We start from the raw sequence: 115,343 nt of genomic DNA, 5'->3' as shown, positions 1-115,343 counted from the left end.
AGAATCGGACTGGTCACTACCCTTACGTGGCAAATGATATGGCTCTATAAATATCGTACGCTCTACAACGGTAGCACTGGCGAGAATGTATGGCCCCTATATTGGTGTGGAACAGACGGAATCATACATCCGTTCACCGAGGCACAGAAAGAGGATCCAGCCTTTGCGCCTTTACTCTCCACCACCGCACCGGAACGATTCCTACCAAACTCTTATAAACCATATGGTATGCTGAATATTCGGGTAAACAAAGCTTTCGGAGAGCACATCACGCTGGCATTCTTTGCCAACAACCTCGCCGATTTACGCCCCACTCGCTATTCAGCCAGCACGAGATCTTACCTTCAACAAAATACCCAGCCTTTTTTCGGTCTGGAATTACAAATAAAACTATGACATCATGAAAACAAGCATACTTTACATATTCCTACTGTCAATCCTTTACGCCTGCGACTCCCACTCTCTTCTTCCACCCAAGCAGCAATTGGATCAGCAAATAGCGCAACTGAATGATTATTCTTTGTTGAGCGGTCGCTTGAACGACCAGCTATGCGAAGAGATAGAAACCCATGCCCAAGAAATAGGGAATGACTCGCTTTTGCTGGCAACCCGCCAAATCATATACACTCGCTATTGCAGATTACAGGACACGGCTCATGCGAGAATGCTACTCGACCGCATGAAACCTTACGCCATCCGCATAAAAGACAAGCACCTTCTCATGAATCACCTGCGTATGGCATTTCTTCACGCACAGACACGCCAACCCGCAGAATGCGAGCGATGGATAAACGAGGCACGAAAATATGCATATATAAATCCTCAAAACTGGTATATCACGGCGGCTAACGCTTGTCTTGAATGTGGATTATATCCCCAAGCACTCATCTATGCGGATTCAGCATTGGTGAACTTGAAATATAAAGTGATAAGCTCTCCTCACTTAGTAAAAGCTATAGCATTAAGCCGTACGGGAAAGACCGCCGAAGCGGAGGAATGGACCAAACGATGCATTACCGATATCCGCCACTTTCAGGCGAAACACCAAATACACACGATCAGCTATCTGCAATATCAACTCTTCATGGAATACGCCGTCTCTCTCCGGAAACATGGAAAAAACAAAGAGGCACTATCCGTATTGGAGGAATTAGACAGAGTCTCATTCAATAATGTCGCCACGCCTCTCTTGAGGAACAAAGACAATATCGAGGAATATAAGGTGCGTGTGGCACGTATGTTGTCCGAATGCTATTATACGACCGGAAATCAATCGGAAGCCATCCAACAGGCAAACCGGGCTGACTCCCTACAATCCCATTATGCCCAAGAGCAAATGAACATACGCAGAAAGATGATCAGCGAAAGCCTACAAAACGAACTATTATCCACCCGCTTAAAAAGTCAGAAGATGGAGGCGGAACAGGCACGGCTCATCCAGTATATCCTAACCGGAATCATTATTTTACTCATGGCTATCCTAACCGGAGGATATCTTTGGTGGAGAAATCATCGCCGTCGCCTACGCCAGTTATTCGATTTATTGATAAGCCATCATGCAGCTTGGTTGCTAATACACGATCCACTTCCGCTAATCTCCCGGCCACAAATAAAGTTACCAGATCATTCAGAGGCAAACACCGAGGTCGCAACAAAAGCTGATAATCTCCTATATCAACGAATCCTATCAGTTATGAAAGAGCAAAAGCCTTTCTTAAATCCTAATCTCGACCTTGTGACCCTCTCCCGTCTAGTGGGTACTAACCGAACACAACTATCCACCACCCTCAATAGGCAGACGGGAATGAACTTTAGCCGTTGGCTGGCTGAATACAGGGTACACCACCTCCTCTCGCTCGTCGCCCTACACCCTGACAGTGACATCACCGCACTGGCCTCCGAATCAGGCTTCACCTCTCGTACCTCCTTCTTCCGGCAATTCCGGCAAGTTACCGGGCTTACGCCTAACCAATACAAAAACGTACGGAAAGAGACCGGCAAATAACCTGTTAAAGTACCGGCCTTACCTTTGGTGCAAGGTCTTTACGGCCCTTGGTGTACCAGATCGTTCGGATCAAGTTTCAATACGTTCGCATCTTTTCCCTTCCTTTGGTATACCAAATGGGACTGTCTATATTTGACCTCGCAAGTCCCCTTTATGCGGGTTACTTAAGACAGTACCAATATGGAAGAAAAGCAAAAGCCATCCCTAATCGAACGCAGGCTATATGCCCGCATCTTACAAATCATGGAGGATAAGAAGCCTTATCTCGATCCACAGTTCAATTTGTGCCAGTTGGCCAACCTCGCTTGCACGAACCGTACCCGGCTATCCTCTACCTTGAACAATCAGACGGGTATGAACTTCAGTCGCTGGCTGGCTATCTATCGGGTAGAGTACCTCATACGGGAATTTTCCAAGTGCCTCACACAAGAGCCGCAGGAGTTATACAAGACGGCTGGGTTTACCTCCCGTACCTCTTTCTACCGCCAATTCAAGGAGGTGACGGGCAACACTCCCATCGAGTACTTCGCCAACCTATATTATAACAACGTAAATGATTCAACTAAATAAATAGCGATATGAGACATTTTACACTCCTACTCTTATCCGTTTTTACTGTCTATCAAGCCAAGGCGGATATATTGATCCCCTTAGACAAATATCCTACGGGGGAAAAACGTTTCAACTTACAGATCAACGGAAGTCACGATACCAGTACCCCTTGGCTCTCCACCACGTCATTTGGCGTGGATGAAGATGGGCAGATGGGAAACCCGGAGAATTGGACATCCGAACAAATCGACGAGGACAATCACTCGGTAAGTCACCGACTCATCATGAACAGTATTTCCCTGCGCCTCTCCTATCGTGTATGGGACAATCTCAGCCTGTGGGCAGGCATCGGTACCACCAACTTCACCCACGAGGAGACTTTCCGAGATGATGACGACCTAAGCAGTACCATCTTCAGCAAGAACATGGTACCCATCTACAGCGGAGGGCTAGGTTACGGCCATGCCTTCACCGACCGCTTTTTCATGTCTACCCAACCCGGCGTGCGCTATGCCAACAGCGATAACATGACCACCGAGGTGTATTACCAAGGCAAGACCATCCCCTTGCGAGACCTCAGCCTCAACCGCCGTTACCTAGAGTGGACCGTGCCCGTGGTGGCCGGATACGCACTGGGGAATTTCGTGCCCTATGCCGGCATCCTCTACAAGGACTACACGATGAAAGACCGGTACGAGTTCACCAAGACATATGCCGGCAAGGACTATACCGTTCGTATCGACGAGACTTTCCACGCCCGTCACAAGCTGTACGCTTTGGCCGGGGTGAACTATTTCCTCGCTGACAACATCTCGCTCGGAGTAAACGGGAGCTTCGGCAAGAGGCAGTCCGTACAGTTACAATTCAATATCAGTTTCTAAACCTCTTAAACAGATATATACATGAGAACGACACTCAAAGCACAAGCGATACGGCTGATCGCCGTATTTTTGCTTATCACCGCCTCTACCACCACCGTCAAGGCACAGATCAGCCAACATCCCGAACTGTATAAGGTGAAAGAATTCCACAATTACGAATCAGACGGAGGTGCCTATTACTGCTTCACCGACGCACAATACTACCAAGGGAAGCTCTACGGGGTCTACATAAATAATAACGGACCTTCAGCCGTATGCCTCACGGCTTTCGAGGTGAACGGCGAGACCCAGACAATGAAGCAATCTACCATTGGTGAAACCAATAAAAAAGAGATCCGTCTCAATGAGTTCGGCGTATACCAAGATGCCGAACTCATCGTATACCGTAATCGCTTCTATGTGCTCTGGAAGAATAATACCAATGGCCAGATATGGATCGGCGAGGTGGATATGAAAAAGGGAGAATACAAGAAAACTCGTATGCTCGATGACGGGAAAACTTACGCCAACTTCGCCGCCACCATCTACCGTGACAAGATCTGCGTCATCCTACACCGCCGCACCAACAAGAAACTGCAAGTCTACCAATACGGCGACCCCGAACTGAACAGCGGCTGGGACTGGTGCGGCACCGTGCGCAACGCCGGACACGATAATATCGAGCTAAAAGGCTCAACAGGCATATCAATGGAATACGATCCCGACGACCACTGGGACGCCACCTCGTGGTACGGCTACGACGACACCGAGAAAAAGAACGTGGAGAAACTCATCGTAGGCCGACTCAAGAGCGGTACCTTCGAGGCATTCAGCTACAGCGGCGAATATGGCAAGGATAACACATGGCCCTCCAACTGGGAAGAATACGCACATCACGACATAGGCCGCTCGAAGACCTTCTCACTCAAGCTCATCCAAGCCGACATCGAAGGCTATGCGGCCGACAATACTGATGGCTACAAAGCTTCCTCAAATCCCCTAATCTTCAGCTACTGTTCCTATGATGGCAAAGGGACGGGTGAACACTTCCTAAAGAAATTCTACCCCGGCAGCAACAGCTTCGCCGCCGACGCACCCATCTACACCGACCTGCCCTACGGCTACACGGCCGTAGCCACCGCAGCAGATCCTACCACTGAGACAGCTCCCGGCGGAGGACTCTACTACAAGCAATATATCTATCTACTACGGGGTAACCAGCAACCATACCACTGGTTCAAGCACTCCTACGTCGCCTCCATCCGATCTAACGAGATCGTGGAGAGACGCAGTTCTTTCAACGACGAGAAGGCCTTATTCGGCAACAGCGAGTTACGCAATCTCGTGCGCCTCGTCGGCATCATCGAAGGACCACCTCCAACGGTAGTGGATAATAACGAGTGGTTCGGCGACCTCGGCGTAGCCTCAAGCCTTGCCTTCACCATGGGATCGGGCACCAGCAACTCCGTGAGCCGACTCTATAAAAGCGACCTCAAATGCTCCTTCGGACCGCATACGGATAAACTCACGGCAGCATTCGGCGGCGGATACTCCTTCCAGAAACAACACGAGGAAGTAACAAGCCAGTCCGAGTCCATCACCGTTACCTTCGAAGCAAACGACACAGCAGACTACCGGGCCATCGCCCTCTACTCTGTACCCATTCTGACCCGTTGCGACCTAGAATACCTCTCCCCCACCCGGAGACAGAGTGTACGAATGCCCATATTCAGCTATACTTACATGACACGGCAGAGTATCAAACAAGTAGAAGTGCCTCTCGACCTAGAGCCTTTCCGCATAGACAATCCAAGCAAACTTGGAGACTGGGAGGCCCGTGAGATCCTCACCATGACCGCCAGCGAGCCAAATGTCAGCAAGTCCGTCAACTTCAGCCTCAACTCCGAACGGATCGACATGACGCTGGAAACCAGCGGCACAATCTCCGACAGTCAGACCAAAGGTGCCATCAGCCTTATGGATTTGAAATTCCCCTTCTTCCAACTGGAGAACCAAAGTTCTTGGGAATGGACAGACCAGACCACAGCGACAACCTCGCAGGGTATCAGCGCATCCTATTCGAAGATACGACGCACGGACAAGCACGTCAGGCCGGAAGAGACAGCCGAGTCCTTCTCATCCACCCTCTATCTGCTCACTGCCGAGAAGTCGAACACGCTCCGTGACCAGTACTACCCCAAGCTACTCGAACGGAAGATTAGCTTCGGCACCGATACCTTTCCCTTCATGGTAAACAGCGACAAACCCTTCGTATTGGCGTGGGACATCAACAACATCACCTATGTACGAGGTGACGTGAGCGCCACTGGCAATGAGGAGGTAACGACCGACGAGCCCCTGTCTATCCGCTTCCTCGACGGCATGCTTACGGTAGATTGCCTGCCGGGAGCCACCGTCAACGTCTACAGCATGAACGGCACGTTGGCTGGTCACCAGCAAGCGGTATCCGGAAAAGCAATCTTCAGCCTGCCCGGACACCTGTACACCGTGGAGGTCGTGACCGAACGTTACCGGAAAGTACAGAAAGTAGTGAGATAATACAGTTAGAAGCCATGAAGACAAACCTCCTCCAGAGAAAACGCCTCCTAACGGAAGAATCGAATCGCTGTTATCTGTGCGATGCCCCTGTCTGCACAAAGGCATGCAAGCCCGGACTAGATCCGGGCCGCTTGCTGCGGGCCTGTAAAATGGACAACCTAGCGGGAGCTATCCTCCGGGCCTACCAGATGGAAGCCTGCAGGGATTGCGACGGGTATCCTTGCGAGAAGGCCTGCCTCCGCGGACGAACCGACCGGGCGATATCCATCACTCAAATCGTACGGCAATTGCAAGATATGCCAAACCCGACGGATAGTTCTCCCCTCACTTCGTCTCCGGACTTGGCGATCGACTTTTGCGGCATCCGCTGCGCCAACCCCTTTATACTGGCCTCCTCGCCCGTAGCCCATAATTACGAGATGTGCGTCCGGGCCCTCGAAGCCGGTTGGGCCGGTATCTGCTTCAAGACGATATCATTCTATCCGAGCCATGAGGTATCCCCCCGCTTCGACCAAATGGAGGTGGATGGCGTGCCTTTCATCGGATTCAAGAACATGGAACAATTGTCGGAAGCCTCTGTCGAAGAGAATTTCGATACTCTCTATCGCCTCAAGCAACGCTATCCTGACAAATTAATCATCTCCTCCATTATGGGACGGACAGACGATGAGTGGACACGGCTTGCCCAATATTCCACGCAGGCTGGGGCCGATATCATTGAGTGCAACTTCTCTTGCCCACAAATGACGCAAGAAGGGATGGGCAGCGACGTAGGACAAAGCCCGGAACTGGTACGCCGGTTCACCGCCGCCACACGCCGGGGTACCCATCTGCCGATACTAGCGAAGATGACACCGAATATCGGGCAGATGACACCCGTGGCGCTCGCCGCCCACGAAGGAGGAGCCACCGGGATAGCCGCCATCAACACCATCAAATGTATCACCCGTATCGATGAGAAAGCACTTACGGCCCGGCCCGTTGTCTGCGGACTGAGCAGCGTGTCCGGCTATTCGGGGAAAGCCGTGCGCCCTATCGCTCTCCGGTTCATACATGAGCTGGCGAGCGATCCTTCTGCCGGCAAGATGCCTATCAGCGGGATAGGCGGTATAGAGACTTGGCGGGATGCCCTCGATTTCCTGCTACTAGGCTGCACGAACCTACAGATATGTACCGCCGTGATGCAATACGGCTTCCGGATCATCGACGATCTATGCGAAGGGTTACGACTGTTCATGCAAGAGAACGGATATAAAACCCTATCCGACCTCATAGGTATCGCTTTACCGAACATCGTACCCCCCGAGAAACTGGAACGTACGCAGATACACCGCCCGACAGTAGATAACAGCCTATGCCTCGGCTGCGGACGCTGTTTCGTTTCCTGTAACGACGGTGGACATCAAGCTATCCGTTTCACCTCTATGCGCAAACCGGTGATAGACGAGCAAAAATGTGTCGGCTGCCATCTTTGCGCATTAGTATGCCCAACCTTCGCCATACATTGACAGGATGAGGATCGAGACGGGACACCTTATTCTACTATCCATACTTCTTCTGTGCCCGCTAGTCCATTCAGACCTGCGGGCACAAGAGAAGACACCCGTCACACGAGCCGACTCCATCATGCGGCAGGTAATCCATCAAGCCCCCATCTACGAGCACGTCCTCGAGAGCTATGAAGCGGAGACCTACGTGAAAGGCCGTACGCACGTTCCCCGGAAGAACAAGCTGCTACAATACGCCTATCTGGTCTTCCCGATAGAGCGTCATCCCCGCGATGCCTTCTTCGAGATGAGTGGCCTCACCCGCTACGACGCTCCCAACCATTATCGCAACGAGATTGTAGCCATCAACAGCAGCCATCTCGCCGCCGGAAGGCATTACAAGGAGATAGCCTCGTTCGTCAACTTGAACGTCTACTCCCCCACGATCTACAATAAGGGAATGATCATGCCACTCTCGCCCGATGCTTTCAAATATTACACGTTTCGGCAGGAAGGCACGGACACGATCTCCGGCATCCCTGTGTATAACATCCGTTTCACCCCTCGCCAATGGAGCCAGAAACTACTATCCGGAAACCTGTACGTAACCGACGAACTCTGGACCATCGACCGTATCGAGATACAAGGGCACTCCTCTTTCTCCGAGTTCAACCTAAGCATACGTTTCAACCGTGACGAGAAGCATTTCATCCTCCCGGAAGAGGCTGACCTGCAAGTCTGCTACCATGCCCTAGGCAACCGGATAGAGAGCGACATCCACGCCGCTTTCCGCTATAAATCGATCTCTTGGGTAGAGGAAGACCATGAGAGCAGGAAATTATACTCGCTTGATCAAACCCAATACTATACGATCACCTCCGACACACTCTCCTTTACCCAAGACAGCGCTTATTGGAACAGCCGGAGGGACAAGCCGCTCACTACCGACGAGAAAGCCTTGTACACCACCGGAACGAACGCGGTGAGGACGGAAGCGGACAGCAGCGTTCTCACCCGCTACCTCCAACTCGGCGAGCGGCTCACCAGCACGGTCAACAAGGATTACAAGAGTACTCGCGTGAAGTATTCCGGCCTTCTCAACCCGTTCCAGCTATCTTTCGGAAGCAACGGGATCACCTATAAGCAAGAAGCACGTATCAGTAAGACATTCGAGCATGACCGTCAGCTACGCTTCCACCCCGAGATCGGTTTCCTATTCAAGGAGAAAGAGCTACGCCTACGGCTAACAACCGACTGGGAGTATCGCCCCGAGCGTCAAGGCATCCTCAACCTCACGATAGCCAATGACAACCAAAGCTATTCCTCCGAAGTGATCCACCAGATCAACGAGATCCTAAAAGATACCCCAATCCGTTTCGACGATCTCAACTTGAAGTATTTCCAGCACTACTATGCCAAGCTGATGAACCAGATAGAACTGATGAACGGCTTCCGGCTCTCGGCCGGACTCGCATACCACCATCGTACGCCCGTGAAAAAGAACAAGGATACCGGATTGGATATTAAGGATCATAATGAGTTCACCCCGGTTATCGGCCTTACCTACACGCCCCGGCAATATTACTGGATGGACGGCTACCGGAAAGAGTACCTGCATTCCCATTACCCGACCTTCCGGATTGAGCTGGCACGAAGCATACCGGACCTGCTCGGCTGTACGGGAAATTACTGGCGGATGGAGGCCGGCATGAACCAGACCGTACGGCTGGGCTTATCCGAACGACTGAGTTACAACCTGAGCGGTGGACTCTTTTTTAACCAGCATAACATGTACTTCGCCGATTTCAGCTATTTCGCCAAACGTTATTTCCCCGAGCCTTGGGGCGACCGGTTTGGCGGGATCTTTCATAATCTGGGTGGGGATTGGTACAATGCCTCCGACAAATATATTCAAGGGCACCTCATGTACGAGAGCCCATTCATTCTATTGCGATTCCTCAAGCCCAATCCCAAGGCGCATAAATACCTCGTGTCCGAACGTTTCTACCTCAGCCAGCTATGGACTCCCGTATTGCCGAATTACAGCGAGCTCGGGTATGGTATCGGTAGCGACCTTTTTCATATAGCGTTTCTCCTAGGCTTCGAGGAGTTCAAGTATCAAAGCGTCGGGTTGAAGTTCGCGCTTGAGTTATTCAGATAATTATAAACAAGTATAGATATGAACAAGAGAAACACTATTAAACAACTTCTTCACCGCGGATGCCTACTTATGGGTATCAGCGCAATAACAAGTTCGGCCTTCGCATGGGATTTCGCCGAGCACCGTAAGATCGGCGACCGTGCCATGAGCCTTCTCCCACGTTATCTGGTGGAAAATGGGATCTTCCCCAACGAGGCCGTCGCTGATAGCGCCTTGCTGCAGATCCTCAACATGTCGCATATGCCCGGCTCGAACGCCTACGCCATGAATGAGCTGACGCAGTTGCCGAATATCGTGACCTACGGTACGCTTTGCGGATTGGCCGGCGACCATGTGGAAAATCCCATGCTCTTGGAGACAGGCCTGCAGACCCATTTCTCCAAGACGAACCGTACGCTGGCTTTGGAGACACAAGCCATGAACGAGTTCCTCACCGGAGCCAACAGCAAGGAGTTGCTCGACATCAATCTGGCTTACGGTATCCTAGCGATCAAGGACCTCTCCCACTTCTACGCCTATGGCAAGGGATTGAACGAGCATCTGAAGATGATCGGCCCCGAGCTGATCCGCCGCCTTCAACGCCCCTCGGAAGTAAACAAGGTCTTCGATAAATTAAATCAGTTGCCCTCCATGAGCAAGTATTTCTGCATCCACATCTTCGCCATCTATCTAGCACAAGAGGCAGGCAAAGAGATGTGTAAAGGAGATACGCAAACGGCGAGCAACCTTATGTTCTACGCCACGATGTACGAGGCTTTCGCCGAGCATTTCCTACAAGACTCCTTCGCCTCCGGACACCAAATGGTACGTAGGGGCTTCTCCGCCTCCTCCGTATCCAACAATAAGAGCCTGCACGATTTCTACAATACCATCCCCGTACAGACCGCTAACCTAAAAGGCGAGACATGGAGTGCTTACGGCGATAAACGTCTGAACCAAAACATGATGGAGTACAACGAGGCCGATGATTACCGGCATATCCGGGTAACGGAGAAACATCCTTATTCCTTGGAGAAAGGCGATAGCTACGAGCGGGAGACGAAGGTATTCTACCAAGTCGTGACCGCCACCTGCGAGTCTATCGTAGAAGTCTGGAAAGCCTACCAGAATGCCTTGGAAGGATCAGACGAGAATATCTTGAACGAGATCCCTTCCGAACGAGACGACCTACCTCAGTTCGTCTACGATCGTTTCCCGGTAATCAAGGATTTCCCGATCCCCTTCGGGACGAATTTGGATGACGTCCCCTTGGAAGCTTCCGTCGCCGACCGCAAGGATGAGCTACAGCTGATCGTACAAGAGCCTTTTACCCGCAACTTTATCCGGTCGAGGGTAGCCAACTCCTTCATGTTCCTGATCGGCACGCCGATCCATAGCAACCGGGATGGTGTCATGACGTATGGCGGTCGCTTGAACGTCAGCATGATCAATTGGCATAAGTTCGGGAAAGGGAAAGGCATGATCATGGAGCCGGGCGACATCGCTCATTGGGTATCCCCTACGATCTCCGGTTATTATATGCACGCCCCTTCCTCCTCCTACACGATCAAGAACTGGAACGTGAAGGCGGGCGCCAATTATAACATGGATATATTCGTTTCCCCGAAACGTTTCCTCGGCCTGTATAGTTATTTCGAGATGGGTATAGACCGCCGTAATGACGAGACCCGTTTCTTGGTAGCTCCCTCGGTCGGTATCCAGCTAGGTTCCCTGATCGGTGTCCATAATTTCAATATGCCGGGATGGTTACGCATCCCGTTGGGAATTATCCTCCCCTTGAAATTCGCCGTCACTTGCAATAAGGTGGCCGGCCGTCCGGTAGAATGGATCAGCAATATGGAGGTGGATATATTGTTCTAGGAAACACCTTGATTCATGCCTATATAGGTAAGAGGCCACACGGATATCGGCGTAACCCCTTACCTATATAGGCACAGGGCCACGCCGATACTCGCGTAGTGTCATACGTATATACGTGTGATCTCATCGATTTCGCCGAACCCGATCAAGGCGTTAAACAGACGGATCCGGGTATACTTAGGCAGATCCTCTACCGGGATATCCTCGGCCTGTACCAAGCCTTTATCCAATAAGTAAGCACGCATCGTACCACATAACAAAGGGCGTGCGGGAGTGATCCAAGAGGTGCCATTCCAAAGGGCGACATTGCAAATGGAAGTATCGGTCAGCAAACCGTCACGGATGATCAGGATATCGTCATGCCCCCCTCGTTGGGCGAATAAATCATTTAAGCATTGGCGATCCGTACTCTTATAGGAATAATCGATCTCATCGCATGTAACCAATCGCAAGGAATGAACCGGACGCATACGGTAAGGAACGTATTCTACCTGTAAGACCTCGCGGGTATATTCCACCCGGCATTTGGTACGTTCTTGATGAGGCCCCGGATGAATATAACCCGCGAGATCAATTTCTTCTCTCGCTCCGAATAGCTCCCTGCGGGTACGGTTCATACGGGCATTATGGTACGGAAGGTTATGTATCCGTCCCCTCTCGATACGGATCGTCTCCACAAACGGACTCCCTGATAAGGTCTCAATAGATGGGCACATATACTTTTTGTTTCATCTCGTTATACTCCGATCTCACATCACTTTTAGAGGTGATTCCCCCACCGCTCTTGAAAACAAACGAACGGGGAGAGACTTGTTCCATAAAACGGATCATCACGGCGCTGTCTAAATATTGGCCGTCAAAATACCCCATCACCCCCGTATAGAAGCCCCGCTCATAGGTTTCCGCCTCGGCGATGATCTCCAAGGTCTTTTTCTTGGGAGCGCCCGTGATGGAGCCGGCAGGCAAGAGGCTGAACAAAATCTCCCCGACATGGCCGTTCCATCCCTCCGGCAACCGGCCTCTTATCTCAGAGCTGACCTGCAACAAACTTCCGTTATGCGTACGCAATTCATCGATATAACGATACCGGGGAACACAAACCTCGGAGGCTAGGATACTCAAGTCATTCCGGATCAAATCCACGATCGTGGCATGCTCCGCCGCTTCCTTGGGATCATCGAGGATACGTCTCCGGGCATCGGGCAGCGTAGCGTCAATCGTACCTTTCATGGGATACGAATAGATGAGACCATCCCGCGTCCGCACGAATATCTCGGGCGAGAATACCACGAAACGATCCCGCATCCAAAGCTTATACATCGCCTTGGAATGGTAAAAGATATCTTTCAAGGAGAGGTTCGTATATACCGGAGTAGCGCATGTCAAGTTTACCAAATAAGAATTACCCGCATGGATATGCCGGGAAACGGTCTCGAATGAATGGACATACTCCTCGAAAGAAACATACGAGGGTTGCCATTCAACAGGTTCTCCGGATATAAGATGAGAGGAATCCCGCAAGTTACATTCGTGATTTATATTCGTAAAGCCGTTCAAATCGTACAATAACTCGGAGGGAGCGATCTCTTCCGGACTCTCCACGTAGATCCGCTCTCGTTTATAATCAATGATAAAAAGGAAAGGCCGTCCCGCTTTCCCCATTTCGTTCATGCGGAAGATGGCCTCTTCTTGCGTGTATTCGGTCATTATACTAAAAATCGTTCTGTCAAACCACCAAACGCATCGATACGGCGATCCCGGAAGAAAGGCCACCAACGACGCACGTTCTCACCGCGAGTCTTGTCGATCTCTATCACACGTACCTCCTCCTCGTCATTCGGGAATACGGTTAATAGCTCACCTTGGGGACCGGCCGCGAAACTGTTTCCCCAAAACCGGATACCGCCCGTTTGTCCCGAAGGGTCCGGCTCATGCCCGGTACGATTTACGGAAATGACCGGGAGTCCGTTCGCCACGGCATGTCCCCGCTGTATGGTCACCCACGCACCCAGCTGACGGTCCTTCTCTTCCTGCGTATCGCTACTTTCCCAGCCGATAGCGGTCGGATAGATCAACATCTCGGCGCCACGCATAGCCATCAAACGGGCTGCTTCCGGATACCATTGATCCCAGCAAACCAACACACCAAGACGCCCCACAGAGGTATCGATAGGCTCAAAGCCTAAATCACCGGGGGTAAAATAGAACTTCTCGTAATAAGCGGGGTCATCCGGGATATGCATCTTGCGGTATTTTCCGGCGATCGTACCGTCTTTCTCCAAGACGACGGCCGTGTTATGGTACAGGCCCGGGGCACGCTTCTCGAAAAGGGAAAGTACCAAGACGATACCCAATTCTTTCGCCAAGGCACCGAAGGTTTCCGTCGATGGGCCGGGGATCGTCTCTGCCAAGTCAAACATACTCGTATCTTCCGTCTGGCAGAAATACAGGCCGTTATGCAGTTCTTGCAAGACGACCAATTCCGCTCCCTCCCGGGCAGCCTTACGGATATTTACCTTTAGCTTCTCTATATTCGCCGCTCTGTCAGCGGTATTCTTTTGTTGTATTAATCCTACTTTCATATTTAATTGGTTGTAGTTGTTATTCGATAAAACCTTCCGGATACTGCATCGTTACGCAATGCAGGGAACCGTGTTGCTTGATAAGCGGAAGGCAATTGATACCCACGATCTCACGGTCCGGGAACGCTTCCCGCAAAGCAGCTTTAGCGATCTCATCTTTCGGTGAGTCATAGAACGGAACCAATACGGCCCCATTCATGATCAGGAAATTAGCGTAGGTAGCGGGCAAGCGCTCCCCTTCCCATTCCACCTTATCGGCCATCGGAAGTGGAATCAGACGATAAGGCTCACCATTCGCCCTAGTAAACTCCTTGATCTCCTCCTCCATCGCCTTCAATTCCTCATAATGCTCATCTTCCTCATCCTCGCAACGGACATAAGCGATCGTATCCTCGCTACAGAAACGGGCGAGCGTATCCACGTGGCTATCCGTATCGTCTCCGGCTAAATAACCGCTGGTAATCCAAAGGATACGATCCAAGCCAAATACGTCTTTCAAATAACGTTCCAATTCCTCCTGTTGCAAATACTCATTACGGTTTACGGATGCCAGACACTCAACGGTAGTCATCAACGTACCTTTCCCATCCGATTCGATACTACCGCCTTCCAGCACGAAAGGTTGCATATTAGCGGGCACCACCTCACCGGAGAAGGTCTTCATATGACAAAGATTACGGGTAATCAAATTATCATGATTGGCGGCGAACTTCATTCCCCAGCCATTGAACACGAAATCATAAAGCATGGGCGTTCCCTCATCGAAGACGGAGATCCCCCCGTGATCCCGTGCCCACGTATCGTTTGTATCCATCTCACGGAAAATGATACGGTCGTAATCAACCTCACCCAATTGTTCACGTACGGCGGTCTCGTCCGGACAGACAATCAATAACTTCTCTCGCTTGATCACTTCCTTGGCGATAGCCACGAAGCAAGGAATCACCTCGTCCAATATCGGGGCCCAATCCGTATTCTCATGCGGCCACGTAAGCTGCACGGCACTTTGCGGATACCATTCCGCAGGTAATATCACGTTATGTTCCATATTTGAATTGTTTAAATTGTTTCACAAGCACGATCGCCGTCACGATCGCCGCCACCGTATCGGCGATAGGCATACTGATCCAGACACCGAGAGTTCCGAATAACGGGGGGAGGATGATTAAACAGGGTATCAAGAAAAGCATCTGCCGGGTCAAGGAGAGAAAGATCGCTTTCTTAGACATGCCGATGGAAAGGAAGAAATTAGTCGCCACCATCTGGAAGCCCACGATCGGGAATACGGCGAAGACGATGTGCAGGCCATAAGAGGCGGCACTGATCAACTCCCCGTCACTCGTAAACATACGGACGATCCACGACGGCACCAACTGGCAAAGCAAGAACCCCAGCGTAGCCACTCCTACCGCCCAGCGCATCGTCAGGCGGGTCACGTCCGTCACCCGGGAATAGAGCCGGGCACCATAATTATAACCGGCTATCGGTTGCATACCCTGATTAAATCCCATGATAATCATCACGAAAAGAAAAGCGATACGGTTCACGATACCATAAGCGCCAATCGCCATATCTCCCCCATGCTCTTTCAATCCCCGGTTGATAAGGATCACGATCAAGCAGGAACAAAGGTTCATCAAGAACGGAGATAAACCGATCGACAAGATACCTTTCACGATCTCCGAGCGCAGCCTATAAATACCTTTCTTGAAATGAAGGAGTTGTTTCGGTCCCGAGAAATGAATCAACTGCCCGGTAAGCGAGATCACCTGCGAGATCACCGTCGCCCAAGCCGACCCTTTTATACCCCATCCAAACCCAAAGATAAACAACGGATTCAAGGCGCAATTTATAACAACCGACGCCAACGTAGCATACATCGCCATCCTCGGAAAACCCGAGGAACGCAAGACCGCATTTAATCCCAGATACATATGCGTAACCACATTGCCATACAGAATAATCCGCATATAATCACGGGCATATGAGATCGTGTTCTCACTAGCGCCGAAAAAGTACAGCACGGGATCAAGCAAGAACAGGAAAGCGATCGTGAAAGCGACACCCAGAACCACATTTAAGATCAACACATTCCCCAACACCTTATTCGCCCCCTCATAATCTTTCTGCCCCAGCTTCACGGCAACCAACGTAGAGGCGCCGACTCCCACCAACGAACCGAAGGCGGCCGCCAAGTTCATCAACGGAAAGGTCAAGGCTAGGCCGGAAATCGCTAACGCCCCCACTCCATGGCCAATAAAAATGCTATCGGCCATATTATATAAAGAAGAAGCTGTCATTGCGATAATCGCAGGAATCGCATATTGCGTAAGTAATTTACCGATAGGCTCGGTCCCTAATACCAATGGAGAATTTTGTTTTGTCATGCCGCAAAGATACGGATATTTCGATTTATTCTTTATATTCGCGACCTTATAATAGTTTAAATATGGCAGAGGAACTACGGATTAAAAACGGTGATAAACAGGAAATGTATGAGACGTTGCTCCCGCAAATCGCCTCATTGGTAGGTAACGAGACCGACCTAATCGCTAACATGGCGAACATCGCCGCGGCACTCAAGCAGACTTTCGGTTTCTTTTGGGTAGGTTTCTACCGGGTCATAGACAATCAGTTGGTATTAGCGCCTTTTCAAGGCCCTATCGCCTGTACACGAATCAAATACGGAAAAGGGGTCTGCGGCACGGCCTGGAAGGAGACCCGTACGATCATCGTACCGGACGTAGACGCTTTCCCGGGACATATCGCTTGTAGCTCGGCGTCACGCTCTGAGATCGTAGTTCCCGTGATATGGGAGGATAAGGTAATCGCTGTCCTTGATATAGACAGTGATCAACCGGATAGTTTCGATGAGACTGATCAGATCTTTTTGGAAAAGATAGTGGAATTGCTTCCTCATCAGTAAGCCTCGCCTCAGTACTTCGCAAGAAGTACTGTAGTACTGCCTAAGAGGTACCGCAGTACTTTGTAAGGAGTACTCCAGTACTATCCGGAGAAATACCACAGTACTTTACAAGGAGTACTCCGGTACTCTCCCAGAAGTACCGGGACAAATGCTACTTACCGCAAATACCCTTGAACGGACAATAAGAGCAAGCCTTCCCCGTAGGGGTTTGCGTAAAGGGAATTTCCGGATTGAAGATCTCGTCCAAGCAGCCCCGCAACCCCTCCTCGAACGCTTGGGCATAACCGGAGAAATCCTCTACCTTCTCCGACTTCCCCCGTTCGATACGATGGTAGACAGATGGGTCGAACGGATCGGCGAAGAGGGAACGGACGTAATAAATGCCCGGTTGTATCGTCTTTCCCTTGTTCTCGGTGAGATGGGCGTACATCCAGCAATACATGAATACCTGCATCACGGCTTTCGCACGATCTTTCTCCTCCTTGTTGAATAGGCTCTCGATACTACTGAAAGTCGTAGTTCCGCTACCGCTCTTGTAATCGATGATACGGATGGCGTCGCGAACCTCGTCCACACGATCGATAAAGCCTTTCAACCGGATCTCGGAATGGTCGGAAAGGCTGATCAAGCCGTTTATCTTACGCTCGGACTCGATGTAAACGAAAGGGGTCAGCTTGCCGTCACGCTCCAAGATCTTCTCCACGTATTTGCGGATCATCTCGCCGATCAGGTAGTTTTGTCCGGTAAGGGAGCGAACCACCTCTGTCTTGAAAAACTCGCTGGCGAAAGCCCGGGCGATAGCTCCGGTAAGCAAGGCCGTATCCTTACGGATCGCTTTCAGCAAATCCACGGTCACCATCTTCCCTTGGAACGGCTTGTAAAGCTCCTCCATCACTTTATGTAAGATGCTTCCGAATACATCGCTCTCGATCGTCTCGCTCACCTCCTCTTCCTCTCGAATGCCTTCCACGACGGAAAAATAGAATTTCAACGGGCAATCCAGATACGTATTGATAGCGCTCGCCGAGATCGCCTTGCTCCCCCCTTTCCGGTAAGCGTCTAAACGGCGCATGATATCCTCCCTTTTCGGCACGGCCAATGGCGGGGTCTTGGAGGAAGATACGTTATAGACCACCAATTTATCTCGCATCGGCACCTCATAATGATAATGCAACTGGTGGACAAAGCGACTTACCTCTCCCGTCTGCAATCCGTTGCTGCGGGTATCGTATAAAAGGCTCACGTGGCTGGCACGCTCTATCAAACGATAGAAATGGTAGGCCCATACGCTATCTTGATGCTCGTAGGTAGGCAACCCGAAACCTCTGCGTAGGTTATAAGGGATAAAGGAGTTCGCCGCTTTCCGCTGCGGGAAAATACCCTCGTTCATGGATAAGATAATCAGACGGTCGAAATCCAGGGCACGGGTCTCGAGCACACCCATAATCTGGAGGCCGGAAAGCGGCTCGCCGTGGAAAGGGATCGTGATCGTATCGGTTACCCGCTTCAATAGGCGGAAGAAGGTATCTATTTTCATCTCTATACGAGCGTCTTTCATTACCTCTTTCATGCGGTTTACCGTGGTGAAATAATGGAAGATGAACTCTTGCTCCAAATCGTTCGTCCGTAGGGTAGCGTCCTCCTCTTCTTCATCGGAAAGGGCGGACATAACCTTGTTCAGCTCTTCCAACACCTTGATCAGATAGTCCGAGAAGGCCTCCACCCCGGTCACCGGCGTGAACAGGATTTCTAGCAAAGGCGTTTTCTCTAACTCCGTATGCGAGATATAGATCTTGTTGTTCTCCGTGATCTCTTTCACCAAGGAGGAAATAATCTCCGGTGAGGTGGAGAGGATATAGCGATGGTTCAATACCGGCAGCACGTCACGGAAATAGAACAGCGGATTCCGGTCTATGTAGCGTACGTTCTTCTGCAACGCCAAGATATACTCGATCAACGAGGCGACCGGGGTTCCCGCCAAGGGATAACCCATCGTGACGTTGATGCGCCGGATTTGCTCCGGTATGGCGTTCAGCACCGGGATCAGCAGATGTTCATCGGGCAAGATCACCGCCGTACGCAGGGCTTCTTCCGAGCTCATCTCCGCTTCCTTGCACCAATCGCTCAACAGGGTGTAGACGTGCTTGGCCTGCCCGATACCGGAAGGGATGCCGATCACCTCGATCTCGGTCTTTACCTTCTCCTCGGGGGGTAATTTCATCGAGGAAGGGAAGCTCTTCAGGTTACGGGAGACGAAGTAAGAAGCCTTATTATCCGGATCGGTTACCTTATCGGATACATAATCCCAATAGAAATCCGCTATCTCCCGCTTCTGCAACTGGGCTAAGAAACGTTCTTCCGATACGGACAAGGCGTTCAAACCGACGAAGACAATTCGCTCGTAAGGTAAATCCGGAGACTCGCCCCGTTCCATGCTTTCCACGACCTCCCGGAAGATCATGCCCTCGTAGCCTTTTCCCTCGGCGGCCAAGGTCGCACGGAATTCCTCATAGAGATCGTATAGCACTTGCCAGACCGCCAAGAACTGTTGCTGGTTCGGCGTATCGCCCCGGGGATAAAAACTGGACCAGAAACTACGGATAGCGGCGATCTGCTCATCACTTAAGAAATCGAAATCATTCTCTATCTCCCGTAGGTCCGTCACGTTACTGAATAGCATGCGGGCATTTGCCATGTACTTATCGATATCGTCGAAGTCGTTGAGCAACATCTCGCCCCAATACAGGAATTCATCGAAAGTCTCGGTGGAACCGCTTTGGCGGATGTAGATGTCGTACAGGGTAAAAAGCATACTGATCCGGTCGGCGGATTGTTTTCCGCTCAACTGGATAAAGAGATCGTTGATCGTAAGGATTGTCGGAGAGAAAAGGGGAATATCGGCTACCTCCGAGAGATATTTCTGGAAGAAAAGTCCCGTACGCCGGTTTGGGAAAACAAAGGCCAGACGACTGACCTCCGCTCCCCATTTCTCGTAAAAAAGAGACGCTACTTGATATAAGAACGGTTTCATTTATTCTAAAATTTGTACAGGCTGCGGAGACGGGGCACGCCCCGTCTCTACAATCGGATACGATTCACGTTATATTAAGATGTTCTCTATCTCCTGCAATTCTTCCCCGGAGAAAGAGATATTATCTAACGCCTTCAGGTTATCCATTAATTGGGCGACAGAGCTAGCGCCAATTAATACGCTAGTTACCCGTTCGTCCTTTAATAACCAAGCGAGCGCCATCTCCGCCAAGGTCTGTCCACGGCGGGCGGCTACCTCGTTTAGCTTACGGGCCTTTTCCACGGCCTCCGGGGTAACTTGAGAGGTCTGCAAATGGCCGGTCGATTTCGCCGCACGAGAATTCTCCGGGATTCCACGCAAATACTTATCCGTAAGCAAGCCTTGCGCCAACGGCGAGAACGCTATCATACCCACACCCTCTTCCTTCAATACAGGCAATAAATCCGGTTCCGTCCAACGATCGAACATCGAATAGCGGGCTTGGTGAATCAGGCAAGGCACCTTATGTTCTTTCAGTACGGCCAAGGCCTTACGGGTCTGGTCCGCGTCATAGTTGGAGATACCTACATACAAAGCCTTTCCTTGCCGGACGATATCAGCTAAGGCCCCCATCGTCTCCTCGATCGGAGTCTCCGGGTCCGGACGATGGGAGTAAAAGATATCCACGTATTCCAGTCCCATCCGTTTCAAGCTCTGATCCAAGCTAGCCATTAAATATTTACGGCTTCCCCAGTTCCCATACGGTCCCGGCCACATATCGTAGCCCGCCTTCGTAGAGATAATCATCTCATCCCGATAAGCGCCCAAGCCCTTCTTCAATATCCGGCCGAAATTCTCCTCCGCCGATCCGTAGGCCGGACCATAGTTATTCGCCAAGTCGAAATGAGTCACGCCATGATCGAATGCGGCGTGAGCGATCTGGATAAAATTACTGAACACATCCACACTACCAAAGTTGTGCCACAATCCCAAGGAAACGGCCGGCAATAAGATACCGCTCCGTCCGCACCGCCGATATATCATATCCGCATAGCGATTCTCTTCCGCTTTGTAAAACTCCATATGCTCTTTCTTTTTTTAATTAATATATCTCATCCGGCCAAGGAACCGGTTTGCCTGTCGCCTTAAACGACGGACGTTGCCCGTCCACTTTCCGTAAATACGTACCCAATTCCCCGGACAGACGCTTTACGATATCGGGATGCTGCCTTGCCACGTCATTATGTTCCCCTATATCCTCCGTGATATTAAACAATTCCTTCTTCCCCGTCTCGTAATAATAGATCAGTTTCCAGTCTCCATTACGAACCGAGCAAGTCGGACCGATTCCCGGCCCGTCATTACCCCATATATTCGGGCAGTTCCAGAATAAGCTACGTCCCACGGAAGGATCTCCCGTACCTTTTAATAAAGGCATGAAACTGACGCCATCTATCGGCTGTACGGTCTTATACCCCTTTATGCCTGCCATCTCCAAGATAGTAGGATAGAAATCCTCGATAATCAAGTATTTATCACATTTGCTTCCCGGCTTCACCACCCCCGGCCAACGCACGATCATCGGCTCACGGACTCCTCCCTCATAGGCGGAGCCTTTACCACTGTTCAAGGGATAGTTTTGCGTATGGATCTCGCCGTCACGCCATCCGGGCTCGCTGGAAAGACCACCGTTATCGCTCATGAAGATCACGATCGTGTTATCCGCCTCGCCATTCTTCTCCAACCAGTCCATCAAATCGCCCAGACTCTTATCCATACCCTCTATCAAGGCAGCGTAAGCCGCCTCTTTAGCCGTTAACCCCTTATCGATATATTTCTGGTAGAAACGCTTGTCCTTATCAATCGGGATATGGATCGCATAATGTGACATATATAGGTAGAACGGCTGGTTATATTTCTTAGCCTTGTCCAACGCCTTGATCGCCTCCTGCGTCAAGGCCTCCGTAGCGAAGGTGTCGCTTCCCCAATACTTTTCCAATCCGGGGATAGCGTTCGGAGCGTAAGGTTTACCATCCTTGGTATGCCCGTAATTATTCTCGCCGAGGTAACTGGCGAGACCTCCGGCGGCATGCCCGGCTATATTGACCTCGAATCCCCAATGATGCGGGTCCTCCCCCGGGGTATCGATCGCCCCGAAATGCGCCTTGCCGCAATGGATCGTGTGATATCCGTTATTCTTCAATATCTGCACGAATGAAGTACCCACAAACGTATTATTCGTCCCGCCCACTTGGGCCACGCCGTTATAATTCCAATCCGGCAGGGTAAGCACATCACTCTCCCGGTCGGTCGTCTTATCCTTAAAAAGTGTCCAGTTCGTAACCCGGTGACGGGCGGCGTTCGTCCCCGTGATCAAGCTGCAACGGGTAGGCGAGCTAATACTGCTAGCGTAGGCTTGGGTAAACATCATGCCCTCTTTCGCCAATCGTTCCATGTTCGGGGTCTCATATACCTCATTATAATGCGTCTTTTGAGTCCAGAAAGGCAAGGACGTATCCTCCCATCCCATATCATCCACCAAGAACAGGATAATATTCGGGGGACAACTGGTATTCTGGGCGTTCGCTACCGCCGATACCGACAATAAAGCGATGGGGATAAGCTGAGTCTTCTTCATGATTGGTAACGGATATTTGTATTCTACGAAAGTAGATATATTTCACCGAAAAACAATATTGTTTCATATACAAAATAATATTGTCTTATGTATTATACTTTTCCGGACATAAAATAAGGGGCCCTTGACAAAAAGAGTCCCTTACCTAATATCTTATACCCAATGATTTATCTGGAAAGCCTTAACGCAAACGATCCAAAGAACGTACCAGCGCCTCATCGGCCCCGATATTACGGATCGCCAGATAATCCAAGATCAGATTGACCAACGGGAAGGAAAGAGCGATCTTAACACTTACGCTGGCACCTTCCATATCCCCCTTCAAGGAATAGATCAAGAAGGCGAAGAAACCATAAAAGCCCAATATCAGCAATGCGTTGAACACGCAAAGACGGATTTGCAGGATTCTTTTCTTATATAAGAAGATCGTCACCAAGGCAATGATAGCGATGATAGCAGTCAAGGCAAATAAGCCCCACGCCGGGTATAGTAATTCCGGCTCACCGATCATCGTGCTCAACCCGCTAGCATCGAACGAGAAGAGGGCGTCTCCTTGTTGCAACACGGCCAACGGCAAGAATAAGGTAGCGACCGTAAGCGCCACGATAATTAGCAGGTAAACAGTTTGTATTCTTTGTAACATGGTAATTAGTTCGTTTTAAATGGAAAGGCCGACTCATTTGAGGGTCAGCCTTTCCGATGTTCAAAAATATTTCTTCTTAGAAGTTATTCTTCTCTTTAGCAGGATTCTTGTAATAAACCTTGCCATCCTCGTACTCTTGAGCGGCGATCAACGTTGATTTCGGAAGTTTCTCATAGTAGCGTGAAATCTCGATCTGCTCACGGTTTTCAAAGACTTCCTCCAAGTTGTCATTGTAAGAAGCGAACTCTTGAAGTTTCTTTTCCAGATCTTGTTTCATCTCAACACTAATCTGATTCGCCCGTTTTGAAATGATAGCGACTGTCTCATATACGTTACCCGTTTCTTCACTTAACTTCATCATGTCACGGGTTACCGTATTGGTAGGAGCGTTTGATTTTCTGTAATCCATTTTCGTTTTATTGATTAAATTCGCTTAATATGCATCTGTAATTCGCTTGCTGGCATAGTCGTAGAACTTCGTTACCTGCTTTACGTAGTTACCTTCCGGATACTCGTTCATGTAGTTGTAATATTCGTCAACCACATCCCGGTAACGGCCCTGCAACTTCTCCTCTACGGATACTAGCGCCAACTCGTACTTCGCACGGATGATAAGGAACATGAATTCCTCACGATACTTGGAATACGGGTAATTCTTCAAGGCGTTCTGCGCCGTGATCACGCAAGACTGGAAGTTATTCCCCATATAGGTACCTAGATTGAAATACAAGCGAGTGGCCATCAATTCCTTGTAAGCCAACTTCTCCTGAAGCTCGAACATGATGTTCTGCGCTTCCTCGGCCCGTTCACTTTGCGGATAATACTCCAAATAAAGTTGCAACTGCTCGATCGCCTTATACGTCTGCGACTGGTCTAACCGGGGATCCGGAGAGTCCAGATACAAACCATAACCGGAATAGAAACGGGATAATTCCGTAAACTCCCCTTTCGGATAGGTCGTATAATAGGTCTCGAAGTATTGCGAAGCCGTCTGATAATCTTTCTGACCGTAATAGCTTTGCGCCAACAAGTACAAGGACTCCTCGGCATAAGCTGTTCCTTTAAAGATTGTAACCAGTTCATCCAGCAGAGTAGCGGATTTCGAGTATTGCTTCGCGTTGAAGTATTTCTTCGCGTACGAATATTTCAATTCGTAATCCGTGCTCTTCAGTATCTTATTATACTCTCCACAAGAGGATAATAGTACTGTCATCATCATCAGTAAAAATACAACCTTTTTCATTCACATACTTTTAGCGTGCAAAATTAGTGCTTTTAGGCGAATAAATGAAACCCAAAACGTTAATATTTACAACTTATATAAATCGCTGGCAGCGATCAATTCCAATTTATTCGCTTTCAAAACCTCCGCGCACTTATTGACATCGTCCGGACGGATGATCACGTTAGCAGCGTCGCCTTGAGAAAAAGCGTACATATATTCAATGAAGATCCCGGCCGAGGTAATGATATCCATCGCCTTTGCCAAGGCTCCCGGCTGGTTGGGACAATGCAAGCATACCACGTCGGCCACGCTTACAGCGTATAACTTTTCACGGAGCACGGATATCGCTTTCTCCGTATCGGATACGATTAGGCGAAGGATACCGAAATCGGAATTCTCGGCTACCGTAAAAGCGGACATATTGACCCCTGCCTCCCCTAATATCTTGGCGACTTCCGTAAAACGGCCTTTCTTGTTTTCCAGAAAGATTGATAATTGTTTTATTAACATAGTACTTAATCTTTTAGAGGTTATACTAACTTACGTTTATCGATCACGTGTTTTGCCTTACCCATACTACGTTCGATACTACGCGGCTCCACGATCTTGATGTCCGGTTGCAAACCGATCACGCTCTGCATGCGGGCGGCGATCTTCTTTTTCAAGGCGATCATCTTGTTCATCTCGTCCGAGTAGTATTCTTGGCGAACCTCCACCTGTATCTGGAAGGTATCGGTATTGTTCATACGATCCACCACGATCAGGTAATGCGCCTCAAACTCCGGCAGCTCCAAAATTACGGATTCTACCTGAGACGGGAAAACATTTACGCCACGAATAATCAACATATCGTCACTTCTACCTAAAATACGTCCCATACGAACCGCCGTACGTCCACAGGCGCACTTCTCGTAAGTCAGCGAGGTCAAATCACGTGTACGGTAACGAAGCATCGGCATACCCTCCTTCGTAAGCGTGGTGAAGACCAACTCTCCTACTTGTCCCGGTTCCACCGGTTGTAAGGTATTCGGGTCCACGATCTCCGGGAAGAAATGGTCTTCCCACAGGTGGGTACCGTTCTGGCACTCACACTCGCCTCCAACGCCCGGACCGCAGATTTCCGTCAAGCCATAAATATCGTAAGCCTTGATATTTAGTTTCGTCTCTAATTCCTTACGCATATTCTCCGTCCAAGGCTCGGCACCGAACGCTCCGACACGTAGCTGGAATTCCTCCAAGGGAATACCGGACTGGTGGATGGTCTCCGCCAGATACAAGGCGTAAGAAGGCGTACAAGCCAAACCCTTCGCCCCGAAGTCGTGCATCAACTGGATTTGTTTCTGGGTATTACCGCTACTCATCGGGATCACCGTACCACCGATATTCTCCACTCCGGCATGGGCACCCAAGCCTCCGGTAAACATTCCGTAGCCGTAGGATACTTGCACGGAGTCGTTCTTTGTCAAACCGTAGGCGGTCAGGCAGCGAGCCACGACCTCGGCCCAGATACCCAAGTCCTTACGGGTATATCCCACGACGATAGGCTTACCTGTCGTACCGGAAGAGGCATGCAGACGGACAATCTCGGACATCGGCACGGCCATCAAGCCGAAAGGATAATTATCACGCAAGTCTTGTTTTACCGTGAACGGTAATTTCGTTATATCATCTATTGTCTGTACATCGTCGGGAGTAATGCCCATCTCCTGCATTTTCTTACGATAAAACGGGGAGTTATGGTAAGCGTGTTCAACAACTCTTTTCAACCGTAGGCTCTGTAGTTTCCGCATTTCCTCACGGTCCATACATTCAATAGTTTCGTTCCAAATCATGGTATTTGTCTGTTATCTTTTAAAGTTAGTAGTCTAAATTCGCCGCAAAGTAACAACTTTTTTTAAATCGGTACTCTTTTGTTACGAAAAATTAGTCACGAGGCGATCATTTCAACTCCTTCACCTTGATATTGCGGAACGCTACCTCATCCCCATGATCCTGCAAAAGGATGTGTCCTTTCGGAGCCTCGCCGAAAGCACCACCCGCATTATAAGAAGGATCAGCGTATTTACTGCCCTTCACCAAATCACGGAACTCCTTGCTGCCACGCTCGTACTCCAATACCTTCACACCATTCAGCCAGTGCTCTACGTGGTTGTTCGGGAATACCTTCACCACGGCCGTATTCCACTCTCCTACGCCGTTGAAATGGATGTTCTCGCTTTTCTTCAGATCATACAAGCTTCCAAGGGTACGACTACCGGGGAAAGTCGTGTAAAGCTTGGCATCCGGGTGCTTAGCGTCATCCAATAGCTGGAACTCCAAGCCGTAAGCGGAGCCTTTTTGCTTCTCTTGCTCGGTCACGAAATATTTAATACCGCTGTTGGCCCCTTCGGTGATCTTAAAATCCACACTGAACTCAAAGGCGGAATATTCATCCTCCGTAACGATATCGCCTCCGTTCGTAGACTCGCTACCGTCGGATTTCTGCACGATCAATTCGCCGTCTTTCACCATCCATCCGTGATCCGGGAAAGCGTCTTTGTGCGCTCCACGCCAACCTTTCGTTGTCTTACCGTCAAAAAGGAGCGCCCAACCCTCGGCTTTCTCTTGGTCGGTCAATTGATTGATCGCCGGTGTAATTACGGCCATCGGTACTACCTTAGCTGTCTCTTCCGTACTTTGCGTGTTTTTTCCACCGCAGGCGCAAAGGATCATAGCGCTCATGGCGGTACAAATTACTAGTGTCTTCATGTCTTATTTATTTTTAATGTATATAATCAAGCAATGTGTGCGTCCACAAAGATAATCGATTTCATAAAAAATAGACGTATCTTCGCGATATAAATATTAAACGATTATTTATATGAAACAACTAAAGACCGCCTTGTTCGATTTTGACGGCGTAGTAGTAGATACGGAACCTATTTACGATTTATTCTGGAACGATGCCGCTAAACGTTATGGCTTAGGTATCGATAATTTCGCTGATATTATAAAGGGTACGACCCTACCGTATATTCTGGAGAAGTATTTTTCCGGATATACGGAGGAGTTCCGCCAAATGGTGACCAAAGAATCTACAGAGTATGAGAAGACGATGCCCTTGCCTCCCATGCCCGGCTCCATCGAGTTCATCCGTATGCTGAAGGAGCACGGCGTACAGATAGGCTTGGTTACCAGCTCGGATAACGCGAAGGTGAAACGGGCTTTCGGGCTTCTACATCTGGACAATCTATTCGATACCCTAGTGACCGCCGACCGCATCACGCAAGGTAAGCCCGATCCGATGTGTTATCTATTGGCGGCGAAAGACTTGAACGTATCTCCCGAGGATTGTATCGTATTCGAGGATTCTTTCAACGGCATACAGTCCGGGAAGGACGCAGGGATGCGTGTCATCGGGTTAAGTACGACGAATCCGGCGGAATCTTTAAGAGATAAAGTATATGAGGTAATCCCCAATTTCGAGAAAGTCACGTTCGAGGATTATTTGAGATGGTAAGCAATCGAGAAAAAGGAAATGATTATTTCCTTCATTCCTTCACCTACCCCTTTACACACACCCACACACATGTATGCGTACATTAATAATACGCGTATGCGTATACGTGCGTGTGTGTGTAGGAGCCGGTGAAGGAATGAAGGAATAAAGGAAACGCCTGTACCGTCAATGGGCTACACCAGTATCGGCGAGAGCCGGAAGCAGTACTGGTGTAACCCCACGGCAGTACTGCCGTGGGGCTGTGACTATATTGGGATCAGAAACTATATCCTACGCGAACACCCAGCATGGCCTGATCGAAATCCTTGATGATATTATACTTCACCTCCAATCCTATCGAAAGATTGTCGGTAGCATAAACCTCACCGCCTAAACCGATATTGGCTCCCAGACGAGTCTCGTTATGAGAAAGGCCATGGCCCGCATCCCAATTCCAAAAGGACAGACTAAGCCCCGCTAATGGATAAAAACCGAACATCTCACTTAACTTCACTACATAATGAGCATTCAAGTCGATCGCCCAAGTGCTGTGATTATCATTCTTTACGAAATAAGTAAGAGAGGGGCTCAAACGTACCGCATCCGTGATACAATAGCGGTAATCAACTCCTAACGTGGCATTCTTCGAATCGAATCCATAACCGATGTTAAATCCCACGGCAGATTGTCCTTGCTGCGTCTGCGCATAAGCTCCCAGACTAAAGACTGCTAACATCAGCATCATTACAAACTTTTTCATACGCTTTCTTTCGTTTAGTTCAACATTAGATTATTATTGGTATTTATTTTACTTTCAGTCGATCGCCGGCACTCTTCACGATGCTACGGTAATAGTCCTCGTCATATCCGGGAAAATCGGGAGACGCAGGCTGGCCGTACGGATTACGCTTGAACTGTCCGTTCACCTCTTTCTTCACGTTTCCATCGATGTATTTTACCAGCAAATACTCACCCAATTGCTTCCAGCGGGCGGTAGCGGAGTCTGAATTAGTCGTGCTATACCACGTTAAGAACTTGACAGCCTCCGCCGGGTCCTTGGCATACAACTCCTGAGCCGCCTTATCGATAGCCGGTACGGTCTCTTGATAACCATTCTCCAACTCCTGCTGTACCTTACGGATATCCTGAATCATGAAGCTATATTTGTGGTAAGCCATATTAGCCACCCAGTTATGAATCCAGAAAGCGGAAGTCCAAGAGAAGTTCAGCAAATCGCCGTTTCCCACCCGATAGCACTCCGGAACATCCGTTACCGACGCATATACAGGAGTGAAGACCGCCATATCAGCGTCGTCCACGGCAAACCACAAGATACCACCGATAGCGTCCGGCAACCAGTTACGCATTTGTGGAACAATCACGAAGCCCGTTTGTTGCGTCGCTATGGCACGTTCATTCGTATATTCCTGCCCGTCTACCTCGAACGTCATCGGCCGCCAGCGGTAAGGAACCTTATACGAGCCGGCACCGGCATCTTTCGTCATATCCAGATCCGTTCCCTCGTAATGGTCGCGCATGCCATTCTGTACGTCTTGAACGGAAAGCTTACGATTCGGCTTCACATACAGAGGCATCGGCTCCTTGGAAGGATCACCCTTGATAAAATCCATATACTGATCCATCGTGGTATCATATTTACGGAAGAAAGACCATACACGAGCCTCGCATCCACGCAAGGCGCTGAAATCATACGGGCAATAAGCCTTGGCGAAACTGAAATCAGCGTCCTTTCCCTTGAAATATCCTTTCTCACGGGCGAAAGAAACCACATCCGGCGAGTACATGCAATTCTCCTTATCGTCAAACGGTATCTGCTGGATACGGGACTGGTTGGCATGCGCCGAGATACAATCGTCCGGGATGCGGATCGCTACCCAAACGGCACCTTTGTTACCCGGTCCCTTGCCGATCATCTCCATCACCCAAGCCTCGTTCTTATCGGCGATAGAGAACGTCTCGCCACTGCTGTAATAGCCATATTCCTTTACTAAGTCCGTCATGACCTTGATCGCTTCACGAGCCGACTTGGAACGTTGCAAAGCGATGTAGATCAAGCTACCGTAATCCATGATACCCGTCGTATCCACCAATTCATGGCGTCCTCCGAACGTACTCTCCGTGATAGCCACCTGATGCTCGTTCATGTTACCCACTACGGAATAGGTCTTCTCCACTTGGGCGATCTTGCCCAGCGGTTTCCCCGTATCCCATTCCTTCACTTCCAACATGGCGCCCTTCGGCCATGTAGCGGCGGGCCAACGATACATCTCCCCATACAGGGAATGCGAGTCCGCCGCATAACTAATCATTACCGAACCGTCTGTCGAAGCCTTCTTGCCCACCAGCAAACCGGTACAGGCGATAGCCTCCACCCCGGATAACAGGGCGGCGCAAGCGGTTAATAAAATCCAACTCTTCTTCATATAAATAAAGTTTTAAGCAAATAAAAGCATATATACACCGGCGCCGCAACAATAGCCGATCAACGCCAAGATAGAGAACCGTTTCGTATAATACATAAAATCGATCTTCTCCAATCCCATTACCGTAACGCCCGTAGCCGATCCGATGATCAAGATGCTACCACCCGTCACGGCGCAATAAGCCAAGAAGGTCCAGAAACCACCGTCCGATACGAAGAACTGGGCATAAGGCGATAAGTCGGCCACCTGCTCCACGATCGGGTACATACCCATCGTAGCAGCTACCAAGGCTACGTTATCCACGCAGGAGGACAAGGCACCGATCACGAAGCTGATCAGATACGGCTCATGCACATGCTTATCCAAGAAAGCGGACATGATCCCTAGCTGCCCGGAAGTCTCCAATGCTCCCACGGCCATCAAGATCCCCAAGAAAAAGAAGATCGTAGCCAAATCGATATTCGGCAACAATTGGGAAATACGGAGTTTCTGGGACTCATGCATATGCAGCTTGCTATACATCAAATCCGTATAGAACCAAAGGATCACCAATCCCAGCAAGACGCCCAAGAACGGCGGCAAGTTCGTCACCATCTGGAAGACAGGCACCAACGCCAAGGAAAGCACGCCGATCACAAAGATCATCCGACGTGAGCGGTTCGGTATCTCTGGTATGTACTCGTCGCCTTGCTCCTCCTCGCTCAACACACGCAAGGTAGATCCTTTCTTGAACAACCAGAAATGGGCGATCGTCAACGGCACCAACATATTAACCAAAGCGGGGATAAATACGTGAGAGATCTGGTGCATCGCCGAGATATTCTTTCCGACCCAAAGCAAGATGGTCGTCACATCACCAATCGGCGACCATGAGCCACCGGCGTTCGCCGCTATAATCACCATACAGGCATATTTCAAACGATCCGTACGATCCGGTACCAGCTTACGCAACACCGCCATGATCACGATAGCGGCTGCCAAGTTATCCAACAAGGCGGAGAAGAAAAAAGTAGCGAAACTTATATACCACAACAGCTTACGTTTATTCGGCGTACGGATATACCCGGTCACGGCCCTAAAACCACCATGCTTATCCACGATATCCACGATCAACATGGAACACATCACGAAGAAAAGCGTCTCGGAGACGTTTCCTAAATGATAAACAATCGCACGGTTCGATATAAAATTAATAAATTGCTCATGCGGGGGCAAGCTGGCCATCTCCGGGTTCTGGGTCAAGAACTCTTGAAAGATCGTACTAGAGCGTTCGACGAAAATATTGTAGGCATCGAACATCAATATCATCCACATAGAGATAGCCATGAACAACGCTATGGCCGCTTTATTTATTTTGATCTTATCCTCCAAGGCAATAGCGAGGATTCCTAAGACAAAAATGACAGGCATTAAAATGAACATATAATCAAGATTTTAATTGTTTATATAGAAGCTGTATCTCCTCCGGCCAAAGCGCCTCGTCCGGGGTCTCTAGGATTAAGGGCATATTGTCGAAACGGGGGTCCGCCATGATCATGCGGAAGGTATCAAGGCCCATCAAGCCTTTACCGATACTCTCGTGCCGGTCCACACGTGATCCCTGCTCCTTTTTAGAATCGTTCAAGTGCATCCCCCTTAAATAAGAAAAGCCGACCACCTCGTCGAAATGACGGAATGTCTCGGAAAATCCCTCCGGTGTCTTTATATCGTAACCGGCGGCAAGCGTGTGCGCCGTATCGAGGCATACTCCCACCCGGCTCTTATCCTCTACCTCGTTTATAATATAGGCGATCTGCTCGAAGGTATATCCCAAGTTCGAGCCTTGCCCCGCCGTATTCTCTATCACGGCACATACGCCACTCGTCTGAGCCAACGTGATATTGATCGACTCGGCGATGCGAGACAGGCAGGTATCCACCTCCATCTTCCCCAAATGGCTTCCGGGATGGAAATTCAGCATTTTCAGTCCCAGTTGCTCGCAGCGTGTCATCTCGTCCAGAAAAGCGTCACGGGATTTCTGCAATCCCTCGGCGTCCGGGTTCCCCAGATTGATCAAATAGCTATCGTGCGGCAAGATACATCCCGGATCGTAACCGTACGCTTCACACCGCTCCTTAAATAAATGGATACTGTCCGCCTTCAACGGCTGCGACTTCCATTGCCTCTGATTCCGGGTGAAAAGGGCAAAAGCCTTCGCACCGATCTCATGGGCATTAACGGGGGCATTCTCAACCCCACCGACCGCACTCACGTGAGCCCCAACATACTTCATAATAACCTAACTTTTCTTTTTATTTATACTAATGTTCATCCTCAGTCTTACACCCACAAAAACCAAACTCCTCCATCGCACGTTCTTGCGGGGTGATGAAATAAACCATCTCGGCACGGGTACACAACTCATTCGCCGAGTTATAGATCTCGGTCTCTATGAAGATGGCGTTCCGTTTCCGGTCTGTCATCCGTCCCCGTATCGTCAGCTGGGGCTCGTCCGTAGAGATACTCTTCATAAACTTGGCGTCGAGGCGTGAAGTCACCCCGGAGGTCTGCAACTTCCGCAAGACCACCCAGCCGGCCAACTCATCCATCAGCGTAGTCTGTATACCTCCGTGCAACGTACGCAGCCATCCTTGGTAAGTACCTTGAGGCTTCCAGAACGCCACGATATCGTCACCATCCTCAAAAAACTCCATATGCAGCCCCAGCGGATTGTTCGGAGCGCAACCGAAACACATATAACCGTCCAGCCCTTCCCACGGATTAATTATCTTTTTCATATCACGAAAACAATATTTATATGTTTTTTGTTGCTCAAAGTTAACAAAAAAGCCGGCTCTTGAAAGGAACCGGCTCTATAAATATCACAAAAAATACTCAACACGACTTATTCCTCGATCTCCGGTTGAAGGAAATCCACGAAGCAAAGGGCGGCCAACGCCGTTCCATAGCGTTTCTCGATCGTGATTCCCTCGGTGATAAAGTTAAGCTCTCCAAGATAATACTTCCCATACGTCTTCTGATGAAGATCGTTGATAACACGGATCAGACGAGACTCAAGCTCCTCGATACGGTAACGTCCGCTGACCTCACACACAAGGCCACCAACCTTCTCATCAAAGTTCTCATCCTTATACATCCATGCGTAAACCACACCAGCAGACACGAACTCATCCTGATATCCATGGGATACAGCCATGATCGTTTTCATTTCCGAACCAAATGGAGGAAGGTCTAGTTCATCCATGGTTGCCAGATGTGCCGTAGCGGGTATCACTGACGAATACGTCATGATATTGAAATCAGAGATACCGGCGTCATAAAGAGCCATGTGGTAAGAACCAGCGTGTTTCTCCAAGTCTGATTCGCCACTTCCTTTTGTAATAAAAAAGGTGTTTGGAATTAAATTCCCAACTTTCTTTACCATCTACAAATATGTTTTACTAATTAATAAAAGCTTAAGAGCGCACAAAAATAGAAACTTTCGCGATATATAACGCATAGTTTTCCCTATAAAACTTTAGCCGCAAACATATTTTCACTAAAAAATCATCACCGAACCCAGAACTTTCATCCCCTCAGCTCTGTTTATATAGTAAATCAACATAAAAAACTAGAAGACAATGCTTACATTATGTTTAAGTTTATTATTAATGATCACAAATAGTCAAATAACAGATAAAAAAGAAGAAGTTATGAAATTCGAGTTAATCCAGTTACCGTACGCAAACGACGGTTTAGAACCAGTTATCAGCAAACAAACAATTGATTTCCATTACGGAAAACATTTATTGAACTATGTAAATACCCTTAATAAGCTGATTGAGGGCACGAAATTCGAGAACGCTCCGCTGGAGCAGATCGTTCGTGAGTCTGACGGAGCCATTTTCAACAATGCCGGCCAAGTATTGAATCACAATCTATATTTTACCCAATTCTCCCCGAACGGAGGTGGCGAGCCTACGGGTAAGCTAGCCGAGGCTATCAAGTCTACGTGGGGATCGTTCGAGAACTTCCAGAAAGAGTTCGTGGCTGCCGGTACAGGCTTGTTCGGCTCAGGATGGGTATGGTTGGCTAAAGATAAAGACGGCAAACTTTCAATTACCAAAGAACCCAACGGTAGTAACCCGGTCGTTAAGGGATTGACTCCGATCATGGGATTCGATGTATGGGAGCATTCTTACTATCTGGATTACCAGAACCGCCGTGCGGATCATTTGAACGCATTGTGGGGGATTATCGACTGGGAAACCGTTGGTAAGAGATATTGATTTAATTTGATGTAAGTTACGTGTAGAGAAGAGCCGCCCGAGAGTTTTCCCGGACGGTTTTTTTCGTTCCCTTTTGAAAAAAATGCCTCCAGCTATTGCATCGTAAGATATTATTACTACCTTTGCACCCGCAAACAAATAACAGATGCCTCTTTAGCTCAGTTGGCCAGAGCACGTGATTTGTAATCTCGGGGTCGTTGGTTCGAATCCGACAAGAGGCTCAAGAAAACATATTGGAATGGGCAGTTACCAGAGTGGCCAAATGGGGCTGACTGTAACTCAGCTGGCTTTCGCCTTCGGTGGTTCGAATCCATCACTGCCCACGAATAAAAAGGACTCTTCTTAGAGTCCTTTTTTGTTTCTATCCATAAAAAAAAGTCCTTCCCTATCACTAGGAAAGAACTTTCAAAAAGCAAGGGAGATTCACTCCCTGCCAAATCCCCATCTATTTAAACGATCAAACCGACCTATTTCAAATTTAAGGCGCTTCTCTCGGCAGCTATAGATGCTTTTGCCGGAGTAGACTTGCGGGAACAATAATTGAATTCCACAGACTTATCGCCATCGAATGACTTCCATTTTAATTTCAACTTAACCGTCTTACCATTCGTATCCGGGAGGCTATCCAATTTAAAAGCGACCAGTCCATCCGCATATGCGCCATATACATCGCCATAAGCGTTATGGCGGAACTCTACCTCATAAGGATTCTCCGGGTCCTTGCCTGTCAGTAGGTTTACAAAATGAGCCTTATTGCGGTCTCCCCAGATCGTCCTGAAACGGAGTGTCAGATATCCGTCCTCGGCGATGGTAACCCAATCGTTCACGATCTCCACAGGGTCAGAGCCATAGATCGAATCGTTGCTAGTCACCCCCAAATCCGGAGCGATTGGTTTTGTAAGGATACTGTCGATCCAATTAATATTTACGGCCTTGCTGTAAATTCCGCTAGACTCGTTCGTCTCGTCAAAATTCACCAACGCTCTCACCTCCTTCTGCCCGAAGGGAGAAGAGGTCATATTGACAGGCAACAAGGTCGTGCTATCATCCAATTGAAGAAAATATGAACCATCATCGACCGGCTTAACCGTCACCAACGCATTCGGCAACACTTTACTGTAAGGATAATCATCATCATCGTCCAAGCAAGATTGAAATCCCATAAAACAAGTAGCCGCCATTACACCTACAACTAATTTCCTAAAATTAAAGAATCCGTTCATAATACTTCCTTTCTAAGTTTATCAATTAAACTAATCAACCTTTTAATTCTATAAAATTAGAAATGCGTTTTAGGGCGGAAATGCTGCATATGCGTATGTTAATTAAACCAAACAAGGCATGGTTCCTTATTTCACGGCGAAATTATACTCGAAAGTATACTTATAAGAGCTTGCGGTTCCTCCGTCATTCTCATCGATAGTCATACCCGTTATATAATCTCCCACGGTGGTATAGGTGTATTTGTACTCAGCTTTCACCTCGCTCTGGTTAGGGATCGTATAGGTGTAGGCACGGATCGGAAGATTCCGGTTCTGGATACCATATAACAAGTTCAGAGGAGTTACAGACTCAAAGCCAACCGGCGAGAAAGAACCGATCACTCGCAGAGGGAAGTTCTTAGGAGCCTCCGCCACGCTATACTCGTACCTCATCTCCCGGCTATCCAATGACTGGGCATATAGAACCACGTTGCCGTTCTCCCATGTATATTTCTCGTACTCCGGATAACTTCTCTCCTCGTATCCCGTCCCAAACTCTTTCGGCCAACGGGCATTCCAAGAAGTCAACACCCAATTCGAGCCTGAATAACGATAGGAATATTCATCGCTTACATAGATCTCGTTGCTGGCGTATGGATTCTCTTGAGAGATCTTCTTACTTGTAATTACATTTCCGCTTAACGTATATTCCTCTATAACCTCACCGGAATGAATGCCTGTGACAGAGAATTTACCATCCGAATAAATGAACAATAACTTATCCACTCCCAAATTTATATTTGAGATCTTGCCATCGCTCGTATAATTGATATCAGCGGTAAAAAGCGGACTTGAAGATCCGTCTTTATAACAAGAAACTTTCGTTAGCTTATTCAATTCCGGAACAACGGGATCGTCATCGTCTCCGCAGGCCGTCAGGCTAGCGGCCCCTATTAGTAACAAAAATAGATACTTCTTCATCATTCTTTCGTGTTTTAATCTGTTACGGCAAAAGTAGGGCTTTTAAATGAATAACCACGAAAGTAACCTATTTTAAGTATTCCTGTTTGAAAAAATGCTTCTAAAATCGTAGTTTTGCATCATCAATATCAAAGATAACGATTTATCTTAAAATAGTTTACAATAAGTAATAATGTAAGATAAACAATATCTAAAATTTAATAACATGAAAATGAAACAACTGACAGTAGCGATGATCACCCTCCTACTCACCGCCTCTTGTAGTGAAAAACAACAAGATTACCCTTTCCGGAATCCGGAACTTCCCTTGGAGGAACGTATCGACGACTTACTATCCCGGCTGACACCGGAGGAGAAAATCGGCCAAATGATGAACGTAACCCCCGCCATCGAGCGTTTGGGAATCCCGACTTACGACTGGTGGAACGAGGCTCTTCACGGCGTGGCTCGTGCCGGACGTGCGACCGTATTCCCGCAAGCGATCGCCATGGCGGCTACCTTCGACGATAACGCCGTTCACGAGACCTTCACGATGGTCAGCGACGAGGCCCGTGCCAAATACCACCAATACCAGAAAGACAAGGAGTACGACCGTTACAAAGGTCTTACTTTCTGGACCCCGAATATCAATATCTTCCGTGACCCTCGCTGGGGACGGGGTATGGAAACCTATGGCGAGGACCCTTACTTGACCGAGAAGATGGGCGTAGCCGTAACCCGCGGATTGCAAGGCGATGATCCGAATTATTACAAGACACACGCTTGCGCCAAGCATTACGCCGTACACAGCGGCCCGGAATGGAACCGCCACGAATTCAACGCAGAAGCTACCCCTCGCGACTTGTACGAGACCTACCTTCCAGCTTTCGAGGCATTGGTTAAGGAAGGCGATGTACAAGAGGTAATGTGCGCCTACAACCGTTTCGAGGGTAAACCTTGCTGTAGTAGCGACAAATTATTGATCGATATCTTGCGTAACAGTTGGGGGTACGACAATATCATCCTGTCCGATTGCGGTGCTATCGATGATTTCTGGAGGAAAGACAAGAATACGCCTCGCCATGAGACGCACCCGGACGCTGAGAGCGCATCCGCCGACGCCGTATTGAACGGTACCGACCTAGAATGTGGCGGTAGCTACCGTGCGCTAAACAAAGCCTTGGCCGACGGTAAGATCTCGGAGAAAGATCTGGACGTATCCTTACGCCGCCTGCTGAAAGGTCGCTTCGAGCTAGGTATGTTCGATCCGGACGAGCGGGTTCCTTATTCTAAGATACCTTACAGCGTAGTCGAGAGCCCGGAGCATATCGCCAAGGCACTGGATATGGCACGTAAAAGTATCGTTTTGTTGAAGAACAAGAATAATATGCTTCCTCTAGACAAGAATATCAAGAAGATCGCCGTAGTCGGACCGAACGCGGCGGACTCTACCATGCTATGGGCCAACTACAACGGCTTCCCTAGCAAGACCGTTACGATCGTGGAAGGTATCCGCAATAAAGTCCCGAACGCAGAGGTTATCTACGAGTTGGGTTGCAACCATACCGCCGATTTTGTCGTGACAGACCTAGGTAGCCACGTATCTTCCACGGCGGGACAGGGTTTCGCCTCCGAATTCTTCAACAATACCGAGTTCGAGGGTACCCCCGCCTACAAGGGATTAGCGAAAGAGCTTCATTATACCACCGGAGGTAACACCCAATTCGCCCCGAACGTGAACTTGACGAATTTCACGGCTCGCTTTACGGGTGAATTCGAGTCTCCGATAGATGGTCCTGTCGAGTTCAAACTATCCGGAAACGACGCATTCCGCCTGTATATCGATACGGCTAAAGTCGCCGAGGTATGGGAAAACGAATATGGAGCGGAAAAACTCTATACGCTAAACGCTAAGAAAGGTGAGAAATATCCCATAAAGATCGAATATATGCAACGCACGGGTAGCGCTGACCTGAACTTTACGGTAGGCGTACGCACACCCGTAGATTTCCAAGCTACGGCCAGCAAGGTTAAAGACGCTGATGTCATCGTATTCGTAGGTGGTATATCTCCACGTCTGGAAGGTGAGGAAATGCCGGTAGACGCTGAAGGTTTCCGGAAAGGCGACCGCACGAATATCGAGATCCCGGCCGTACAGAAGGAGATGGTCAAAGCCTTGGTAGCCACCGGAAAGCCTGTAGTATACGTAGTATGTACGGGTAGCGCATTGGCATTGAACTGGGAGAACGATCATGTAAACGCTATCTTGAACGCTTGGTATGGCGGACAAGAAGGTGGAACAGCCGTGGCCGACGTTTTATTCGGAGACTATAACCCGGCCGGACGCTTGCCAATCACGTTCTATAAATCCGTAGACCAGCTTCCGGACTTCCAAGATTACAGCATGAAAGGCCGTACCTATCGTTACATGACGCAGACTCCGCTTTATCCGTTCGGTTATGGCTTGAGCTATACAACATTCGATTATAAGAACGCTAAGTTGTCAAAGGATAAGATCGCTTCCAACGAATCGGTTACCCTCTCCTTCGATATCGCCAATACAGGCAAGATGGATGGTGACGAGGTCGCTCAGATCTACATCAAGAACCCGAACGATCCCGCCGGACCGCTAAAAGCGATGAAAGCATTCAAACGTGTGAACGTGAAGGCTGGCAGCGAACAACCGGTTAGCATCCAATTGGAACCGAAAGCTTTCCAATCCTTCAATGACAATACACAGACCATGGAGGTTCGCCCGGGTAAATACCAAATCCTATATGGAGGTTCCTCGGACGATAAGACACTGAAAAAGATTGATTTAGTAATTGAATAAAAACACTATTGTATTCACGGCTGAACACAATAGTATTCATAGAAAAACACAGTAGTATTCACAATCGAATACTACTGTGTTTTTCTATGAAGGTAATGATCAGAATTTTTTAATCAAGAAAGACGGATTGATACGCATGTAAACCCCTGCCGTAAAACTCGTGGCGCTTCCCATCGGTTGTTTTACTCCATCCGCATCATTCATATCTCCGGAGAGATGATGAAAAACGTCCACATCTACCCCTATCGAGAAACCCTTCGCTAGTTGCCGGGAATATTCCACCCCCAGATAGATCATTTGAGGACGGTCGAACGTAACCCCCTCATCAATCATCGAGGCCGCCCCAAAAAACGGGCTACCAAACATAGAGATGAAATCCTCGCAGGTCCAATACGACGTTTTCACCCGGAAATCATAGATATCGGCGGAAGCACGGGCATACAAGCCATATCCGCTGTCAAAAGGCCATATCTCTCCCGCTTGCTGATAATAACCGGTAGCATCCAGTTCCACGTTCAAGTTCTTGAAAATACGATGTCCGGTATTCCATACACCTCCGACACCGATCGCACCATTCATCAAGGTTTGCACGGAATTGTTGAAGATCGTGTCGATCTCGCCTCCCCTATGCTGCACCAATCCTTGCACCGGCGTATAGAAATGGAAACGGGAAGCCGGGTCGTTGTACTTTACCCGTGAAGAGATCCCGACGGTAAACGCCTCTTGATGCACATCCTCCCGGAAAATAAAGCTCTGCCAGTTCACCCACACATCCAAGTCGAAAGCCTTCGAGTCATACAACAACTGCAAGCCCGCCTCGGGATCGCAGGTCAAATTCAACTCCGGATTATAAAGAGGCTCTATCAAATTATGGTTGGAAGCGCCGTAAATATTTCCCAGCACGATGTTCACATGATCCGAGAGAGCCATCTGCGCCCGGAAATAGGGCAACACATGTACCCCTTTTTGGTATTGGTCTCCCTTCCAATAAGCGATATCCTGATAAGCCATGCTCGGATATTTATTCGCCCCATGATAGATCAACATATGGACACCCGCCTCCAACTTGATATTCCGCAAGGGATAATAAACCGCTTTGCCTTGTACCCAAAGCCCCGGCAACGAATACCCTTTGGTAAATTTACCCGTATACTCGTTATCCTTGAAGAAGCTAATATTATCCAACTCCACGGACAACTCCCGGGCCTTCTCCGGGTCGATATGATAATCTGTCTTATAGACACGATCCGCGATCTGCGCCTTCAGCGAGGGAGACCAACTCCCCAATCCCATCAAGCAAAGACCCACAATGAGACTCCTAACACCTATATTCTTCATCACTCTTAAAATTTCTCGCGAACATAAACAAAATACACTGAAAAAAGAAAGCGGGGAAACGGAAGTTTTCACCTCGTTTCCCCGCTTTTTCGTCTTATTTTAAAAATTTCTTTCTTCTAAAATTTAACGTCTAGGGATAGCTTCTTTAACAACCATCTGACGACCTTCGTACTCAGCTTGGTTCAACTCCTCGATAGCTTTTTGAGCCTCTGCAGCGTTAGGCATCTCAGCGAAAGCGAAGCCCTTAGAACGTTTTGTGTCACGGTCAACAATGATTTTAACTGAGTCTACAACACCATACTCTTCCAGAATCTGTTGTAAGTCTGATTCTCTTACCCGATAATTCAGGTTTCCAATGTAAATATTCATACGAAAATGATATAAAAAAAATAAAAATTAATAATAAAACAAGGATGGTTGGTGAAGTCAATCTCTAAAAGAAAGTATTATCATCGCTGATGAATAAATGCTAAAAGATAAAAGAGCTATACAAACTATCTTTTGTTCATGGCACAAAGGAAAGCATTCTATTTGAATTAGCAACTATAAAACGATAATTATTTTCAAAAAAACATTCAAGCTCTTTATAACGTCTTTGTTGTTCTAGTCAAATAGTCCTAATTTATAGAAATTTTGACCAATTATATCAACGATATAGCCTAAAACTATCTCAGAAATCTCGTAACTTTGCAAAATTATTATTTGAACTAATAAAAGTTATGGATTACGCGATCATTGCCGCCGGCGAAGGCTCCCGCTTGGCGCAAGAAGGTGTTAAGTGGCCAAAGCCTCTGGTTAGACTCAACGGTGTCCCTCTGATAGACCGGTTGATAGACGTTTTTTTGAAAAATAACGCTACCTCTATCAGTATCATCGTAAACGAGGAGATGACCGAGGTACAGGATTACCTGAAGGCCCTGCGACTACCTATACCCTTTTACCTATTGGTAAAATCCACCCCCAGTTCTATGCACAGCTTCTACGAGCTGAGTCATTATCTGGACGGTGATAAGATTTGTTTAACTACTGTAGACACGATCTTCAAGGAAGAAGAGTTCAGCGGCTATATCCAACAGTTCATCCAAGAGGATAAACTGGACGGATTGATGGCCGTCACTGATTTTATTGATGACGAGAAACCCTTATATGTAGAAACAGACAACGAACTTTACATCCGGAATTTCCTAGATCAGGCAGACGGTGATTGCCGTTACATATCGGGAGGTATCTATTGCTTGAGGCGTCCGGCTCTGGGTGTATTGAACAACGCCATCTCGCAGGGAATGTCGAGAATGCGCAATTATCAACGGCAGCTCATCGCCGAGGGGTTGAGGCTAAAGGCCTATCCTTTCAGCAAGATCATCGACGTGGATCACGCCGATGACATTTTGAAAGCCGAATCATTTTTAAAGTCATAAAGAATACTGTCTAACAATGAGTAAATTAACTTTAGCAGGTATCCGCAGAGGAAATCAATTCTCCCCCAATCATATCGGCAACGACGCGGCGATCTTCGCCTTGACAGCCCAGCATTTACGAAAATTGGGATGCGATGTAAACGAATATATCGAATCGGATCTGCTGCTACAAGACCCGAATGAAAAGGGTATCTTTAATATGGTAAGAGACTGGAAGTCCATCCATAAGCTGCAAGAACTAGAGGATAAAAATTATTTCGTGGTGAACTCGGGTTACGGGATCGAGAATTGTACTCGTGAGAAAATGACCCGCCTCCTATTATCCAACCATATCTCCCATCCGGCAAGCTTAATCTTACGGACAGATGAGGATCCGACAGAAGCCCTTGAGAAAGCCGGTTTCTTTAATTGCTGGATCAAACGGGGAGATTTCCACGCCATTCATAGGGAAGACGTCACCTACGTAAGAAATCCGGAAGAGGCGAGAAGCATACTGAAGGAATACGCCATCCGTGGTATCCCGTCGGCGGTAATCAATGAGCATCTGGTAGGCGACTTGGTGAAATTTTATGGGGTAGCGGGGACTGATTTCTTTTATTGGTTCTATCCATCGAACATGCATCATAGTAAATTTGGCTTAGAAGTTATCAATGGTACAGCGAAGGGGATCCCCTTCGACGAAGCGCAGCTTCGTCTGCTTTGCCACAAGGCTGCGGAGGTATTGAACATACATATTTACGGGGGAGATTGCATCGTCTCCGAGGATGGTGTCATGCGGATTATCGATTTCAATGATTGGCCTAGTTTCGCCCCTTGCCGGGAAGAAGCGGCTCCAAACATCGCACGTCGTATCTGGGATCTTATGCGAGAACACATCTAAATCGTTTTAACAAAATCAATCATGAGTGAGACTAAGTCTACTCCCAGTCTGGAGTCAACCTTAAAATCTTTGGACACCGAGGAGTTTATCGATATTCATTTCTATCGTCCTATTGGCTACCAATGGGCTTTGTTCTTTAATAAATTGGGGGTATCGCCCAATAGTATCACGATCGCCAGCATCTTTATCGGCATAACGGCAGGTATCTGTTTCTATTTCCAGAGCCTCGCTATCAACGTGATCGGCATGTTACTGTTAATCTGGGCAAACTCATATGATAGCGCAGACGGACAATTGGCCCGTATGACCGGACAGAAAAGTGCCTTGGGACGTATTTTGGACGGTGCCGCCGGCGATTTCTGGTTTATCGCTATCTACGCGGCAATCTGCTTACGCCTCACGCCGGAATGGGGAATATGGATCTGGCTATTGGCGGCTACGACGGGATTCTTCCATAGCAAGCAAGCGGCCATGGCGGATTATTATCGCAATATTCACTTGTTGTTCTTGAAAGGTAAATCGGGTAGCGAGCTCTCCCACTCTCCCCTATTGAAGGAGAATTATAAGAAGATGAGTTGGAAACATGACTTTATCTATAAATTGTTCGAGACCTTCTACATTAATTATACGGTAGGTCAAGAAGCATGGACACCTAAATTCCAACACATGATGAACATCATCCGTGAGAAATACAACGGACAAGCGCCGGAATGGTTCCGTAAGGCTTTTCGAACAAAGAGTCTGCCGTTGATGAAATATACAAATATGCTATCATTCAATACCCGGGTGATCGCTTTGTTTGTCAGCCTTTTCATCGACATGCCTTGGCTGTATTTCGTATTCGAGCTGACCGTATTAAACTCGATGTTGCTCTATATGATCAAAAAGCATGAGCATATTTGTGAAGATTTCAGCAAACAATTATAACGTTTTTATCCCATTCGATTATGTTCAAATTAGACAAAGTAAAAGGAATCCTCTTTGATTACGGCGGAACGATAGACAGTAACGGCATGCACTGGGCTGAGGTGATCTGGATGGCGTATGAGGCCTTGAAGGTTCCCGTATCCAAAGCGGTCTTCCGTGATGCTTATGTACATGGAGAAAGAACGCTTGGAAAGAATCCGATCGTGAAGCCTCATCATACGTTTCTGGATATGCTGCGCTTGAAAAGCGATTTACAAATCCAATGGCTGAAAGAGAACGGGTATTTATCCGCCGAGGCGATTACCCCGGAGTTACCGGAACAATTAGCGGATTGGTGTTACGAATACGCCCGGAAGGCAATCGATAGCGCCCGCCCCATTCTGGAGCAATTAGCGGAACGTTACCCATTGGTATTGGTATCGAACTTCTATGGGAACATAGAATCCGTGTTGAAAGATTTCGGTTTGGATCATTTATTCGGCGCTATCGTGGAATCGGCGGTCGTAGGTATCCGTAAGCCGGACCCGGCGATCTTCCGATTAGGAGTGGATAAACTGGGATTTCCCGCCGACGAGATTGTTGTCGTAGGTGATTCCTATGATAAGGATATCGTCCCCGCCACCCGGATCGGATGCCAGACAATCTGGCTAAAAAGTATTGGTTGGAGCGCTTATAAAGGAAATGAGACTGCCGATATCGTATTATCTGACTTCACGGAAATAAAGCAAGTATTCGCTTTATAGAATATACATTTTAGACCAGTATAAGCTCAGAAATGACCTTTTTTGGTACTGATAGCATCCTAACTTTGCATATAAAAAAGTTAGGATGCTATGTTTTTAAAGAAATACATATGGCTTTCTGCCGCTACACTCCTCACGGCTTGCGACTTAATCGACTATCATCCGTATGACGGTCGTCTGGATTCCGATACTTCCCGGGAGATCAACCCGACCAATATCGAGCGTATCGAGAAAGTCTGCGAAGGGAAGGACACGATCCGTTTTATTTTTATGGGCGATACCCAGCGGAGTTATAATGAGACGGAAGATTTCGTCAAGTACGTTAATCAATTAGATAGCATCGATTTCATTATCCATGGAGGAGATTATACGGAGTTCGGCTTAAAGAAGGAATTCGAGTGGAACGATGATATCTTGTCCAAACTAAAAGTGCCTTACGTAGGGTTGATCGGTAATCACGACGTGATCGGTAATGGCGACCAAGTATTTCGTAAAATCTTTGGGAATGAGAACTTCTCGTTTGTCGTGAGCGACGTGAAATTCGTATGCCTCAATACGAACGCTATCGAGTATGATTATTCCCATCCGGTACCCGATTTTAATTTCCTAAAGAATGAGATAGCGGATAGTACCCGTAATAAACGCACGATCGTAGTCATGCACGCCCCTCCCGGGAACGAACAGTTCGACAATAACGTGAAAGACGTGTTCCAACTTTATATCAAGACATTACCATCTTTAATGTTCTGCTTGCATGCGCATAACCATTGCGTATCGGCAGCTGATTTGTTTGAGGATGGCATTATCTACTACGGTTGCGCCAATATCGCCAAACGAAGTTATCTTCTTTTTACCTTAACCCCTGACGATTATATGTATGAAGTGGTCAATTTTTAAGCTTCTCCTCTTAACTTGTGTCTTTTCCCTTACACTCCATGCGCAAGAGGATAAATACACGAAACGAGTGCAACGGTACGAGAACGCATGGCAACGGGTCATCCCCCGCTATACGAAAGTACAATTCGCAGGTTCCATGGCGATGCTATCCGTGGGTACCGGTTGGAATTATTACCGGAATCATTGGGAAACGGATATGTTGCTGGGTATCGTCCCCCGCAACGCGAATGATCACGCGAACGTGACTTTCACCTTGAAACAAAACTATTTTCCTTGGAATATCGATCTGGGAGAAAAAGTATCTTTCGAGCCTCTTTGTTGCGGTATCTACGTAAATTTCCTATTTGACCGGGATTTCTGGGCCAAGCAACCGAATAAGTATCCCCCGGGATATTATTGGTTCTCCACCCGCATCCGTAACCATATCTTTATCGGGGAGCGGATCACGCTCAAACTGAATCCAAATAGTAGCTGGCATAAATCCATCAGCTTCTTCTATGAGTTGAGCACTTGCGATTTGTATATAATAAACGCTATCGGCAACAGCTACTTGAAGCCAAAAGATTATTTAAGCCTTTCATTCGGGGTGAAACTACAGATCTTATAAAAGCAAGAAACGGAAGACATTCACTGCCCTCCGTTTCCCTAAACTACATAAAACACTTAAAAGAACAAACGTTGTCTATCAGAACGCTAGACCTAAGCGGATACCCCAGTTATTCAAACCATCGATATGATAGCTGAGGACATCCCCCTTGTTGGTAGCGTAGTTATAATAAGCGGCCATATGTACGCCGATCTGTTTCTGAGGTGTGAAGTACACGGTCATACCGATCTCGGGAGCTACATAGAATCCCCAGTTACGATCGTAAACCTTCAACACGTTCATGTAGGTAGACATCTCACTATAGCTAGCACCTAACTGAGCGCCAACATACGGTTGGAATTGTCCTTCCGGAGCGAAGTTATAACGGAAAGCCGCACCAAAAGGCAACTGGAAGATAGAATGCTGTTGATCGGAAGTGATTACGGATGTTGAGTTTACCGGAATCGTCTGGCGGTCCACATACTCATTATTTGTATGATAAGAGATGAACGCACCTATAGCGAAATTAGGAATCACATAGTAACCACCCTCAGCGTGAGCACCCCAACCGCTGGTCTTCTTAGAAAAGTCTTGACCGAACGGAGAGTTGATTTGCCAGTCTACATTGAAATACGCGTTTTTCAAAACCTGGGCGCCAGCCAGAGTAGGCATCGCCATACAAACTACGAGTAAAGCGATTAACTTGATTGATTTATTTATCTTTTTCATAGAATCTCAAACTTTTAATCATTCGAATTATTATTTCTTTACGTACGGAGATTGTACAAATGCTTGCTCGATAGCACGAACAGCCAGCTGAGTATCGAATTTATCGGAACCAGACAACAAGCCACTCATGTAAGCAGTCCAAAGAACCGGAAGTTTAGCGTCTGCCTTAGAAGCGGCAGGAGTATCCAAATCCACTAACTCTGTCAACAAGGAACCTACACTATAGCTATACACTACAGGATACGGGTAATACCAATTTCCCCAACCCGGTCCCCAGTAACCCGGACTCCAATATCCCGGATAGTTCCACCACCAGTACGGGTAGTTGTAGCCATCGTTGTAGTCAGCGAAATATTGAGTACTTTGTACGTAAGAAACTTGCAGACCTAAGTCGGCGTTATCTTTGTCTAGCGTGCGTTTGAAACCGCGGCTTTCCATATTATTCACCAATGTAGTGATAATATCGTCTGCTTCATTGGCTGTCCAGAACTGAGGTTTCTCGCTTGTGCCGATAACCAATACACTATCCGGAATGTAGAACGTAGTGAACGATTCGAATTTCGCGTCCTTATCGTGATTCGTGAACACCAGAAAATCATTGTCCAATTTCGACATGTCCGGGTCCTTTTGGCAAGAAGCCAACAGAAGAACTAACAGAAAAAAAGGAAAAATCTTTTTCATCTCATTTTAACGTTTAAAACAGTTTATACTATTATTTGTGCTTATATATAAGTCACTATTAAAACAGCATGAGTTGAAAAAGGTTCTAAAACTATCCTTTTGGGTGTGTTAATTAACATATCCTAACCATACGACGGGCTTATGGTCACTGTAGTCTAAATTAGGAGAATCATAAGTTACACCCTTAAAATCAGGAGAATAAATTATGTAATCAATTCGAAATATACGCTTTAATTGACGAAAGGTGTACCCGAAACCAGAGCCGCAGTCACGGAACCCATCCGTTAAATCACCTTTCACGGTACGGTACGTATAAGAGGCCGGTGTATCATTAAAATCACCGCAAATAATCACGGGCCCCTCCCCGGCATCCAACATCTGACGGATATAATCCGCCTGAGTCGCCCGTTTCACGAAATTCTTCTTCATCTGAAAAGCCATATGGAAGGCGGCCTCGGTTTCCTCCAATTGTTTACCCTCTGCATGGGCTTGGTAAAGACGAGGCTTTACGGCATTCACGCTAGTCGTTTGGAAATGGTTATTAAATACACGAACACTATCCCCTTGGATATCCATGACGGCAAACAAGGATTTATTGCTAGACTCCGGGTATAGGATAGACTCAAAACGAAGGATCGGATATTTACTGAAAATAGCGTTGCCCGCCGCTTTCGTAGCCGAACGGGTAGAGCAATAATACGGTAGGAACGATAAGGTCTTGGCGACAGAATCCATCCGCAGGGCCGATTCAACAGGGCATTCTTGGAGGCAAACGATATCCGGGTCCTCCTTTCTCAGCCAATCCGCTATATTAGGAAGCTGTTTCTTTCCGTCCGTATTGAAATTATTCACGTTATAGGTAATCACCTTAACCGCTTCTTTCCCTATCGGAATCTCTTTAGGGAAGACCCGTATCTGGAACATCGATATCAAAAACTCCCAGTTCAACAATAACGCCGCCAAAGGTACCCAGCACCAATGGCTCCTAAAGACACACCACATCAAGAAAAGACATAGATTGACCGCCAATACCGGCAATAACACCAATCCGGGAAACGAGATCCACTCCTTCCCTTCCGGATTCATACGTCCGGTAGCGAATCCGGCTATGGCCGCCACGGCAAAAGCGATCGTAATCAACACAAATAAAATATATATCAACTTCTTCATCCTTCCTATCCTGCGATTTAAACAAAAAAGGGACTATCCGGAAAAGACAGTCCCCCAATTCATACACTATAACCTGTCCGCTTCCGGCAGGGATAGCTTAAAAAACTTATCGAAGCGTTCCTTGTTGAGCCTCTTGGATCATCTTCTGATTAGCCAAGATCACGATCTCAACACGACGGTTCAACGAACGACCCTCGGGAGTGTCATTGCTAGCCACAGGATCATGTATACCTTTGCCTTCATAAACCATACGATCCGTACTTACCCCCTGCATCATCAGGTAATCGTAAACGCTCTTCGCACGTTTCTCGGACAAGGTCTGGTTATAATCCACCTTACCGGTGTTATCCGTAAAGCCGATGATTCGGATATCCGTATCCGGATTGGCCTTCAAACTGGTAGCGAAGTTACGCAAGGCACTCTTGGAAGCGTCGCTCAACGTACTCGAGTTCGTGGCAAACAAGATGCCGGAGTCAAAAGTAACCTTCAAGGCCTCACCATTGTTCACGCTCTCGATCTTCGTGTCCTCAGGCAGGGTAGCTTCCAGCTCCTTCTTCTGCTTATCCATTTTCTTACCGATTAACGCACCGGCTGTACCACCTACGGCCGCACCGATCACGGCACCCAATGCGGTATTTCCGGCCAAGGCACCAACACCAGCTCCGACAGCGGCACCACCGCCTACACCGATCGCCGTACCCTTCGCCGTGTTATTCCACGTTCCGCAACTCGTAAACACCACTGCCATACATAGCAGTAAAACAGATAATAATTTAATGTTCCTCATCATCTTCTACAATTTCACTTAAACAACTTTATATATATAACAAATATCAATCAAACATGTTGATCGAATCGCAATATTCAAGTTCTCCTTGTACTATAAAAGTGATTTCCTCCGGTTCGAATTTGCCTACGCCGTCTTTCTGGGCGTTCTTAATTACATAATTTACAACCTCTTCCTCATCGATCTCGATCTCATCGTCACCATCATCATCTAGCATGCCATTAGATTCATAGAAGTCATAGATCAAGTCTACGATATAGTTGATATCGTCATTACTGAACTTTCCTTTCAGTTCTTGGGGAAGATAATTCTGGATAAATTTTACGGAATCATCCTCGTCATAAAGTAGCTCGTCATTGTTCGTGCTCATAATTAATCTTGTTTAATTGGTTTGAATAACGGCAAATGTACGGAAATATTTTGATTTTATATCCCAAAAACAATTAAGCTTATTTACGGACGTGACTTAACAAAAGCAAATGCCCTTACTTAAACATAGTTCTAAAAGAGCTTAGGTTTTATAGGAAGCAAAGGTAATAAAAATACTTGATTATCATATAGACCTATTATTTTTTATAGCTTCCGGGCAATTTACTATTCCGCATGATATTTTCTTTGAAAGAATATATTTCCAACCGAGTACCCCAAAGAGACTTCCAATATCTTTATGGATCACAAAAAACACTAAAGCCAGTCTTATTTGTGTTAAAATCAAAATATACTCCATCATTTATTTATATATAGTCATTTGATACTCAAGTTCTTTTAGAACTCAGTAAATATATTAAATTATGATTACAATGGAACCTAAAATACAAAGTACCACAAGTACCCGAGCTCTCCGGAGCAAAATCGGGCCTATCAAGGCTTACTTATTCAAGACCTCATATGTAATCAGTCCAATCACGCCAAGCGATCTTAAACATTCCATGAAAGGTGCCTACAAATCATTCCTGTCTAAAACCGATCAAGCATACGGCCATTCCACGTCAACAATCAACCCCAAACTTTACCCTATTTCTACCTTTAAGCAAATGAGCCTCGTAGTAGTCCCGAGTTTCATGATAGAGTCCCCATTCGAGATAGTGGCGACAGCTCTTATCGCCTTTCTACTTATCCTCCTTTTGATGAGGGAACATCGGCATAAGAAAGACATTCTTGACACCGAACGAAATATGGCCGAAGAAGTGATCCGCTTACGTAAGAAGGCGGAGGAATCAAACCGGTTGACAAGTGCTTTCCTCGCCAATATGAGCCATGAGATACGGACCCCACTGAATGCGATCGTAGGTTTCTCGACCCTTATCAGCGAAAGTGAGGATAAAGAGGAGATCAAGGAATTCGCTAAAATCATTCACGCAAACAATGAGCTACTCCTTAATTTAATCAATGACATACTCGATATGTCAAAAATAGAAGCCGGTATATTGGATTTCCTTTATACGGAAGTGGAGATTAACGAGCTTATACAAACCCTATGGCGGAGTTACCGATTCAAGATCAAGGAAGGAGTAGAATTCCGCACGGAACTGCCTGCGGAAAGCTACATTATCCATACTGAGAGAAACCGTTTATCCCAAGTATTGGCTAATTTCATCAATAATGCTTGCAAATACACTTTCGAGGGAATGATAACGATCGGATATGAAATAAGGAAAGACAATATTTATTTCTTTGTTAGCGATACGGGAAAAGGTATAGCGGAAGAAAATATCTCCCGTGTTTTCGAGCGATTCGCTAAATTAGATTCCTTCACCCAAGGTACAGGGCTCGGGCTGTCTATCTGTGAATTAATCATTAAACATTTAGGTGGAGAGATCGGCGTGGAGTCAAGCGTTGGAAAAGGATCTACATTTTGGTGCACGGTTCCCACCCGGAAATAATCGCACCAAGCCGTATCTACCTATTAGTGAAAAATAAAAAGGCGGAATGATTCACATAGGATCATTCCACCTTCATTATTTTATAGAAACTCCACGCTTAACGTCAAGCGTTCAAGTCTACTTTAGTTCTTAAATTCCAGCCCATCGTCTTTCCTATCGATCACGATCGGGCGGTTACGGTCTACCGTTCCACCCAGCAAAGCCTTTGACAACTCGTTCAAGACATACTTCTGAATGACACGTTTTACCGGACGGGCACCGAATTGAGGATCGAAGCCCTTGTCGGCGATAAAGTCCACGGCCTCGTTCGTGAAGTCCAAGGCGACACCGTTCGTAGCCAACATCTTCTTCACGCTGTTCAACTGCAAGGATACGATCTTGCGAATCTCCTCCTCGTTCAACGGAGTAAACATGATGATATCGTCGATACGGTTCAAGAACTCCGGACGGATCGTCTTCTTCAACAGTTCCAGTACTTGGATCTTCGTCTCGTCTACCACCTTGTCATGCGTGGCGGGTGTCATCTTCTCGAAGTTCTCACGGATCAAGGAAGAACCCAAGTTACTTGTCATGATAATGATCGTGTTCTTGAAGTTGACAACACGGCCTTTGTTATCCGTCAACCGTCCATCATCCAAGACTTGCAACAAGATGTTGAATACATCCGGATGCGCCTTTTCGATCTCATCGAACAAGACAACCGAGTAAGGTTTCCGGCGAATCGCCTCCGTCAACTGTCCACCCTCATCGTAACCCACATATCCCGGAGGCGCACCGATCAAACGAGTCGCGCTGAATTTCTCTTGATACTCACTCATATCGATACGGGTCATCATATTCTCGTCATCGAACAAATACTCGGCCAACGCCTTGGCCAACTCCGTCTTACCCACACCGGTAGTACCGAGGAAGATGAAAGAACCGATCGGTCGTTTCGGATCCTGTAAGCCGGCACGACTACGACGAACCGCATCGGCGATAGCGTTGATCGCCTCTTCCTGACCAATCACACGGGTATGAAGCTCGGACTCCAGACGTAATAACTTATCTTTCTCGCTCTGCATCATCTTGCTGACCGGAATTCCAGTCCAACGGGATACCACATCGGCGATATCGTCGCTATCCACTTCCTCCTTGATCATAGCCGCGGCACCTTGCATCGTCTTCAACTTAGCCTGTACCTCCTTGATCTCCTCTTCCTTTTGCTTGATCTTACCGTAACGGATCTCAGCGACCTTGCCGTAATCACCCTCACGCTCCGCCTTGTCAGCCTCAAACTTTAGGTTCTCGATATCGATCTTATTTTGCTGGATCTTATTGATCTGCTCCTTCTCGCTCTGCCACTGAGCCTTTTGCTTAGTCTCCTCCTCCTTCAAGTCGGCGATCTCCTTGTTCAGTTGCTCTAATTTAGACTTGTCGTTCTCACGCTTGATCGCCTCACGCTCGATCTCCAACTGTTTGATACGCCGGGAAACCTCATCCAACGACTCCGGTACGGAATCGATCTGCAAACGCAGACGGGCGGCGGCCTCATCCATCAAATCGATCGCCTTATCCGGCAAGAAACGATCCGTGATATAACGGGTAGACAACTGCACGGAAGAGATAATCGCATCATCCTTGATACGTACCTTATGGTGATTCTCGTATTTCTCCTTCAGACCACGAAGGATGGAGATCGTATCCAACTCACTCGGCTCGTCTACGATAACGGTCTGGAACCGACGCTCAAGCGCCTTATCCTTCTCAAAATACTTCTGATACTCATCCAACGTCGTGGCACCGATCGAACGTAGCTCACCACGAGCCAAGGCCGGTTTCAAGATGTTAGCTGCATCCATGGCGCCTTCGCCTTTACCGGCTCCTACCAAGGTATGAATCTCATCGATAAAGAGGATGATCTCACCCTCGGATTTCGTAACCTCGTTCACCACCGCTTTCAAACGTTCCTCGAACTCGCCTTTATATTTAGCTCCGGCGATCAACGCGCCCATATCCAACGAGAAGATCTGTTTAGACTTCAAGTTCTCGGGAACGTCACCCCGAACGATACGATGGGCCAACCCCTCAGCGATAGCAGTCTTACCTACACCCGGCTCACCGATCAAGATCGGATTGTTCTTCGTACGGCGGCTCAATATCTGCAAGACACGGCGGATCTCCTCGTCACGTCCGATCACGGGGTCCAGTTTACCGCTACGGGCACGCTCGTTCAAATTGATGGCGTATTTTCCTAAGGCATCGTACGTCTCCTCGGCGGATTGGCTTGTCACCTTATTTCCTTTACGCAATTCCTCGATCGCTTGGCGTAACTCTTTCTCTGTCACGCCGGCGTCTTTCAATATCTGTGAAGCGGTGCTCTTTTCCGTGAACAACGCCAAGATGATCGGCTCCAACGATACATATTGATCCCCCATCTTAGAGGAATAATCGATCGCCTTCTGTAAGACAGCGTTCGACTCGCTAGAGAGATAGGGTTCGCCTCCCGAAACCTTAGGATAAGATTCGATTTGGCGATCCAGTACCATATTCAGGTTTTGAGCGTTTACCCCTAATTTCTGAAAGATAAAATTAGTAACACTCTCACCCGTCATAATGACAGCTTTCAACAAGTGAACAGGTTCGATAACCTGTTGGTTATTTTTGGTAACCAACTGTACGGCTTGTTGAACAGCCTCCTGCGCCTTGATTGTAAAATTGTTTAAATTCATATATTTAAGCTCCTTTCTTATATTCTTTTCTAATTTATTTCACACTTATATCCTTACAAAAGAAATACCAAAATGAAAATATGACATTTTGTCTTAATATTATAAAACAGAATAGAAAACTTCCCGTCAAACCGTCCATTTCGGATGTCATTAGGACGTATCTTTTTAGAAAGAACAAAAGAGAGAGAAAAAGGTTTTGATAGTAAACGCACAGTATCTAGGTAAAAACAGTCAATGTTCTCAAAAAAACACGTACGAGTTTTTCCGGAAACACGTACATGTTTTTTGAAATTCACGTACGTGTTTTTTTCGAGTGGTTATATCCTATAAATCCAACAATTTACGGATAGTCATTATAATACTTCCACGTATTCTCCCGTTTCCTGTTTCTCTTCTTGTCACGGGCACTTTTCCAGAAAATAGTCTCAAGTAAATCCTCTGCGTCGAAATAGACTCTTATGGTAGCAAGTACCCCTCCCCTTCGCTGGCCATCCTTCACGACATCCGAGTATATATTAGTCAGTTTTACGTTGGCAGCCATAGGAACCTTACCTACCTTAAACTCTTTCCAATCCTGATTCTTAGGGAGCCTAATTGTGTGCGCTTGCTTCTGTATGGCCAATGAACGGGAAGGTGACTTAAAATTCAGCAGCATGAATAGGACTGGGGTAATCGAATCATGATTAGTCAACCTACGTAAAGTATCTAACTGTACATATTCCGAGAAGTCTTTCGTAATCGGCAACTCACTTGGTGAGGATAACATATGGGTTCCCGGTTGATCGGGTCGTAGAAAAGTCCCGCTTTCTATCGCCTTCTGAAACTCAGGATTCAAACGTATCTCCTCCTTGCCGGATAAAAATTCTTGCAGGCGCAAAGAATCCTGTTCCGTCCACTGCGCATGGGCCATCGTAGGTAGGATGAATACTATCAAAAGGAATATAGGTCGCATCTTCACGTCTCTCATCTTCATAATCCTCATTACATTTCTATCACCAAGACTCATTCCTCCATTAAATCCCCCATTCGAGTCGAGATACTTTAAGATTTATTGGGATGCTTATACCCTATTTGAATCTTAATATGGATTACCTTTATGCGATCAATCCAAATCCAATATAGATATGTTGATATTATTATCTCCGGCTAAGACAATGACCGGGACATCCAAGATAAAAGCGCCGCAAGGCACGACTCCACGTTTCCAGCAAGAGGCGAACGAGATCGCCCTGCATATGACCCAATTTCCCATTGACGAATTAAGTCGTATCCTCAAGCTCAGCCCGAAACTGACGGCGGAATGTTACCGCAGATACCAAGATTTTCATGCGGAAGACAACCAGCCCTTGCAAGCGATACTCGCCTATATCGGTGTCGTATTCAAGAATATCAGCCCGAAAGACTTCACGGAGGAGGATTTTCTTTTCTCGCAAGAACATATGCGTTTCGTATCGGGATGCTACGGGTTACTTCGCCCATTAGACCTTATCAAGCCTTACCGGATGGAGTTCGACGTAAAAATCCCGGAACTAGGCGACGGGAATATGTACGCCTTCTGGAAGGACAGGCAAACAAATATATTAATCCATGACGTCCGACAGGGAGACGGAATCCTACTGAATCTAGCCAGCTTGGATATCCAACCCTCTTTCCAGTGGAAGGAGGTGGAGCGATCCGTCCGGATCATCACGCCCGAGTTCAAGATCTGGAAGAACGGCAAAGCGGAGACGATCGTGATCTACGCCAAGATGTGCCGGGGACAAATGAGCCGCTATCTCATAAAGAACCGGATTTCTGACCCGGAGACATTAAAAGCATTCACATGGGAAGGCTTTTCCTATAAAGAATCCATGTCCGAGGGGGATAATTGGGTATTTCTACAAGAATAATTCTAGGCTTATCCAATAAAATCAGATGATCTACGTTTTATAAGAACAATTCGTAAAAATCATAAAAAGGTTTATCCTTCTTTAATTTAGCGGTGATATGAAAAGAACCTTTACATATTTATTACTACTTGTTCTATTGGTTTGCGGAAAGCAAGCCTATAACCTGTTAATCTCGAATGAATCGATCCGGAGCAACCCTACCGGAGCCTTGTCTGACATCGCGGATGAGGTAATCGCCATTCCATTACAGGACTCAGGGACGCATTCGATCAAGGAGGCCAAGTATATCCGTCAAGAGGGAGACAACCTATTCCTTATCAGCAATGAGACGCTTTACCGTTTCAATCGCAAGGGAGAATTTATCTGTCGCATCACCCATCCGGATGACATACGGGTAGCGGGGTATGTAGTGAACCCGGCCAACCAGCAGCTGATCGTACTTGGAAACACGGACGATATTTTCTATTACTCATTCAATGGTGATCTCCTTACCCGCAAGAAACTGAAATGCGACCTTCCGGAGAATAGGCATATGCTATCCATATCCATGCACAATAACCGGATATTTACCACCGAGGAATGTGTTCATGGGGATACGGCAGGGCAAACCGCCACGATTGAGAAACAGATCGTTGAATACGATTCCTCTTTCCATAAATTACAATCTCATACGATCCGTCCGGTCGATCTGGAACGTTCCGCATGCCCGATCGGTTGTCTCGCCCCGGAAGTAGCCGTGGAGCCCGGAAGCGGAACGGTTTATGCCTACGCCCCCTCCTATCAACCCGGGAACTTATTACGGGACACTTTATATATTAAGCAAAAGCGGCAAAGCCAAGCCTTGGAGAACCTTGCCGGAAAGAATACACTTCCTTTGCTACCGATCCGCATGGGTAGCCGTTTCTGGGTATCTACTTACTATAACGCAGAGGATGAGTCCAAAAATTACACCTTCTGTTATGATACGGAGAAAGAACGATGCTGGCAGGTAAAAGAAGGATTAAAAGATAATTTTTATCAAACCGGTAATGTGCGACGAATGGACCCTATCGATCCCTATTGCCATTCCTATTGTTTCAGCAAATCCGGAGAGGATCTGCGAAATACTTTCCCCGCACAGGCCCAAGGGGAAAGCCTCGTGTTATTTATCGTGAAATTGAAAGGGTAAATCCAGTTAATATTTCAATAGAGAGCAGACTGATGGGTACAAAATAATATGTATCTTCGTACCATTCTAAAAAAGCATTAAGTACATGAAAAAACTTTTAACCTGCATTGCCTTGGGCTTTGCGACTACCAGCTACGCTGTAACCCCTTTGTGGATGCGTGATGTACAAATTTCTCCTGATGGAACAGAGATAGCGTTTTGTTACAAAGGAGATATCTATAAAGTACCGGCCAAAGGAGGAACAGCGACACAACTTACCACCCAAGCATCGTATGAATGCACGCCAATCTGGTCTCCGGACGGAAAACAAATCGCTTTCGCCAGCGATCGTAACGGCAATTTCGATTTATTCGTAATGCCCTCCAACGGTGGAACGGCACAGTGCCTCACCACTCATTCCGCCTCCGAGATTCCATCGGCCTTTACTCCCGACGGCAAATACGTACTCTTCTCCGCATCCATACAAGATCCGGCACAGAGCGCCTTATTCCCGACCTCGGCCATGACGGAACTCTATAAAGTGCCGGTTGGTGGCGGACGCACGGAGCAAGTATTGGGAACACCCGCCGAGATGGTTTGCTTCGATAAATCCGGAAAGACATTCTTATACCAAGATCGTAAGGGCTTCGAGGATGAATGGCGTAAACATCATACCTCATCCGTTACCCGGGATATATGGATGTACGATACGCAAACAGGAAAACATACCAATTTGACTGACCATGCGGGAGAAGACCGGAACGCCGTATTTACCCCGGATGGACAGACGGTTTACTTTCTGAGCGAACGCAACGAAGGGTCTTTCAATGTATATTCATTCCCTCTCAACACCCCACAATCTATAACGGCGGTTACTAAGTTCAAGACACATCCCGTACGTTTCCTCTCTACAGGTAGCGACCAGACATTGTGCTACACATACGATGGCGAGATCTATACACAACGTCCGGGAAGCAATCCGCAGAAAGTACGGATCGACTTGATACGTGACGATCAAGAGCAAATCGCCGATCTGAATTCCAGCAAAGGAGCAACCTCCGCTACCGTATCCCCCGATGGCGAGCAGATCGCCTTCACCCTAAGAGGTGAGGTATTCGTCACCTCGGCCGATTACAACACGACCAAGCAAATCACCCATACCCCGGCCGCCGAAACAGGCGTATGCTTCTCGCCGGATAACCGTACCTTGGCTTATGCTAGCGAGCGTGGTGGTAACTGGCAACTTTACTTGGCTAAGATCGCACGTAAGGAAGAAGCCAATTTCCCGAACGCAACGATTATCGAAGAGGAAGTTCTCTTACCTTCTAAAACCGTAGAGCGTAATTATCCTCAATTCTCACCGGATGGCAAGGAACTCGCTTTCATAGAAGATCGTATGCGGCTGATGGTAGTCAACCTTGAGACGAAGAAAGTACGCCAAGTCACGGATGGCTCCACATGGTATAGCACAGCCGGCGGTTTCGATTACTCATGGTCGCCGGACGGTAAATGGTTCACGCTCCGGTTTATCGGAAACAAGCACGATCCTTATTCGGATATCGGCTTGGTTAGCGCGCAAGGCGGGGAGATCACCAACCTGACCAATAGCGGTTACACCAGCACCTCCCCGCAATGGGTACTGGATGGAAACGCCATCTTATTCACCACCGAGCGTTACGGAATGCGTGCGCATGCCTCATGGGGTTCCTTGAATGATGCCATGCTGGTATTCATGAATCAAGACGCTTATGATAAATTCCGCTTGAGCAAAGAGGATTATGAGTTGCAAAAGGAACTGGAAAAGGAGCAGAAAGAGGTAGCCGGGGACAAAACCAACGACAAGAAAAAAGAAGATAAAGCCGATGAAAAGAAAGACGAAAAGCCCAAGGATATCGTAGTGGAACTGAAAGGAATCCAAGATCGTATCCTACGTCTTACTCCTAATTCCTCCGAAATGGGTAGCGCCGTCATCTCGAAGAATGGCGAGACCTTATATTATTTCTCGGCTTTCGAAGACAAATACGACCTGTGGAAAATGGACTTGCGCAAGAAAGAGACCAAGTTACTCCACAAGATGAATACCGGATGGGCGAACATGGAAATGGATAAGGAAGGTAAGAACCTGTTCTTGCTGGGTAGCAACTCCATGCAAAAGATGGATATGGGATCGGAGAAACTAACGCCGATCAATTACCAAGCAAACTTGAAAATGGACTTGGCCGCCGAACGTGAGTATATGTTCGACCATGTCTATAAACAAGAGCAAAAACGGTTCTACAACGTGAATATGCACGGCGTAAATTGGGACGCTATGACCGCCGCCTACCGTAAATTCCTGCCACATATTAATAATAACTATGACTTTGCGGAGTTGCTAAGCGAATATCTGGGAGAACTCAACGTCTCTCACACCGGAGGACGCTTCCGTCCGCAAACAAGCGGCAATGTTACCGCCAACCTAGGCCTACTTTTCGATTGGCACCATAGCGGCAAAGGTTTATTAATCGCTGAGGTAGTGGAAAAAGGCCCGTTCGATCACGCACGTTCCAAAGTGAAAGCCGGTACCATCATGGAGAAAATAGACGGACAGGAAATAACCCCGGATATGGATTACTCCAAGCTATTAAACAATAAGGCCAAAAAGAAGACCTTAGTTTCCCTCTACGATCCACAAACCAAGGAACGCTGGGAAGAGGTAGTCTTGCCTATCAGTAACGGTGAGTTAAATAACTTACTTTATACCCGCTGGGTGAAACAACGTGCCGCCGACGTGGATAAATGGTCGAACGGACGATTGGGATACGTCCATATCCAATCCATGGGAGATCCTAGTTTCCGCTCTGTCTACTCCGATATCCTAGGTAAATATAACGACCGGGAGGGAATCGTCATTGACACCCGCTTTAATGGTGGTGGGCGCTTGCACGAGGATATCGAGATCTTGTTCAGCGGAGAGAAATACCTCACCCAAGTGACACGTGGCCGAGAGGCTTGCGATATGCCTAGCCGCCGCTGGAATAAACCTTCCATCATGTTGCAATGCGAGGCTAATTATAGTAACGCACATGGAACCCCGTGGGTTTATAAGCACCAACAGATCGGACGTCTGGTAGGTATGCCCGTACCGGGAACAATGACTACCGTCTCTTGGGAAACCCTGCAAGATCCGACGCTGATATTCGGCACACCTATTACCGGTTATCGCCTGTCGGACGGTAGTTACTTAGAGAACACACAGCTGGAACCGGATGTTAAAGTCGCTAATTCTCCGGAAACTGTTGTCAAAGGGGAAGATACGCAATTGAGAACAGCGGTACAAGAATTACTGAAAGAGATCGATAAAAAGTAGTTTAAAACGAGCCTAATAAAAAAGAAAAGACTGTCTGGGTATATAACCCGGACAGCCTTTTCCTTTATGATACAGACTCTATTCTGAGTATTCCCTATTAATTAGCGAATGATTTCAAAGGAACACTTACTCCCATGTAAAGATTCATGGCGTTACCGCTTACCGGTAAGCATTGTGGAGTTACCTTTGTCAACATATAATCCGATCCAATAAAGAAATTGATCCAAGACGGTGAGAAATTCAAGGCGATACCATACGTCTTGAACTTACTATGGATAAATGAGTAGCTCAGCGTAGCCTCAAACCATTTCACCGGACGGTAATTACCGGACAATGTCAGTTCCGTATAGGCTTTCGGGGAATAAAGACGAGTGCTCGACAATAAACCGATACCTAACTTGTTTTCCAGCAAACGGTACTCGCCACCGATATTGATTGTCGAACGAAGACGGGTAGTGCTTCCGGACTCACCCTCTTTCTTGAAATGAAGCAAGTTCTCGAAATCTTCCTTGATAGCGTCAAACTGATCGCCCATGCTCGGTATATCACCGTTATTCTCGCCAATAGCCAGATCAAAGCCGTTAAAGTCGAAAGTTCCATCCAACTTACCTAGCGTGCTACCTCCCTTGCTCCAGCTGATAAAACCTAAATCAAGGACAGCGGCGGATAACATGATATTCTCGGTCAATTGGTACGTAGCACCCAAGTCCACTCCCATACCGAAACCGCTAAGACCCGGAGAATCGAAATCAAAGCTATTATAATAATCACGGCCTTGCTCGTCTACTTCCATTTCCGGGACCAAGCCTTTCATATTCGTCTGCAAGGTGCCGGTAGAGGTAACTTTCCAGCTAGTCTCTCCCATCTCAGCATGCATCTGATCGATCGTAGCGTCCATAGAACCTACGCCCCATAACAATTTAACCTTACCTCCGACTGTCAACTTATCCGTGATAGGACGAGAATATCCTACACCTGTTTCCAAATAAGCCTCGGCGTACGCCCTGATATTACGAATATCATAGGTACTCTGAGATCCATTACCCTTTTTCATGAACTCGAACAATGTCTTCGGAGCACGAATATTCGCCAATCCCTTGATAGAAACATCAACCGTCCAAAATCCCTTGCCGGCGTACCAGCCACCGGATAGAACCTGCGTGCCAAAATCCATGTTTACCTGGTTCTCGTCCTTCAAGCCATTCAGGAAAGACTCGGTATTCACGGAGTTATCCATGAACGTAACGGTCTCACCATTCTTCGGATAAATAAAATTATCCACAGCTATTCCGTTCGTACCATACGAAGCGCCAACCGCGCCTAATACCGGAATGGAGACATAGCCTCTCTCGGGACGATACGCCGGATTCATCGTCGTGCGTGCCGTAGAGGATTGCATGAAGTAAGAAGTTCGTATTTGCTGGGCGGATACCGACATCCCCACAGTGGTCAATAAACATAAAGCGCACAGACCTCTCTTATACATATTATATATAGTATTCATCTTTCTTTTTCGTAATTTAAATGGTTAGTACTGGGATCAAAGAGAAATACCGCCTTCTTTCTTGAGTTTCAAGTTGAAGGTCGTTTTCTGGCCTTTCTTCAAAGCCTCGCCTTGATCTCTACCCGTTAAATGTAAATTCAGGTCTATATGACGCGCGTCCTTCATTTTCGGCATATCCTCCTTCGTGATCTCGAAGATAACCTCTCCGGATTGTCCTTTTACCTCTTGTGCCGGGAATTGGATATCTACCGGTACATTGTTCTCATCCATGATCACCATCTCGATAGACATATCGAACGGCATCTCGTTCGTAACCTCTCCATAGATCCTCGCACTTCCGTCCGAGAAAATATAGTCTACGAAATCCTCATCAAAAGCGTCCTCGATCCGCTCGACGGATACGGCGCTAAATTCCGGTGCCGGAGTCAACGGAAGCTCTACCGCATAACGTAACTCGCTCAAGGCATCCATAGGAGCGTTCGCCCATTGTTTACTATCAGTGGACAAAGACAAATGTATTTTTTGAGGAACAATCTGTACGATTCCCGGTAACTTCTCGTTCTTGACAAACTTAAAAGCATCCGTCTTCGGATCAAGAGGGCCGATCCAAATATTAGGAGACACCGTTGACAAGGTAAAATCAGAGGAAGTAGCCTCCTTTTTACTTGCGTTCTCAGCCTCGATAGACAAGCTACAATCCAAAGAGGCATTCTTTACATTCGACTTTAACGTAATGTGGGGGTTCGTTAACGCCAAAACGAAATCGCCATCGAACAAGCCACCGATATCCCCAGTCGTTATATCTTCCGAGGCGATCTCCACTTTATCAGAGGCGGCCCGTAAGCTTTTCCCCTTAATCTTCATCTCTCCATCATAGATCATGACGTAAGCCCCGTCGACTTCCCGAATGGAAGGGACTTTCTCTACATTCACAACATCATCCGACGTTACATAACCCGTACCGAGGGGAGCTACCCAAGACTCACCCATTACCGCATCGTCCGTATTGACATCGCTTAAATCATACTTACTATCCACACATGCCGCTAAACAGCAAGATGATAGCAATAGCATCACCAAATGTTTGTTTTTCATATAAAGTTATTTTTATCAAAATTATGACCCTAACAGCGCATAAAAATAAACAAAATAAATGAAAGTTTAGCCATAAAAAAAGAGTGGCATCGTATTATTAACGCCACTCTTAGCTTATACTATCTTTGACAATCAAAATATTCTTCCGCAAATACGAATCTTCATGACCGGATAAACCGTTAGCTTGTCCATGATCTTCGTAAAGGTATCATCCTCGTCTATCTCATTCAACAAGTCCTTTACATCCCCTGAATCCGTATACACCTCCGGTTTACCATGGAATTGCACACCCAGCTCAAACATCACGCCAACCCGTTTCTTAGGAACCGCACGACCGAATCCAAGACCTAGATAAGGACGAAAACCGGACACTTTCAATCCACCGGATACATTACCGTTATTATCCACCGGAATCGTATAATCACCGATAACTATGCCCGCACTTTCTCCTTGGGCGATCAGGTCTTTCAGCTTATCACTATGCCCTTCTATCTTCACCAAGGAAGAACCACCGAAATAGGCGCCGGCCGCAACGAAGAACGAAGAAGCGTGAGGAAACGGGTAAACATTCACCAACAACTGTCCGGAAGTACGTTTCAAGCTACCTTTGACATCCATGGAGTATGTATCATTATACACACCTGCTCGCGGATCGTTAACATCTACATCCACGTCCGTATTAATGCTGAAACCCGGCATAAAGGTAAGACCACCTCTCAACGCCAGATAAGGCGTAATAGGAGTAGCGACCTCCACATCTACACCCGTCAAACCAACACCCACTCCTGCCGAAACAGAATTGAAAATCCCTAACTCCTTTTGAGCTGAGATAAAATTACACGTCGCAAACATGCTCACGAACGCACAAAGAAGAAATAGTCTTTTCATTTTCACCATATAAGTTAAATTGTTATTCACCCTAGACTCACAAAAATAAATAAAAAACATGAAACATTCGTTGTAAAAAAGAAAAAGCGACATCGAATTTGCCTCGATGTCGCTTTTTTACGGATAAAGTATACTATTTTACGTATAAGCGTACGTTATTCCTCCTCAGAATCGTCTTCCTTCATATTATGGAATACGTTTTGAACGTCTTCGTCTTCCTCTAATTTCTCGATAATCTTCTCGATAGACTCACGCTGTTCCGGAGTAACCTCCTTCAAATCGTTCGGAATACGTACGAACTCACTACTCAAGATCTCGAAACCATTCTCCTCCAAATATTTCTGGATCGCCGAATTCTGCGCGAACTCACCATAAAGAACAACCTCGTCCTCGTCTTCCTCAACCTCATCTACACCGAAGTCGATCAACTCCAGCTCTAGGTCTTCTAAAGAAAGATCCTCTTTTTTAGCGATATGGAATACGCATTTATGATCGAACAAGAACTCCAAGCTACCGGATGTTCCCAGAGAACCACCGTTCTTATTGAAATAACTACGAACGTTGGCTACCGTACGAGTCGTATTATCCGTAGCGGTCTCAACGAAGATAGCGATACCGAAAGGACCATATCCCTCATAGTTCATCTCCTTATAATCCGTGAAATCCTTGGATACGGCACGTTTAATGGCACGCTCCACGTTCTCCTTCGGCATATTCTCCTTTTTGGCGTTCTGCATCAACACACGTAAACGAGGATTATTCTCAGGCTCCGGCCCACCTTGTTTTGCCGCGATCGTGATTTCCTTACCTAACTTCGTGAATACACGGGCCATATTGCCCCAACGCTTAAACTTTCTCGCTTTACGAAACTCAAACGCTCTTCCCATATGTTTATCAGTTTATCTTTATTTTATGTAATTAAATTCTTATCTCAATTGAGCACCTAGCTTTTGTTCCAGATTCGTCTGGATCTTCTTCATGATAGCGTCGATCTGCTTATCGTTCAAAGTCTTGCTCTCATCTTGCATGAAGAAGCTTACGGCATACGACTTCTTGCCCGCCGGAAGGTTCTTGCCCTCGTAAACGTCGAACAGAGATACTTCCTTCAATAGCTTGCGATCGCTATCCTTAGCGATTTTCTCAACCTCGCTAAACTGTACGCTCTTATCAAGCAACAACGCCAAGTCACGTTTAACGGCCGGGAACTTGGAAATCTCGGAGAAGGTTACTTTCGCCTTCTTGATCTCCTTCATCAATTGGGTCCACGACAACTCAGCGTAATAAACCTCCATATCAATATCCAGCATCTTACGAAGTTTCTTGCTTACGATACCCATCGTACCCAATTGACGTCCGGAACCGGTCGTGATGCTTAGGCCCGAAGAATAGATATCATTCGTCAAGTTACCGAAAATAACCCGTTTCATATCCACGCCCAAGCGGGCTAAGATATTCTCTACGTAAGCCTTCAACTCATAAACGGAAGATTTCTCGTCCGGATGCGCCCAGTTGTTCTCCACCCGGTTGCCGGCTACCCAGATGCCTAGACGGTAATCCTCGCTGAACTGCGCCAAGGTCTCATCTTCCTTCTTGTTATCGATATTATAATCATAGCAATTACCAAACTCATAGAAACGGACATTGCCATTCTTACGCTTCATGTTATGCTCGATGCTCTCCAAGCCTCCGAACAACAAGGTCTGACGCATGCAGTTCAAATCAGCGCTTAACGGGTTCATCAACATGACACAATGCGCTTCCGGATAAACAGACAGATCCGTATAATAAGCGGAGCGTGTCAAGGAATTGTTCATGATCTCGTTGAAACCACAACCGCAAAGTTGCTCCGAGATCAAGTTCTGCAATTTCCAGCTACGATCCGTAGGAGTCTGGTAACTTAAATTGGACTTCACGTTATCGCTGAACTCCACGTTATTATATCCGTAGATACGAAGAATGTCCTCGATCACGTCTACATCACGCTGCACATCGATACGATATACGGGAACATGCAAAGTCAAGCCCTCGGCAGTCTCGGATATGATCTCCATCTCAAGGCTTGCCAAGATACTTTTCACGGTTTCTACCGGAATATCCTTACCGATCAACGTATTGATCTTCTCGTAAGTCACCTCAACCGTATACGGTTCCGCCACGGTAGGATAAACATCCTGTACGGCACCCGTGATCTTACCTCCCGCCAACTCTTGTATCAACAAGGCGGCACGTTTCAATACATACATCGTATTGTTCGGATCCAAACCACGCTCGAAGCGGAAAGAAGCGTCCGTATTCAAGCCAAAACGACGAGCGGTCTTGCGAATCCACGTCGGATGAAAACAAGCGGATTCCAAGAATACGTCGGTGGTCTCCTCCGTCACGCCGGAATCCAAACCGCCGAACACGCCACCGATACACATCGGTTCCTCGACGTTACAAATCATCAAGTCACGATCGGTCAACGTACGCTCCACGCCATCCAACGTGACGAATTTCGTACCAGCCTCGGCCGCCTTGACAATCACTTTATTTCCTTTGATCTTACCCGCGTCAAAAGAGTGTAAAGGCTGCCCTAACTCATGCAGGATAAAGTTCGTTATATCCACTACGTTATTGATGGGACGAAGGCCGATCACACGCAAACGGTTTTGTAACCACTCCGGGCTCTCCTTCACCGTAACGCCCTTGATCGTAACACCGGAATAACGGGGACAAGCCTCCGTATTCTCTACCACGACCTCTACGCCCGGTGTCTCGTCGTCAATCTTGAAAGCGTCTACCGAAGGACGTCTCAATTCGGCGGGCTTGCCGTTTTGCTTCAAATAAGCGGCCAAGTCACGGGCGACACCGAAATGGGAAGTAGCGTCTACACGGTTCGGGGTGATATCCACCTCCAGCACGTAGTCGCTCTTTACATTATAATAATCTTTAGCTAACGTACCTACAACAGCATCGGCGGGAAGTACGATAATACCGTTATGGTCGGTACCGATACCGATCTCGTCCTCGGCGCAAATCATACCGTTGGACTCAACGCCACGGATCTTGGATCTCTTGATGGTAAAGCATTCGTCACCGTCGTACAGTTTCGTACCGTTCACGGCTACGACCACTTTCTGTCCGGCAGCCACGTTCGGGGCACCGCATACGATTTGTAAAGGAGCCTCGCCACCTACATTTACGGTCGTAATATGTAAATGGTCAGAATTCGGGTGTTCCTCACAAGTTAACACTTCACCGATAACCAGTCCCTCAAGTCCGCCCTTAATGGTTTGAACTTCCTCTACTCCACCGGTTTCCAAACCGATAGAGGTAAGCGCCGCAGCAACTTCTTCTGGCTCCAGATCGAAATCAAGATACTCTTTCAGCCAATTGTAAGATATATTCATCGCTATAAAATTTATTCTCTAAAGAGACGGCCTCTATTGATAGCCGCCGAATTGACGGACAAAAGTACGAATAATAATTCAAACGATACAAAAATATCCTCATGAACTTCTACGAACTCTTAACTGCGCCAACGCATGCGTTTCATTCATTCTTAATTTTCTATCACGAATCATAGATAATAGAGACTCACTTTACGATGAGTCAGAATAAAGATGTACCTTTGCGGGAGGTTTTAACGTTACAACTATTTTTTATGCGTATAGATATACTTACCGTACTTCCCGAGATGATCGAGGGGATGATTAATTGCTCTATCGTCAAGAGGGCGCAAGATAAAGGATTAGCAGAGATTCATTTACATAACCTACGGGATTACACCACTAATAAATGGAGGCGGGTGGATGATTATCCGTTCGGAGGAGAGGCCGGAATGGTGATGCAGATCGAACCGATAGACCGGGCGATCTCAGCGTTGAAAAGCGAACGGGAATATGACGAGGTAATCTATACCTCCCCGGATGGCGAGACACTCAACCAGCCCATGGCCAACAGCATGTCTTTACTAAATAATATGATTATCCTCTGCGGGCACTATAAAGGAATCGACTATCGTATCCGTGAGCATTTGATAACGAAAGAGATATCCGTAGGAGACTATGTCCTTACCGGAGGAGAGCTGGCCGCCGCTATCATAACCGACGCCGTGGTACGCTTGATACCGGGAGCGATCGGCGACGAGCAAAGCGCCCTCTCCGACTCCTTCCAAGATGACTTACTGGCCCCGCCTGTTTATACACGTCCCGCCGATTACAAAGGTTGGAAAGTACCCGAGGTACTATTATCCGGGCACCAGCGCAAGATCGAAGAATGGCGCTTGCAACAAGCCCAAGAGCGTACGGCACGCCTCCGACCGGATTTATTGAAATAGCGGCGGTAAAAAATAGAGCCGGGGATCATCCACCCCTGATGATACCCCGGCCCCTCTATCCACAAACAATCATGGCTACAACATCACTCTTATTTATTGAAACGTTCTTTCAATTTAGCTAACATGTCTTTTGTCATGGCATCCAAATCATACTCCGGCTTCCAGCCCCACTCTTGGCGGGCGCAAGTGTCATCCAAGGAGTTCGGCCACGACTCGGCGATAGCCTGACGCAAAGGATCTACCTCATACTCCATCTGGAATTCAGGCATATATTTCTTGATATTATTAAAGATGATCTCCGGATCGAAACTCATCGAGGCAATGTTAAAAGAGTTACGGTGAACGAACTTCGTAGAATCCGCCTCCATAATCTCGATAGCGGCACGCAAGCCGTCCGGCATGTACATCATATCCATGAAAGTACCGGCTGCGATCGGGCAAACGAATTTCTCGCCCTTAGCGGCCGAATAGTAAATATCGACAGCGTAATCCGTCGTACCACCACCCGGAGGTGTTACGTAAGAGATCAATCCGGGGAACCGAACCGAACGTGTGTCCACGCCGAAACGGATATTATAATAATCGCTTAACAACTCACCGGATACCTTCGTCACGCCGTACATCGTACGAGGATTACGGATCGTATCTTGAGGAGTCTTGTCTTTCGGGGTATTGTTACCGAAAACGCCAATAGAGCTCGGCGTAAATACGGCGCAGTGCATCTCACGGGCCACCTCAAGCACATTGAACAAGCCCCCCATTCCGATCTTCCACGCCAACTGAGGTTTAGCCTCGGCTACAGCCGACAAAAGAGCCGCCAAGTTGTAGATCGTATCAATATTATATTTTGATACCGTCTCAGCGATCTGCTGCTCGTTCGTGATATCCACGATAGCGGAAGGTCCCGATTCTAACAACTCGCCTTTAGGTTCCGCACCCGGGATATAACCCGCTACTATGTTCCCACCGTAGATACTTCTTAATTTCATGGTTAACTCTGATCCGATCTGACCGGTAGAACCAATTACTAATACATTCTTCATCGCGTTTAATGAGATTTAAGTTTTTTTCCGTCGGCAAAGGTATAGAGAATAAAACAGTTTAGACATGAATTTCTTCTCTTTTTTAGTATTAAAATTCAAAAAAAAAACAGACCTTTGTCTGTCGCTTTGACAACGAAGCTACTACTCACATCTAAATACTAATAAAAAACGAAGTTTTTATGTACGGAAAACTTAAAGAATTCTTGACAAATGAACTTGAAGGCATCAAAGCCGCTGGTTTATACAAGAACGAGCGTATCATTACTACGCCGCAGAGAGCCGACATCAAAGTAAATGCCGGAAGTGATGTTTTAAACTTCTGCGCCAACAACTATCTTGGCCTGTCCGATAACCAACGACTGATCAAGGCCGCGAAAGAAGCCATGGATACACACGGTTATGGCATGTCGTCCGTTCGTTTCATCTGTGGAACGCAGGATTTGCACAAGCAATTGGAAGCAGCCATCTCCGACTATTTCAAGACTGAGGACACGATCCTTTACGCCGCATGTTTCGACGCTAACGGTGGTTTGTTCGAGCCATTGTTCGGCGAGGAAGACGCTATCATCTCGGATGCCTTGAACCACGCCTCTATCATCGACGGTGTTCGTTTATGCAAGGCGAAACGTTATCGCTACGCTAACGCCGATATGGCGGACTTGGAGCGTTGCCTACAAGAGGCGCAGGCCCAACGTCACCGTATCATCGCCACGGACGGCGTGTTCTCCATGGACGGCAATGTCGCTCCGATGGACAAGATTTGCGAGCTTGCCGAGAAATATGACGCATTGGTTATGGTGGACGAGTCTCACTCTGCCGGTGTCGTAGGCCCGACGGGTCATGGCGTAGCCGAGCAGTTTGATGTTTACGGACGTGTAGATATCTTCACGGGTACGCTGGGTAAGGCGTTCGGTGGTGCCATGGGTGGCTTCACGACCGGAAAGAAGGAGATTATCGATATGTTACGCCAGCGTTCTCGCCCCTACTTGTTCTCTAACTCCGTGGCTCCGGCCATCGTAGGCGCAAGCTTGGAGATGTTCAAGATGTTGAAGGAAAGCGACGCTTTACATACGAAATTAATGAACAACGTAAGTTACTTCCGCGACAAGATGCTGGCAGCCGGTTTCGATATCAAGCCGACTCAATCCGCTATCTGTGCCGTTATGTTGTACGACGCTAAGTTGTCTCAAGATTTCGCCGCCAAGATGCAGGAAGAGGGTATTTACGTAACCGGTTTTTATTACCCGGTAGTACCGAAGGGACAAGCTCGTATCCGTGTACAATTGTCCGCCGGCCACGAGACTGAGCATTTGGACAAGGCTATCGCAGCGTTTATCAAGGTAGGAAAAGAGCTAGGCGTTATCAAATAACACCTCTCTCATTCATCATACAAGGCCACATCCGGGCAAGATGATCTGGATGTGGCTTTTTAATCACTAAGAACAATCATGCAACTCAGTAACTACCATAGTCATTGTACTTTTTGTGATGGAAGAAGTATTCCGGAGGATTTCGTGAGATTCGCCATAACACACGGGTTCCGTGCGTACGGTTTTTCCTCCCACTCGCCGCTTCCGTTCGAGACTTTCTGGAATATGTCTAAAGACGATATGCCGGAGTATCTGCAAGAGATAAAACGACTGAAACAGAAATACAGCGATCAACTGGAAATATATGCCGGTCTGGAGATTGATTATCTGGACGAGACCTATAACGCCTCGATCCCCTATTTCCAAGAGTTGCCCTTGGACTACCGGATCGGTTCCATCCATTTCCTGCCCGTATCAGAGCGTCTGGCCGAAGAGAACATGGTCTGTATAGACGGCTCATTCAGGGAATACGCCCACTCCGTGGAGCGGCATTTCGAGGGAGATGTCCGGTTGCTTGTCAAGCGTTTCTTCGATACCACGATGAAAATGATAGAGGCCGGAGGCATCGATATCGTCGGACATATCGACAAGATCTATATGAACGGACAGAAATACGAGATCTTCAATTTTGAGGAGGATTGGTATCGGAAGCCTTTTGAGGCTTGTCTGGATCTGGTTCAGGAGAAAGAATTGATGGTAGAGGTCAACACCAAGAACTGGACCAAGAAAAAAGAGCTTTATCCCCGTGTGGAATACCTATCACGGATGCGGAAAATGAATATCCCTGTCATGGTGAACTCCGATTGCCATTATCCGGATTTGGTGAACGACGGTCGCAAGGAGGTTTTTGAGTTGCTAAAGCAAGCCGGCTTCAAGTCCACCCGTGAGCTCGTGAAAGGCAAATGGCAAGATATCGCCCTCTAGGATTTATTTTTCCGCTTATACAGGAAGGATTGCCAACGTTCCTCGGCGTTCCCTTGACGAAACATGTCATAACGTGCCATCGTAAAGAACAGATCCGATAAACGATTCACGAACGCCATGATCCCGGCAGGAACCGGGTCTTTCCGATTCAATGTCCACAAGCGGCGTTCGGCCCTGCGGGTGATCGTACGGGCCAATTGGAGGTGCGCCGAAACAGGTGTGCCTCCCGGAAGGATAAAATACCCGTTATCCTCCATCTGGGCGGATAGATCATCGATATGGGACTCACAAAAGACGGTCAAATCATCGGGAAGCGGATTCGGATTCTGATCACGGATCGCCGATGGTGTCGCCACATGAGACATCACGGCCATCATCTCACGCTGTATCCTACCCAGCAACACCTGCCATTCATGATCGGGAGACAGCAACGTACGGACAATGCCGATCTCGGCGTTCAACTCATCCAACGTCCCATTCGCCTCGATACGGATGTCATCCTTATCGACACGCTCACCGCCATGTATGCCGGTTTTTCCTTTATCTCCTCCACGGGTATATATTCTCATAGGATACTCATTTTAGGACTTATGAAAAAAGACTACCATATTCCGGCGATAAACACTATAGTATTCATTTCCAAACACTACTGTGTTTATCCACGAATACTATAGTGTTCTCACACGAACACAGTAGTCTTTCCTATTCGTTAATCAAAGAAGTGCTTAAACTTACTGAAGATTTTCTCTTTCATCGTCTTATTAGGCTGGAAGTTCGGTGAATTCTCCAATCCGTTCAGCGTCTCTTTCTCCGTAGACGACAAAGTCTCGGGGATATATACACTCACGTTCACCAACAGATCGCCCGTACCATAACTATTGATGGAAGGGAGTCCTTTATTACGCAAACGGAGCACCTTGCCCGGCTGCGTACCCGGCTCGATCTTCAATTTCGCCTTTCCGTCGATGGTCGGGACCTCTACCGTGGCTCCCAAGGCTGCTTGCGGAACACTCAGCAGGAGGTTGTATAACAGATCGTTCTCATCACGAATCAACTCCGGATGAGGTTCCTCCTCGATAAGGATCAATAAGTCACCGTTGATTCCACCATGTCGTGCGGCGTTGCCTTTACCATTCATGGAGAGCTGCATGCCCTCGGCTACACCGGCAGGGATATTGATCGTGATAATCTCATCGTCGCGAACGACGCCCTCACCGTTACACTCCGTACATTTCTTGACAACGATCTTGCCCTCGCCACCACAAGTAGGGCAAGTCGTCTGCGTCTGCATCTGCCCTAGGATCGTGTTGGCGATACGGGTAACGACACCGCTACCTTTACACGTATCACACGTCTTCACACCCTCCGAGCCTTCCGCCCCGCTACCGTGACAATGTGAACAAGGCACATACTTCTTCACCTTGATCTTCTTTTCCACGCCGTTAGCGATCTCTTTCAGGTTCAGCTTCACCTTCACACGCAAATCCGATCCACGGTTCACACGGCGTCCTCCACGAGAACCGCCGAAACCACCGAAGCCTCCGAAACCGCCAAAATGTCCACCAAAGATGTCGCCGAACTGGGAGAAGATATCCTCCATGGACATTCCGCCACCGAAGCCGCCACCTTGTGAAGCCCCACCGACACCCGCATGACCGAATTGATCATAACGCTGACGCTTTTGCGGATCGCTCAACACGTCGTATGCCTCAGCCGCCTCCTTAAAGTTCTCCTCCGCTTGCTTATCGCCCGGGTTCTTATCCGGGTGGAATTGTATCGCCTTCTTACGGTACGCTTTCTTTATCTCATCCGCCGAAGCATTCTTCTCAACGCCCAGCACTTCATAGTAATCCCTTTTAGCCATCCTTGTATTTGTTATTTGCCGATTTTCCGATTATTCTCCCACTACTACTTTAGCGTGACGTATTACCTTGTCAAATAAGGTATATCCAGTTTGTACACAATCCAATACCTTGCCCTTCATGTCCGGTTCCGGAGCGGGAATCGTAGCGATAGCCTCAAACTCCTCCGTATCGAACGGCTTGCCTATGGCCTCGATCGGCTTCACGCCCTGCTGAGACAGATAGCCCATGAACTTACCGAAAATCAAGTCCACGCCTTCTTTAACGGCCTCTACATCCTCCGCCGCACGGACGTTCTGCAAGGCACGCTCGAAATCGTCGATAATAGGAAGAAGGTTCTTTAACGCACCCTCGCCGCCAGTCTTGATCAAATCGGCCTTCTCACGCATCGTACGTTTACGGTAATTGTCAAACTCCGCCATCAAACGCAGGTGGGAATCGTTCAATTCGTTATATTTCTTCTGCAAGGCTTCCACCTCGCCCGACACATTGTCAGAGCCGGCAGTTTCATCTGCCGCATTTGACTGTTCTTCCTGCAAATTTGTCGCTTCCTCATTATTCACGTTTTCGTTTTTTGAAGCGTTTTCTTTTTTCTCGTTTGGATTCATCTTGCTCATAATCTATCTGATTTTTTTCATTACTAACTAATTGTAAGCGAAATACGGTACCACATAAATACCCTTAAAAAGTATATACACAGCATCCATATCAAGTTCATACACTATTATAGCAGCAAATATATTGCCAACTATTCCACCACATCAAAAATATCTTTACCTTTGCCTATGTTTTAAACGAAACAGGTATTTTTAGAGTAAATAAAATTCCAGAATATGATGAGAAGTGTGATTTTATCAACGTTGCTATTAGTATTGGCGGTCTGTACGGTTTCCGCCCAAAACAGGAATACATCCATCTGCCGACTAGGCTTCACATACGATATCAGCCAGAGCAAGAACTGGGGAAACAACAAGCCGGTCATTAAAAGTATCATCCCTTATTCATCCGCCGAGCAAGCAGGTATTAAGAAATATGACGTGATCGAGGAGATCAACGGGGTACCCGTGACGGAGGTATCTGTCGACGAGATCCCTCAACTGCTGAATCCCGCCGGAAGAAACGATGTCCTATTGACTATCAGCAACCTTTCCTCTCCTTCTAAACAAGTATTGGTAAAGAAGGACTGCAAGAAAAGTAACGCCATCACGGAAGACCAGCTGGCGTCCGCCTATGCGATGTATAGCTTGGAGACAACCAATGAGCAAGAATTCGTATGCCCGTTCAAGACTACCGTCACATCCGACGGCGTAGATTTCGGTAACTTCAAGACATTCGCCTTCTCGACCATCGACGAGAATAACCGTAAACTGGAAACGGTCATCAACGAATGCATCGAGAACGAGTTGACCAAAAAAGGACTTACGGTTGATATCGCAAAGCCGGATTTATTGATACAGACTTTCTATTTCTTCGATAAGAACCCGAACTATCTGGGAGCGAATAAAGTATTGGTAGAAAAAGAACCGACTTACCGGTACAACTTCTCGCACAGTAAGATGGAGAAATTCCCGTTCTTGAATTACGCCGCCGCCGAAGCGGAAGCCGAATATCTGTTGCAATTCGGTATCCGTATCATCGATCAAAAAGATATCCCCGGACGTGTACTCTGGGAATGTGAGGCGAACGAGTTGCTGGAAGACTCTTATCGTTTAGACGAATACGCCCGGGTGCATGTCCCGTTGATGTGTATGCAATACCCATACACGAAATACGGACGTAACGTACCGTTCAAGGTGAGCAAGAAGACCTATAATTATACGGGGATCAGCTACGATATCGATAAATTGGATCAAGTGGTTGACGTAGATCGTAACTCTCCCGCTTATGCGGCAGGCATCCGTCCCCGTGACATTATAGAAAAGATCGGCCGCCATAAGATGGATCATTCGGCAGAGGAGTTCTCATCCGCCTACAAACGCTTTATCACGAACACGATGCAATATCGTGATCCGAAGACGATGTTTACGGACGCGAACGGTTTCAAGTATTGCATGTTCTGGGACGTATTCAAATATCCCCAAATAGCGGATGCGTCGCAAAGCTCCGATTACTTGCCGGCGTTCTCTTATTTATACTATTTCGCCCCTTATATTAATCCGTCCGGCAACAACGCCTGTACATTTAATATAAAGCGTGGCAAGACAAAATTAGAAGTAATTATCCGTCCTACCATTCGCTCTGAAGTGACGGTAGAGATCAAATAAAGATTTTACAAACACGTGATATATCCACAAAATTTTGAACAAAAGACGGGCTTTGATAAGATCCGTCACTTAATCACAGAAAAATGTTTAAGCCCGCTCGGGGAAGAGCGGGTAGCGGAGATGGGATTCTCCGCCGATTTCGAGGTCGTATCCAAGCGATTGGAACAAACCGATGAGTTTATCCGTATCCTACACGGAGACACGGAATTCCCCGCCAGTTATTTCTTCGACGTGCGCTATTCCTTGAAACGGATTCGGCCGGAAGGTACTTGGCTGGATGAACGGGAGTTGTTCGACCTCAAACGTTCCTTGCAAACGATCAATGACATCGTACGCTTCTTCAAGCCTATGGACGATGAGGAAATCAAGTATCCGGCCTTGACTGAATTGGCGGGAGATATCTTTGTCTTCCCCCAATTGATTGGAAAGATCGATAGTATCCTCGATAAATTCGGCAAGGTCAAGGACAGTGCTTCCTCCACCCTATCGCAAATCCGCAGGGAAATGACGATCACGATGAGCGGTATTTCCCGCAGCCTGCAATCCATCCTCCGTGCGGCACAATCGGACGGGGTTGTCGATAAGGACGTGACACCGACCATGCGCGACGGTCGTTTGATGATCCCGGTAGCCCCGGCCTTCAAACGAAAGATAAAAGGTATCGTACATGATGAGTCCGCCAGTGGCAAGACGGTCTTTATAGAGCCGGAGGTGGTCGTGGAAGCGAATAACCGCATCCGGGAACTGGAAGGGGAAGAACGCCGGGAAATCATTAAGATACTGACGGAATTCACGAACGTGATCCGTCCTTTAGCTCCGGATATCCTACAATCTTACGAGTTTCTTGCCGACATTGACTTCATTCGTGCGAAAGCGTTATTCGCGGAGCAAGTCAAGGCGATCAAGCCGATCGTGGAGGATAAGCGACAAATGGATTGGGTACGTGCCGTGCATCCGCTCTTATTCCTGTCTTTACAGAAACAGGGCAAGCAGGTAGTTCCCCTCGATATCGAGCTGACCGAGGGAAAACGGATCTTGATCATATCCGGTCCGAACGCCGGTGGTAAATCCGTTTGCCTGAAAACGGTCGGATTACTTCAATACATGTTGCAATGTGGTTTATTGATTCCTTTGCATGAGCGATCAAGAACCGGGATCTTCGAGCATATATTCATCGATATAGGCGATGAGCAAAGCATCGAGAACGATTTGAGTACCTACAGTTCCCACCTTACCAACATGAAGTATTTCGTGAAGAATTGTAACGAGCGGACCATTATCCTAATCGATGAGTTCGGTAGCGGTACGGAACCCCAGATTGGCGGCGCTATCGCCGAGGCTTTATTGGATCGCTTCAACCGGAATCATAGCTTTGGGGTAATCACGACCCACTACCAGAATTTGAAGCATTTCGCCGAGGATACGGAAGGTATCGTAAACGGTGCCATGTTGTACGACCGCCATTTGATGCAGCCCTTGTTCAAGCTTTCTATCGGAAATCCGGGTAGCTCTTTTGCCGTAGAGATCGCACGCAAGATCGGTCTGCCCGAGGACGTGATAGCCGACGCTTCCGCGAACGTCGGAGCGGATTATATCAATATGGACAAATACCTGCAAGATATCGTACGCGATAAACGGTACTGGGAAAGCAAACGGCAGAATATCCGTCAGCAGGAGAAAAAACTGGAAGATGTCACTTCTCGTTATGAACAAGACTTGGAAGCCGTAAACAAGCAACGGAAAGAGATCATCCGGGAGGCAAAGGCCGAGGCCCAACGTATTCTAGCGGAGGCTAACGCCAAGATCGAGAATACCGTCCGTGAGATCAAGGAGGCCCAAGCGGAAAAAGAACAGACCAAACTGGCCCGCAAAGCCTTGGAAGAGTTCAAGAACTCCGTAATGGCGACCGAAGAAGAAGACGATAAGATCGCACGCAAGATGGCGAAGCTCAAGGAACGGAATGAACGGAAGAAACAGAAACAAAAAGTGACGGCCCAGCCGATATTTAATAAAGAGGTGATAGAGGTCGGTGACAATGTACGCCTTAAAGGGCAGGTTTCCGCCGGAACCGTTATGGAACTACAAGGAAAGCAGGCCGTAGTAGCATTCGGGATGATCAAAAGCACGGTTAAGCTGGAGCAGTTGGAAAAGGTAAGCAAAGGCCAGATCAAACGGGAAATCCAGAAAAGCACGTTCGTCAGCTCCCAGACCACTGACAATATGCATGAGAAGAAGATAAACTTTAAGCAAGAAATCGATGTGAGAGGAATGAGGGGCGATGAGGCATTGCAAAGCGTGACCTATTTTATCGACGACGCCATTCAAGTCGGGGCAGGCAAGGTTCGTATCTTGCATGGAACCGGTACGGGTATCTTACGTCAGCTAATCCGGGATTATCTGCGCACGGTTCCCGGTGTCCGTCGTTTTCAAGACGAGCATGTGCAGTTCGGAGGCGCCGGCATCACCGTTGTTGAATTCGATTAAAAAGAGATCCTTATTATGAGACGGAATGAATATACACACAGGAGAAGACATATATCCAACCGGCATTTATCGGACAAGTATTATTACGCCGGCGAACATGAGACAGCAACCGGCATCCGTCTCACGCAATACAACGAACAATCTTTGCATACGAAAGAGGTGCGGATAACCGACACCTCTTTCAGCAAACTATCCGACCCGGATCAGATCAATTGGTTCGAGGTTAGCGGATTGACCAACGCGGATGCCATTACCCGTATCGTAAAAGATTTCGGACTGCATAATCTGGACGCTAAGGATATCTTGACTCCCCAACACGTGGTCAAGGTAGAGGAATACAAAGGACGAATGCTTATCGTATTAAACTCCTGCTATTACGATGTCAATAACGAGATGCGGTCTGAGCACATCAGTATACTGGTAGCGAACAATACGGTTATCACTTTTACGGAAAGCAACAACCCCGTATTCGAGGCCGCTCATAAAGCGCTACTATCCAACATGCTGAACATCCGGAAAAAAGGCAGTGGATTGCTGCTCGCTTTCCTTCTAAACACCATCATAGCGAATTTAGTAGAATCCGCCTCAAAGGTAGAAGAGATACTAGAGGATATAGAAGAGACTTTGCTCGATCCTAAGAACGATCAGGGTAATATGGGTTCCCTAATCCAACAACACCGCCATGAGTACATGATTATCCGTAAGAATAACCTACCGCTGAAAGATCAATTCTCAAAACTATTACGAACAGAGAACGGGATTATCACCCCGGATATCCTGCCGATCTATAATGACCTGCAAGACCAACTCCAATTCGTTATCCAAACAACGGAAAGCTGCCGGGAAATCACCTCTTCCCTTGTCGATCTTTATATATCCAATAACGATCTTAGGATGAACGCCATCATGAAACGGCTGACGATTGTCTCCACCCTTTTCATCCCTTTGACATTCTTGGTGGGCGTATGGGGTATGAACTTCAAGATAATGCCGGAATTGGATTGGCGTTACGGTTATTTCATAGCTTGGGCCGTCATGATAGCTACCGGAGTATTGACTTGGCTATATATGAAACGAAAGGATTGGTATTAAAACCAATCCTTACGATCTGAAGAATTTCTTCCTATACTTATAAAAAGTATTCTTAGAGACGTTGAAATGCTCGCAAATCGATCCTACCGATTCTCCCCGCTCCAACATGTTCATGATCTCCCCCTTATGGGCGTCTAAGAAGAACAACTTGGATTCCGAGCCTTTAGGACGTCCCAACCGCTTTCCCGTACTTTTCACCTGTTCCAAGGCGTCTTTTGTACGTATGGAAACCAGACTGTGATCAATCTCGTCTACTTGCTTGAAGACATTAATCATCAATTGGCGATCCATCCGGTCATCGAATATATAACGGTCGTTTATACAATAGACCGTCACGTCCTTCTCCATGCAAACGGTAAGTATCCCCATCAACTCATATAAGGTAAGACACAAACGGGTAATATCCGATACGATCAAGGCATCCCCTTTCTTCAAGCGTTCGAGAACAAGTTTTAACTTTGGTCCCGGCTGTTTCGCTTTCTCTCCGGATACTTCCATGACCCATTTATCCACATGGATATCTTTGGCCGCGGCAAAAGAAGAGATCTCTTCCCTTTGAATATCCAAGTGTTGCCGGTCCGTAGCCACATTTAAATACGCTATCGTCATAAATTTCACTAATTGTTTCTAGCGTGAAGGTACAAAAAGAATGAGTATATCTTCAAGATTATGGGATGTTTAACGCTTTATTTCGTACATTTGCGTTTATATTCATATATTATGATAACACATATACGAGTAGCTAGCCAACAATTGGAACAACCCCGATTCGAGTCCCCGAAAGAGTTGGTCTCTTGGATGGGCGCTATCCAGGCGCAGGAGTATGAGATGGCCAAATGGGCGATCGGTATTCGCTTGAGATCCTCTTCCCTTGAAAAGGTAAATGAGGCTTTGTACAAAGGTGATATTCTACGTACCCATGTGATGCGTCCTACTTGGCATTTCGTGGCCGCCGAGGATATCCGTTGGATGCTTATGCTATCTTCCGAGCGTATCAAGGCTGCCGTTATGTCGTACGCCAAGGGACATTTCGGGAAGATAGAAAAAACGCTGTTCACAAGATGCCTAGATCAGATCGGAAAGATACTGGAAGGATACAAAAGCCTGACCAAACAAGAAGTAACGGCGGAATTGCAAAAATCCGGGATTTTGCCCACCATAGATCACGTAAACCTTTTCCTTACATGGGGTGAGGTGGAAGGCATCGTCTGTAGCGGGATCGATAAAGGAAAGAAAACGACTTACGCCTTATTGGACGAACGTGTCCCTCCTACTCGTGAACTTTGCAGGGAAGAGGCTCTGGCGAGATTGGCATCCAGATATTTTCAAAGCCACTCCCCTGCCCAGTTACAGGATTTTGTTTGGTGGTCCGGGCTAACCGCTACCGAGTGTAGGCTCGCTATCAATCTGATCAAGGCGGAGTTAATGACCGAGACGTTCGATTCCCGTGAATATTTCATCCACCAATCATGGAAAGGAAAAAATGAGAGCGAACCTGTACTGCGTCTCCTCCCCGCCTTCGATGAATACTTGATCAGTTACAAAAACCGCACGGACGTATTGCCGCTAGAACATCATCCAAAAGCGTTCAACCGATTCGGCACCTTCTACCCGGTTATCTTGTATAACGGAAAGATAATAGGTAATTGGAGCCGCTCCATTAAAAAAAACACCATTCAAATAGAAATGGACTTTTTCGAGAAGAAGCCCCGCATTCCAGTGAAACTAATCCAGCAAGCCGAAGCGCAGATAGACGCTTTTTATAGAGGCTTATTGTACCGCCCAGCGCTTCAATGTCGGGAAAAATAATTTCATATTCGCTACGGCCTCCTCTTTCGTATAATGAAAGTCCGCATCTTTATTGAACTCATCGACAAACTGGGCACAATGATCGATCATCTGATCCATCGTACAGTCCATCGTGAAGGCCCCGTCCTTATAACAATAGCAACAATATTCCTCATTCTTGCTTCCGTCATGGTTCGTTCCTAACTCCTCATTCTTTTGCAGCGGCATACCGCAGCTTTGGCAAAATTTTGTTTCCATACTAATTTATTTTATTGGTATATAAATCTTTGTCACTTGCGTATCGTCATCCTCTTCCGAATAACTCACATATTCCTCAAACGCCATTCCATGCCGTTTGGTATAATTGAAATCTATATTTATAGTATTATATAGTTCTTGTAATCCCGCATAACTACCTTTTAAGGTATAAACCGCATATTTTCCTTTCTGCAAACGAATCGTACCGAACATCCCTGATGGAATAATCTCCTTCCCGACCGAAGCGCAAGCATAAAAACGACATTGGTCCGGATGAGTGACGTTCGGGTCATCAAAACTTAGACCAATAAAGCGGGTGTCCTCTGATAACGCTTGATTCTCTTTTAAGAATCCGATCAACAGATTCCATGCCTCCTCATAGGGTTCGGCCTCACCATATTTTCCAAAAATCCGGATATAAACCAAATCTAAATCATCTACCTCACAAACCTCAACTTCAAGATCGTGTGGATTACTCCACTTCTCGGTCTCTTCTCTCAGACGTGCTCGCAACTTATCCATATAAGCTTTCGGAGATACGCTGAATTGTTTCTTGAACGCTTTCGAGAAAGATTGGGGGTTATCATAGCCTACCCGACTCGCTAGATCTGCCAGACTCATATCTTCCGTATGCATATATAGAACCGCTCGCTCTACACGTTGCCTCGCCACATAAGCATATAATGACTCATTCAAGGCTCCTTTCATAATACGTAGTAGCTGCCGCTCGGACACGTTTACTTGCCCGGCTATTATATCCAGTCGTAAAGGGAGATGCAAATTCGCATTGATATAATCAATTACTTGATTGATTTTCCGTTGATATATGTTTTCCGTATCAGGCTTCATCCTATAGATTCTTATGATGACAAAAATACATAATCCCAACAGACTGACAATTGTCCAATCTCGCCAATTTGAGATTTCCCCTATATTTGTTTAAAAGCCATCAACTTCAAGATTCTATAGATTGTAAAATCAGTAATTCTGTTACACTTATCAGTAATTGGTATACAAAAGTAATGGAATATCTTAAATAATTTTGTGATATGGATAAAATCAAGAAAACAAATATGAATATAAAGAAAATAACCATTGCCATGTTGATCACATTAATCTCTATTGGCAATATAAACGCACAAGAAATGAAAACTGAAATTCCAAAAATTAGTGAATTCCCTACAGGAAATGAAAACACCGGGTTTGAACAATATTTCTCGGGGAAGTCTTGGCTAGCGCCATTAACAAGCAATAAGGATTTAAACGTACCAATGTTTAACGTAACGTTTGAACCTAACTGCCGAAACAACTGGCACACGCATACAGGAGGACAAATACTCATCGCCGTAGGTGGTGTGGGTTATTATCAAGAACGAGGTAAAAGCGCCCGTCGTTTACTACCCGGGGATGTTGTCGAAATCGCACCAAACATAGAGCATTGGCACGGCGCCTCACCGGACAGTTGGTTTTCGCATATCGCCGTAGAATGTAATCCCCAAACCAATAAAAACACTTGGCTTGAGCCGGTAAGTGATGAGGAATATGGGAAGACCGTAAATGATAAGTAGTAGATTTTCCTTATCGTTTACACAAACCGAGCCTAAAAGACACTCCGGTTTCCCCTAGAAGAAACTGCAGTTTCTATTCTAGCGGGAAACTGTAGTTTCCTAAGAAAGAAATATAAAAAACTGTAATATACAAGTAAACAGAATATTGAATAATATATTCTCATCCTATGCCCTGTATATAAGACATTCTTCTCGCAAAATTCAATCCGTGCAATTAATATCATTAACAGATTCATTCTCATACGCAGACTTTTGTGATTTTATAAATATATCACGGTACTCATCAAGTAAGTTAATGTCCTGCAAATCATTAACGCCTAAAATCTCACGGATTAAATCCGCCTTGCCTGCTTCTATCTCCACTTTCGGTATCATATATCTTAATTTAGATTAATAAATAAAATCATCTGTTTGGTGTTTTAAACAGACATCGTCACCCTTTTGTTTATACAAAATTTAAATTTAACACAACAAATTTTACAGTATCCGAAATTTATCCCCTTAACTTAATCAACCAATAAGGATAGTCAAATCCCTTTCTAAATTGTTATTCACTAACAAGGATATTTCAAAATCAAAAAATCAATCTTATGGAGAAAAATATTTTCTGGTTAGAAAATGACCAACTCAAAGAGATAGCCAGTTCATTTCGGGAAAAGGTTGAAGAGGGATTAAAACATGAAAATGCGGAGATACAATGCATACCGACTTTTATCTCTCCCAAAACCTCTGATATTAATGGAAAAGCATTGGTTCTCGATTTAGGAGGAACCAACTATAGAGTAGCGACCGTCGATCTTGGACAAGGATCACCAACCATCCATCCCAACAATGGGTGGAAAAAAGACATGTCGATCATGAAATCACCGGGATATACTCGTGAGGAGCTATTTAAAGAATTAGCCGATATGATTGTCGGGATAAAACGGGATGAGGAAATGCCAATCGGCTATTGTTTTTCTTATCCAGCAGAATCCGTACTCAGTGGAGACGCCAAATTGTTACGTTGGACAAAAGGAGTCGACATTAAAGAAATGGTAGGGCAATTAGTAGGCAAACCACTTCTCGACTACCTAAACGAACATTGTAAAATCAAATTTACAGGTATTAAAGTATTAAACGATACTATCGCCAGCTTGTTTGCCGGCCTAACCGACAATAGCTATGACGCCTATATCGGTCTGATCGTAGGAACAGGCACCAACATGGCCACTTTCATTCCGGCGGATAAAATAAAGAAATTAGATCCGAGCTATAATATACAAGGCTTAGTCCCTGTCAACCTAGAGTCGGGTAACTTCCATCCTCCATTCCTCACGACAGTCGATGATACGGTTGACGCCATTTCAGGCAGCCTTGGAAAACAGCGGTTTGAGAAAGCGGTTTCGGGTATGTATCTAGGCGATATATTGAAAGCAACTTTCCCTTTGGATGAGTTTGAGAATAAATTCGATGCCCAAAAATTGACCGCTATCATGAACTATCCGGATATTCACAAGGACGTATATGTAGATGTAGCTCATTGGATCTACAACAGATCAGCACAATTAGTCGCCGCATCGCTACTGGGCCTTATTCAGTTACTGAGATCATATAATAAAGATATACAAAAAATCTGTCTAGTAGCCGAAGGCAGTCTATTTTGGAGCGAGAATAGAAAAGATAAAAACTATAACATTCTTGTTCTGGAGAAATTACAAGAACTCCTTAATGAATCCGCATTAGCGGATATAGAAATCCATATCAACAATATGAATAACGCAAACTTGATAGGAACAGGTATAGCGGCGCTCTCTTGAAATCAATATGAATGAAGTGAATCTTGAACTATAAAATTACGTTTTTCAAAATAAATAGAAAGTGCGGGTATTCTTTACATACGATACCCGCACTACTTTTTCCGCAGAAAAATGATTGTATAATTCACTCATAGCGCATCGCACAAATGGATTCAGCCCCAGAGGATGAAATATAACCGCAATCATATCAATATTAGCTAGTGGTTTGGATTGGATATCGTAATCAATAGAGAATACCGAAATTTTCCGCCTTATTGATAGCTTCGATCGCATTATCTACATTTAGCTTTGCCAATATATTCTTTCGGTGATTATTTACCGTATAAATACTAAGATTTAGCTTATAAGCGATCTCTTTGCTCAGAAAACCTTGCCGAATTAATATTAGTATTTCTTTCTCACGCTTGGTTAATTGAGGTTCGGCTAGAATAACTGTCGACGCAAGTATCAGTCCTGTCTTTCTATTGATAACTGTCCGTTTAATTCTTTCGGTAGGCGATACAATCGGGATAATACTTGGTTCCGAAAATCTGTACCCGCTGATATTGTGCAAATTGTATCTGTTCTCATTTATCTATTATGCTTTACTTTGCATTATTTTAGTTTTCAAATATATTTAATGATTATGAAGTTGAAATTTGCCAAGAGAATGTCTTATATAAAGGCTTCGGAAATAAGAGAAATACTCAAAGTTACAGAACGGGAAGATGTTATTTCATTTGCTGGTGGACTACCTGCCCCTGAGCTATTCCCCATAGATGAAATTAACAAAATGAATCAGGTCGTTTTGCAAGAAGCAGGAGCAAAAGCTCTTCAATATACGACTACTGAAGGGTATTATCCTTTACGTGAATGGATTGCCAAACGAATGAATGAACGCTTAGGGACATCGTTTGATAAGGATAATATTCTTATAACTCACGGTTCACAACAAGGATTAGATTTATCCGGAAAAGTATTTCTGGACGATGGTGATATCGTATTGTGTGAAAGCCCCACCTATTTAGCAGCAATTAGCGCATTCAAATCATATGGGAGTAGCTTCATTGAAATTCCAACAGATGAAGAAGGCATGGATATGGCTACTTTGGAAGAGGTACTGAATAATACTCAAAATATAAAACTAATATATGTAATACCAACCTTTCAAAATCCCACTGGAAAAACATGGAGTTTGGAAAGACGAAAAAAACTGGCTGAACTATCTGCTTTATATGATATTCCTGTTATTGAAGATAACCCTTATGGAGAATTAAGGTTTGAAGGAGAGTCTTTACCCTCTATAAAGTCTTTTGATAAGGTAGGTAATATCTTATGTACTGGTAGTTTTTCTAAAATCTTTTGTCCGGGCTTTCGGATTGGGTGGATTGCAGGTGATAAAGATATTATCCGCAAGTATGTGTTAGTTAAGCAGGGCACTGATTTGCAGTGTAACACAATAGCTCAAATGACTATTGCCGAATATCTAAAACGATATGATATTGATGAGCATATTAGCAAAATAGTAGAAGTCTACAGAAAACGCAGAGATATAGCTTTAGAATGTATTGAACGCTATTTTCCTAATGACATAAAATATACTCATCCTCAAGGCGGGTTATTTACTTGGATAGAATTACCCGAAAATATTTCAGCGCATGACATCCTGCAAAAATGCATTGAACAGAAAATAGCCTTTGTACCCGGCGGTTCATTTTATCCTGTTGAGCACAAAGAAAATACATTTAGAATAAATTACTCTAATATGCCAGAAGATAGAATCATGAAAGGACTTCAAGTAATAGGGGAAGTACTAAAGGAATACATACATCAGTTAAAGTGATTTTTAATTATATCCCCCAATTGTTTTAAACGTTCTTCAAGAAGTGGAGTCCATCGTTGTCCATAGCTTAAACGCATACAATTGGTATATTGCTCTTGTAATGTAAACATACGTCCGGGGGCTATGCTTATTTTTCGCTGCATAGCCCGATAATAAAGTTCTGTCGTATCAATCTGTTTGTCTAATTCCATCCAAAGCATAAATCCTCCCTGTGGAGTAACAATTTTTGTATTCTCGGGGAAGTAATCCATGATGGAATGGGCAAAATGAATACTGTTTGCGTATAATTCTTGTCGCAGTTTACGTAAATGGTTTTCGTATCTGTCATTCTCCATGAAATTGGCAACCGCTTCTTGATTAAGCGCAGGCGTAGAAATAAGGTGAATATTCTTTTGGCGAATAATAGCATGTTTAAATTTGCCGGGAGCAATCCATCCTACCCGATACCCCGGCGCTAATGTTTTAGATACCGCACCACACCATAAAACAAGCCCCTTCTTGTCAAAAGCCTTGCAGGGCTTAGGACGTGAATTTCCAAAAAATAAATCACCATATAAATCATCCTCGATCAAAGGTATATCATATCCGGCCAGCATATCAACAACTACCCTTTTATGTTCATCAGGCATACAACTTCCCAATGGGTTATTAAAGTTGCTTATAAGCAGGCAAGCTTTAATTTGTGGTAAAACTTTTTTCAGCGCATCTGGATCAATCCCTGTTACTGGATTGGTAGGTAATTCCAATATACGCAACCCCATACTATTGGCTAATTGTAACATTCCAAAATAGACCGGACTTTCAACCGCAATAGTATCTCCTACCTTAGTAATTACAGATAAAGCTAAAGCAACCGCATTAGTAACTCCAGCAGTTGTCACTATATCATCTTCTGTCAAGTTTCCCTTCCAACTATACGTAAAACGAGCTATAGATTTACGTAATCGCATATTTCCCTGTGTTTCATCATACCGGGTTCCATTACCCGGAAGTGTCTGCATAGCTCTTATAAGTTCTTTATTAAGTTTTGCAATTGGTAATAAAATATCTTCGGGCATTCCTAATGAAAATCGAGTGATCGATTTATCTCCTATTTCTAACGAGCTGTATACGTCAGCAATCAAATCTATCACCTCTTTGCTCTCAGGCTTTACAGACGGTTGTGTTGTCGCTGGAACAGATAGGCGTATGGGTTTGTAATTGACAATATACCCTGATTTTGGGCGTGATATTATAAATCCGTCTTTTTCCAATTCATAATATGCCTGAATTGCAGTATTAAGACTTACACCATTTTCATTGCTAATAGTGCGTAAAGAAGGTAGTTTCTCACCAGCTTTCCACACGCCTTTCTTAATTTGACAGGCAATAGTTCTCGCTATTTCTTGATATAGGATTTCTTTTTTCATACTTGTCAGGTGTTATCTGTATCCTGCAAATATACAAAAATCGTGTCTGTATCTGTTTTGGACTTTGAATTACTTTTACAGAATGACTTTTGTATTGCTTTGCTATTCTTAAATGAAAGAAAGGTATTCGAGTAAACAACTGAATTTAAACACCATTAATAAAAAAATCACAGTAAAACAGGTTTCAGATGATAATATCTAAAATCAATACAGAGATTGAAACCTTCTGCATGGATAGTGATTTCCGACAATCGTACCCCCTAATCGTTTTTTGGGGAAGGGGGTACGATTTGGATACTCAACCGTGTCTTTTCGTGCCCCTTTTTTGTCTTTCAGGCAAGACTGAAACAATAAAAAAAGTCCTACAATACGTTGATATTGTAGGACTTGTCTCTTTTTTGTCGCCGTTTGGCTTTGTTCTTATGTGATCCGCCTGGTTCGTGAACCTTGCGGTATATTCTCCTAAAAATCAATATCTTCGGAATTATAAGCTCTGTACTTGTCACGTTTTAGTCTTTAAAAACTGTCCGCTTTTGTCCTGTGTCTGTCTGCTTATATCTTGGGTTCAAAAATACGGCTTCTTTTTGAACTATGCAAATATTTGATTTACAATCTTTAGGCTTTGGTGTAAGGTGCAAACTATATCTATATATAGGTTTGCACCTTACACCAAGTTACCTAAGGATAATTAACTTATGTAACGTATCAATCATTGATATTGACACTCTTCACATATTCCCGATGAGCAACACCCCATTGAATCATTGCTGCAATTAATTCTTTCAACCGAAACCCGGAAGATGTCAATTCATATTCTACCGTCACTGGCACTGTATTATAAACAGCTCTCTTTACAACCCCGTTCAATTCGAGTTCTTTTAATTCCTTTGACAGCATACGGGGAGTAATATGAGGTATTTTCTTTTGAAGTTCATTAAACCTATACTTTCTAAAAAGCAAAGCCCGGATAATATTAAGCTTCCATTTACCGGATAAAATGGTCAGCGTATCATTTAGAGCAACAACATTTGAATAAGGGCATCCATTAAAGTCTTCCATATAACCAGTTTATTTAAATAGTCCATAACTATACTCTTGTATATTACTATACATAAGTATATTGATATACTTTAGTAAGCAAAGATACACTACTTTTGCATCAAATCAAAACATTCATTCGATATTGAAAGGATGTTTCTAATATTAACAATAAAAAAACAATCGTATGAAAGTAACATTAATTGCGTCAGTGTCAGCAAATGGAAAAGTATTGCTGGCAAACAATCCCAATCATCAGATAGCACCGGAAGTCATGGGATTTCTTGTACAGAAAGCCATTGAGTCCGGCAACATTGTTTTTGGGTATTCTACTTATACCATGTTTATCGATGCGTTGCAAGATGCCCTTGCAGGAAAAGAAATCGTCGTGCTATCCAACAATCACGAAGCCCGAAGCGGTCACAAAACCGTTCATACTCCTGAAGAAGCGGTAGAATACCTGAGAGGAAAAGGAATGGAAGAAATAGTCGTTGGTGGCGGAGTACAGACTTACAATGCTTTCCTTGACAAGGATTTGGTAACAGATATTTATTTCAATGTCACTCCAATGGTTATTGGTGACGGTGGTGTTATTGGCTCAAAAGATGATTTATTCGTCAAGTTTGATAAAATGAATTATGAACCCATCATTGAAAATGTAATCAGACTTCATTTGAGTAAATAACAGGAGCAGATATGAAAAAAGTAATTTTATCAGTTTTATTATTGGGCATTATAATGGGATTACAGGCTCAAGAATTGAAAGTTATAAATTTGAATAAGCCGGATAAAAGCAGAAATGTTACATTGATGCAGGCATTGGATAAAAGACATTCGGAACGAGCATTTGCCAATAAACAACTGACGCATCAGGATTTATCCGACCTGCTTTGGGCAGCCAACGGAATAAACCGTCCGTCAGAAGGCAAACGTACCGCACCATCGGCAAATAACGTACAGGAAGTTGACATATATGTATGTATGAAAGATGGGTGTTATTTGTACGATGCTAAAGCACATCAGTTACAACCTGTTGCTAAAGGTGATTATCGTTCTGCCGTAGCCGGACAACAGGATTTTGTAACAGAAGCCCCTGTATGTCTGATACTGGTTGCTGACTTGTCCCGCTTCAATAGCGGAAATCCTGAACAGTTGCTAATTGTAGGAGCTTGTGATACTGGGATTATTTCTCAAAATATTTCACTATTCTGTTCCTCGGCTGGCTTAGTTACAGTACCACGGATGACAATGGATAAAAATGCATTGGAAAAAATATTAAAACTAAAAAAGTCCCAACATTTATTACTAAATCATCCTGTCGGATATGCGAAATAAAGAGGGTATAAAAAAGCAGATATAAAAATTCAAAACATCCTTTTGCTAATTGGATAATTGCTTTTAATATCCAGTAAAGATAAGAATAAATCGAGGGTGTCAAATATTTTTGGACACCCTCGATTTATGATATTGTAGATTTAAACTATCATATAAAAGAAACCTTTTGTTTATTCGATATTTTTAGTAAACTATTTAATATTAAGAAGTAAATGGAAAACATCTACAATAACATATTCATAAAAGACCTTTTATCCAAAATAAACATAGAAATTGAAATATTTTCTTTCGATAGCGATATATCTTCTGATAAGGCACTTTCTATGATTAATTTTATCAGACCTTTATTCGAAGAATTGAGAGAATTTACACATCAATACACTTTTCAAGATGCTAACGATGAAATATCGTTTTTTAAAGATATTAAGCCATCCATTCTAAGTAAACTGATATATTTTAGTGACATATACCTGCTTGAACTGAGAAAGCCGAATGGCAGTAAAGAAGTTCTCAAAGAGCATTATAAGAAAAAACAAACAGCAATAACAGAATTTTGTAACGCTAACCTTGACTTCTACCAATATTATCGTTCTAAATCGACACATTTAGATAGATATTATTTCCTTAGAGGACATGAAAACTACAAATTGTGCCACAACTGTGGTATGTTTGATAAAGACCCTTTATTTTCAACTTGTTGCGACCACAAGGTAGCTAAAATGTTGGCTTATGATATGTTGGAAATTTATCTTCAACAGCGATTGCAAGGGGTTGAAAGACAAGAAGTAATAGAAACCAGCAGGGTTTCACTTCCCGACAATCCTTTCCGGTGGACGGGTACAAAGACTGCTGCTATTGAGTTGGGATATGCGATATATGCAGCCGGAGTTCTAAATAACGGGAACGCCGATATAAAAGAAATAATGACCTACATAGAAGCATCATTCAAAATAGACTTAGGTGATTACTACCGTACTTATCTCACCATCAGGGAGCGCAAAAGGGATAGAACAGCCTTCCTTAATAGCTTAATAGAAAAACTCCTTCGGAAAATGGACGAAAACGACAATTAACCTCCCCGTAAGGTTCGACTAAATTATTTTCTTTTTTCGCAAGTCCCTCATAAACTACATGGGCTTTTGAAAAGAGAAAATATTTTTTTTGCCTATATGTGAAAGATATAATGTTATCTGCCAATCATTCTGCCAGTCTTACAATCTTCCTTCTATGCAATCTCGAAATCTTGCAATCTTGACATCAAGAAAACAAGTTGTCAAGAAATCAAGCTCTCAATATTGAAATAAAATAATATTTCAATACTTCACTAAAAAACTCATCGTTCGGGGAACGCCCAGCGGCAAGGGGCAGGACCACCCGTCCCGACGAGCGAAAAATACATTTAATTGAGTAATTTTCTTTCATTGGAAACACGACTTCGGAGTAGCTTTCTAAAAGAGTTTAGAGCTGCTGAGATAATTCTCAGCAGCTCTGGACACACCTTGCTGTTATCTAATGATAACATTATTGAGTGGTAGTAATATGCTAAAATCGCTGTCAATTTCTGCCGTTCTTTCTTATTTCATTTAATTCATCATTATGTATTTTTTGTAAGTCTGAATACAGTTGATTAATTATTGGATACAAAAGACTTCTAAAGTGGTCATCATACCCTTTATCATTAGAGTATTTATCCAATACTTTGAAAAAATCTAGTTCTAATTCTTGCAGATCTTTTGAATATTTAGAGCCTGATTTATCAGTAATTCTTCTTTCTTTTTTTATAGTTCCATTGTCCTGAATGATTTCGTAGCCATTTTGAAATATGTGACAAGCGTTATGCCTGCAATATTCCAAGTAAGCAAATTCATTACTGGAAAATTTAGATTTAATCTCGCCTATACTTGCTATTAGCCTTTTATGCCAATCAATCCAATATTTATTTTTAGTTTTCGAGATAGTGTTTAAATTGTTAACTAAATAAGAATATCCTTCTGTTATTGTTTGAAATAGAATAACAATAAATAATTCTTGATAAAACAAATCATACTCTTTATGTAATGCATCATTTAGATAAAACAACTTTTTCAACCACATTTCAAATTGCTGTTGTTGTATTACTATTTTAGACTTTATTTGCCACATTGGATCGTTAATGTATTTTTTCAATTCTTTATCATCCATGATTTATTGTTTTAAGATATTCTTTTTCATTACACCAAGACATTAAACATTTAAGCACTAAATGATTTACGCTAATCATAGATTGAATAAATGTTCTTTTTTGAGTTTCGGTGAAAATATCATAGTTACCTACTGATATATTAACCTTTCGAGATTTAGTGTCTTGCTTATTCACTTTTGCTATTGCATATAAATGTTGTTCTGATAAATGTATGTACGCAGAGGTTTCCTTATATAGTTTTTGAACCCCACTGAACTTCTTTTCTAAACACCGAACTAAATATCCATCTGTTAATTTATTCCCATCGCTGTCGATATAATTACAAATTGGTTTTCCAGAGCCATAATATAAGTAAAAGTCATTATAATCTTTCACAAGACTGTAGCGTAGAATCGAAGACAATTGTCTAATTGCATACGTATAAGTGGTAAAGCGCAGAGATAGTTGTTTTCTTGGACTAAAATTGTAAAACCTTGGTTAAGTGCTATTGCTCTATTTGCAATAGCACTCGCCATTAAATCAAGTGTATATAAACCATTACCAGTCTTTAATATTTGCAAGGTTGCTTGTAAAAATAGGTCTTTGCAGTTTTGTAATTCTTTTAAGTTTTCTTCCATATTGTAATATTGAGGTTCTAAATAGTGCAAAAATAGAAATATAACTCAAAAGAATATATTTTCTACTGCGATTTCTTATTCAATATGTTAGCAAGCATTTCCAAATCCTTGCTAACTTTTACATCGGTGATCCTCGCATAGATTTGAGTAGTTCTAATGTTGGTATGCCCTAAAATCTTAGATACTGTTTCGATAGGTACACCATTAGCGATAAGCACCGAAGTTGCACACGAATGTCTTGCCACGTGAAATGTCAGGTTCTTATTTATGTTGCAAATGGTTGCAATCTCTTTTAAGTAATCATTAATTTTCTGATTGCTTATAATTGGTAAAATCATTCCGTTGGGTAACTCGTCTTTGTATTTTTCAAGAATGGCTTTTGGAATTTCAAGTAATCGAATGTTGGATGCGACATTTGTTTTGTGGCGTTTCGTCATTATCCATAAATTGCCATCAAATGAAGTACGGATGTTTTCTTTGGTAAGCTCGCATACATCAATGTATGAAAGCTCTGTATAACAACTGAATATGAATAAATCCCGTACCTGTTCCAGCCTTTTAGAAGTAAACTTCTTGTTGTAGATGGCGGTTATTTCTTCCATTGTTAGATAATCCCTATCCGTTTGCTCGAATTTTACCCGATAATTCCCGAAAGGGTCGGCAGTTACTAATCCTGTATTCTTAGCGAAGTTCATAACGGTTCTAAAGCGTTGTATAAACTTCATCGCTGTATTGTGGGTGCATCCATAGTGATTTTTGATATACAACAGGAAATTATCAATGAACACGACGTTAATTTGCTTGATAAGCATATCTGAAACCGAATACTTTAATTTCATAAACTCGATAAGGCGTTTCTTTGTCAGTTCGTAACGTGAATAAGTCTTATCTACTGTATTCATCTTTACCTTTTGCAAATATTGCTCGTTGTGCATCTCGAAGAACTCAATTAGGGTTTTACCTCGTTCAATCTTACCTAAAAAGGCGTTCTTAACCCGTTCAGAGGTCACATAACCGTCTTGTTCCAATAAAGCATGATAATGTTGGTGTACAGTGCTGCGGATGCTGTCTAACATGGAATTGATACTCATAGCTTGGCACTTCTGCCGGTTGCTTTTCCTGCGCTCACACTCCAATTCACCGGGTTTATTTCCATTTGAGTGTTGAACTGTGCCACGATTTGGTCGATGGTGATTCTTGCAATGATTGGTGCATTACCATTTTTCTTTACTGCATTTCGTTTTACGAAAAATAAGAGCTTAAAAGTACTTCTCATAATCTCACTTTTTTAGTTACAAAATTACTTTTATTGATTAAAAATGAGATATTTGCAGACTTGACAAATTGGGACAACACTTAGCCAATTTCAGACATTACGTGACCTGCTTTTCTAAAAAATGTATTGGTCACGAATTGGTCATAGAAGTGTGTCTTTTCGTGACCTTTTGGTGTCTTTGGTCACGGACATATACAAAGAAAAAACTCCTGCAATACCTTGATATTGTAGGAGTTGTCTTCTTAAAGTCTTGTTTTGACTTGTCTTTCAGTGATCCGCCTGGGATTTTCACTTTATGGCTGTATGTGTTTGAAACACAAATGCTTTCTAAACTACTAAAATCGTACCGTAACGATTTAGTAACGATTTCCAAAATGTTGATTTGTCTGCTTATGACACCGTTGTGTCTGCTTAACTTTCCGGGTTCAAAACTACAACTTTCCTTTTAATCTACCAAACTATTTGAGTATTAAATAGATAAAAATATTTTTCCGGTGCAAGGTGCGAGCCTATATATATAAGTATAGGCTTGCACCAGACTTGTACTGTACCTCCCTCCCGCTATGCTACATATTCAGATATTGAAAAAAAGTTATGCCAAGTTGGTAACAAGTTGGCAAATGCTCCGGCACTATTGGATGAACTTTGCAGCAAATTAAAATGATAACTGTAATATGGAAGTAATAACAATGGATAGCAAGGTGTATAAAGACCTTGTCGGGAAAATTCAACGAATTGCCGACTTCGTGGCAAAGGCACAGGTTATGCCCAAAGAGGAAAATGAGGTGTGGCTGGATAGTAATCAGGTAGCGGATGCCCTGAATATAAGTACACGCACATTACAACGATTGAGAAACGAAAACCTGATAAGTTACTCTATGCTGAGAGGGCGGTGTCTTTATAAACTTTCGGAAATAGAACGGGGACTGAATGAACGCATCATCAAATGCAAACCACAGGATAGAGAGAATTTTCGGAGGAATTATTTCTTGAATGATAACGAGAATGAATAAAGAGGATATTCTTCTGCTAACGGATAAGGGATTGGCGGTTTTTAAGTATTATATCCCTTTCGCTTTTAAACTCGGACGTAATTTCTTAAATCCGTTGTACAAAGATAGCAAGGCTTCGTGTAATGTGTATTTTGACCGGAGAAATGGAATGTATAAAATGAAGGATTTTGGGAATGATGATTATTCGGGGGACTGTTTTGCGTTGGTCGGCAAGCTAAACGGACTGAATTGTAAAGAACCTAAAGACTTTGTGCAAATACTGGCTATCATTGATCGGGATATGCACTTGGGCTTATCTGACAAGTCCGAAATGAGAATTTCTTCTACTACATCTGTTCCGGTGATTGCGGAAGTTACACATGTACCGAAAAGGAAGAAAGCAAGACCTTATACGTTGGCGCAAAAGAGCTTTACGGCTGCGGAACTTGCCTTTTGGGGAGAAAGTGGTATCACGCAAGAGGTGCTGAAATTGTTCCGGGTGGTGTTCAGCAGCGAGAATAACGATGGGAAACCGTTTTGCATTGCGGCGACGGATAAAGAACCGGTGTTCGGTTATACGGCGAAACAGTATGTGAAGGTGTACCGACCGTACTCGGAGATGCGCTTTTTATATGCCGGGGATTTTGGGGAAAATTACTGTTTCGGGCTGGAACAGTTGCCTGCTAAGGGGGATTTGCTCTTTATTACAGGTGGAGAGAAGGACGTGATGAGCCTGACGGTTAATGGGTTCCATGCTATCTGCTTTAATTCGGAAACGGTGACTATTCCCGTGGGAATTATTCATAGGCTCTCTTTCCGGTTCAAACATATTGTCCTGCTCTATGATGTGGATAAAGCGGGGCTGGACAGTTCGGCAAAACAAGAACTGGCGTTGAAGAATTACGGGGTGAAACGATTGTTGCTGCCACTGGCAGGAACAAAGGTGGAAAAGGATATTTCGGACTTTTTCCGTTTGGGAAATAGCCGGGAGGATTTGATTAAACTATTTCTGGATTATCTGGATACAATATACAGCGAAACTATGTCTGCTCTGAAATCTTGTGAGGTGGATTTTAATAATCCGCCGCCCGTGGCACAAATGGTTGTGTCGGTGAATGATGTGCCGTTGGGCACGCAAGGGAATATCCTCTGTATTACCGGTGGTGAGGGAACCGGAAAAAGTAATTATGTGACGGCATTGATAGCCGGTGCCATCGGACAATCCGAAAAGAACAAGGATAAGGTGATGGATACGTTGGGGGTGTCGGTCTGTGAAAACAGCAAGCGGAAGGCGATTCTGTTTTATGATACGGAACAGTCGGAGGTACAGACGTACAAGAACATTACAAACCTTTTAAGGCGTTGCGGACGGGAAACGATGCCGGAGTACCTGAAAGCGTATTGCCTGACGGGAATGAGCCGGAAAGAGCGTTTGCAGGCGATTATCCAAAGCATGGATAAGTTTCATTATCAGTTCCGAGGGATTCACATGGTGGTGATTGACGGGATTGCGGACTTGATAAAGGGTGCGAATGATGAAACGGAAAGTATTGCCGTGGTGGAGGAACTTTACCGGCTGGCGGGGATTTATAATACTTGTATCGTTACTATCCTGCATTTTATTCCTTCGGGGCTGAAGTTGCGCGGGCATCTGGGTAGTGAGTTGCAACGAAAGGCGGCGGCTATCCTCTCGATAGAGAAAGATACTGATCCGTCGGTGTCGGTGGTGAAGGCGCTGAAGGTGCGTGACGGTAGCCCGCTGGATGTGCCTATCATGCAGTTTGCATGGGATAAGGATGCCGGGATGCACGTGTATCTGGGGGAAAAGCCGAAAGAGGAAAAGGAGAAGCGGAAAGAGGATGAACTCGTGGCGGTGGCACGGGATATTTTCGGACGGCAGGACTTTATTACTTATGTGGATTTAGCGGAACAGATTCAAGCGATACTGGACGTGAAGGAACGCACGGCGAAAAGTTATATCAAGTTCATGCGGGAAAAGGAAATCATACGGAAAGACCCGTCGAACCAGAGTTATTATATCATCGGGAACTTAAAACAGGCGGGCTTATGATACCATTGGATAAAGAAACATTCGAGGCGTATATGGAACGGTTGCTCGAACAAGTGGAAAGGGTTGTAGGCGCACTGGACAAGAAGAACAAGAAGCCGCAAAATTACCTGAACGGGGAACGGCTGTACGATAACCAGGACGTTTGCCTGTTGCTGAACATCAGCAAACGGACGTTGCAACGGTATAGGGATAATGGACTGAAATATCACACGATCCTGCATAAGACGTATTATAGGGAGAAGGACTTGCACGAGTTTATACGGAGGTATTTCGATGGAGAGAATGTAGGGAAAGGCAAAACGAAGGAATGTAAGGAAGATGAACGTACAGAGGATGGTATGTTGTCCGATGATGAGAACGAAGTAACAGAAGATATTTAGGTTGTTATAATTTCCATTTAAGCAGATTTAGCCGATAACCTGACGTTGTGTGTGTATCCCGTACTGTCGTGATGATAGGATGGGATATTTTTTCAAAGTTTTGGCAGTAACAGGTAAATACTGCCGAAAATTTGAAAATGAAAGTAGGAATACATGTTGTTAGGCATAAAATAATATAATTCATCTGACAGGTGTCCTTTTTTGAAAAATAAAAGCTATATTTGTGATAAAATCTCGAATAAAGCAATTAAAGTATGGTTATTCAATTTACAATAGGAAATTTTCTATCTTTCAAAGAACAATCTATATTGTCATTAGCGGCATCGGCTTTGAAAGAAGTACAGGTTCCGGCTGAAGATATAATCTTTAGTGTAGGGACTGCCGGATTATCGTTAATGAAGAGTGCGGTGGTTTATGGTGCCAATGCATCCGGTAAATCCAATTTCATTAAGGCTTTTGAGTTTTTTAAGTGGTATGTGATAAATTCGTCGAAAGATATTCAGGCAGGGGAACGTGTTAATATAGAAAGTTTCCGGTTAAACTCGCTTACTGCGGGTGAACCAAGTTATTTTGAAGCCATATTCTGTGATGAAGATAATCAATATCGTTATGGATTTGAAGCTGATAATTCTTTGGTACATTCGGAATGGCTCTATCAAAAAGCTAATAAAAAGAGGGCTAAGGAGGTGGAACTATTCTACCGGGAAAAAGATAGCTTCGATATTCATACCAAGTTTGTCGTTGGTAAAGAGCTTGCAGGTAAACGAATGGTGAGAGCGAATGCATTATTGCTTTCTGTTGCGGCACAATTTAATGATCCGACAGCAGTGGAGATAATGAAATGGTTGAACGATACCACTATTATTTCTGGTTCTAATGATGAGAAGATATGGAATACCGCCACTATCCAACTGGATGACATCAAAATGAAACAGAGAATTGTAGAGTTTTCACGCTATGCTGATTTAGGTATTGAGAATATTGAAAAAATTGATAATACTATTGTCAGTACGCATACGCAGTACGATGATGAAGGTAATGAAGTCAAAGCTGTTACTTTCCCATTCAGGAAAAATGAATCGGAAGGTACAATAAAGTATTTTTCTTTAGCATATCCTATTATTGATGCTTTGGATAATGGAAAGCGTCTGATTATAGATGAATTTGATTCTAAGATGCATCCACTTCTTACGTGTAGAATTATTGCCTTGTTTAATTCAAAAGAAACAAATCCGAAAAATGCTCAATTGATTTTCACTACTCACGATACTAATTTGTTGAGTGCTAATATATTCCGACGGGATCAGATTTGGTTCACACAAAAAGACCGTTATGGGGCAACCGAACTTTATTCATTAGCAGAGTATAAAGTTCGTAATGATGCTTCGTTTGAAAAAGATTACTTATCCGGAAAGTACGGAGCTATTCCAATTGTCGGAGATTTAACCCGTTTGTTTAATACGCAAGAAAAATAAACTATGGCGGCTACAAAAAGGAAAAATATAAATCCGCGTATCGAAAGAAAAATAACCCGTATCAGTGGTGTGCGTGAAGTGAAACAAACATTTCTGATTATTTGCGAAGGGGTTAATACTGAGCCGGACTATTTTAATGCTTTCCGCTTGACTTCTGCCAATGTGAAAGCTATCGGTCAAGGCATGGGAACATTAGCATTAGTACAGAAAGCTATCAATATAAAAGAGCAGGAAAGGCAAAAAGGAAGGACATACAATCAGAATTGGGTGGTCTTTGACAAAGATGATTTTCCAGAAAATGACTTTAACTCTGCTATACTATTAGCACGCCAAAATGGTTTTGAGGTGGCTTATAGTAATCAGGCCTTTGAATTTTGGTTCTTACTTCACTTTAATCTGTATCAAGGGGCTTTGCATCGTTCCAGATATGAAAAAATGTTGAGTACTTTGCTCGGATTTGCTTATACAAAGAAGTCGGGTGTAAGCTTTAAAATGTTTAATGCTTTATTCCCTAAACAAGAACAAGCTATTAATCATGCTAAAACTATCATGAAACAATTTGATGGGAATAACCCGGCACAACAAGAGTCTTCCACTACTGTTTATTTGTTGGTAGAAGAGTTAAACAGATTCATATAATTAATATCTTATTTTCATATGGAAAATATACAATTGTCAAATATATTGCATATACAAGAAGCAAGTAAACAGGGTAAGCTCGTTATGTTTGTGGGTGCAGGTGTGTCTGCGAATTCCGGTGTACCTATGTGGAGTGAATTAATTCAAGGACTTAAAAAAGAATTACCAGATTCTTTGAAAAATGAAACGGATGATTTGAAAATCGCACAATTGTATAAAGATTCAAGAGGTTATAAAGAATATATCGAGAAAATAAAAGAGTTGTTATTGCATGGAAAAATTGCTCCTAATCCAATTCATGATGCTATATTAGAATTAGCTCCTTGTCACATAATAACTACTAATTATGATGATCTAATAGAGCAAAATATAGAACAAAAGTTTATGCAATATCACATAATAAGGAAAGATGAAGATTTGCCATATACTCAATATCAAAATATGCTTATTAAGATGCATGGAGATTTTAATGTTGGGAATATTGTTTTAACGGAAAATGATTATTATAATTATAATAATAACTTTCCATTAATCAATGCTTTTGTAAAGTCACTTTTTGCATCAAAATTAATCTTATTTATTGGTTTCTCTTTCAATGATATGAATCTTAAGATATTGTTAAATAGCGTAAGCAATATTCTAAAAGAAAATATGCAACGTATCTACTTGTTGACTAATAAAGATATAGATTCAATACAAAGAAACTATTATGAAAAAAAAGGAATTAATATTGTTGAACTAACTCCCGAATTTGTAAATGAAAAAATAAAAATGCAATCAATTAATATAGATGATATAGGATTGACTTCACAATATGGTATTGCTTTATATAAACAATTGGTTTTAATAAAACAATATAGACAAGAAAACGATTTGATTGATTATTTATATAAACGTATTAAATCATATGAAGATGAAATTAAAGTTTTAGGAAATGGACTAAAGTATATTTTTCCAGAAGAAGAAATTTCCTTTTGGAATTATCATTCAAGTGGACTACAAATACACTCACCATATATAAAGAATCTAACAAAAAAATTACAAACATATACAGGAAGAAAAGAATTCATCAATAAATATAATGGTAAAATATTCTATTTAAGGAAGCAAGCTTACTTAAATAGAATATTCAAAATAGACAATCTTAAAATTGTAAATACAACATTTTATAGAAAATTGAAAAAGTTATTCCCTACAACAACAGGTATAGAACTTTTTTATGAGCTCGACTATATTAATTTATCCAATTACTTAAAAAAAATAAGGCATCAAGTAAAGAAATATAATATCGAAGATTTGGAATTGCCATATTTGCTATATAAATTAGGTGATTATTATCAAGCTTATCTGATGTACAAAGATTTAGCCAATGAAAATTGGAAGAAACAAAGATATATTTTGTACTTTATTTGTATGCATAATATTCATGCAATAAGATACGGTATAAAAATTCAATTGATGAATAGAAGTGATATTGATCATGAAAAAATTGTAAAAGATATTGAGAGGATTGATTTGCAGGATGTTTTAATAAAACTTCCAATAGATAAATCGATTAAACATGTTCTTGAAGATTTGCTTTCGTATCGTTTTCACAGTATAAATTTAGTTGAAAGTGATATTTTAAAAGAAGATTTATCCGGTCAAAGAGTTTCTGCTGAAAAAGGTGGTTTTTCCTCAAATAGCAAAATATTTCTTTTGGAACATAAATCATATCAGGAATTAGATTTTTGTAATGAGAATTTTATTATTTGCGACAATAATAATTATTCTAAAGACATATATTATAATGTAGCAGCAGGCATACTTATCAGTAATGTGACAAAATCAAATGGGGATAGGTTCTTTGGCCAAACCAAAATAGACGAATTAAGTAAAGAACATCTACTTATACTTATTTTTCATATTCAAAACGAAAATCTATTGAAAATTTACAAACGCTATAATATAGAAAACATAATATTGAGTGAAAATGGCTGTTCTTTTATAAATTCAATTATAAGGAATGCAAACGAGAGTATCAATAATAATAATAGTATGAACTATTTAATTATTAATAGAGATTCTGTTTGCAATATTATACAAAATATTATCAGCATAATTAATAAATCAAATTGTGAAAATATTAATTATTCTGATTTATATCCGATCATAAATCACATTTGGGATAATACTTATTTTATGAGATTTGGAAAAGATATAACAAATTTGATATATAAACATAAGCCCAAAATAAATGATGCTATATTTTTGATAAATAACATTATGAGTGTTCATAATGATGATAATTCGAATAATGCTACATTTCTTTTATGTAGCTATCTAAATGCGCAAAACGTAACTATAGACAATATAAAATCATTAAATGATATTAAGATTAATGATGATTATTTCTATTTGGCGTCATTGTATCCGGCATTATCAGAAAATCTTAAGAAAGAAGCTATATTATGGTTTAGAGAAAATCTAAATGCCCTGTATTATGCAGCTCTTATACATTCAAATTACAGAATACCGATTTTAGATGTAGCAACATTGTCTATGCTAATTGAGGAACCATTTAACAATGTTTCTAAATACAAACAAATAGAAGAAACTGTTTGTGCTGTATTAGTTCTTATTAGAAAAGATACTAAACAGCAAGAATTACATCCAATATTAGATCAATTTGGTACAGTAAATGAATGTTTTAATTTTTTGATAAATCCATTGCATTTTAAAAATAAACAAATGATAAAACCAACATGGTTGTGTCGTTGTGAAGATGATATATTAAAGGAACTTTTAAAGGATGAAGTATTGAGAAACAAAATGAAAACATATATAAAAGAAGACTATTGGGGGAAATTAGAATATGAACGAATATGGAAAATTTTGTAAAACGGATTATTGTTATGTAGTATAATTAGAGATTTCACACTTTATATGTAAATTATAATCAGAAAATAATATGAAACTATATAATAAGCATAGGCCTAAGAAGTATAGGAATAACAAACAGATAGTCATTTTATTAGGAGCAGGCTTTGTGTTCCCATGGGTAAAATTAAGTTCATCAAGTATTAAAGAAGCATTTATTAAAGATGATACTTTTTCAATAAATGGGCAAACTATTGGAGAATTTATCTTTAATAAATTAGATAGTTTTTATGATTATGGAGAAGCTAATTTTGAAACATTCATAGCTGCAATAGAATCTATGATGAACTATATTATATCTTCTACAAACATAGGTAAATCTGTTAAAAACACATCTTTCACCCCTGTGATTTATGATTTGAAAGAAACTTTTTCTGAAATTTTTAAAGATAAAAATGAAGATGAACAAAGAATTTATATTCATAGTATTTATCAACACTTTATAAATCTCGTTTTAAATAAAATCAAAGAATATAATAAATATGTTTTAGACAAAAAGAATGAAAGAATAAACAAAAGTTTAATTGAATTCATAAGCTATCTAATGAACAAAAGATATTCTATTAAAATATATACTACAAACTACGATCGTTTAATTCCTCAAATTCTATCTCCACATTTTAAAGTATATGAAGCTTTAAAAGACAAAGCAAATGGGAATAAAGTATTTATTTATGATTTACAAAGATTTAGAAAAGTACATTTAAGCCATTTTAATTTGCATGGTTCTATATTTTTGGACACAGAGATTGAGCCTGTTAAAATGAAATATAGTGTAATTTATAATCCCCAAGCTCCTAAATATATAAAAGCATTAAATCCTGATGGAGGTAATCCAAATGAGCCTTTATTGTTTTCTCCAATCATTACAGGTTATACAAAAACCCAAAGAGGCTTTAGTACCCCTTTTAACTTAGGTTTTAATGCATTTACTAATGATTGCAATGATTGTAGAGCTATAATTACTATGGGATATTCATTCTCCGACCCACATATAAATTCTATTTTATCGAATTTTACATGCTGGGGGAAATCCAAACTTGTAAATGTTACATTTACAGATGAAGAATTTCAAAAAACACCCGAAGGAATAGCTTTTGATTATGAGATTTATAATCTTTATAAAGAATACGAAGATAAAACATGGTTTCATAGCCAGAAAAGGAAAATACATGTTTATAAGAAAGGGGTTGAAGATTTTTTATTAGACAGAGTAAATTGGAAATATATTTTGGAGTAAGATGTAAAGCCGCTACGCTATTATTAACAGGTTGTAGCGGCTTTTTTTAGTTAAAGTTTAAAGCCTTTGGGCTTGTTAGTGTGGGCGGTGTCCGGGTCGTCCTTGTTGCCGGGCTTGGGGATGCCACCGATGACGAGTTTGCTGCCTAACGAGTTCATGGCATCTTTGATGCTGAAACTGACGGGGGGCTGGTTCAGGTGCGGGGGCTTCTTTTCCGGAGGGGCGGAAAGGAAGTCGGGCGGTTGGTGGATGTAGGGCTTGCCGTCGGATGCAGGGGACGTTGCCGAAGGTGTTCCCGGTGACGGGGTGATGCCGTGACCTTGGTTCTTGGTTTGGCTCTCGTCCTTGCTGTTGCTGTCTTCGTTCTGTTTGACGGGTTTGAGGGAGAGTTGGATTTTGCGGTCGAGGGCGGCAAGGTCGGATTTGAGCTGTTGGAGCTGGTCTTCTTTTTTCCACGTTTCTTTGACTACTTCCTGAAGGATGGGGATGTCCTTGGAAATCTGTTCCACTTCTTTTTGGTATTTCTCCAGAAGAGGGGGAACGGTTTCGAAGGTGCGGAGGAACATCTGGGCGGCAATGTTGGGGTCTTTTGCCAGTCTGCCGCCGTTGAAGTTGTACAGGATATTGCCTTCGCCACGGACGAAAAAGCGGTTTTCGATGAAGTCGAAGCCGTCTTTCATGCTGGCTTCGGTCTTTACTAAAAGGTCGAAGCCGTAGAGCTTGCCGATGGGCTGGGATGTGCCGTGGGTACGGGATTTGTCCTCTATCTCGGCGAGCTTTTTGGCAATGAGTTTGGGGTCGTTGCCTTTGACACCGTCCAGTTCGATAAGATTGAGGGGGGTGCCTTGGTTGTCACGCTGGACGCGCTGCTGGAAATGGTTCAAGTCCGTTGTGATACGGGCGATCAGGTCGCCGTTCTTGGTGACGGTATGCATGATGTTTTCCAGTTTGGCTTCGGCGGAGGATTTGCCACGGTGGAAGGATTTGCGCTCGCTTTCGAGGGAGGCTATTTGCTTCTCCAACTTGGCTTTGTCGAGCAGGTCGGTGTTGCCGGAGAGAATGGCGACGTACTCGGAGAAGTTCATGCCGCCCTGCTCGTCCATGCTGCCCTCGTCGATGGTACGGGCACCCATCGTGCCTTTTTTGAGCTGGGTGATGAACAACTGCTTGTTGTGAAGCAGGTTGAATTTGTAGCTGTCGAGGGATTTCTCGACGGCGTAGTTGATAATATCGACTTTGTTGTCGGCAAAGAGTTTGGCTATCTCGTTGCCTTTTCTTACGCCACGACCGTTGCGCTGCTCCAAATCTTTGGGCGTCCAGGGAATGTCGAGCTGGTGGATGGCGACGCACTTGCGCTGGGCTTTTACGCCGGTGCCGAGCATGTCGGTGGAACCGAAGAGGACGCGGATTTTGCCTTCTTTCATGGCATTAATCATTGCCATGCGCGACTTTTCGGTCTTGGCTTCCTGAATGAAGCGTACCTGGTCTGCCGGGATGCCGTAGTCGTCCACCAATTTGCGCTTGATTTCGCTGTATGTGTTCCACTGACCGGGTTTGTAGGTGCCCAAGTCCGAAAAGACGAACTGGGTGCCTTTGTGCTCGTTATATTTCTGATAGTATTGGTTTATCAGGGCGGCGCAATGGGTGGCTTTGTTATCTATGTGGTCGTCGTATTTGTCCTCGTCGATAAGGCGCATGTCGAGGGACATCTTGCGGGCATAGTTAGTGGCAATGAGCATCTTGGCTTTTTCTTCCCGGCGGCTTAACGGGGGACGTCCGAGGACGGTGGCGTTGCCGGACTTGGCAAATGCTACCAATCGCCGGATGAAGTCCTGCTGGTCGGGCGTGGGCGGGATATTATGCAATATCTCGTTTTTCTTGGGGCGGTCGATACCAATGTCTTCGGCGGTACGAAAATCGGTGATTTCGTTGTACATGGCGGCAAGTTCCGGGACTTTGATGAAGTAACGGAACCGCTCCTTCTGGATGATTTCGTTGGTGACGGAGAACTCGTAGTCGATGGACTTTTTGGCAAAGACCGCCGCCCATGCGTCGAAGGTGTTGATGCCTTGACGTTCCAGTTCCTTGGGACGGAGGTATTTAAAAAGCAGATATAACTCGGTCAGGCTGTTGGAGATGGTGGTGCCGGACAGGAAGGTGGCTCCCAAATCCTTGCCGGTACGCTCTTGAATGGTGCGGAGGGCGAAAAGCATGTTCAGGGCACGCTGGCTGCCTTCGCTGTTGCCCAGACCGGCTACGCGGTCGTGGCGGGTGGTGAACATCAAATTTTTAAATTTGTGCGATTCGTCCACGAGCAGGTGGTCGATGCCCATGAGCTTGAAGTCCACGACGTCGTCCTTGCGGTTCTCGATGTCGAAAGTGAGTGCCTTGATTTTGGCTTCGAGGTTCGCCTTGCGTTTTTCCACGCCTTTGAGCATACCATTGGAAACGTCTTCACCCTGCTGGGTGAGGACTTCGAGGTTCTCTTCCACACTATCCAGTTCCTGCTGCAAGATTTGTTTCTGTATCTCCGGGGATTGGGGGATCATGCCGAACTGCTCGTGAGAGAGGATGATGGTATCCCAATCGTTGTTTTGCATCTCACGCATGATGCGGACACGGTTTTCGGGGGTGAAATCTTCTTTGCCGGGATAGAGAACACGGGCATTGGGATAGGCGGTCTTGAAGGTCTGGGCTATCTCGTGGATATTGGCTTTCAGACCGATAATCATCGGTTTGTTCGCCAATCCCAAACGCTTCATCTCGTAGGCGGCGGCACACATAATGAGGGTTTTGCCGCCGCCGACTTCGTGGTCGATGATACCGCCGCCGTTGATTTTGGTCATCCAGACGGCGTCTTTCTGACTGGCGTAGAGGTCGGGGATGCCCAACGCTTTGAGGTCAAGGTCGGGAAAGGACTGCATGGAGCCGTCGTACTTAGGCTTAACGGAGTTGTTGAACTTGCGGTTGTACATGTCGGTGAGCCGCTGTTTGAACTCCGGGGACTGTTCTTTCAGCCAATCGCTGAAGCCGTTGCGGATTTCGTCTATCTTGCTGTTGGCAAGCTGGATGGCTTCGGTGTCGCGGACTTTGACTACATCATCGCCTACCTGTACTTTTTTGGTGATGTCGGGCGAGGTGTTCTGAATGGCATGCTTCATCAGGTTAAGTCCGTCGTAACGGCGGCTCTCGGCCTTGACGCAATATTGTTCGCGGATGCGGACGTTGCCACGGGCGGATGCGTTGACGCTGAACTCGTCGCGGCTGGCGGCGTAGGTGATCCTGACGTCGGTATCGAAAAGACGGGAGGCGTATTTCTCGTAGATGCCCATTGGTATCCAGCGTTCGCCGAAATTGAAGTCGAGTTCTTCAAATGGGATGGGTACGGGAAAGGCGGCACGCAGGGCATCGAGCGACTGTGAGGCACGGTCGTTGCCGGGGTGGTTCGCGATGTAGTCCTCTATCATTTCGGCTTTGGAAATGACGTTACCGGCTATGAATTTGTCGGCTATCTCGTAACCTTTGATGAGAGGATTGAAGAATACACGGCCTTTGAGGTCATCGAGCAGGGCGTCTTCGGTCTTGTCGGTGAGCCTTGCCATGTATTCGAGGTTGACATTGCCGTACTTGTTGAGGGATGCGGCAAGGGCTTCTTCGGAGGTATCGACATGGGTCAGCTCGTTCTTGTTGAAGGCTACGGGATGGTCGAAGATGTCGGCTTTGAGTGCCTGACCGTCTTTGTAGCGTTCCAGTGAGAGGATTGTCCGGTTGTCGTTGTCCATACGGATCAGGTCTATGTTCTTCGGGTTGTTCAGGTTGCCGAACTGACGGATGAAATCATCGTACAGCGTGTTGAGCCGGTCGCGCCGGACGGCGTTTTCTTTGCGTTCGGTGGCTTCGCTGTTGTAGAGGTCGTGATAAGTATCACGGATTTCGACATAGAGCGAGAGTTTGCGGAACTGTCGGTCGGGCAGTTCGAGGGGGTGGAACATGGGGGCAAATTGGGTGTTGCGGATATAGCCGATACCGTTGTCCAGAACTACCAATGAGCCGTCTTTGTAGTGGGACGGGATTTCGTTGGGGTATGGACGGGGCTGCATCCGCTGTTTGCGTTCCTCTTCGGAGGCGATTCTTGCTGCTTCTGTTGCTGCCCGGTCTTCGATTTTGGTTTCTGTCCGAAACGGGATTTTGTTATCACTGCTGGGGACACCGGAGGCTGCCGGGGTAACGGTGGGTTTCACTACAGGCTTTCCTTTGGGCTTCTTGACGGTGGGTTGGGCTGTACCGGTAGCCGGTTCGCCGAAAAGGTTGCCTTGTACTGGCTGTTTTTGGGAGGAGGATGCGGAACGGCGTTTGCCACGTTTCAGGGTTATCTGGGTACGTTCTTCTGCTGTGAACTCAAAGAGGTCGTACAGGCTCAATACCGGGGGAGAAAAAAGGGAAATTTCGATTTCTTCTTTCGGTTCGGGTGTGCCGACTACCGGAGAGGCTGATACAGCAGTCGCCGCCGATTCAGGTGAAGCGGTACCAGAATTGAACAAAGTCGCTTTGGGTTCGGGTGAAACGGTCTTTGGTTCGGTTGGGGCAGGCTTCGGTGCTTTAACTTGCTCCGGTGCTTGTTCCACTTCTTTGGTTTGTTCCGGTGCTTCACTTGGCTGTGTGGGTTGGGTATGTTGGAGGAATTGTTGATAGAGGGGTACGTTCAACCGACGGTAGAAGTCATTGCGAAGCAAGCTCCGGAGCTGGGAAGTGATACCGGACAAACCACCTTCGTGGATGTAAACCATTGCGGGATGCCCGTAGGGGTCGGTATCTACACTGGCTTTGGTATGGATGATGGGGATATTCCGGAAGATGTAGTCATTCGTGCTGAACCCCTCCGGTCGCGGGCTGGAGGCGATGAACGCATGTTCGTCATCGGTAAGCGGCTCTGTCTTATCGGATTTCTTCTGAAGGATAATCAGGTCACTGCCAACTTCGGTGCCTGCACCGTCTGTAAAGAGGTTGTTGGGCAGACGGATGGCGGACACCAAATGGGAATGTTGCATGAGCTGGTAGCGGATGTTTTCATTCGCCGGGGAGTCCAGTACGCCCTGCGAGGTGATAAAAGCTAATATGCCCCCTTCGCGAATGTTGTCCAGTCCCTTCAGAAAGAAATAGTTGTGCAGGCTCTTGGCGGCGTGCTGACGGACAAGGCTCTTGCTCTTGGTGAATGAGGGGTCGAAAACCGCCACATCGCCAAAGGGAATGTTGGAAGCGGTGATGTCGAAACGGTTCAGGTAACGAAGCCCGCTATCCTCGAAACCGGTAATTTCTACTTTAGCTTCGGGGTGAAGGTGAGAGAGAATTTTGCCGGTCAGAAGGTCTTTTTCAAAGCAGACTATTTCGGGACGGGATAATCCGGTTGGGGATAATCCGGTGCGAGAGGGCTGCTGTTCGGATGACTGCTGCTCGAAGGGTTGCTGTTCAGATGACTGCTGTTCAGATAGCTGTTGTTCAGATAGCTGCTGTTGTGCGGAATGTTGTTGGAAAGCATCGACAAATACTCCGGTTCCGCTCGACGGGTCGAGGAAACGGGACGGGGCAATTCCGTAGTTGCCCAATTCGGAAGCAAGAACTGATACAATGTCCTGAGGCGTGTAGAACGCCGTCAGGACAGAGTTTTTCAAACTGGAAAAGTAACGCTTGTATTCCGCTTCGTCTTTTGAATGGCTGCGGATGACGCTGTGGAGTTGGGAAACAAGTGGGAACAACTCGCGGTCGCTCTTTGTCCAACGAGCAACGTCGGCAAGGCTGGAAGCGGGATTGAGCACTGCCTTGATCCCACCGAAACCGGAATAGGCACGCAAGACTGCCTGTTCTTCGGGGGTGGCGGTGCGCCCTTCACGCTCCAATGCAAATGCCAGTTTGATTGCTTCGATATTGTCTTTCAGGTGCGCTTTCTTATTGTATGCCATTCTCGTCCAACCAGATTAAGATGGTACCTGTGATTTCCGTATAGAGGTTGTCGAAAGCAGGCTCGAACTGAAAATCATCGGAAAGGGGGTATTTTGAGAAGACTTCTTCACAAACCGGAAGGAGCTGCAAGGCAAGGGTCTTGGCACTGCCCTGCGGCACTACATCGCTGAACTCGTTCCAAAGGACGGTGACGATGACATCGTATCGGGAAAAGTGAAGTCCGGCAAATAAAACTTGATTGGCGGCTTCGGAGGCGGCATCGTGGGTAGAACCGGAACGGATAGATTCGCTATACTCTTCGGCGGCACTGTCGGCACGGGCGGTGATAAAGTCGCTGTCGCCGGCTAATTCGGGATGAGATTCTTTGAGGAAAGAAAGCAGTAGTAAACGGTAGTAGGACAATTCCTGCGGTTGTTGTCCAGATTGTTTCTGCTGCTGTACCGCTTGTTGCTGTACCGCTTGTTGCTGATTTTCGTGCTGCGGTCTTTGTTGTTTCGGTTGCAGTTGCTGCTGCTTTCCTTGTTGCTGGAACTGTTGTCTGTTCTTCTGATTGTTTTTCTTTTTCTTATTCATAATTTGTCTTTTTAGTGCTCGGGCGGGATTGCCCGAAAATGATAAATAGATATGGACGGGGTTACTTTTTCTTCTTTGACGTACCCGACGTCCCCTTGTCGGGAAAGGAAAAGGTAACATTGAACTGTGCATCGAAGGCAAGGGCAGCATCGAATGATTTGCCGCTCTTGCCCTGCAAGCCTTTGATAACACCGGTTTTGCCTTTGGTTACGAGTTCGGTGATCTGTTTGTCGGTCAGTTGTTTGTTACAGATGCTGCGGAACACTTTCAGGGTGCAGTCCACATTGCTGCATTTGGCTATCTTGTTGAAGAACAGCACATGCCCCTGCTTGCATTTGGGGCAAACGGGACTGTCCGTTGCGGACGCTATGGAGATAGTGGCGTTGAGTAATTCGGTGGTTATCTGTGCGGTATAGACTTCTATTCCCCGGTGGAAGGTGTCGGAATCCATCCCGCCGGTTTCGATTTTGGCAAGGGCACTCTCCCAACTGCCGGTCATGGAGATGTCGGCTATCTTCTTGTCCCGAACAATGGAATGGACGGCCAGCCCTTTTTCAGTCGGGACGAGGGATTTTTTCTCACGGCGGATGTAGTCACGGCTGAACAATGTCTCGATAATGGCGGCACGGGTTGCAGGGGTGCCGATGCCCGCCTCTTTCATTGCCTGACGTTCTTCTTCGTTCTCCAATTCTTTGCCGGCACTTTCCATTGCGGCAAGCAGGGTACTTTCGGTATGCAGCGGGCGGGGCTTGGTCTGTTTCTCCAATGCTTCGCTATTATATATAGGTAAGGAGTCGCCTTCGTGAAGTTCGGGCAGGGTGGCATTGTCCTCTTCGGCTTCATCGGGAAGGTTGAGCACGGAACGCCAGCCGGAGACTCGGATGATGCTGCCACGCACGGAGAAGGCGACACCGGCAGACTGCAAGGTGACGGCTGTTCGTTCTATGAGGCATTTGGCGGAGAAGGATTCGAGCACGCGGGCGGCTATCATCTCGTAGATGGTGCGCTCGTCCGGTGAGAGGTCGCCGGGGAGATTCTCGGTGACGAGCAGCGCATGGTGGTCGGTGACCTTGGCGGCATTGACGCTACGGGAGTTGAGCGGCTGACCGTCCAATGTGGCGGCATAGGCTGCAAAACGAGGATATGAGGTCAAGAGGCGGATGCGATCCGGGATAATCTCAAATACATCGTCGGAAATATAGCGGCTGCCGGTACGGGGGTACGAGGTGACCTTCTTTTCGTACAGACTCTGTGCTATGGAGAGGGTCTTGTCGGCAGAAAAGCCGTGCCGGACATTGGATTCTTTCTGGAGGGCGGTCAGGTCGTAGAGCAATGGAGGCTCCTGCGACGCTTCCTTTTTCTCGGCGGCGGTCACTTGCAGGGTGCCGGAGGACTGGATTTGCTGCAAGTGTGCGGCGGCTTCGTCCCGGCTGTCGTACTTAGCGGCGGAGAGGGCGGAAAAGGTAACGTCGGCGGTGCCGGACTGTACCCGTAGCTGCCAGTATTTCTGCGGGGTGAAGTTTTTGTTCTCCATGTAGCGGTTGCATATCATCATCAAGGTGGGTGTCTGTACCCTGCCGAGGGAGAAGACGCCACGCCCGGCGGAGAGGCAAAGGGCTTGGGAGGCATTGATGCCGACGAGCCAGTCGGCTTCGCTGCGTGCCTTGGCACTGCGGTAGAGGTTGTCATATTCTCTGCCGTCTTTCAGGTTGTCCATGCCCTGACGGATCGCCTTGTCGGTAAGGCTGCTGATCCAAAGACGGGAGAAGGGCTTGGTACAACCGAGGTAATGGTAGATGTAGCGGAAAATCAACTCACCCTCTCGCCCGGCATCGGTGGCTACGATGATGCTCTCGGACTTGTCAAACAGTGACCGGATAACGGCAAGTTGTTTGACTGCCCCGGGGTCGTCCTTGTACTGTTTGCCGTCCTTCACCTGACGGGGGACGAGCCGGAAACGCTCCGGAAAGATGGGGAGATTCTCCCGGCGGAAGCCTTCAAAGCCGTAGGCTTCGGGCATTGCCAATCCCACCAGATGGCCGAATCCCCATGTAACAGTGTAGCCGTTACCTTCCATGTATCCGTCCTTGCGCTCTTTAGCGCCCACAATGAGGGCAATATCCCGTGCCACACTCGGTTTCTCTGCAATAATGACTTTCATAACTTTACTTTTTCAGGTTTTACATTTTTATAATTTTCTTCCTTTGCCGCTCTTTTTCTTTACTTCTTTCTTCCCCTCCTGCTTGGCGGCTTCGACTTGCGCCGGTTGTGCCGCCGCCGGTTTCAGCGGTCGTTGCACATGCCTAGTGGCTTCGTCGGTTGCGCCGTTGTTCACTGCTACCTGTGTCTTGTGGTCGGCGGTGGGGGTGATTTCCCTTGCCTGACTTTTGGCTTTGTCGGGATTGTAGCGGAAGAAGTCGGGCTTGCCCCGGTCGAGGTTCATGCGGACATAGGCATTGAACGGTTGCCCGTCGCGGTCTTTCATGCCAGTGACGTAGATAGTCTCCATCTTGCCGAATTTCTCCTGCTGTTCGGGGGTGAGTTCCTTGCCGAGCAGCCTTTTGGGGACAAAGAATTTGGCGGCGGCGGTCTGCGCATTGTCCTGGGACGGCGCGTTGCCCTGTGACGGTACATTGCTTTGCGACTGTGCGGCGGATGCCTTTTGCTCCTGTTCCATTTTCTTGTAGCGATTCCTGTCCAGTCCGTCGAAGTTGTAGTCGAACTTTTCTTTGGCTACGTTGTACTGCATGTAGGCGTCGAACTTGCTTTTCCACTGCGAGTCCATGCCCTCTATCAGTACTTTGCCGCCTTCGGAGAGCTGGCGGTGCTGCTCCGGGGTGAGGGTGACGCCCTTGATCTCCATCGGAATAAGGATGTCGTCCACCGGAACGGCGACGAGGTTGTTGGTCAGCCTGTCCAGTGAAACGAGGCAGGGTTTGGGGTCGCCGCCGTCCAACGGGAGAAGGACGGGATGACCGGCGTTGCCGGTGGCAAGGATATTATCCCTTGTCTCCTTGTCCAAGAGTACGCCGTGGAACGGCAGGTCGAGGGCGGGTTCACGACGGTAGCAGTCAATCTTCAAGTCCAGTTTGCCGTCCGCGCCTTCCTGAAAATGGATGCGTCCCTGCGTGATGATGGGGATGCCCTCTATTTCGGTGGAGATGGTGACCAGACCGGACTTGCCGCCGGAGAGGACGGCTGACAAATCGCCGCTCTGTTCCAACGACCGGCGCGTGATGCCCAGACGGGCGAGCTGTTCCCAATCCACGCGGTTCTCAAAGCCCAACGGTTGTGCCTGCTGCTCCGTTTCGGAGGGAGATTCCTGCTCCTGCGCCAGTATCGGATAATCATTCGGATTGATTTTGTACAGGTCGATGAAATCCTTGTTTTCTTCGGGATGCCGGAGCATGTCGGTGAACACGTCCAGCGTATCCAGCAGGGAGGCGGGAATACGGTAGAAAGGAAAGTCGGTGGGTTGCTGGAACTGATGCCTGAAATTGAGAAAAAAATCCTCTAAGATGGAGGACTGCTTGCCCACTTTCAAAAAGTCATCGAGGTTTTCCATCGAGGGTAGCAACAAACGCCATATCCCTTCCTTTGCAGCGGACTTATCCACTGCTTTGAGTTTGCCGTTGTCGTCTTTGTCGGCCACGAGCAATACTTCTTCTTCATTCTGATTTTCTTCCATTGTAATTTGTTTTATATAACTTGTATCTATCGTAATACGGGACGAAAATAGATTTAAGTATCTGTAATTCAATGGAATCTGAATGGGGTGGCATCAAGTGGCACTAAAGTGGTTACTTGTGGCACTATTGAATGATTTATTATAAATCCTTTCATATTTGTTCCACCTGATGATATTTTTTGTATTTTTGAAGCATTAAAAATCAAGAACTTGCGTAAACACACAACCAATATGAAATATAAAACCAGTCTGATAGCTATTTTATGGGGAATCCTTTTATGTTTCACCTTACCTGTTTTAGCACACAATAACCTGCAACATCAAAAAGATTCTTTGCGGCAAGTGATTGAACACTCCGAAGGCATTGATAAACTGAAGTCATACAACAGATTGTGCTATTTATATATGTCGGAAGTTGCCGACGACCAAAAAATGGATACATTGCTGATGTTATTCAATCAGGTTGAGGCCGAAGCCATAAAGCAAGGAAATGTAGAAATACAGGGGATGGTGTATGGAAATGCCATCATAGCTTACATGAACAGAAGCGAGCATGACAAGGTGATAGAGAAAGCACCCGCCTATCTGGACTTCTACATAGAGAACGGACTATGGAAGTTCTATTATCAGATACATATGCAACT

Annotated in this window: 95 protein-coding genes, 2 tRNA genes and 3 pseudogenes (1 of these 100 running past the window's edge); 45 read left to right on the top strand and 55 right to left on the bottom strand. The window is 45.5% G+C overall.

The features are described 5' to 3' along the window. The 8 genes from D7V92_RS11600 to D7V92_RS11565 all read left to right on the top strand — a co-directional run. Positions 1–396, top strand: partial view of a TonB-dependent receptor gene (locus D7V92_RS11600; protein ID WP_121772919.1) — the final stretch only. Its footprint begins 2,094 nt before the window's first position; 396 of the gene's 2,490 nt are visible here — the last part of the coding sequence; its start codon lies off the left edge, out of view; the stop codon is at positions 394–396. Positions 397–400: 4 nt separating this feature from the next. Then, complete coding sequence (locus D7V92_RS11595) at positions 401–2,005, top strand: helix-turn-helix domain-containing protein (protein ID WP_121772918.1); 1,605 nt, start codon at positions 401–403, stop codon at positions 2,003–2,005. Between the two features lie 180 nt (positions 2,006–2,185). Then, positions 2,186–2,575, top strand: a complete 390-nt coding sequence (locus D7V92_RS11590; protein WP_005862182.1) for a helix-turn-helix domain-containing protein — start codon at positions 2,186–2,188, stop codon at positions 2,573–2,575. An 8-nt stretch (positions 2,576–2,583) separates the two neighbouring features. Then, a complete protein-coding gene (locus D7V92_RS11585; RefSeq protein ID WP_009017480.1) occupies positions 2,584–3,438 on the top strand; it encodes a hypothetical protein in 855 nt (284 codons plus the stop codon). 21 nt (positions 3,439–3,459) lie between these two features. Further along, positions 3,460–5,976, top strand: a complete 2,517-nt coding sequence (locus tag D7V92_RS11580) for a hypothetical protein (RefSeq protein WP_009017481.1) — start codon at positions 3,460–3,462, stop codon at positions 5,974–5,976. A gap of 14 nt (positions 5,977–5,990) precedes the next feature. Next, positions 5,991–7,484 carry an NAD-dependent dihydropyrimidine dehydrogenase subunit PreA gene (preA, locus tag D7V92_RS11575; protein WP_011966335.1) on the top strand — a complete coding sequence of 498 codons (1,494 nt, stop codon included), beginning with the start codon at positions 5,991–5,993 and terminating at the stop codon, positions 7,482–7,484. Between the two features lie 4 nt (positions 7,485–7,488). Next, the gene (locus tag D7V92_RS11570; RefSeq protein WP_121772917.1) at positions 7,489–9,624 is read left to right on the top strand and encodes a DUF5686 family protein; all 2,136 of its coding nucleotides are present in this window, start codon (positions 7,489–7,491) and stop codon (positions 9,622–9,624) included. Between the two features lie 18 nt (positions 9,625–9,642). Continuing rightward, positions 9,643–11,484: a hypothetical protein gene (locus D7V92_RS11565; protein ID WP_121772916.1), complete on the top strand. Its 1,842-nt coding sequence runs from the start codon at positions 9,643–9,645 to the stop codon at positions 11,482–11,484. A gap of 101 nt (positions 11,485–11,585) precedes the next feature. Here the strand turns inward: D7V92_RS11565 and D7V92_RS11560 are convergent, their stop codons facing one another. Genes D7V92_RS11560 through D7V92_RS11540 form a run of 5 tightly spaced genes read right to left on the bottom strand, consistent with a single transcriptional unit; the run spans position 11,586 to position 16,453 of the window. After that, a complete protein-coding gene (locus tag D7V92_RS11560) occupies positions 11,586–12,200 on the bottom strand; it encodes an aminotransferase class IV family protein (protein WP_009017484.1) in 615 nt (204 codons plus the stop codon). After that, entirely contained in the window at positions 12,184–13,191 is a 1,008-nt protein-coding gene (locus D7V92_RS11555) for an aminodeoxychorismate synthase component I (protein ID WP_121772915.1), read from the bottom strand. The genes D7V92_RS11560 and D7V92_RS11555 overlap by 17 nt, the downstream gene beginning before the upstream one ends. Continuing rightward, positions 13,191–14,066 carry a carbon-nitrogen hydrolase gene (locus D7V92_RS11550; RefSeq protein ID WP_011966339.1) on the bottom strand — a complete coding sequence of 292 codons (876 nt, stop codon included), beginning with the start codon at positions 14,064–14,066 and terminating at the stop codon, positions 13,191–13,193. Before D7V92_RS11550 ends, D7V92_RS11555 begins: the two co-directional genes overlap by 1 nt. Positions 14,067–14,085: 19 nt before the next feature. Next, positions 14,086–15,114 carry an agmatine deiminase family protein gene (locus D7V92_RS11545; RefSeq protein ID WP_121772914.1) on the bottom strand — a complete coding sequence of 343 codons (1,029 nt, stop codon included), beginning with the start codon at positions 15,112–15,114 and terminating at the stop codon, positions 14,086–14,088. After that, positions 15,104–16,453: an MATE family efflux transporter gene (locus D7V92_RS11540; protein ID WP_121772913.1), complete on the bottom strand. Its 1,350-nt coding sequence runs from the start codon at positions 16,451–16,453 to the stop codon at positions 15,104–15,106. Before D7V92_RS11540 ends, D7V92_RS11545 begins: the two co-directional genes overlap by 11 nt. 62 nt (positions 16,454–16,515) lie before the next feature. On the opposite strand from D7V92_RS11540, the gene D7V92_RS11535 reads away from it, so the two are divergent. Continuing rightward, the gene (locus tag D7V92_RS11535; protein ID WP_057317112.1) at positions 16,516–16,992 is read left to right on the top strand and encodes a GAF domain-containing protein; all 477 of its coding nucleotides are present in this window, start codon (positions 16,516–16,518) and stop codon (positions 16,990–16,992) included. 151 nt (positions 16,993–17,143) lie between these two features. On the opposite strand, the gene D7V92_RS11530 is transcribed toward D7V92_RS11535, so the two are convergent. From D7V92_RS11530 to D7V92_RS11490, 9 genes are all read right to left on the bottom strand, one after another. Beyond that, entirely contained in the window at positions 17,144–20,023 is a 2,880-nt protein-coding gene (locus D7V92_RS11530) for a PD-(D/E)XK nuclease family protein (RefSeq protein WP_121772912.1), read from the bottom strand. A gap of 69 nt (positions 20,024–20,092) precedes the next feature. Then, complete coding sequence (gene mgrA, locus D7V92_RS11525; RefSeq protein WP_008772101.1) at positions 20,093–21,085, bottom strand: L-glyceraldehyde 3-phosphate reductase; 993 nt, start codon at positions 21,083–21,085, stop codon at positions 20,093–20,095. A gap of 19 nt (positions 21,086–21,104) precedes the next feature. Further along, the gene (locus D7V92_RS11520; RefSeq protein ID WP_121772911.1) at positions 21,105–22,640 is read right to left on the bottom strand and encodes a sulfatase; all 1,536 of its coding nucleotides are present in this window, start codon (positions 22,638–22,640) and stop codon (positions 21,105–21,107) included. Between the two features lie 181 nt (positions 22,641–22,821). Further along, on the bottom strand, positions 22,822–23,283 hold the full coding sequence (locus D7V92_RS11515; RefSeq protein WP_005862150.1) for a DUF4293 domain-containing protein: 462 nt from the start codon (positions 23,281–23,283) through the stop codon (positions 22,822–22,824). A gap of 76 nt (positions 23,284–23,359) precedes the next feature. Then, positions 23,360–23,692, bottom strand: coding sequence for a DNA-directed RNA polymerase subunit omega (locus D7V92_RS11510; protein ID WP_005856752.1), 333 nt, complete (start codon positions 23,690–23,692; stop codon positions 23,360–23,362). Positions 23,693–23,716: 24 nt separating this feature from the next. Then, on the bottom strand, positions 23,717–24,526 hold the full coding sequence (locus D7V92_RS11505) for an outer membrane protein assembly factor BamD (protein WP_005856750.1): 810 nt from the start codon (positions 24,524–24,526) through the stop codon (positions 23,717–23,719). Positions 24,527–24,592: 66 nt separating this feature from the next. Beyond that, on the bottom strand, positions 24,593–25,018 hold the full coding sequence (locus D7V92_RS11500; protein ID WP_005856748.1) for a hypothetical protein: 426 nt from the start codon (positions 25,016–25,018) through the stop codon (positions 24,593–24,595). 20 nt (positions 25,019–25,038) lie between these two features. Next, positions 25,039–26,340, bottom strand: coding sequence for a phenylacetate--CoA ligase family protein (locus D7V92_RS11495; protein ID WP_008772099.1), 1,302 nt, complete (start codon positions 26,338–26,340; stop codon positions 25,039–25,041). 106 nt (positions 26,341–26,446) lie between these two features. Beyond that, the gene (locus tag D7V92_RS11490; protein ID WP_022192133.1) at positions 26,447–27,256 is read right to left on the bottom strand and encodes a DUF1080 domain-containing protein; all 810 of its coding nucleotides are present in this window, start codon (positions 27,254–27,256) and stop codon (positions 26,447–26,449) included. Positions 27,257–27,368: 112 nt separating this feature from the next. On the opposite strand from D7V92_RS11490, the gene D7V92_RS11485 reads away from it, so the two are divergent. Continuing rightward, complete coding sequence (locus tag D7V92_RS11485) at positions 27,369–28,007, top strand: HAD family phosphatase (protein ID WP_005856741.1); 639 nt, start codon at positions 27,369–27,371, stop codon at positions 28,005–28,007. 256 nt (positions 28,008–28,263) lie between these two features. On the opposite strand, the gene D7V92_RS11480 is transcribed toward D7V92_RS11485, so the two are convergent. The 6 genes from D7V92_RS11480 to D7V92_RS11455 all read right to left on the bottom strand — a co-directional run bounded on the left by D7V92_RS11480 (position 28,264) and on the right by D7V92_RS11455 (position 33,854). After that, positions 28,264–28,746 (bottom strand): porin family protein, encoded by a 483-nt coding sequence (locus D7V92_RS11480; RefSeq protein WP_008772096.1) that lies wholly within the window; start codon positions 28,744–28,746, stop codon positions 28,264–28,266. A gap of 43 nt (positions 28,747–28,789) precedes the next feature. Then, positions 28,790–30,430, bottom strand: a complete 1,641-nt coding sequence (locus D7V92_RS11475; protein ID WP_008772095.1) for a dipeptidase — start codon at positions 30,428–30,430, stop codon at positions 28,790–28,792. A 12-nt stretch (positions 30,431–30,442) separates the two neighbouring features. Continuing rightward, positions 30,443–31,852, bottom strand: coding sequence for a sodium:proton antiporter NhaD (nhaD, locus tag D7V92_RS11470; RefSeq protein ID WP_005856736.1), 1,410 nt, complete (start codon positions 31,850–31,852; stop codon positions 30,443–30,445). 4 nt (positions 31,853–31,856) lie between these two features. Further along, on the bottom strand, positions 31,857–32,702 hold the full coding sequence (nfo, locus tag D7V92_RS11465; RefSeq protein ID WP_057327723.1) for a deoxyribonuclease IV: 846 nt from the start codon (positions 32,700–32,702) through the stop codon (positions 31,857–31,859). A 28-nt stretch (positions 32,703–32,730) separates the two neighbouring features. Beyond that, the gene (locus D7V92_RS11460) at positions 32,731–33,207 is read right to left on the bottom strand and encodes a PaaI family thioesterase (RefSeq protein WP_005856732.1); all 477 of its coding nucleotides are present in this window, start codon (positions 33,205–33,207) and stop codon (positions 32,731–32,733) included. Positions 33,208–33,314: 107 nt separating this feature from the next. Beyond that, positions 33,315–33,854, bottom strand: a complete 540-nt coding sequence (locus D7V92_RS11455; protein ID WP_005856730.1) for a pyruvoyl-dependent arginine decarboxylase — start codon at positions 33,852–33,854, stop codon at positions 33,315–33,317. A gap of 196 nt (positions 33,855–34,050) precedes the next feature. Here D7V92_RS11455 and D7V92_RS11450 point away from each other — a divergent pair, with 196 nt between their 5' ends. The 3 genes from D7V92_RS11450 (at position 34,051) to D7V92_RS11440 (ending at position 35,021) form a co-directional block, all read left to right on the top strand. Then, on the top strand, positions 34,051–34,698 hold the full coding sequence (locus D7V92_RS11450) for a superoxide dismutase (protein ID WP_005862137.1): 648 nt from the start codon (positions 34,051–34,053) through the stop codon (positions 34,696–34,698). 147 nt (positions 34,699–34,845) lie between these two features. Further along, positions 34,846–34,919 (top strand) — tRNA-Thr (locus D7V92_RS11445). 19 nt (positions 34,920–34,938) lie between these two features. Then, positions 34,939–35,021: transfer RNA gene (locus tag D7V92_RS11440), tRNA-Tyr, on the top strand. Between the two features lie 144 nt (positions 35,022–35,165). Here the strand turns inward: D7V92_RS11440 and D7V92_RS11435 are convergent. Together D7V92_RS11435 and D7V92_RS11430 are read right to left on the bottom strand one after the other, a co-directional pair. Continuing rightward, the gene (locus D7V92_RS11435) at positions 35,166–35,921 is read right to left on the bottom strand and encodes a NigD-like protein (protein WP_005856726.1); all 756 of its coding nucleotides are present in this window, start codon (positions 35,919–35,921) and stop codon (positions 35,166–35,168) included. Between the two features lie 126 nt (positions 35,922–36,047). Further along, positions 36,048–36,881 carry a DUF5032 domain-containing protein gene (locus tag D7V92_RS11430; protein WP_008772092.1) on the bottom strand — a complete coding sequence of 278 codons (834 nt, stop codon included), beginning with the start codon at positions 36,879–36,881 and terminating at the stop codon, positions 36,048–36,050. A gap of 205 nt (positions 36,882–37,086) precedes the next feature. Here D7V92_RS11430 and xyl3A point away from each other — a divergent pair, with 205 nt between their 5' ends. Beyond that, complete coding sequence (xyl3A, locus tag D7V92_RS11425; protein WP_008780553.1) at positions 37,087–39,693, top strand: xylan 1,4-beta-xylosidase; 2,607 nt, start codon at positions 37,087–37,089, stop codon at positions 39,691–39,693. Between the two features lie 99 nt (positions 39,694–39,792). Here the strand turns inward: xyl3A and D7V92_RS11420 are convergent, their stop codons facing one another. Both D7V92_RS11420 and D7V92_RS11415 read right to left on the bottom strand, forming a co-directional pair. Further along, the gene (locus D7V92_RS11420; RefSeq protein ID WP_121772910.1) at positions 39,793–41,031 is read right to left on the bottom strand and encodes a hypothetical protein; all 1,239 of its coding nucleotides are present in this window, start codon (positions 41,029–41,031) and stop codon (positions 39,793–39,795) included. A 123-nt stretch (positions 41,032–41,154) separates the two neighbouring features. Next, positions 41,155–41,400 (bottom strand): RNA-binding protein, encoded by a 246-nt coding sequence (locus D7V92_RS11415; protein WP_005856718.1) that lies wholly within the window; start codon positions 41,398–41,400, stop codon positions 41,155–41,157. Between the two features lie 350 nt (positions 41,401–41,750). Between D7V92_RS11415 and D7V92_RS11410 the strand changes: the two genes are divergently transcribed. The 6 genes from D7V92_RS11410 (at position 41,751) to D7V92_RS11385 (ending at position 46,503) form a co-directional block, all read left to right on the top strand. Beyond that, positions 41,751–42,449: an NDP-sugar synthase gene (locus tag D7V92_RS11410; protein ID WP_121772909.1), complete on the top strand. Its 699-nt coding sequence runs from the start codon at positions 41,751–41,753 to the stop codon at positions 42,447–42,449. Between the two features lie 16 nt (positions 42,450–42,465). Then, the gene (locus D7V92_RS11405; protein WP_121772908.1) at positions 42,466–43,329 is read left to right on the top strand and encodes a hypothetical protein; all 864 of its coding nucleotides are present in this window, start codon (positions 42,466–42,468) and stop codon (positions 43,327–43,329) included. Between the two features lie 21 nt (positions 43,330–43,350). After that, positions 43,351–44,256 carry a CDP-alcohol phosphatidyltransferase family protein gene (locus tag D7V92_RS11400; protein WP_009017496.1) on the top strand — a complete coding sequence of 302 codons (906 nt, stop codon included), beginning with the start codon at positions 43,351–43,353 and terminating at the stop codon, positions 44,254–44,256. A 20-nt stretch (positions 44,257–44,276) separates the two neighbouring features. Then, positions 44,277–44,999 carry an HAD family hydrolase gene (locus tag D7V92_RS11395; RefSeq protein ID WP_121772907.1) on the top strand — a complete coding sequence of 241 codons (723 nt, stop codon included), beginning with the start codon at positions 44,277–44,279 and terminating at the stop codon, positions 44,997–44,999. Between the two features lie 90 nt (positions 45,000–45,089). Next, the gene (locus D7V92_RS11390; RefSeq protein WP_005856708.1) at positions 45,090–45,896 is read left to right on the top strand and encodes a metallophosphoesterase; all 807 of its coding nucleotides are present in this window, start codon (positions 45,090–45,092) and stop codon (positions 45,894–45,896) included. Continuing rightward, positions 45,877–46,503, top strand: coding sequence for a hypothetical protein (locus D7V92_RS11385; RefSeq protein WP_005856706.1), 627 nt, complete (start codon positions 45,877–45,879; stop codon positions 46,501–46,503). Before D7V92_RS11390 ends, D7V92_RS11385 begins: the two co-directional genes overlap by 20 nt. A gap of 78 nt (positions 46,504–46,581) precedes the next feature. Here the strand turns inward: D7V92_RS11385 and D7V92_RS11380 are convergent, their stop codons facing one another. The 5 genes from D7V92_RS11380 to D7V92_RS11360 all read right to left on the bottom strand — a co-directional run bounded on the left by D7V92_RS11380 (position 46,582) and on the right by D7V92_RS11360 (position 50,219). Beyond that, positions 46,582–47,211: an outer membrane beta-barrel protein gene (locus tag D7V92_RS11380; RefSeq protein ID WP_005856704.1), complete on the bottom strand. Its 630-nt coding sequence runs from the start codon at positions 47,209–47,211 to the stop codon at positions 46,582–46,584. 30 nt (positions 47,212–47,241) lie between these two features. Beyond that, the gene (locus tag D7V92_RS11375; RefSeq protein ID WP_005856702.1) at positions 47,242–47,892 is read right to left on the bottom strand and encodes a DUF4136 domain-containing protein; all 651 of its coding nucleotides are present in this window, start codon (positions 47,890–47,892) and stop codon (positions 47,242–47,244) included. Between the two features lie 108 nt (positions 47,893–48,000). Beyond that, entirely contained in the window at positions 48,001–49,062 is a 1,062-nt protein-coding gene (locus D7V92_RS11370; RefSeq protein WP_008772087.1) for an endonuclease/exonuclease/phosphatase family protein, read from the bottom strand. Positions 49,063–49,168: 106 nt separating this feature from the next. Continuing rightward, on the bottom strand, positions 49,169–49,849 hold the full coding sequence (locus tag D7V92_RS11365) for an OmpA family protein (RefSeq protein WP_005856698.1): 681 nt from the start codon (positions 49,847–49,849) through the stop codon (positions 49,169–49,171). Between the two features lie 46 nt (positions 49,850–49,895). Continuing rightward, positions 49,896–50,219, bottom strand: a complete 324-nt coding sequence (locus D7V92_RS11360) for a hypothetical protein (protein WP_005856696.1) — start codon at positions 50,217–50,219, stop codon at positions 49,896–49,898. A gap of 430 nt (positions 50,220–50,649) precedes the next feature. Between D7V92_RS11360 and D7V92_RS11355 the strand changes: the two genes are divergently transcribed. Next, entirely contained in the window at positions 50,650–51,732 is a 1,083-nt protein-coding gene (locus D7V92_RS11355) for a HAMP domain-containing sensor histidine kinase (RefSeq protein ID WP_233572835.1), read from the top strand. Positions 51,733–51,854: 122 nt separating this feature from the next. Here D7V92_RS11355 and clpB read toward each other — a convergent pair whose 3' ends face one another. Beyond that, positions 51,855–54,443, bottom strand: a complete 2,589-nt coding sequence (gene clpB, locus D7V92_RS11350) for an ATP-dependent chaperone ClpB (RefSeq protein WP_121772906.1) — start codon at positions 54,441–54,443, stop codon at positions 51,855–51,857. Positions 54,444–54,783: 340 nt separating this feature from the next. Beyond that, the gene (locus D7V92_RS11340) at positions 54,784–55,416 is read right to left on the bottom strand and encodes a DUF4858 domain-containing protein (protein WP_008772083.1); all 633 of its coding nucleotides are present in this window, start codon (positions 55,414–55,416) and stop codon (positions 54,784–54,786) included. Between the two features lie 151 nt (positions 55,417–55,567). On the opposite strand from D7V92_RS11340, the gene yaaA reads away from it, so the two are divergent. From yaaA to D7V92_RS11325, 3 genes are all read left to right on the top strand, one after another. Beyond that, entirely contained in the window at positions 55,568–56,332 is a 765-nt protein-coding gene (yaaA, locus tag D7V92_RS11335) for a peroxide stress protein YaaA (RefSeq protein ID WP_121772904.1), read from the top strand. A gap of 97 nt (positions 56,333–56,429) precedes the next feature. Beyond that, complete coding sequence (locus D7V92_RS11330; RefSeq protein WP_121772903.1) at positions 56,430–57,500, top strand: 6-bladed beta-propeller; 1,071 nt, start codon at positions 56,430–56,432, stop codon at positions 57,498–57,500. 85 nt (positions 57,501–57,585) lie between these two features. Next, on the top strand, positions 57,586–60,828 hold the full coding sequence (locus D7V92_RS11325) for a S41 family peptidase (RefSeq protein ID WP_121772902.1): 3,243 nt from the start codon (positions 57,586–57,588) through the stop codon (positions 60,826–60,828). 97 nt (positions 60,829–60,925) lie between these two features. On the opposite strand, the gene D7V92_RS11320 is transcribed toward D7V92_RS11325, so the two are convergent. The 5 genes from D7V92_RS11320 to pheT all read right to left on the bottom strand — a co-directional run bounded on the left by D7V92_RS11320 (position 60,926) and on the right by pheT (position 67,704). Continuing rightward, positions 60,926–62,332, bottom strand: coding sequence for a DUF5723 family protein (locus D7V92_RS11320; RefSeq protein ID WP_005862097.1), 1,407 nt, complete (start codon positions 62,330–62,332; stop codon positions 60,926–60,928). A 36-nt stretch (positions 62,333–62,368) separates the two neighbouring features. Then, positions 62,369–63,427, bottom strand: a complete 1,059-nt coding sequence (locus D7V92_RS11315) for a DUF4621 domain-containing protein (RefSeq protein WP_121772901.1) — start codon at positions 63,425–63,427, stop codon at positions 62,369–62,371. A gap of 132 nt (positions 63,428–63,559) precedes the next feature. Next, positions 63,560–64,324: a hypothetical protein gene (locus D7V92_RS11310; RefSeq protein WP_005856675.1), complete on the bottom strand. Its 765-nt coding sequence runs from the start codon at positions 64,322–64,324 to the stop codon at positions 63,560–63,562. A gap of 146 nt (positions 64,325–64,470) precedes the next feature. After that, positions 64,471–65,202 carry a YebC/PmpR family DNA-binding transcriptional regulator gene (locus D7V92_RS11305; RefSeq protein ID WP_005856672.1) on the bottom strand — a complete coding sequence of 244 codons (732 nt, stop codon included), beginning with the start codon at positions 65,200–65,202 and terminating at the stop codon, positions 64,471–64,473. A gap of 39 nt (positions 65,203–65,241) precedes the next feature. Beyond that, positions 65,242–67,704 (bottom strand): phenylalanine--tRNA ligase subunit beta, encoded by a 2,463-nt coding sequence (gene pheT / locus D7V92_RS11300; RefSeq protein ID WP_121772900.1) that lies wholly within the window; start codon positions 67,702–67,704, stop codon positions 65,242–65,244. Between the two features lie 254 nt (positions 67,705–67,958). Here pheT and trmD point away from each other — a divergent pair, with 254 nt between their 5' ends. Next, positions 67,959–68,633, top strand: coding sequence for a tRNA (guanosine(37)-N1)-methyltransferase TrmD (trmD, locus tag D7V92_RS11295; protein ID WP_008772076.1), 675 nt, complete (start codon positions 67,959–67,961; stop codon positions 68,631–68,633). 89 nt (positions 68,634–68,722) lie between these two features. Here trmD and D7V92_RS11290 read toward each other — a convergent pair whose 3' ends face one another. Beyond that, positions 68,723–69,676 carry an NAD-dependent epimerase/dehydratase family protein gene (locus D7V92_RS11290; RefSeq protein ID WP_005856666.1) on the bottom strand — a complete coding sequence of 318 codons (954 nt, stop codon included), beginning with the start codon at positions 69,674–69,676 and terminating at the stop codon, positions 68,723–68,725. Positions 69,677–69,855: 179 nt separating this feature from the next. Here D7V92_RS11290 and kbl point away from each other — a divergent pair, with 179 nt between their 5' ends. Beyond that, positions 69,856–71,046 carry a glycine C-acetyltransferase gene (gene kbl / locus D7V92_RS11285; RefSeq protein WP_005856664.1) on the top strand — a complete coding sequence of 397 codons (1,191 nt, stop codon included), beginning with the start codon at positions 69,856–69,858 and terminating at the stop codon, positions 71,044–71,046. Between the two features lie 78 nt (positions 71,047–71,124). Beyond that, positions 71,125–71,970, top strand: coding sequence for a histidinol-phosphatase (locus tag D7V92_RS11280; protein ID WP_005856662.1), 846 nt, complete (start codon positions 71,125–71,127; stop codon positions 71,968–71,970). On the opposite strand, the gene D7V92_RS11275 is transcribed toward D7V92_RS11280, so the two are convergent. The 3 genes from D7V92_RS11275 to D7V92_RS11265 form a co-directional block, all read right to left on the bottom strand. Beyond that, complete coding sequence (locus D7V92_RS11275; protein ID WP_022192115.1) at positions 71,967–72,539, bottom strand: cob(I)yrinic acid a,c-diamide adenosyltransferase; 573 nt, start codon at positions 72,537–72,539, stop codon at positions 71,967–71,969. The two genes, D7V92_RS11280 and D7V92_RS11275, sit on opposite strands and share 4 nt — an antisense overlap. 140 nt (positions 72,540–72,679) lie before the next feature. Further along, complete coding sequence (gene dnaJ, locus D7V92_RS11270; RefSeq protein WP_005856657.1) at positions 72,680–73,834, bottom strand: molecular chaperone DnaJ; 1,155 nt, start codon at positions 73,832–73,834, stop codon at positions 72,680–72,682. 30 nt (positions 73,835–73,864) lie between these two features. After that, positions 73,865–74,449 carry a nucleotide exchange factor GrpE gene (locus D7V92_RS11265; protein ID WP_057317297.1) on the bottom strand — a complete coding sequence of 195 codons (585 nt, stop codon included), beginning with the start codon at positions 74,447–74,449 and terminating at the stop codon, positions 73,865–73,867. 216 nt (positions 74,450–74,665) lie between these two features. Here D7V92_RS11265 and D7V92_RS11260 point away from each other — a divergent pair, with 216 nt between their 5' ends. The 3 genes from D7V92_RS11260 to corA are packed head-to-tail and all read left to right on the top strand — an operon-like array spanning position 74,666 to position 79,672. Further along, positions 74,666–76,096: a DUF4136 domain-containing protein gene (locus D7V92_RS11260; protein ID WP_005856652.1), complete on the top strand. Its 1,431-nt coding sequence runs from the start codon at positions 74,666–74,668 to the stop codon at positions 76,094–76,096. 15 nt (positions 76,097–76,111) lie between these two features. Then, positions 76,112–78,580, top strand: a complete 2,469-nt coding sequence (locus tag D7V92_RS11255; protein ID WP_008772073.1) for an endonuclease MutS2 — start codon at positions 76,112–76,114, stop codon at positions 78,578–78,580. Positions 78,581–78,595: 15 nt separating this feature from the next. Further along, entirely contained in the window at positions 78,596–79,672 is a 1,077-nt protein-coding gene (corA, locus tag D7V92_RS11250; protein WP_121772899.1) for a magnesium/cobalt transporter CorA, read from the top strand. A 9-nt stretch (positions 79,673–79,681) separates the two neighbouring features. On the opposite strand, the gene D7V92_RS11245 is transcribed toward corA, so the two are convergent. After that, positions 79,682–80,281, bottom strand: coding sequence for a recombinase family protein (locus D7V92_RS11245; RefSeq protein WP_005856646.1), 600 nt, complete (start codon positions 80,279–80,281; stop codon positions 79,682–79,684). Positions 80,282–80,392: 111 nt separating this feature from the next. Between D7V92_RS11245 and D7V92_RS11240 the strand changes: the two genes are divergently transcribed. After that, positions 80,393–81,481, top strand: coding sequence for a winged helix DNA-binding domain-containing protein (locus tag D7V92_RS11240; protein WP_048927483.1), 1,089 nt, complete (start codon positions 80,393–80,395; stop codon positions 81,479–81,481). Here D7V92_RS11240 and D7V92_RS11235 read toward each other — a convergent pair. Together D7V92_RS11235 and D7V92_RS11230 are read right to left on the bottom strand one after the other, a co-directional pair. Then, positions 81,443–81,718, bottom strand: coding sequence for a zinc ribbon domain-containing protein (locus D7V92_RS11235; protein WP_048927351.1), 276 nt, complete (start codon positions 81,716–81,718; stop codon positions 81,443–81,445). The genes D7V92_RS11240 and D7V92_RS11235 overlap by 39 nt on opposite strands. Positions 81,719–81,724: 6 nt before the next feature. Then, entirely contained in the window at positions 81,725–82,567 is an 843-nt protein-coding gene (locus tag D7V92_RS11230) for a GyrI-like domain-containing protein (RefSeq protein WP_008772069.1), read from the bottom strand. 200 nt (positions 82,568–82,767) lie between these two features. Here D7V92_RS11230 and D7V92_RS11225 point away from each other — a divergent pair, with 200 nt between their 5' ends. After that, on the top strand, positions 82,768–83,286 hold the full coding sequence (locus D7V92_RS11225; protein ID WP_022192111.1) for a cupin domain-containing protein: 519 nt from the start codon (positions 82,768–82,770) through the stop codon (positions 83,284–83,286). A gap of 201 nt (positions 83,287–83,487) precedes the next feature. Here the strand turns inward: D7V92_RS11225 and D7V92_RS22235 are convergent, their stop codons facing one another. After that, positions 83,488–83,661, bottom strand: a complete 174-nt coding sequence (locus D7V92_RS22235) for a hypothetical protein (RefSeq protein WP_005856636.1) — start codon at positions 83,659–83,661, stop codon at positions 83,488–83,490. Positions 83,662–83,876: 215 nt separating this feature from the next. Between D7V92_RS22235 and D7V92_RS11220 the strand changes: the two genes are divergently transcribed. Further along, positions 83,877–85,085, top strand: coding sequence for a hexokinase (locus tag D7V92_RS11220; RefSeq protein WP_121772898.1), 1,209 nt, complete (start codon positions 83,877–83,879; stop codon positions 85,083–85,085). Positions 85,086–85,308: 223 nt separating this feature from the next. Here D7V92_RS11220 and D7V92_RS11210 read toward each other — a convergent pair. Further along, positions 85,309–85,593, bottom strand: a pseudogene (locus D7V92_RS11210) (response regulator transcription factor); the annotation flags it as partial. Positions 85,594–85,710: 117 nt separating this feature from the next. Between D7V92_RS11210 and D7V92_RS11205 the strand changes: the two are divergent. Further along, the gene (locus tag D7V92_RS11205; protein ID WP_039848659.1) at positions 85,711–86,907 is read left to right on the top strand and encodes a PLP-dependent aminotransferase family protein; all 1,197 of its coding nucleotides are present in this window, start codon (positions 85,711–85,713) and stop codon (positions 86,905–86,907) included. On the opposite strand, the gene D7V92_RS11200 is transcribed toward D7V92_RS11205, so the two are convergent. Then, entirely contained in the window at positions 86,895–88,316 is a 1,422-nt protein-coding gene (locus D7V92_RS11200) for a PLP-dependent aminotransferase family protein (RefSeq protein WP_121772897.1), read from the bottom strand. The genes D7V92_RS11205 and D7V92_RS11200 overlap by 13 nt on opposite strands. Before the next feature lie 705 nt (positions 88,317–89,021). Continuing rightward, positions 89,022–89,375, bottom strand: coding sequence for a helix-turn-helix domain-containing protein (locus tag D7V92_RS11190; RefSeq protein ID WP_005848067.1), 354 nt, complete (start codon positions 89,373–89,375; stop codon positions 89,022–89,024). A 166-nt stretch (positions 89,376–89,541) separates the two neighbouring features. On the opposite strand from D7V92_RS11190, the gene D7V92_RS11185 reads away from it, so the two are divergent. The 3 genes from D7V92_RS11185 to D7V92_RS11175 all read left to right on the top strand — a co-directional run bounded on the left by D7V92_RS11185 (position 89,542) and on the right by D7V92_RS11175 (position 91,762). Next, entirely contained in the window at positions 89,542–90,039 is a 498-nt protein-coding gene (locus tag D7V92_RS11185; protein WP_022274955.1) for a dihydrofolate reductase family protein, read from the top strand. 11 nt (positions 90,040–90,050) lie between these two features. Beyond that, a complete protein-coding gene (locus D7V92_RS11180; RefSeq protein WP_121772896.1) occupies positions 90,051–90,689 on the top strand; it encodes a SagB/ThcOx family dehydrogenase in 639 nt (212 codons plus the stop codon). Positions 90,690–90,901: 212 nt separating this feature from the next. Beyond that, on the top strand, positions 90,902–91,762 hold the full coding sequence (locus tag D7V92_RS11175; protein WP_022508565.1) for an RteC domain-containing protein: 861 nt from the start codon (positions 90,902–90,904) through the stop codon (positions 91,760–91,762). Positions 91,763–92,243: 481 nt separating this feature from the next. Here D7V92_RS11175 and D7V92_RS11170 read toward each other — a convergent pair whose 3' ends face one another. From D7V92_RS11170 to D7V92_RS11155, 4 genes and pseudogenes are all read right to left on the bottom strand, one after another. Further along, entirely contained in the window at positions 92,244–92,870 is a 627-nt protein-coding gene (locus D7V92_RS11170) for a hypothetical protein (protein WP_121772895.1), read from the bottom strand. Then, the gene (locus D7V92_RS11165; protein ID WP_121772894.1) at positions 92,863–93,246 is read right to left on the bottom strand and encodes a hypothetical protein; all 384 of its coding nucleotides are present in this window, start codon (positions 93,244–93,246) and stop codon (positions 92,863–92,865) included. The genes D7V92_RS11170 and D7V92_RS11165 overlap by 8 nt, the downstream gene beginning before the upstream one ends. Further along, on the bottom strand, positions 93,243–93,488 hold the full coding sequence (locus D7V92_RS11160; RefSeq protein ID WP_121772893.1) for a hypothetical protein: 246 nt from the start codon (positions 93,486–93,488) through the stop codon (positions 93,243–93,245). Before D7V92_RS11160 ends, D7V92_RS11165 begins: the two co-directional genes overlap by 4 nt. A 62-nt stretch (positions 93,489–93,550) precedes the next feature. Beyond that, a pseudogene (locus D7V92_RS11155) lies at positions 93,551–94,764 on the bottom strand (site-specific integrase). A 674-nt stretch (positions 94,765–95,438) separates the two neighbouring features. Between D7V92_RS11155 and D7V92_RS11150 the strand changes: the two are divergent. The 7 genes from D7V92_RS11150 to D7V92_RS11120 all read left to right on the top strand — a co-directional run bounded on the left by D7V92_RS11150 (position 95,439) and on the right by D7V92_RS11120 (position 104,480). Continuing rightward, on the top strand, positions 95,439–95,777 hold the full coding sequence (locus D7V92_RS11150) for a helix-turn-helix domain-containing protein (protein ID WP_010535364.1): 339 nt from the start codon (positions 95,439–95,441) through the stop codon (positions 95,775–95,777). Continuing rightward, positions 95,770–97,827, top strand: a complete 2,058-nt coding sequence (locus tag D7V92_RS11145; protein WP_121772892.1) for a toprim domain-containing protein — start codon at positions 95,770–95,772, stop codon at positions 97,825–97,827. The genes D7V92_RS11150 and D7V92_RS11145 overlap by 8 nt, the downstream gene beginning before the upstream one ends. Continuing rightward, positions 97,824–98,207: a helix-turn-helix domain-containing protein gene (locus D7V92_RS11140; RefSeq protein WP_121772891.1), complete on the top strand. Its 384-nt coding sequence runs from the start codon at positions 97,824–97,826 to the stop codon at positions 98,205–98,207. The genes D7V92_RS11145 and D7V92_RS11140 overlap by 4 nt, the downstream gene beginning before the upstream one ends. Before the next feature lie 254 nt (positions 98,208–98,461). Further along, positions 98,462–99,682 (top strand): ATP/GTP-binding protein, encoded by a 1,221-nt coding sequence (locus D7V92_RS11135; protein WP_057087069.1) that lies wholly within the window; start codon positions 98,462–98,464, stop codon positions 99,680–99,682. A 3-nt stretch (positions 99,683–99,685) separates the two neighbouring features. Continuing rightward, positions 99,686–100,321 (top strand): RloB family protein, encoded by a 636-nt coding sequence (locus D7V92_RS11130; protein ID WP_005805535.1) that lies wholly within the window; start codon positions 99,686–99,688, stop codon positions 100,319–100,321. Between the two features lie 18 nt (positions 100,322–100,339). Next, the gene (locus tag D7V92_RS11125) at positions 100,340–103,201 is read left to right on the top strand and encodes an SIR2 family protein (protein WP_005805530.1); all 2,862 of its coding nucleotides are present in this window, start codon (positions 100,340–100,342) and stop codon (positions 103,199–103,201) included. A gap of 70 nt (positions 103,202–103,271) precedes the next feature. After that, positions 103,272–104,480 (top strand): SIR2 family protein, encoded by a 1,209-nt coding sequence (locus D7V92_RS11120; protein WP_121772890.1) that lies wholly within the window; start codon positions 103,272–103,274, stop codon positions 104,478–104,480. Between the two features lie 50 nt (positions 104,481–104,530). Here the strand turns inward: D7V92_RS11120 and D7V92_RS11115 are convergent, their stop codons facing one another. The 4 genes from D7V92_RS11115 to D7V92_RS11100 form a co-directional block, all read right to left on the bottom strand. Next, entirely contained in the window at positions 104,531–110,437 is a 5,907-nt protein-coding gene (locus D7V92_RS11115) for an N-6 DNA methylase (protein ID WP_121772889.1), read from the bottom strand. Then, a complete protein-coding gene (locus D7V92_RS11110; protein ID WP_121772888.1) occupies positions 110,424–111,011 on the bottom strand; it encodes a DUF1896 domain-containing protein in 588 nt (195 codons plus the stop codon). The genes D7V92_RS11115 and D7V92_RS11110 overlap by 14 nt, the downstream gene beginning before the upstream one ends. A gap of 61 nt (positions 111,012–111,072) precedes the next feature. Next, on the bottom strand, positions 111,073–113,172 hold the full coding sequence (gene topB / locus D7V92_RS11105) for a type IA DNA topoisomerase (protein ID WP_121772887.1): 2,100 nt from the start codon (positions 113,170–113,172) through the stop codon (positions 111,073–111,075). 27 nt (positions 113,173–113,199) lie between these two features. Continuing rightward, positions 113,200–114,699, bottom strand: coding sequence for a DUF3945 domain-containing protein (locus tag D7V92_RS11100; protein WP_121772886.1), 1,500 nt, complete (start codon positions 114,697–114,699; stop codon positions 113,200–113,202). A gap of 231 nt (positions 114,700–114,930) precedes the next feature. Between D7V92_RS11100 and D7V92_RS11095 the strand changes: the two are divergent. Then, positions 114,931–115,343, top strand: a pseudogene (locus D7V92_RS11095) (AraC family transcriptional regulator); the annotation flags it as partial.

Origin of the sequence: Parabacteroides sp. CH2-D42-20, assembly GCF_003670185.1 — a bacterium.
GTDB lineage: Bacteria > Bacteroidota > Bacteroidia > Bacteroidales > Tannerellaceae > Parabacteroides > Parabacteroides distasonis.
Note: the sequence above shows the minus strand (reverse complement) of the source record. Positions and strands in the feature narration are given on the sequence as shown.

What these genes read in the sequence shown, in the direction of transcription:
- D7V92_RS11150 (WP_010535364.1), top strand. Translation starts at nt 95,439, where the DNA reads ATGGAAGTAATAACAATGGATAGCAAGGTGTATAAAGACCTTGTCGGG.
- kbl (WP_005856664.1), top strand. Translation starts at nt 69,856, where the DNA reads ATGTACGGAAAACTTAAAGAATTCTTGACAAATGAACTTGAAGGCATC.
- D7V92_RS11245 (WP_005856646.1), bottom strand. Translation starts at nt 80,281, where the DNA reads ATGACGATAGCGTATTTAAATGTGGCTACGGACCGGCAACACTTGGAT.
- D7V92_RS11355 (WP_233572835.1), top strand. Translation starts at nt 50,650, where the DNA reads ATGGAACCTAAAATACAAAGTACCACAAGTACCCGAGCTCTCCGGAGC.
- D7V92_RS11515 (WP_005862150.1), bottom strand. Translation starts at nt 23,283, where the DNA reads ATGTTACAAAGAATACAAACTGTTTACCTGCTAATTATCGTGGCGCTT.
- D7V92_RS11485 (WP_005856741.1), top strand. Translation starts at nt 27,369, where the DNA reads ATGAAACAACTAAAGACCGCCTTGTTCGATTTTGACGGCGTAGTAGTA.
- D7V92_RS11145 (WP_121772892.1), top strand. Translation starts at nt 95,770, where the DNA reads ATGAATAAAGAGGATATTCTTCTGCTAACGGATAAGGGATTGGCGGTT.
- D7V92_RS11410 (WP_121772909.1), top strand. Translation starts at nt 41,751, where the DNA reads ATGGATTACGCGATCATTGCCGCCGGCGAAGGCTCCCGCTTGGCGCAA.
- D7V92_RS11415 (WP_005856718.1), bottom strand. Translation starts at nt 41,400, where the DNA reads ATGAATATTTACATTGGAAACCTGAATTATCGGGTAAGAGAATCAGAC.
- xyl3A (WP_008780553.1), top strand. Translation starts at nt 37,087, where the DNA reads ATGAAAATGAAACAACTGACAGTAGCGATGATCACCCTCCTACTCACC.
- D7V92_RS11135 (WP_057087069.1), top strand. Translation starts at nt 98,462, where the DNA reads ATGGTTATTCAATTTACAATAGGAAATTTTCTATCTTTCAAAGAACAA.
- clpB (WP_121772906.1), bottom strand. Translation starts at nt 54,443, where the DNA reads ATGAATTTAAACAATTTTACAATCAAGGCGCAGGAGGCTGTTCAACAA.
- D7V92_RS11200 (WP_121772897.1), bottom strand. Translation starts at nt 88,316, where the DNA reads ATGAAAAAAGAAATCCTATATCAAGAAATAGCGAGAACTATTGCCTGT.
- D7V92_RS11235 (WP_048927351.1), bottom strand. Translation starts at nt 81,718, where the DNA reads ATGGAAACAAAATTTTGCCAAAGCTGCGGTATGCCGCTGCAAAAGAAT.
- D7V92_RS11280 (WP_005856662.1), top strand. Translation starts at nt 71,125, where the DNA reads ATGCAACTCAGTAACTACCATAGTCATTGTACTTTTTGTGATGGAAGA.
- nfo (WP_057327723.1), bottom strand. Translation starts at nt 32,702, where the DNA reads ATGAAGTATGTTGGGGCTCACGTGAGTGCGGTCGGTGGGGTTGAGAAT.
- D7V92_RS11385 (WP_005856706.1), top strand. Translation starts at nt 45,877, where the DNA reads ATGAAGTGGTCAATTTTTAAGCTTCTCCTCTTAACTTGTGTCTTTTCC.
- D7V92_RS11420 (WP_121772910.1), bottom strand. Translation starts at nt 41,031, where the DNA reads ATGAAGAATATAGGTGTTAGGAGTCTCATTGTGGGTCTTTGCTTGATG.
- D7V92_RS11455 (WP_005856730.1), bottom strand. Translation starts at nt 33,854, where the DNA reads ATGGTAAAGAAAGTTGGGAATTTAATTCCAAACACCTTTTTTATTACA.
- D7V92_RS11320 (WP_005862097.1), bottom strand. Translation starts at nt 62,332, where the DNA reads ATGAATACTATATATAATATGTATAAGAGAGGTCTGTGCGCTTTATGT.
- D7V92_RS11125 (WP_005805530.1), top strand. Translation starts at nt 100,340, where the DNA reads ATGGAAAATATACAATTGTCAAATATATTGCATATACAAGAAGCAAGT.
- D7V92_RS11340 (WP_008772083.1), bottom strand. Translation starts at nt 55,416, where the DNA reads ATGAAGATGAGAGACGTGAAGATGCGACCTATATTCCTTTTGATAGTA.
- D7V92_RS11430 (WP_008772092.1), bottom strand. Translation starts at nt 36,881, where the DNA reads ATGAAGAAGTATCTATTTTTGTTACTAATAGGGGCCGCTAGCCTGACG.
- D7V92_RS11220 (WP_121772898.1), top strand. Translation starts at nt 83,877, where the DNA reads ATGGAGAAAAATATTTTCTGGTTAGAAAATGACCAACTCAAAGAGATA.
- D7V92_RS11510 (WP_005856752.1), bottom strand. Translation starts at nt 23,692, where the DNA reads ATGGATTACAGAAAATCAAACGCTCCTACCAATACGGTAACCCGTGAC.
- D7V92_RS11590 (WP_005862182.1), top strand. Translation starts at nt 2,186, where the DNA reads ATGGAAGAAAAGCAAAAGCCATCCCTAATCGAACGCAGGCTATATGCC.
- D7V92_RS11100 (WP_121772886.1), bottom strand. Translation starts at nt 114,699, where the DNA reads ATGGAAGAAAATCAGAATGAAGAAGAAGTATTGCTCGTGGCCGACAAA.
- D7V92_RS11305 (WP_005856672.1), bottom strand. Translation starts at nt 65,202, where the DNA reads ATGGGAAGAGCGTTTGAGTTTCGTAAAGCGAGAAAGTTTAAGCGTTGG.
- D7V92_RS11460 (WP_005856732.1), bottom strand. Translation starts at nt 33,207, where the DNA reads ATGAAAAAGATAATTAATCCGTGGGAAGGGCTGGACGGTTATATGTGT.
- D7V92_RS11490 (WP_022192133.1), bottom strand. Translation starts at nt 27,256, where the DNA reads ATGAAGACACTAGTAATTTGTACCGCCATGAGCGCTATGATCCTTTGC.
- trmD (WP_008772076.1), top strand. Translation starts at nt 67,959, where the DNA reads ATGCGTATAGATATACTTACCGTACTTCCCGAGATGATCGAGGGGATG.
- D7V92_RS11530 (WP_121772912.1), bottom strand. Translation starts at nt 20,023, where the DNA reads ATGAAACCGTTCTTATATCAAGTAGCGTCTCTTTTTTACGAGAAATGG.
- D7V92_RS11115 (WP_121772889.1), bottom strand. Translation starts at nt 110,437, where the DNA reads ATGGCATACAATAAGAAAGCGCACCTGAAAGACAATATCGAAGCAATC.
- D7V92_RS11520 (WP_121772911.1), bottom strand. Translation starts at nt 22,640, where the DNA reads ATGAAGAAGACTCAGCTTATCCCCATCGCTTTATTGTCGGTATCGGCG.
- D7V92_RS11315 (WP_121772901.1), bottom strand. Translation starts at nt 63,427, where the DNA reads ATGAAAAACAAACATTTGGTGATGCTATTGCTATCATCTTGCTGTTTA.
- D7V92_RS11365 (WP_005856698.1), bottom strand. Translation starts at nt 49,849, where the DNA reads ATGAGGAACATTAAATTATTATCTGTTTTACTGCTATGTATGGCAGTG.
- D7V92_RS11230 (WP_008772069.1), bottom strand. Translation starts at nt 82,567, where the DNA reads ATGAAGCCTGATACGGAAAACATATATCAACGGAAAATCAATCAAGTA.
- D7V92_RS11505 (WP_005856750.1), bottom strand. Translation starts at nt 24,526, where the DNA reads ATGAAAAAGGTTGTATTTTTACTGATGATGATGACAGTACTATTATCC.
- mgrA (WP_008772101.1), bottom strand. Translation starts at nt 21,085, where the DNA reads ATGGAGTTTTACAAAGCGGAAGAGAATCGCTATGCGGATATGATATAT.
- D7V92_RS11500 (WP_005856748.1), bottom strand. Translation starts at nt 25,018, where the DNA reads ATGTTAATAAAACAATTATCAATCTTTCTGGAAAACAAGAAAGGCCGT.
- D7V92_RS11580 (WP_009017481.1), top strand. Translation starts at nt 3,460, where the DNA reads ATGAGAACGACACTCAAAGCACAAGCGATACGGCTGATCGCCGTATTT.
- D7V92_RS11130 (WP_005805535.1), top strand. Translation starts at nt 99,686, where the DNA reads ATGGCGGCTACAAAAAGGAAAAATATAAATCCGCGTATCGAAAGAAAA.
- yaaA (WP_121772904.1), top strand. Translation starts at nt 55,568, where the DNA reads ATGTTGATATTATTATCTCCGGCTAAGACAATGACCGGGACATCCAAG.
- D7V92_RS11160 (WP_121772893.1), bottom strand. Translation starts at nt 93,488, where the DNA reads ATGGAAGAAAACTTAAAAGAATTACAAAACTGCAAAGACCTATTTTTA.
- D7V92_RS11545 (WP_121772914.1), bottom strand. Translation starts at nt 15,114, where the DNA reads ATGGAACATAACGTGATATTACCTGCGGAATGGTATCCGCAAAGTGCC.
- D7V92_RS11450 (WP_005862137.1), top strand. Translation starts at nt 34,051, where the DNA reads ATGCTTACATTATGTTTAAGTTTATTATTAATGATCACAAATAGTCAA.
- D7V92_RS11110 (WP_121772888.1), bottom strand. Translation starts at nt 111,011, where the DNA reads ATGAATAAGAAAAAGAAAAACAATCAGAAGAACAGACAACAGTTCCAG.
- D7V92_RS11140 (WP_121772891.1), top strand. Translation starts at nt 97,824, where the DNA reads ATGATACCATTGGATAAAGAAACATTCGAGGCGTATATGGAACGGTTG.
- D7V92_RS11475 (WP_008772095.1), bottom strand. Translation starts at nt 30,430, where the DNA reads ATGAAGAAGAGTTGGATTTTATTAACCGCTTGCGCCGCCCTGTTATCC.
- D7V92_RS11325 (WP_121772902.1), top strand. Translation starts at nt 57,586, where the DNA reads ATGAAAAAACTTTTAACCTGCATTGCCTTGGGCTTTGCGACTACCAGC.
- D7V92_RS11390 (WP_005856708.1), top strand. Translation starts at nt 45,090, where the DNA reads ATGTTTTTAAAGAAATACATATGGCTTTCTGCCGCTACACTCCTCACG.
- D7V92_RS22235 (WP_005856636.1), bottom strand. Translation starts at nt 83,661, where the DNA reads ATGATACCGAAAGTGGAGATAGAAGCAGGCAAGGCGGATTTAATCCGT.
- D7V92_RS11375 (WP_005856702.1), bottom strand. Translation starts at nt 47,892, where the DNA reads ATGAAAAAGATTTTTCCTTTTTTTCTGTTAGTTCTTCTGTTGGCTTCT.
- topB (WP_121772887.1), bottom strand. Translation starts at nt 113,172, where the DNA reads ATGAAAGTCATTATTGCAGAGAAACCGAGTGTGGCACGGGATATTGCC.
- D7V92_RS11405 (WP_121772908.1), top strand. Translation starts at nt 42,466, where the DNA reads ATGAGTAAATTAACTTTAGCAGGTATCCGCAGAGGAAATCAATTCTCC.
- D7V92_RS11265 (WP_057317297.1), bottom strand. Translation starts at nt 74,449, where the DNA reads ATGAGCAAGATGAATCCAAACGAGAAAAAAGAAAACGCTTCAAAAAAC.
- D7V92_RS11495 (WP_008772099.1), bottom strand. Translation starts at nt 26,340, where the DNA reads ATGATTTGGAACGAAACTATTGAATGTATGGACCGTGAGGAAATGCGG.
- nhaD (WP_005856736.1), bottom strand. Translation starts at nt 31,852, where the DNA reads ATGTTCATTTTAATGCCTGTCATTTTTGTCTTAGGAATCCTCGCTATT.
- D7V92_RS11540 (WP_121772913.1), bottom strand. Translation starts at nt 16,453, where the DNA reads ATGACAAAACAAAATTCTCCATTGGTATTAGGGACCGAGCCTATCGGT.
- D7V92_RS11240 (WP_048927483.1), top strand. Translation starts at nt 80,393, where the DNA reads ATGATAACACATATACGAGTAGCTAGCCAACAATTGGAACAACCCCGA.
- D7V92_RS11225 (WP_022192111.1), top strand. Translation starts at nt 82,768, where the DNA reads ATGGATAAAATCAAGAAAACAAATATGAATATAAAGAAAATAACCATT.
- D7V92_RS11400 (WP_009017496.1), top strand. Translation starts at nt 43,351, where the DNA reads ATGAGTGAGACTAAGTCTACTCCCAGTCTGGAGTCAACCTTAAAATCT.
- corA (WP_121772899.1), top strand. Translation starts at nt 78,596, where the DNA reads ATGAGACGGAATGAATATACACACAGGAGAAGACATATATCCAACCGG.
- D7V92_RS11190 (WP_005848067.1), bottom strand. Translation starts at nt 89,375, where the DNA reads ATGGAAGACTTTAATGGATGCCCTTATTCAAATGTTGTTGCTCTAAAT.
- dnaJ (WP_005856657.1), bottom strand. Translation starts at nt 73,834, where the DNA reads ATGGCTAAAAGGGATTACTATGAAGTGCTGGGCGTTGAGAAGAATGCT.
- D7V92_RS11120 (WP_121772890.1), top strand. Translation starts at nt 103,272, where the DNA reads ATGAAACTATATAATAAGCATAGGCCTAAGAAGTATAGGAATAACAAA.
- D7V92_RS11260 (WP_005856652.1), top strand. Translation starts at nt 74,666, where the DNA reads ATGATGAGAAGTGTGATTTTATCAACGTTGCTATTAGTATTGGCGGTC.
- preA (WP_011966335.1), top strand. Translation starts at nt 5,991, where the DNA reads ATGAAGACAAACCTCCTCCAGAGAAAACGCCTCCTAACGGAAGAATCG.
- D7V92_RS11310 (WP_005856675.1), bottom strand. Translation starts at nt 64,324, where the DNA reads ATGGTGAAAATGAAAAGACTATTTCTTCTTTGTGCGTTCGTGAGCATG.
- D7V92_RS11205 (WP_039848659.1), top strand. Translation starts at nt 85,711, where the DNA reads ATGAAGTTGAAATTTGCCAAGAGAATGTCTTATATAAAGGCTTCGGAA.
- pheT (WP_121772900.1), bottom strand. Translation starts at nt 67,704, where the DNA reads ATGAATATATCTTACAATTGGCTGAAAGAGTATCTTGATTTCGATCTG.
- D7V92_RS11555 (WP_121772915.1), bottom strand. Translation starts at nt 13,191, where the DNA reads ATGACCGAATACACGCAAGAAGAGGCCATCTTCCGCATGAACGAAATG.
- D7V92_RS11330 (WP_121772903.1), top strand. Translation starts at nt 56,430, where the DNA reads ATGAAAAGAACCTTTACATATTTATTACTACTTGTTCTATTGGTTTGC.
- D7V92_RS11570 (WP_121772917.1), top strand. Translation starts at nt 7,489, where the DNA reads ATGAGGATCGAGACGGGACACCTTATTCTACTATCCATACTTCTTCTG.
- D7V92_RS11550 (WP_011966339.1), bottom strand. Translation starts at nt 14,066, where the DNA reads ATGAAAGTAGGATTAATACAACAAAAGAATACCGCTGACAGAGCGGCG.
- D7V92_RS11585 (WP_009017480.1), top strand. Translation starts at nt 2,584, where the DNA reads ATGAGACATTTTACACTCCTACTCTTATCCGTTTTTACTGTCTATCAA.
- D7V92_RS11175 (WP_022508565.1), top strand. Translation starts at nt 90,902, where the DNA reads ATGGAAAACATCTACAATAACATATTCATAAAAGACCTTTTATCCAAA.
- D7V92_RS11180 (WP_121772896.1), top strand. Translation starts at nt 90,051, where the DNA reads ATGAAAAAAGTAATTTTATCAGTTTTATTATTGGGCATTATAATGGGA.
- D7V92_RS11565 (WP_121772916.1), top strand. Translation starts at nt 9,643, where the DNA reads ATGAACAAGAGAAACACTATTAAACAACTTCTTCACCGCGGATGCCTA.
- D7V92_RS11275 (WP_022192115.1), bottom strand. Translation starts at nt 72,539, where the DNA reads ATGAGAATATATACCCGTGGAGGAGATAAAGGAAAAACCGGCATACAT.
- D7V92_RS11185 (WP_022274955.1), top strand. Translation starts at nt 89,542, where the DNA reads ATGAAAGTAACATTAATTGCGTCAGTGTCAGCAAATGGAAAAGTATTG.
- D7V92_RS11360 (WP_005856696.1), bottom strand. Translation starts at nt 50,219, where the DNA reads ATGAGCACGAACAATGACGAGCTACTTTATGACGAGGATGATTCCGTA.
- D7V92_RS11435 (WP_005856726.1), bottom strand. Translation starts at nt 35,921, where the DNA reads ATGAACGGATTCTTTAATTTTAGGAAATTAGTTGTAGGTGTAATGGCG.
- D7V92_RS11560 (WP_009017484.1), bottom strand. Translation starts at nt 12,200, where the DNA reads ATGTGCCCATCTATTGAGACCTTATCAGGGAGTCCGTTTGTGGAGACG.
- D7V92_RS11395 (WP_121772907.1), top strand. Translation starts at nt 44,277, where the DNA reads ATGTTCAAATTAGACAAAGTAAAAGGAATCCTCTTTGATTACGGCGGA.
- D7V92_RS11370 (WP_008772087.1), bottom strand. Translation starts at nt 49,062, where the DNA reads ATGAAGAAGTTGATATATATTTTATTTGTGTTGATTACGATCGCTTTT.
- D7V92_RS11535 (WP_057317112.1), top strand. Translation starts at nt 16,516, where the DNA reads ATGGCAGAGGAACTACGGATTAAAAACGGTGATAAACAGGAAATGTAT.
- D7V92_RS11595 (WP_121772918.1), top strand. Translation starts at nt 401, where the DNA reads ATGAAAACAAGCATACTTTACATATTCCTACTGTCAATCCTTTACGCC.
- D7V92_RS11170 (WP_121772895.1), bottom strand. Translation starts at nt 92,870, where the DNA reads ATGGATGATAAAGAATTGAAAAAATACATTAACGATCCAATGTGGCAA.
- D7V92_RS11380 (WP_005856704.1), bottom strand. Translation starts at nt 47,211, where the DNA reads ATGAAAAAGATAAATAAATCAATCAAGTTAATCGCTTTACTCGTAGTT.
- D7V92_RS11480 (WP_008772096.1), bottom strand. Translation starts at nt 28,746, where the DNA reads ATGAAAAAGTTTGTAATGATGCTGATGTTAGCAGTCTTTAGTCTGGGA.
- D7V92_RS11290 (WP_005856666.1), bottom strand. Translation starts at nt 69,676, where the DNA reads ATGAAGAATGTATTAGTAATTGGTTCTACCGGTCAGATCGGATCAGAG.